Raw genomic sequence first — 111,363 nt, forward strand, 5'->3', positions numbered from 1 at the left:
GCTTATGGGCGCGCTGCATGCGCTGTTCACGGTGGCGCTGGGCTTGAGCCAGCATGTCTGCGGCATCGGCGTGACGCTGTTCAGTTCGGGGCTTGCCTATTTCCTCTACCGGCTGATCTTCGGCCAGCAATCGGTGCCGCCGAGCATCAAGGGCTTTCAGACACTGCCGATCCCGGTCCTGTCCAACATTCCGGTGCTCGGGCCGGCGGTGTTCAACCAGTTTGTGCTGGTCTACATGGCGATCCTGGCCATCCCGCTCGCAGCCTTTGTGCTCTATCGCACGCCCTGGGGCCTGTCGGTGCGCATGGTCGGAGAGAACCCGCGTGCCGCCGATTCCGCCGGCGTCAGCGTCATTGCCACGCGCTTCCAGGCAGTCATCCTCGGTGGTGCCTTGATGGGGCTCGCCGGAGCCTTCCTGTCGATGGCGCAGTTCAACGCCTTCACCTTCGGCGTCGTGTCCGGACGCGGCTGGGTGGCGATCGCGCTGGTGGTGTTCGGCCGCTGGGACCCGTGGCGCTCGGCGGGGGCCGCGCTGCTGTTCGCCTTCGTCGATGCGCTCCAGCTGCGCATGCAGGCGAGCGGTTTGGGGCATATCCCCTACGAGGCGTTCCTGATGCTGCCGTTCGTCTTCACCATCGTCGCCATGGCTGTGATGTCGCGCAACGCGGTGGCGCCGTCGGCGCTGCTGAAGCCGTTTCGACGAGAAGAGCGGTAGGACCTGGCGACCTTTCCTCTCCCTCCGGGGGGGGAGAGGTGGCTCGGCGAAGCCGAGACGGAGTGGGGGAACCACCTGACCAACCGTCGCCAACGGACAGTGAAAAGGGGACAAGGCGCAAGTATCGCCTTGCCTTCGCCAAGGGGTCGACCCCCACTCCGTCGAGCTTCGCTCGACACCTCTCCCCCGATCGACGGGGGAGAGGAAGGGCGCCGAGTTGTCGCCTCACATCGCCGTAAAACCATTGTCGACGAACAGATGCGTGCCGTTGACGAAACTCGACTCGTCGCTGGCCAGGTAAAGCGCTGCCTTGGCCACCTCGTCGGGCTCGCCGATCCGTCCCTGCTGCGCGGCCAGCGCGGCATCGGACACATCGACGCCGAGCTTGCCGAGGTCGGCGACTTCGCGCAGGCCGTGCGGGGTCCTGATAAAGCCGGGGCAAACCGCGTTGCAGCGGATGTTGCGGTCGCGGAATTCCACGGCGATGGCGCGGGCGAACATGTGGCAGGCGCCCTTGGTGGTGTCGTAGAGCACTTCGTTGGGCGTCGCCGCTACCGCCGAGATCGACGAGGTGCAGACGATCGAGCCACCGCCCGCCGCGATCATGCCGGGCAGCACGGCGCGCGTCATCAGGAACATCGAGCGCACATTGACGGCGTGCAGCCAGTCCCATTCCTCAAGCGTCGTCTCCAGGAACGGCTTTATCACAATGGTGCCGGCATGGTTGAACAGCACGGTGACGGGCCCGAGCTTTTCGGACGCCCCTTTCACCGCCGCTTCGACCTGCGCTTCATCAGACACGTCGGCGACAAAGTGCTCGGCGACATGGCCGCGCGCCCGGATCGCCGCCGCGGTTGCGGCGGCTGCTTCACCGTTGCGGTCGATGATCGCCACCTTGGCGCCTTCGGCGGCGAATAGTTCCGAAGCCGCGCCGCCCATTCCGGTCGCGCCGCCCGAAATGATGGCAATCTTACCGGCCAGTCTTGTGCCCATTTCCCGCCCCCACCGTCCTTCTGGATCATGTCATGTTGTCGCTGGTGACGATGCTATCCCTCCCTGCTCGCGTGGCCAATGCAGGAAATAGGTGCGTGATGACAAGCGCATAGGTCCATTCAAGGCGCATGCCGTGGCACCTCTCGGTCGATTGCCTAAACCCGCGCTCACAGTAATTCTGCACCATTTTCCGCCAATGGTGAGAAAATATTTCTGCCAAAGACGGAAAAATAGCAATCGACAAAGTCTACAACTTTTATAGATTAACCGGCGAGACGGAGGTCGGTATGTCCTATATTCAGAACGCTCAGACAGACGGCAGCGGCCAGAGGGTGGCCAACGCCCAGAGCTTTCGTCCGGCCTATGCCGGCGCTTTCGCCTATCTCGTCTTTGCTCTTGCGTTCGTGTTCACCGGAGCGGTCGTGCTGGGCCTTATTCCCTAAGGCGCCGGATCGGCAGGGGCCGTCGCCCCACGGCTTTCAGGCAATCGGAGTTGAATGAACCGGATCCCGGAGCGCTTTCGCGTGGCCGAGGATTCGCATTTCACAGCATCAGTGATTCCAGTGATGGAGGAGATGACAATGCCGATCGAATTCACGCATGTTCCCGGCAAGACCGCCGACGCGACGGTCCCCTTTTTCTATGACTTCGCGGAGACCGCGACCAAGCTTGGGCTGATCGAGGACGGCGGTTTCCAGAAGATCGTCGTCGACGATTCGGCTGGGCTGCTGACCAATATGGATCTTGCCGCCCAGGTGCTCAACCGCACCGCTTCGCTGGAAGTGGTGCTCACCCATTGGGCCGGCGTGATCGAACCGACGGTGGCTGCCCGCCAGTTGGCGTCCATCGACAGGGGGAGCGGCGGCCGCCTGGCGCTCAGGATGATCAGCGAGCCGCTGAACGACGACGATGCCGAGACACGGCCGGTCGGACATGGCGTCGTCTGGCAGCGCATCGACGAATATCTGGTGCTGTTGAAGCGGCTGTGGTCGAACGACCGGCCCTTCGACCACGAAGGCGCGTTCTACAGCATCAAGGGCGGTTATATCGAGCGCAAGGGTCCGCATGGCGCCGACCTGGTGATCCGCATGGGCGGGCAATCGGGAACGGCGCTGAAGGTGGCGGGCCGGCATGCCGATGTCTTCGAACTGGCGCCGGGTCCGATCGACGATATCAGGCAATTGATGGAGCGGGCGCGTAGCGCCGCGGCCGAACATGGCCGCGCCGGCAAACTGCGCTTCGCGCTTCCGGTCAGGATCCACCAAGGTGTTTCCGCCGCCGGCCACAAGACGGTCGACCTCTCCGGGCCACCGGCCCAGGTCGCGCTGTCACTGCTTGCCTATGCGGCGCTCGGCATCGATGAATTCATGATCGTCGGTGTCGACACGCCACGCGAGATCGCGACCGCCGGCCGGGAAACGATCGCGTTGCTGCGCAACTCCCTGGCGCGCCGGGAAGCCAGCGAATTCCACCACGCAGCCTATGCGCCTGGCGCAGGGTTGGAGACGCGAGCAGCGGGCTGAGGCCCGTCAATCCTCTGTTGCTTCCTGTCTGACCGCAAGCCGCGACAGGCCATCGATAACGGCGTCCGAATCGGCCAGCACGCCGAAGACGCCGTCCTCGACCGTCACCATGTGCAATGCCGCTTCATGCGCCCTTTGGTCACCGCTGGCGCAGGCGTCCGAGATGGTCAGGCACTGAAAGTTGCGATCACAGGCCTCGCGCAGCGTGGTGTGGACGCAGACATCGGTCGTGCATCCGGAAAACATCAGATGCGTGATGCCTTGCGCACGCAGCACATGCTCGAAATCCGTATAGGTGAAGGCGCTGTTGCAGGTTTTGTCGACGATGATGTCATGCGGGGCGACATCGATCTCCGGAACGATCTGGAACCCCGCGCCCGAGCGCAACAGGATGTCGGTGCCGTCGAGACCAGCACGCTCGCGGCGCCATTTCTCATAAGGCGTCATGTCGGCCAGGTCGGCGCGGTAGCCCTGCCTGGTGTGGATGACCGCGACGCCGGCTTTACGCGCGGCTGATATCAGGCGGCTCACCGCCGGCAGGATCGCCCGCAGCGGCGAGGGGTCATACCCTTTCCTGGCGAAATAGCCCGATGTCGACAGGAAATCCTGTTGCAGGTCGATGACGATCAACGCGGTGTTTTCGGCCACCAGCCTGCCGTCATAGGGGTAGTCGAAGGGCGTTGCCTTGATCATCCGGGTCTCCTTGCCGGATTACTCTAGCGAGTTCACATCGATGCCGCGACACCGGATATCGGGCATCGCGCGGTGGATATTGCCGGCGCGGATCGAGCGGATGACAGCCCGCAATCGGCAACAATGCCACCGGCGTCGTGGCACTTGAGGGTTTTGACCGGCACACTCCCACGATTTGTTGCGTATTGCAGTCACCTTCAATGTTGACTAGTAAGTTCATGTTTTATAGGTCAACCGGGCGCCTGCCTGCCGTAGCCAGGATTGGAATGCGGCGGCCGCACTGGAGAAATGCCATGACCGTGGCCGTAGCCGGTACCCAGACCGCTTTCGACATCGATGCCGTGCGTTTTGCCGTTGGCGAGCGGACGCTGCTCGGACCGGTCTCGCTCGAATTGCGACGGGCGCGCGTCTACGGGTTGATCGGCCATAATGGTTCGGGCAAGTCGACGCTGATCAAGCTTCTGGCGCGCCAGCAGCCGGCAAGCTCCGGCGCGATCACCTTCGCCAGACGGCCGCTGCCGCAATGGGGCGCGCGCGAGCTGGCGCGGGCCCTTGCCTATCTGCCGCAGACGACGCCGGCGGCGACGGGCCTCACCGTGCGCGAACTGGCGACGCTCGGGCGCTACCCTTGGCACGGCGCGCTTGGCCGTTTCGGCGCCGGGGACAGGCGCCATGTCGAGGAGGCGCTGGTGCTGACCGACATGGAAGGTTTCGCGGACCGGCTGGTCGACGAATTGTCCGGCGGCGAGCGCCAGCGTGCCTGGCTCGCCATGCTGGTGGCGCAGAATGCCGGCGTCATGCTGCTCGACGAGCCGATCTCGGCGCTCGACATCGCCCATCAGGTCGAGGTGCTGGGCCTGGTCAGGGATCTCAGCCGCAAGCGCGACCTCTGCGTCGTCGTGGTGCTGCACGATCCCAACATGGCGGCGCGCTACTGCGACGAGCTGATCGCGCTGAAGGATGGCAAGCTGCTGACCCGCGGCACACCGCGCGAAATCATGCGGAGCGATGTGCTCAAGGGCATTTTCGGCGTGGAGATGGGTGTGTTCGCGCATCCCGTCACCGGCCAGCCCGTCGGGTATGTGCAGTGAGGACTTCGCTGTGAGAACAAGGAAGAAGTTCGTGTCGAGACATGGTTTGTTGGCGGCGTTGGTCGCATCGGTGATCCTGACGACGACCGGCGCGACGGCCCAGGAGCAGCCGGCTGGCGCGGTTCCAGCAATTGCGACGCCTGCCGCACCCGCTGCAGCGGCACAAGCTGCTCCAGCGGTACCCGCCACCCCTGCGCCCGCGGCACCCTCGGGGACGATGGAGCTGAACTTGCCGCACGATTTGTCGCCATGGGGCATGTTCATGGCCGCCGACATCATCGTGAAGGCCGTGATGATCGGGCTGGCCTTCGCATCGCTCGTCACCTGGACGATATGGCTGGCCAAATCGCTGGAGATTTTCGGCGGCAAGCTGCGCGTCCGCCGTGCCGTCCGGGCGATCGGCGACGCAGCGACGTTGCGGCAGGCGAGCCGCGCACTCGACCGCAGCGGGGGTGCCGGCGCGCTTCTGGTGCGGGCGGCGGAGGAAGAGACCGCGCTTTCGGCCGGCGCGCTCGACCATGTCGGCGGGGACGGGCTGAAGGAACGGGTCACCTCGCGCCTGTCGCGCATCGAGGCCGCCGCGTCGCGGCGCATGTCGCGCGGTACCGGCCTGCTGGCGACGATCGGTTCCACGGCGCCTTTCGTCGGCCTGTTCGGTACCGTCTGGGGCATCATGAACGCCTTCATCGGCATTTCACAGGCGCAGACCACCAATCTTGCCGTGGTCGCGCCAGGCATCGCCGAGGCTTTGCTTGCCACCGCGATGGGCCTGGTGGCGGCAATCCCCGCCGTCGTCATCTACAACGTCTTTGTCCGCTCGATAGCCGGCTACCGGCAGATACTGGCCGACGCCTCGGCGGGCGTCGAACGGCTGGTCAGCCGCGACCTCGATTTCCGCACGGTCGCACCCGCGACGGCGATGGCGGCGCAATAGCGGAGCAGGACGATGGGCAGCCGAATCCGCCAGATCATGGATGACGATCTCGAGGAGAGCCACGAGATCAACGTCACGCCGTTCATCGATGTCATCCTGGTGCTGTTGATCATCTTCATGGTCGCCGCGCCGCTGGCGACGGTGGATGTCAATGTCGATCTGCCCGGCTCGACCGCGACGCCGGCGCCGCGCCCCGAAACTCCACTGTTCCTGACGTTGAAGGATGATCTCACGCTGGCGATCGGCAATGATCCCGTGCCGCGCCCGGCCTTTGCCGCCACGCTCGACAGCCGCACCAAGGGCGACAAGCAGACGCGGATCTTCCTGCGCGCCGACAAGGCGGTCGCCTATGGCGACCTGATGGAAGCGATGAACCTGCTGCGCGCCGCCGGCTATCTGAAGGTCGCCCTGGTCGGACTGGAGGCCGCGCCCGCCGGTGATGCCGCCGCGCCGGCGCCCGGCGGAACGGCCGTCCCATGACACGACCGGCCGGCTCGCCCACGGCGGTGCTGTCGCGCTTCGGCTGGCGCGACCTTGGCCTATGGGCATGTGCGGCCGTGCTGATGCTCGGGGCGCATGTCGCGGTCGCTTATGCCGTGCAGAATTTCAGCCCGGTCGATCCGTCGGATGGCGGGCCGCCGCCCGCCCCGGTGATCGAGATGGCGCCGATGATGGTGACGCCGGCGGTACCCGAACAGGCCGCGATGCTGGATGCGGTCGTTCCCGACCAAACCGAGCCGGTCGAGGAGACTGAGAAGATCGCCGAGGCCGAGCCCGACAAGGTGGTCGAGCAAGCGGAGCCTGTTGCCGAGCCGCAAGCGGTGCCGCCGGACGAGCCGGTGGAGATGACGAAGGCCGGACCGGTCGACCAACCGCCGCTGGAGGAGGTCGTCCCCGACATCGTCGAGACCGTCGCGCCGGAGGTTGTCGTTCCGCTGTCGCGGCCAAAGCCGGCCGAGACGCGCAAGGAAAAGAAACCGGCCGAAGCCAAGGTCAAGAAGCCCGCCGACAAGCTCAAACCAGGGCCGAAGAAGGAAAAGGCCGAACCACCGAAGACGGCAAGTGCTGCGAGCGCCGAGGCCAGGCCCGCCGCCAGGGCGGCGGCGCCAAGATCGTGGGCCGGGTTTTCGGGAGTCAGTCCGGCCAAATGGGAGTCGCGGCTGACAGCGTGGATCAATCGCCACAAGCGCTACCCGAGTGCCGCGAAATCGCGGCGCGCGCAGGGCAATGTGAACGTGACTTTCGCCATGGACCCATCCGGCCGGGTGCTGTCGGCCCGGATCGTCCGTTCTTCCGGTGACGCCGAACTCGACCGTGCCGCGCTCGCGGTGCTGCAGGGCGCCACCGTGCCGGCGCCGCCGCCGGAACTCGGCTCGCGCGTCAGCCGCACGGCGCCGTTCGTATTCAGTTTGCGAGATTAACTCAGCTCATCGACTGGCACAGCGCCTCGACCTGCTCCAGGTAGAAGCGGCATTTCGTGCGCAGGGTTCCGAGGTTGGGGTCGTCAGCGCCGTTGATCTCGATGCTCTGCATCATGAAGTCGAAATGGGCGTGAAAGGCATCCGCCGCGCCCCAGAGGCTGTCGGCCTGCCAGGTTTCGGCCATCGCCATGGCAATCAGCTGCCGGGCCTCGACGCGCGCGGCCCGCGCCGAGGCCGGGCGGCCCGCGATCAAGCCGTTCAGCCGGGCAAAGACGCTTTCGCTGGCGTCGGCGCTCCTGATGGTGGCGATCATGTTCATTTGCTGGTCCCCTCAATTTTCTGCGTAAGGATGACCGCCTTGCGGGCTGCGGGCGATCAAGGCGGGCATCCCGGCCGCATCGGATGGCCGGCCCCTGATGATGCTGGCAATTTCGGCATCGGCCAGTTCGAACCAATAGATCATCTCGGCGCTGCCGAGGTCGGCGGCGGCCTCTCTCAGCAGCGGCAGCAAGCTTTGCAGCGCACAGAGCGTCTCCCACCGGTTCGGCCGCGTGTGGGCCGTCCCGCACCAGCCGGATATTTGCATCGCGCTACGCCGTCCTTGGCTGAGCGTGGTTGTCTTTCGCGTGCGCCTTGGGATGCATCGGGTTGCCGCTGAGCTGCGCGTGCCTCGCCGGTCGCGCGCCGCGCAGGACATCGAAGGCCTCGGCATAGGCCATGCCCAGGAGATAGGAGATCATGGGAAAACGGCTTGCTTCGGCCATCTGCACCAGCTCGTTGGTCATCGACGCGATGTATTGAAGGCTATCGATCTCTGATTGCCGTAAGGTCTGATTTGGCATGTGCTTCTCCTGTCGTCGGATGAAACCTTGGGAACGCGTAAGGGCTACTCTGGACATGGTGAGACGGCTAATTGATAGACCTGCCCGCCGGATGCGGGTCGGTTTCCGGGGTTGAGAGGGTCAAGGCATAGATGGGCGCGTCGGTGAGGCGGTCGAGGCCCAGGAGGCGCTTGATCGCCGAATGGCTCAGCGCTGCCGTGGGGCAGGCCGACAGGCCATGCCTGGTTGCCGCCAACATCATGTTCTGGCCGATATGGCCCGCCTCGATCAGTACGACGCGGTAGGCGTTGGCATCCTCATATTTCCACATCGTGCGGTCGAGCCGGGCGCAAAGCAGAATGAGGCACGGCATGGCGTCGGCCCATTCCTGTCCGCCGACCAGTTCCGAAATTTTCGGCACATGGTTGGCCGAGATCCTGCCGAGATCATGATCGGCGGCGGAATAGTGATAGACCCCGGGTTCCAGATCTTCGACGCCGGTCGCGACCACATAGGCTTCGTAGGGGTTTCGCGCACCGCCCGAAGGGGTCATGCCGAGCGGCAAGGCGCCGACGCAGTTGCTGGTCTCGCCAGTGATCCCCATGCCCGCGAACAGGCAATCGGAAAGCTGCCGCGCGGTGATGGTGGGCGCGGCCGCGATGCGGTTGGTGCGGCGCCGGGCCATCAGGGTCAGAAGGTCGTTGTCGGCCAGTGCGTCCGGCAGCCGGATGGCGCCCGGCGCGTTCTTGAGCAGGAGGTCCGGCTGGGCGACATGGCCGGCACGGTCGATCTGCCGCGCCTCGGCCTGTTCGATGGTCATGAACTCGCTGTCCTGGACGCAGAAATGCATCAGCGCGGTCGGCAGGCCCCATCCCCACTGCCCGGAGAACCGCGTTTCCTGTTCGGCCAGCGGCGAGCCGGCGGTGACGAGGGCGGAAAAATCGAGCAGTTGCGGAACGACGGCGTTCAGGTCCGCCTTCGACCAGCCGTGGGCGCGCGCGATCTGCGCCGTGGAAGCCCAATCATCCCAGGAAGCGAGAAGGCCGACCACTTCGGGGCTGCAGTCGAAGACGCTTCTGGTCAGGAAATTGCATGCCGTGACCTTGTTGGTCCCGGGGTAGAAAACGAGCGTTTTTGAAGAGCGCATTTTCATGATGCTGAATGCCGTTCGGGGATGCGGAGCGCCGACAGGAAAATGCCCGTCGGCGCCGACGACTTCAGCGCTTGTTGTAGTGCATGCCCTGCGAGAAGAAGACGGTCTGCGTGCCCGCGGCAACCGTCAGCTTCGGGGCATTGTTGACTTTCTTGGCCATTTTCGTCCCTTTCCCGACCCCCCAATGGGATCTTTTGAGAGATCCCAAACGGGATCCGCGAGAAGAAAGGTAAGGTCGGAAGAGTTAATGAGTTGTTAAAATTGTAGTAAATCAAATATGAGCTAAAATATCTTTCTTCGATCCAAAGTCTAAAAAATCGATTTTACTCAGATATGGAGTAGGCAATCGCTAACATACGCTTTTTCGGGATATCTTGTTCTTATTTAGCGTAACGGGGCGGCTAGGCCATCCCGTCCCGTGCCAGGCTGACGACGAGCTGGTCAATGCCGGGATCATCGAGCCTGACGACATGTGCCATGCGGATCGCATGCCTGGGCCGCATGTTGGACATATCCTGCCGCATGATGACCGATACGAAGGCCGGCCCGGCTTCGGTCAGAAGCATCGCCTTGCCTGTCAGCACCGGTTCGGAGATCGGCGCCCATTGCACCGAGATCAGCGACGGCTCGCCGGTCTGGCGGCGGTTGACGCCGCTGAAATAGATCCAGTTGAGACGCGAAATCGCGACGCCATAGTGATTGCCGCGTGCCCGCGCCCATGTCGAGCCGCGACGCTCCGACCATCCCGTGACCCTGCGGAATGTGACCAGTTCGGCTTCGCGCCGGACAAAGGTGATCGCCCGCACCAGCAGGTCGGATCGGCCGGGGATCGAAAAATAGGTGAAATAGGTGCCGCCCGCGATCGACGGGGCGGGCGGGCGGATCATCTGGGCAAACAGGCTTTCGGAAATCGGCGGCAGGCCGGTAGCCGTGGGCTCGGGCGTACCGGGGTCACGGTACAGTCCGGCTTCGTCGACGCGGAAATAATCACAGATCAGCTTGGCGGTGGCCTTGTTGGGGACGGTCTGTCCCTGCAGGTAGCGCTCGAACTGCGTGCGGTTGATACCCAGCTCGCGGCATACCGCGCTGACGGAAGCATGATCCTTGCAGAGCCGTCTGAGATTTGCAGCGAGATTCTCCCGAATGGACACGGCTTTGCTTTCGCAGGCGAACTCTTCATTTCGACTCGAAACCCTATAGCGCCTTCGGTCGCCCCCGCCGAAACGCCTTGTCACAACACACAGAAAAAACTGATTTGAGAACGCCAGTCTAATGGCGTGATTTCCAAAAAAAATAGCGCCGACCCGACGACGGTCCCGCCATAAGTCCAATTGACAGCCATTTCGCCTGGGGAAACGCGAAATCGCATCTGGCCATTTTTGGGAGCATTGATGCCGCGCGCCTCATCGGATGAGGCTTGGACCCTACCGCATGGGAAGCGGACTATCGATTATTCCGCTGGTGGAGCTGAGGAGGATCGAACTCCTGACCTCGTCATTGCGAACGACGCGCTCTCCCAGCTGAGCTACAGCCCCGTCCAGCGGATGGCGCATTTATCGGGCGGCACGGTTTCCTGTCAAGGCGGCGTTTTGCCGAAAAACCCGACCGCCGGCCGTGTGGCGGAAGCCTGCTCTTGCCGGTTCGGCGTGCAATGGCTACATGTCGGCAACAATTGGAGACCGGCATGCTCGCCCTCATTCAAACCATCGTCATGGCGCTCGACCTCTATTGGTGGGTCATCATCGCCTCGGCGATCTTTTCCTGGCTCTATGCCTTCAACGTCGTCAACTCGCGCAACCAGTTCGTCGGCAGCATCGGCAACATGCTCTACCGGCTGACCGAGCCGGCGCTGCGGCCGATCCGCCGCTTCATGCCCGACCTTGGCGGCATCGACATCTCGCCGATCATCCTGCTTTTGATCCTGTTCTTCCTCAGGCAGTTCATCCTCACCACGGTGGCGCCGCTGCTGCTGGCCTGACGATCGGATGAGCGCGCCGTTGCGCATTCGCGAGAACGGCGTCGATCTGTTCGTCCGGCTGACGCCGAAGTCTTCCGTGGACCGGCTGGAAGGTGTCGAAACATCGGCGGACGGACGAAGCCACCTGAAGGCGCGGGTCCGCGCCGTGCCGGAAAACGGCGCCGCCAATCAAGCGCTGGAGAAGCTGGTCGCCAAGGGACTGGGCGTGCCGGCATCGGCCGTTTCGGTCGCTGCCGGCGGCACCGCCCGGCTCAAGACGCTGCGCATTTCAGGCGAACCGTCGGCGCTGGCAAGCAGCGTCGAAGCGCTCTGCGACAGCCGAAGCACGTAGCTGACAATCCGTTGAGAGTACTTCGATCGATTGTCGTAGGTCGGCGCCGCCCCTCATTGCCCTGCCGGGCATTCTCCCCGTATAGCGACGGGAGAAAGACGCTGTAGTCAATCCCCTAACGGCAGGCGGGGATCGTCGACCTTGAGCGTGTTGACGCTCTGCTTGATGCGGCGCAAATTCTCCAGCACCTTGGGGCCGCGCGTCTCGGCGACCGACGTCACGATCATGTCGACGATCGCCAGCAGCGCGTAGCGCGACGATGTCGGCTTGTAGATGTTGCCGTCCTCCAGCGGCTGCAGATGGATGACCGTGTCGGCGGCCTTGGCCAGCGCGGAATCGGGCGCGGTGACGGCGACCGTGGCGGCGCCATATTGCTGGGCGACCTGCACCGCCTCGATGACCGAGCGCGCATAGCCGGAGACCGAGAAGGCGACCACGGTGGTGTCCGGCGTGGCAACGGCGGCGTACATGCGCTGCAACTGGCCATCGATCTGCGCCAGAACCGGCAGGCCGAGCCTGAACAGCCGATTCTGCATCTCGGTCGCCATCATCGAGGAGATGCCGCCCGAACCGATGCACAGCACATTGCCCGATGCCGCAAGGCGCGCGGCGACGTCGACCAGCGTCGTCATGTCGAGGTTTTCGCTAACGCGCTGGATGGAGGCGACCGCGGCCTCGGTGATGGCCGACGCAATGCGCTGTTCGCGGGCGTCGCGGCTCAGCGGTTCCGGCGACAGATACTGGCCGCCGATGGCAATGGCCTGTGCCAGGTAGAACTTGAAGTCGCGCAGGCCCTGGCAGCCGAGGTTGCGGCAGAAACGGGTGACCGTCGGCTCACTGACGCCGACGCGCGCGGCAATTTCCGAGATTGCCGCCTTGGAGGCGAAGTCGAGATCGGACAGAACGAGACTTGCCAGCCGGCGATCCGACTTGGTCCCGTCCTGCGACATCAGTTGCAGCCGCGTGATGATGTCGGCCGGCGTCTTCATGTCCGAGTTTCCATCGTCATCCCAGCGGCAGGCCCGTTGCCTTGTCGAACAGATGGATGTTGCCGGGGGCGACCGAGACCGGCAGCAGATCGCCCGGTCGGACCGGCACCCTGTCACGGAATACGGCGCGTACCGTGTCGGCGCCAATGGCGCCGTAGACATGGGTCTCGGAACCGGTCGGCTCGACGACATCGACTTTGAGCGCCATGGCATCAGTGGCCTCGCCGACGATGAAATGCTCGGGCCGGATGCCGGCCTCCACGGCACTGCCCGCCGGCAGCGGTTTGCCGGCAAGTGCCAACCGTCCGCCGCCGGCCGACTCGAACCAGGTTCTCTCGGGCGTCGTCTTGAGCGCCCCGGAAACAAAGCTCATCGACGGCGATCCGAGGAAGCCGGCGACGAACTTGTTGGCCGGCCGGTCATAGAGCTCCAGTGGCGCCCCGACCTGCTGGATCCTGCCGCGATCCATCACGACGATGCGGTCGGCCATGGTCATGGCCTCGATCTGGTCGTGGGTGACGTAGACGATGGTCGATTTGAGCCGCTGATGCAGCGCCTTGATCTCGGTGCGCATCTGCACGCGCAGCTGCGCGTCGAGATTGCTGAGCGGCTCATCGAACAGGAAGACGGAGGGTTCGCGCACGATGGCGCGGCCCATGGCGACGCGCTGGCGCTGGCCGCCCGAGAGCTGGCGGGGGTAGCGGTCGAGGTAGGAGAACAGGTTGAGGACGCCGGACGCCTTCTTGACCTTCTGGTCGATGGCGGTGCGGCTCTCTCCCCGGATCTTCGGGCCGAAGCCGATATTTTCGGCGGCGCTCAGATGCGGGAACAGGGCATAGGACTGGAACACCATGGCGATGTTGCGCTGCTGCGGTGGCAGGTCGTTGGCGCGCACGCCGCCGATCAGCAGATCGCCGGAACTGATGGTCTCCAGGCCCGCCAGCATGCGCAGCAAGGTCGACTTGCCGCAGCCGGACGGGCCGACCAGCACGACGAACTCGCCGCTCTTGATGTCGAGGCTGATCTCCTCGAGGATCCTGTGCTGGCCGAAGTATTTCGACAGGTTGCGGAACTCGACGTCGGTCATGGTCACGCTCCCAATATGTCGTCGATGAACGGCAGGCAGCCGGCGGTCAATCCCGCATCCACGGGCATGACCACGCCTGTTACGCCCGAGGCCCGGTCGGAGGCAAGGAAGGCGACCGCTTCCGCCACTTCCGAGGCGTTGACGATGCGGCCGAGCGGGTAGAGCCGCTGCAGCTTGCCGATGACGTCGGGATTCTTGGCGAGGCGATGGTCCCAGGCGGCGGTGCGGATCGATCCGGGGCAGACGACATTGGCGCGCACGCCGCTGCGGCCGAGCTCGACAGCGATCGATTTGGCATAGGCGTTGATGCCGGCCTTGGCGGCGGCATAGGCGGGGTTGCCGAAATGCGCGATGGCGTTGACGGACGAAATGAAGACGACGCTGCCTGAACCGCGCGCGGCCATCGCCTTGGCAACGGGGTCGGCGAAAATCATCACACCGGTCAGGTTGAGGTCGAGCTCGAGCTCGATCCTGTCCGCCGTCAGCGCGTCGAGCGTCTCGGCGCGGGTCCAGCCGGCATTGTTGATCAGAATGTCGGGGACGCCGTCCTTTTCGAGCACGGCGGCGACCGCGGCTTCGACCGAAGCCCGGTCGAGAAGGTCGAAGACATGGCGCGAGGCAAGGTGCGGGCTTGCCAGCGCCGCTTCGGACTGGTCGCAGCCGACGACCCGCGCACCCCTGCCGGCCAGCAGTGCGACGATCGCCGAGCCAAGGCCGCCGCCGGCGCCGGTGACAAGAACGGTCCGGCCTTCGAATTCGGCTCTCGAAACCACGGCGCGTGCTCCTCCCGCAGGTCAGGCAGATGCCGGCAGGCTAGAGAATGGAATGTAATTAAGCAACATGATAATCCGCTTGCATGCGGCAAATTCATGGATAATGTAGGAAAGTCACATAAATCTTGTGTCAGCACCGGCACAGGGAGCGCAAAAGCGCGGACCAAATGGGAGAGATCGGATGAACCTTGCGAAATGGACTGCCGGCCTGATGGCCGGAATGGGCATGCTGGCCTTTGCCGCGCAGGCGCAGGCCGGCGAAGTGCGGGTTACCGTCGCCGAATACAGCGCCAAGACCGGCCCGTATTTCGAACAGGTCAAGAAGGAGTTCGAGGCGAAGAATCCCGGCATCACCGTCAAGTTCGAGGTGGTGCCGTGGGATGTGCTGTTGCAGAAGCTGACCACCGACATCACCGCCGGCACCAATGCGGATCTGTCCATCATCGGCACGCGCTGGCTGATCGACTTCGTCCAGCAGGATGTCGCCGAGCCGCTCGACGGCTACATCACGCCCGACTTCAAGGGCCGCTTCATCGACACCTTCCTGTCGCCCTCGATCATGGGCGGCAAGACCTATGGTCTGCCGATCGCCGCTTCGGCGCGCGCCATGTATTACAACAAGGAGCTGTTCGAGAAGGCCGGCATCGCCAAGCCGCCGGCAACCTGGACCGATCTGCAGGAGGATGCACGCAAGATCAAGGCGCAGGGTGCCTTCGGCTTCGGCCTGCAGGGCAAGGAGATCGAGACCGACGTCTATTACTACTACGCGATGTGGTCGCAAGGCACAGAAATCCTCAACAAGGACGGTACGTCGGGCCTCGGCACGCCGGGTGCGCTCGAGGCCGCCAAGCTCTACAAGTCGATGATCGACGAGGGGCTGACGGAGCCCGGCGTCACCTCCAACAACCGCGAGGACGTGCAGAACCTGTTCAAGCAGGGCAAGGTCGGCATGATGATCACCGCCCCCTTCCTGTCCAACCAGATCAAGGATGAGGCGCCGAGCCTCAAATACGGCGTCGCCGCCATTCCGGCCGGTCCGACGGGTGCGCGAGGCACCTATGGCGTCACCGATTCCATGATCATGTTCAAGAACTCCAAGAACAAGGATGAGGCCTGGAAGCTGATGGACTTCCTGTTCACCACGGAGCAGCGGGCCAAGTTCACGCAGGGCGAAGGCTTCCTGCCGGTGAACAAGGAAGAGGCCAAGATGGACTACTACGTCAACAACGCTGATCTCGCCGCCTTTACCGCGCTGCTGCCCGATGCCCGCTTCGCGCCGGTCATCCCGGGCTGGGAAGAGGTCGCCCAGATCACGTCCGACGCCATGCAGAAGATCTATCTCGGCGGCGACCCCGAGGCCGGCTTGAAGGAGGCCGCTGCCAAGGCGAATGCGGTGCTGAAGAAATAGGGCGTATCTCCCTGCGCCCGTGGGGCGCCCCCGACTCAGGCGGGGCGCGCCACACTTCTAAAAACAGGTATTCGGGTGCTCTCCACGTAAATACGAAGACTGACAGGTAATCACTCCGGACAAAGCAAAATCGCCGATGTCGGCGCTGCCCCTCATTGCCCTGCCGGGCATTTCTCCCCGTATAGGGACGGGGAGAAAGGGCTGGCCGCGACCTAGGCACCTTTCCTGCGACGTCGGTGATTGGCAAAACCGGCGAAGGGAGCGCCCCTCTCCCCGTCACTATACGGGAGAGGATGCGGGCAGGCAGGTGAGGGGCAGCACAGACCGTGCGTAAGGAATTCAAGGCCACCCAAGCCAAAGCAAAGCGGTACAACCCAAGCCGATGCAAAATCGCTTCCTGCCCTATCTCCTGACCTTGCCCAGCCTGTTCCTGGCGGCGGTGGTCATCTTCTGGCCGGTCTGGGACCTGATCCAGATTTCGACGCATGACGTCAGCCGTTTCGGCCAGCTGCGCGACTTCAGCGGCCTGACCAATTTCGCCGCGCTCGCCGCCGATCCCGATTTCATCGCGGCCCTCTGGCGCACGGGGCTGTGGACGGTACTGGTGGTCGGGGGCGCGCTGCTGCTCTCGATCCCGGTGGCGATGATCCTCAATACCGACTTCTATGGCCGTGGTCTTGCCCGCGTCATCGTCATGCTGCCGTGGGCGGTGTCGCTGACCATGACGGCCGTTGTCTGGCGCTGGGCGCTGAGCGGCGAAAGCGGCATGCTGAATTCGGCGCTGCTCGGCCTCGGCCTGATCGACCACAACATCCAATGGCTGGCGCAGGCTGAAACCGCCTTTCCGATGCAGGTTCTGATCGGCATATTGGTGACGGTGCCGTTCACCACGACGATCTTCCTCGGCGGCCTCTCGTCCATCCCGGACGATCTCTACGAGGCGGCCGCATTGGAGGGGGCAACGCCGCTGCAGCAGTTCCGCGAAATCACCTTTCCGCTGCTGAAACCCTTCATCAACATAGCCATCGTGCTCAACACCATCTACGTCTTCAATTCCTTCCCGATCATATGGGTGATGACGCAGGGCGGGCCAGCCAATTCAACCGACATCCTGGTCACCCACCTCTACAAGCTGGCCTTCCGCATCGGCAAACTCGGCGAGGCCTCCGCGGTGTCGCTGGTGATGTTCGCCATTTTGCTGATCTTCACCCTGATCTATGTCCGGCTTGCCATGCGGGAGCAGCGCGCATGAGAAGCAAATTGAAGCGTACCATCGTCGCCTGGTTGCTGCTGTCGCCCTTGATCGTGGTGACGCTCTTCCCCTTCGCGGTGATGTTCCTGACGGCGGTCAAGCCGAGGACCGAAGTGCTGACGCCCAGCTGGTGGCCGAGCGAGTTCCGTTGGTCGAATTTCTCCGACATGTGGGTGGCGACCGGCTTCGGCCAGGCACTGGCCAATTCGCTCTACGTCTCGGTGATCGCCACCGTTGGCGCCATCCTCATCTCCGTGCCGGCCGCCTACGCCATGTCGCGCTTTCGCTTTGCCGGCTACGGCGCCTTCCGCCAGTTCCTGCTGATCTCGCAGATGATCTCGCCGATCGTGCTGGTGCTCGGCCTTTTCCGGCTGATGGCCGCCTGGGGGCTGGTCGAATCGACCACCGCGCTTGGCTTCATCTACATGGCCTTCAACGTCGCCTTCACGGTCTGGATGCTGCAGAGCTATTTCGACACCATTCCGCGCGACCTCGAGGAGGCCGCCTGGATGGAGGGCGCCGGGCGCTGGCTGACCTTGCGAAAAGTGTTCCTGCCGCTTTGCCTGCCGGCGATCGCGGTGACTGCGATCTTCACCTTCATCAATGCCTGGAACGAATTCGTCGTGGCGCTGACCATGCTGCGCAGCCAGGAAAGCTATACGCTGCCGATCCAGGTGTTCTCTCTGGTCGCTGGCCGCTACACGATCGAATGGCATCACGTCATGGCCGCGACGCTGCTGGCGACCTTGCCGGTGGCGATCCTGTTCATCTGGCTGCAGCGCTATCTCGTGCGCGGGCTGGCGCTCGGTGCGGTCAAATAGCAATTCCGGCAAGAAGGGCGCAGCGGTTTCCGCCCGGAATTGCGAAAAAACAAAGAAGTCCAGGGAGCTTTCATGCGCATCTTCACCGCCTCGCTGGCGACGGAAACCAACACCTTCTCGCCGGTGCCGACAGACCGGGCCTCGTTCGAGATGGCGTTCTATGCCGGGCCGGGCAAGCATCCGGAAACGCCGACGCTGTGCTCCTCGCCGATCGTGGCGCTGCGCCGCCGCGCGGCCGCGGAAGGTCTCACCGTGATCGAAGGCACCGCGACCTGGGCCGAGCCCGGCGGCCTGGTGCAGCGCCAGACCTATGAGGCGCTGCGCGACGAAATCCTCGATCAACTGAAGGCCGCCTTGCCGGTCGATGCCGTCATGCTGGGCCTGCATGGCGCCATGGTGGCGCAAGGCTATGACGATTGCGAGGGCGATCTGCTGGAGCGCGTGCGCGGAATCGTCGGGCCTGGCGTGACGATCGCCTGCGAGTTCGATCCGCACAGCCATCTGACGCCCAGCCGCGTGGCGGCCTGCAATGTCATGGCCTATTTCCTCGAATTCCCGCACACCGATTTCTACGAGCGTGGCGAGCATGTCGTCGAGCTTGGGCTGGCGGCGGCGCGTGGCGAGATCAAGCCTGTCATCTCGACCTTCGATTGCCGCATGATCCAGGTGCTGCCGACCAGCCGCGAGCCGATGCGCTCCTTCGTCGACCGCATCAAGGCGCTGCACGGCAAGGACGGCGTGCTGTCTGTCTCGGTCATCCACGGCTTCATGGCCGCCGACGTGCCCGAGATGGGCACGCGCATCCTTGTCCTCACCGACAATGACAAGGCCAGGGGCGATGCGCTGGCCGAGCGGCTGGGGCGCGAGCTCTACGCCATGCGCGAAACGACGGCCATGGCCATGCTCTCCGCCGACGCCGGCATCGAACGGGCGCTCGCGGTGCTCGCGCAACGCAAGGACAAGCCGGTCGTGATCGCCGATATCTGGGACAATCCCGGTGGCGGCGTGCCGGGCGACGGCACCATCGTGCTGCGCGAACTCATGGCGCGCGGCATCGCAAACGTCGGCGTGGCGACGATCTGGGATCCGATCGCGGTGACTTTCTGTCAGGCGGCGGGCGAGGGCGCGGTCATCGACCTGCGCTTCGGCGGCAAGGCCGGGCCGCAGGCAGGCGAGCCGATCGACGCGCGCGTCACCGTGCTGAAGGCTGTCGGCGAAGGCTGGCAGAGTTTTGGGCCGAGCCGGGTGACATTGGGACCGTCGGCGGTCGTGCGGATCGAAGGCACCGAGGTCGATGTGATCCTGAACACCAATCGCACGCAGACCTTCGAGCCGGATGTCTTTTCCAATATCGGCATCGATCCGCTGTCGAAAGACATTTTGCTGATCAAGTCGACCAACCATTTCTACGCCGGCTTCGAGCCGATCGCCGCCGAGATCATCTATGTCGCGGCGCCGAGTTCGTATCCCAGCAACCCGGCGGCGACGAATTACACGAAGCTGACGCGGCCGGTGTGGCCAAGGGTGAAGAACCCTTGGGTTGAAGCTAGCTAATCTCCCCCCTCGTGGGGGGAGATGGGCTAATCACACCAAGCCCCGCTTCACCATCATCGCATCCGGCGAAGGCATCTTGCCGCGAAACGCGGTGTACAGTTCTTCGGGATCCTTCGAGCCGCCGGCGGCGTAGATGTTCTTGCGCAGCCGTTCGGCCAGCGCCGGGTTGAAGGGGTCGCCCGTTTCCTCGAAGGCGGCGAAAGCGTCGGCGTCGAGCACTTCCGACCACATGTAGGAATAATAACCGGCCGAATAGCCGTCGCCCGCAAAGACATGACCGAAATGCGGGGTGCGATGGCGCATCGCGATCGTATCGGGCATGTCGAGCTTTTGCAATGTTTCGGCCTCGAAACGAAGCGGCTCTTCCGGCGCATCGGGCCGCGCGTGATAGGCCATGTCGATCAGCGCCGAGGCGGTGAATTCGATGGTCGCGAAGCCGGCGCCGAAAGTGCGCGCGGCCAGCATCTTGTCGAGCAGCGCCTTGGGCATCGGCTTGCCGGTCTTGACATGCAGCGCGTGCTTTTCCAGCACCGCCGGCACTGTCAGCCAGTGCTCGTAGAGTTGCGAAGGCAACTCGACGAAGTCGCGGCTGACCGAGGTTCCGGAAACCGATGGCCAGGTGACGTCGGTCAGCATGCCGTGCAGCGCATGGCCGAACTCATGGAACAAGGTTTTCGCCTCGTCGACCGACAGCAGCGCCGGTTCGCCCGCCGGCGGCTTGGCGAAGTTCATGATGTTGTAGATCACCGGCCTGGAGCCATGGCCGAGACGGTAGCCGGACGTCAGCGCGCTCATCCAGGCGCCGGAGCGTTTTGAAGGCCGCGCGAAATAGTCGGCCAGGAACAGGCCACGCTCGCTGCCATCGGCGTTTTTCACCACGAAGACGCGCGCGTCCGGGTGCCAGGCTGCGATCCCCTGCTTCTCCTCGAAAGTGATGCCGAACAGCCGTGTCGCCACGTCGAAACAGGCGTCGATGACGCGGTCGAGCTGCAGGTAGGGTTTCAGTTCGGCCTCATCGAAAGCGAACTTTTCCGCGCGCAGCTTTTCCTGGTAGAAGCGCCAGTCCCAGGCGGCGAATTTTTCGTTGCTGCCGGCTTGCGCCGCAAGCCGCTCCAGTTCCTTCTGGTCGGCGGCGGCCTTTTCCAGCGCCTTTTCCCAGACCGGGTCGAGCAGCGCATGCACCGCCTTCGATGTCTTTGCCATGGTGTCGTCGAGCTTGAGCGCGGCGAAGGAGGCATAGCCGAGCAGCTTCGCCTTTTCGGCGCGCAGCTTCAGCATATCGCGCACCACGGCCGTGTTGTCGGACGCACCACCATTCTGGCCGCGCATGGTGAAGGCACGATAGGCAATCTCACGCAGGTCGCGGCGCTCGGAGAAGGTGGTGAACGGCTCGTAGATCGAGCGCGACAGGGTGACGGCGTAGCGGCCCTTCTGGCCACGTATCTCGGCGGCCTCGGCCATCGAGCTTTTCACGAAGTCCGGCAGGCCGGCAAGGTCCGCCTCGTCGAGGAACAGCGCCCAGTCGCGCTCGTCGGCCAGCACGTTTTGCCCGAAAGTCGTGCCGAGCGACGACAGCTCTTCACTGATCTTGGCCAGCCGCTTCTTGCCGTCGGCATCGAGCTTGGCGCCGGAACGGACGAAACCCTTCCAGGTCTTCTCCAGGACACGCAGCGTCTCGGGATCGAGCTGCAGGCTCTCGCGGCGCTGGTAGAGGTCGTCGATGCGGGCAAACAGTTTTTCGTTCATCGAGATCGCGGAGAAATGCCTCGACATCTTCGGCGAAATGTCGCGCTCCAGCGCCTGGATCGTTTCGTTGGTATAGGCGCCGGCGCGGCACCAGAAGATCGACGAGACGTGATCGAGCGCCTCGCCGCCCAGTTCCAGCGCGGCAAGCGTGTTCTCGATGGTCGGCGCCTCCTCGTTGCCTGATATCGCGTCGATCTCTGCTTCATGCGCCTTCAGCGCGGCGTCGAAGACCGGGGAGAAATCACCGTCGCCAATCTGGGCAAAATCGGGCAGGCCGAGCGGTCCTTGCCACGCGGTCAAGGGATGGGCGGCGAGGTCGACGGCTTTCGTAGAGGGCATGGAGGGTCTTTCGCTGGCATCGGGAAGGAGGGTGTCACCGATGTAGGGCGCGGCCCGCGGGCCCGCAATATGCCAGTTGGGCGATCCGCCTCAGTAGCCCTCGCAGTTTTCAGCGATCGCGGCTTGCGAGCTGGCGGTGATGCGGTTGTCGCTCACCGCGAAGGTTTCCTGCATCAGCATGTCATTGTTGGGGAAATCGTAGCAGGCGATCACGGTGGTGACCCCGCCTTCGCTCTTCTCGATGCGGTGCCGGATAGCGGCACCGGCAACCGCGCCTTTCCATTCGTCGAGCGAAGCGATGAATTCCTGCTTGCTCTGGACGACGCCAAGGTCGTCGAGCTTGATGCGGACATCGTCGGCGAGCAGGTCGGCGAGTTCTGTGCGGTCGGCGACCAGAAGCGCCGAATACCAGCGGCTGATGAGGGCACGGTCATCGGCGCGGGCGGCAACGATCGCTATCAGCAGTGCGACGGCGGTGAAAACGACGGGCCGGACGTTCATCACTCGGCGCGCCGTGCCGCTCATTCCAGCACCGGCCGCTCGAAATCGCCGGTCTCCTTATTCATCACCCAGAGTTCGCCGGTCGAAATGTCAAACCAGGCTCCGTGCAGCGACAGCCGCCCCTTGCCCTCGAGGATCGAGACGCAGGGAAAAGTCCTCAGATTGGCGATGGAATAGCGGATCGAGATGCGCTCGAGTGCCGTCTGGCGCTCCGTCGCCGTCATGAAGGTGCTGGCCGACACTGTTTCGGCGGCCGGCGCGATCAGGCTCATCCACTTGCCGATGAAGTCGCCGGGAGAAAGCGGCGCGGAATTGGTATCGAGCGCGGCGCGGATGCCGCCGCAGCGGCCGTGGCCCATGACGACGATGTTCTTGACCTTGAGGCTCTGCACGGCGAATTCGAGCGCGGCCGAGGTCGAATGGAACTCGCCATCCGGCTCGTAAGGCGGCACCAGATTGCCGACATTGCGCAGCACGAAGAGTTCGCCGGGGCCGGCGTCGAAGATCGCCTCGGGCGCGGATCGCGAGTCGCAACAGGCGACGATCATGGTTTCGGGCGCCTGGCCTTCGCGGGCGAGTTCGCGATAGCGGCCGCTCTCGGTGAGGTAGCGGCCGTTCATGAAATTGCGGTAGCCGACGAGGAGGTGTTCGGGAAGATGAGGCATGGGCGGCTAAGGCCTTTCCGGTTGGAGGCGGCAGCTCTGCTATTTTGCTTACGCGAAAACCGATTCCGGCTTTCGGGCCGATGCGTTGCGGCCGAGGAAGGCTCTAACGGTAAAAGCCCGCTTCGAGCAATGCGGAATTGTAGGGGCTGGCCACAAATGCCATGCGCCGAAGCGGGTTGCCTGCGGACATTGTCACGCCCAGATGGCGACGGGTATGCCAAAACCGTCAGCGAGCGGCGGGTCGGGAAACGGTTTTGCTTCGCCGCTGGCGATGCGGCCGGCGATCAGCGCCATCGCGGCCGCATCGAGGAAATCGTCGGCGGCCGCACCACGGGGCGGCGGTTGGTCGAGGAAATCCATGGCATAGCCGTGCCGGCAAAGCAGTGCCCTGCGCTCCGCCATGCCTGCCGGGTTGACCGCGCCTTTGAACTTCTTCGGCAGCGACATAGCCTGATCGCCGTTCAGGCGACAGAAGGCGACTTCCGGATGCGATTCGAAGACGCGGCGCCGCAAATCGGGCTGCGCGATCAGCAACGCGTCTATCTCACGGATTTTGGAAAAGATCCCGAAAGCCTGGATGGAAACGCCGCGCGGTGGATCGGATGTGGCCTTGGCCACGTCGCTCGCCTGGCGATGCGCGGCGTACCAGGCTTCGACGGTGGTGAAGCCGCTGGTATCGGCATAGAGCGCGGCGCGGGACGGGATCGAAAAGACGCTGGACTGGCGCGCGCCGAGCAGCGGGCGGACCAGCGCTTCCGGTCCGCGCCCGCCCTTTTGCGACAACTCCGGCAGGCCGATCGGCATGTCGACGGCGACGATCGCGTCATCGGGGATCGTTGCCAGCAGGGCAGCGAATGTGGGGAAGACATCGACCGACGGCGCGATCCCCGGATTGCGTCGCACGGCAATCCAGCCGGCCTTGCAGCCATCGGCGCCGACGAGCGCGACCTTGGCCGGGGTCACGCCCGACGGTCCCGCCCCGGATGCGTCAGGTGGCGAAGCTGGACCATGGCCATCGGGTGCGACAGGCTTTGCGCATCGGTTTCGAGTTGCAATTCGTCGCCGCCGCGCTTGGCCGTGCGCGCCAGGATCTCGTAGACCGCCGCCGTGGTCGACTGCAGCGCCTTGATCGCCGGCTGGCCGGAGAGGATGCGCGCCAGGTAGACCGCCGCCGTCAGGTCGCCCAGACCGTTCGGCGGCTTGTCGATCAGGCGATGTTCGGCGAGCAGCGCCTGCGTGCCGTCGAGCAGCAAATTGCCGGTGCCGCCTGAAATCATCGACGGTGCCGAGGTGACCAGCATGGTCGACGGTCCGGCATGAAGTGCGGCCGAGATCACCGATTTGAGGTCGGGCAGCGGCGCGCCCGCCATCCATTCCAGCTCATAGCGGTTGGGGGTGGCGATGTCGGCGATCGGCATCAGCCGGTCGCGCATGGCGGCGGCGGTGGGCTCGGGCACGTAGAGGCCGCCGGAATCGCCCATCACCGGATCACAGATATAGACGGCATCAGGCGTCCTGGCCTTGACCGCTGCAACCAGCGAGGCGACGGCCTCGGCCTGGCCGGCCTCGCCGAGGTAACCGGAGAGCACCGCGCCCACTTCACCGAGCCACGGCGCGCGCTCCAGATCGGCCATCAGCGCCTTGAACTGGTCGAGCGGCGGCACGATGCGGGTGGCGCGGCCATGGCCGGGATGCCAGGGCAGGATGATTGTCGGCACCGCCCAGACCGGAAACCCCAGCGTTTCCAGCGCGAAGACGGCGGCGCGGTTGCCGACGGAGCCACGGGCGACATGGCTGGAAATGACGATGACCGCGCGCGGCGCGTCGGGTTTTTCGGCGCTCATTGTTTTTTGATTCCTAGCTGCCCCGGGTGAGGAAAAGCACGAGCCAGACCATCAGGCCCAGCGCCAGAAGCAGGCCGAGTATCCGGCCAATACGCGTGCCCCAGACCTCGATCGGATCCGTTCGGTCGGCATCGACGGCGGAGACATGGTCGCGCACGCCTTTCGTCGTCCGTGCCACGAAAGAATTGCCGGCCGGATCGGTCTCCTGCGCGACGCGCTCGAGGATACGGCGCGATTCGCTGTCGTTGTCCTGGCGTTGCGCCATGATGATGTCCTGTTTTCACAGGAGCTTATCGCGTTCGCGCGGCCAATCACAGGGCCCTGCGAGGCGCGGTGTATTCCTGGCACGCCGTTGCCGTTTTCTTGCGCGCCGATTGTGGTAATGCTTCGCATGCAACTTCTATCGAGGGATCCCATCATGCTTGCCCAGCGCCTTGCCCGACCGTCGACATTCCGCACGCTGCCCGCCTTCCTGATGATGGCAATCGTGCTGCCGCTGCTTGCCGGCTGTGGCTACAACACCATCCCGACGGCGGAGGAAAACGCCAAGGCGGCATGGAGCGAGGTGCTGAACCAGTATCAGCGCCGGGCCGACCTCATCCCCAATCTGGTCGAGACGGTGAAGGGCTATGCCTCGCATGAAAAGGACACGCTCGACGCGGTGGTCGAGGCGCGCGCCAAGGCGACGCAGATCACGGTGACGCCGGAAACGCTGAAGGATCCCGAAGCGCTGAAGAAGTTCCAGGATGCCCAGTCCGGGCTGACCAGCGCGCTGTCGCGGCTGATCGCGGTGTCGGAGGCCTATCCCGACCTCAAGGCCAACCAGAACTTCCTGGCGCTGCAGGCGCAGCTCGAAGGCACGGAAAACCGGATCGCCGTTGCCCGCCGCGACTACATCCAGGCGGTCAAGGACTACAATCTGACGCTGAAGACCTTCCCGTCGGTGCTGTGGGCGACATTCTGGTTCCGGAGCAACGAGCCCTTCGCCAATTTCACTGTCGACGAAGACAAGATGCAGCCGCCGAAGGTCGATTTCGGCACGAAGCAGGGCGGGTAATTCGCGAAATCGGCTGAGCGTCTCTTTGCCACAAGACGGACCGCTGGCGTGCAAACACCCCCCTCTGTCCTGCCGGACATCTCCCCCTCAAGGGGGGAGATCAGCCGTTGTCCAGGCTTTGGCCAATTTTCAACCTCTCAAAGTGAGAGCCGGCAGCGAAGCCGCCAATCTCCCCCCTTGAGGGGGAGATGTCCGGCAGGACAGAGAGGGGGGCCTCGCGCCTACGTTACCTTTCTTGGCCTTCTTGCCGGCATCCTCCTTTTCCCCCTAACCGCGTTCGCCGCCGATCTCCCCGCGCTGACTGGCCGCGTGGTCGACAATGCCGGCATCATCGACGCCGGCACCCGTGCCGCGCTGACCCAGAAACTCGCCGACTTCGAGGCAAAAGGCTCCGACCAGATCGTTGTCGCCACCATTCCCAGCCTCGATGGCGAGGAAATCGAACCCTACGCCAACCGTCTGTTTCGCTTCTGGAAGCTCGGCCAGGCCAAGGAAAACAATGGCGTTCTGCTGCTCGTCGCGCCCAACGACCGCAAGATGCGCATTGAGGTCGGCTATGGGCTGGAGGGCACGCTGACCGACCTGCACACCAAGCTGATCATCGAAAACGACATGGTGCCGGCGTTCCGCGCCGGCGATTTCCCGGGCGGCATCTCCAAGGCCGTCGACGACATGATCATGGTGCTGGAGGGCAATCCGGAGGAACTGGAGGCGCGCGGCAAGCGCAACGAGCAGGCGCCCTTCAATTCCGACGACCTGTTCTTCGCCATTTTCATCGGCATCTGGGCGATCATTTTCTTCGGCAGCATCGCGGCCTCGGTCCTGCCGCCGATCTTCGGCCAGAAACTGGGGCCTGGGCGCTATCGCTGGCTCGGCATGACCTTCGAGCCGCATCGGCGGTCCTCATCCGGCGGCGGCTGGTCGTCCGGAAGTTCCGGCGGCGGCTGGTCTTCGGGTGGTGGCGGCGGTGGCTTTTCGGGCGGCGGCGGTTCGTCCGGGGGCGGCGGCTCCTCGGGAAGCTGGTAGCATGGTGATAGCTGCCGTTCCTTCGATGCCCGGCCAACTCGCTTCGCGACTGCGCCTGGCCTTTATCACCCTGGCGGCGCTGCTGCTTGCCACGATCGCCGCCCTGGCCGCCGATCTCCCGGCGCTGACCGGCCGGGTGGTCGACAATGCCGGCATCATCGATGCCGGAACGAAAGCGGCATTGACGCAGAAGCTGGCGGATTTCGAGGCAAAGGGCTCCGACCAGATCGTCGTCGCCACCATCCCGAGCCTCGGCGGCGAGGAGATCGAGCCCTACGCCAACCGGCTGTTCCGCTTCTGGAAGCTCGGCCAGGCTAAGGAGAACAACGGCGTTCTGCTGCTCGTCGCGCCCAACGACCGCAAGATGCGTATCGAGGTCGGCTATGGTCTGGAAGGCACTCTGACCGACCTGCATACCAAGCTGATCATCGAGAACGACATGGTGCCGGCGTTCCGTGCCGGCGATTTCTCCGGTGGTATCTCCAAGGCCGTCGATGACATGGTCATGGTGCTGGAAGGCAATCCGGAGGAACTTGAGGCGCGCGGCCGCCGCAATCCCGCCGACAACAGCACTCCCATGGACCCGATCGTCGCCGTGTTCCTGATCCTGTGGGCGACGATGTTCTTCGGTGGCCTGGCCATGGCCTTCCTGCCGCCGATGTTCGGCACGAAGCTGTCGCCGGGCGTGTATAGATGGCTGGGCATGACGTTTCGTTACGGGCAGGGGCCGAGCGGATCATCCGGAACCGGCGGCTGGACGACGGGATCGTCTGGCGGCGGCTGGTCGTCTGGCGGCGGCGGGTGGTCCTCGGGGTCGAGCAGCGGCGGCGGCGGGTTTTCGGGCGGCGGCGGCTCGTCCGGCGGTGGCGGTTCTTCAGGAAGCTGGTGAGACAAGATCATGGCAACACGACCGATCAGCCCGCAGGATCATGAGCGCATCGCCGCTGCGATCCGCGCCGCCGAAGCGCAAACCGATGGTGAGATCTATTGCGTCGTGGCGCATGCCAGCGATGGCTATTTCGCTCCCGCCGCGCTGATGGCGACGCTCGGCATGCTGATCGTCAGCCTCGCCGTCGCCTATGGGCTGGAGGCCTGGTGGCTCACCATCCGGCTGCCGCATTTCGTCATCGCCGAGCTTCTGGCGCTGGCCTGCGTGCTGGCCCTGCTGTGGGCGCTGCCCGGCCTGCGCATCCACATGGTGCCGCGCCGGCTGCGCTATCAGGCGGCGCACGCCAATGCGGTCAAGCAGTTCCTCGCCCGCAACGTCCACCGCACCACGGCGCGGACCGGCGTGCTGATCTTCGTCTCTATCGCCGAGCGCTATGCCGAGGTGGTCGCCGATTCGGGCATCGACGCCAAGGTCGGCCAACATGTCTGGGACGGCGTGGTGCGCGATCTCACCGCCCATGCCGGCGACGACCGGCTCGCCGACGGCTTCGTCAAGGCGATCGGACAGGTCGGGGCGGTGCTGGCCGAGCATTTCCCCGTCACCTTGGGTGATACCAATGAGCTGGACGACCATCTGGTCGAAATCTGAAAAGCCTGCCTGCAAACGCTACTCAGCCGGACGCCTGACGCGGCTTTCTGTGCTTCCCCGCTCTACTGCGTCGCAGTAGAACTGAGTTCACGGACCTAAAAGTCCGCTGCGCTTCGGTTCTCAAAAGCCACGCCATCCGCCTCGGCTTAGCGCGTTTTCAGGCAGGCTTTGGGCAATGTCTGCAATGTCAGGATCGGCTGTGAGAAAGCGGTTGGCGGGGCGCCCGGACTCTTGCAATCGCCCGATGCGGGTTTATGGTTAACAAATCATGAATACGCTGACGATCGACATTCGGAAGGCAGACCCGCGCGATGCCGGCGCCATCGCCGAAGTGCACCTGGAAGCCTGGCGCGGCGCCTATTCCGGCATTATTCCGCACCGCACGCTGACGTCGATGATCAACCGCCGGGGAGCCGACTGGTGGGCGAATGCCATCCGCCGCGCGGCCACCGTGCTGGTCGTCGAGATCGGCGGCACGATCGCCGGCTATGCGACGATCGGCAAGAACCGCGCCAAGGAGCTCAAGCAGCAGGGCGAGATCTACGAACTGTACCTGCGCCCGGAATATCAGGGCATCGGTCTCGGCAGGCGGCTGTTTTCGGCGGCCAGGGCGCGGCTTGCCGATCATGGGCTGAAAGGCATGGTGGTGTGGGCGCTGGAAGACAACCAGAACGCGCTCGCCTTCTATGCAGGGGCCGGCGGCCGCGATATCGCCGAGGGTGTCGAGATCTTCGAGCAGAAGGCGCTGAAGAAGGTCGCCTTCATCTGGGAATGACTGCCGGGGCGATCGCGGAAGGCGCAGTCCCGGGCTCACGCAAATCACGCCGCTGAAATATCTTGTGCCGATGATTGAACGCGCCGGACGCATTGGCGTGGCTCCCGATGCATGTGAGCGCCATTCGCCGCATTGCACCATTTTGCGCCGCCCGCTATCTCCTGCCAATCGAGAGAGGGACAAAAGCCATGCGCATCGAAGCCATAGCCACTGGAAAGAATCCGCCTGAGGACGTCAACGTCATCATCGAGGTGCCGATCGGCGGCGAGCCGATCAAGTACGAGATGGACAAGGAGGCCGGCACGCTGTTCGTCGACCGCTTCCTGCACACCTCGATGCGCTACCCCGGCAATTACGGCTTCGTGCCGCACACGCTGTCGGGCGACGGCGACCCGATCGACGTGCTGGTCTGCAACACGCGCGCGCTGGTGCCGGGCTGCGTCATCAATGTGCGGCCGATCGGCGTGCTGATCATGGAAGACAATGCCGGCCAGGATGAAAAGATCATCGCCGTGCCGTCGCCGAAGCTGACGCTGCGCTACGAGAACGTCACCGAATACACGCAGCTGCCCGACATCACGCGCCAGCAGGTGCAGCACTTCTTCGAGCACTACAAGGATCTCGAACCCGGCAAATGGGTCAAGATCGAAGGCTGGCACGATTCCAAATACGCCAAGAAGATGATCGTCGACGCGGTTGAACGGGCGAAGGCGAGCAAGTAGGCGACGCTGGGACCCTACGGACCCCTTACCTTGCACGGCCGGTAGGGTTGGAGAAGCCTCTCAGCTTCGTCATACCAGGGCGGAGCAGCCGCGAAGCGGCGTCGCGTAGACCCTGGTATCCATGCCGTGACGCCCAGGTGCAGTGCGGGGCGGCGCAGAATTCTGCGCCGTGTCGCTCCTTGCTCCGCCCGTGGACGACGAAGTTACTGGTGCTCAGTTATCCACCCTCCCAAAGGCAGGCACATTGCCGATGGCTGTGTGCCGGTCCTTGCCGCAGGCAAAGGTGCGCGCCTTTTCGTCGGCGAGTTTTCGCGCCTGATCGTTGGCTTGCGGGTTGCCGGTGGCCAGGACAAGGCCGACCGTGCAGCTTTCCCGCCCATCCATCTGGCCGACCTTGGCGACAAGCAGCACATCCGTCGACTTTTTGTCATCCTCCGGATTGCTGACCGTGCGGCGATGGATGACAGCGAACGGAACGGCCCTGTCGCGGGTCGTTTCGATGCGCCATTCGATCCTGGCGCCCGAAGAACTGAAGTCTGAGAAGCTCTCCCAGACGGATGTCATGTCGCCGCCGGGTGGAAAACCGTAAAACAGCGATTCACGGGCATCATCATAGGCGATCAGCACGGGATAGCCGCGATAGCCTGAGCAAGCGAGATCGGCCCACTCGCCGTCGCCTTCGGCCTGCGCGTAGGTCACGCAGTCCTTCGTCCAGTCGAGGTCGGTGTAGGCGCTGGAAATGTCGCCGGCATGGGCTGCCTGGCAGAGACCGGCGAGGGCAAGCGGGATCAGAACGGCACGCATGACGGACACCTCCGGTTCGGGCCGGAACAGCGTACCGCCAATCGCTATTTCTTCAAGCTGGCTTCGATCAGCAGGTCGGCGTTGCGGGCGACCGACTGCGCGGGGCCACCGAGGCCGAACAGCTGGCCGCTGATATAGGCGCCTTCGATGAGCAGCAGCAGCCCGTCGCCCAGCGTGTCGGGGTCCTGCGCGCCCATCGCGGCCGCCATGGCACGCAGCCGGCGGCGCAGTTCCTGTTTGTTGTCCTCGCTCACCACGCGAGCCGGATGGCCACGCTCGGGATATTCAACGGCCGCATTGGTCATGCCGCAGCCGCGATAGTCCGGTTTCTGCGTCCGCTTGCCGACGCGAGTCAGGAAAGCGATGATCTGTGCGCGGGGATCGCCGGGATGGGCGGCAACGGCCTCGTCGAACCGCTCCCAGTACTCGTGGTCGTATTGCCTGAGGTAGGAAGCGGCCAGTTCGTCCTTGGAAGGAAAGCTGCGATAGAGGCTCGGCTTGGTGACGCCGGCGCGCTTGACGATCTCGTCGACGCCGATCGCCCTGATGCCTCGCCGGTAGAACAGGTCATAGGCCACGTCGAGGATCTTCTTGGCGGCCTTGGGTGGCGCCGATGCATGACGGTCGCTGATGGTCAGTTCAATATTTTTGTCGGCTGGCATCATGGGACTCGATTGACAAATGTTACCGATCGGTACGTATACATACTCCCACCTTGCAACGTACCGGTCAGTAACATGATAGCTCAATCCCGTCCCTTTGGCCAGCGCTACGCTTTCGTCGTGGTGGGCGTCATCTTCCTCTGCCTGCTGATCGCGGCCGGCCTGCGCTCCGCGCCGTCGGTCATGATGCTGCCGCTGGAAAACAGCTTCGGCTGGCGGCGCGACGTCATTTCGCTGGCCGCGGGCGTCGGTATCCTGCTCTACGGGCTGACCGGTCCGTTCGCCGCCGCGCTCATGGAACGCATCGGGCTGCGCCGCACGCTGCTGGCGTCGCTGGTGGTGATGTCGGCTTCGACCGCGCTCAGCCTGCTCATGACCAAGCCCTGGCATCTGTTCATCACCTGGGGCGTTTTCTCCGGCATCGGATCCGGCGCCGTCGCCAGCGTGCTCGGCGCCACCATCGTCAACCGCTGGTTCAAGACCAATCGCGGCCTTGTCATGGGGCTGATGTCGGCCTCCAGTGCCACCGGCATGCTGATTTTCCTGCCGCTGATCGCCTCGCTTGCCCAGGCAGGCGGCTGGCAGCCTGTCGTCATCGCCGTCGCGATCGCCACCGCGGCGTTGATCCCTTTTGTCTGGCTGCTGGTGCCGGAGCGCCCGGCCTCGATCGGCATGGTGCGTTATGGCGCGGAGGCGGATGATGTGCCGCCGACTTCGCCCGCGTCACAAGGCAACTTCCTGGCGCATACGCTCAACACGTTGCGCCGCGCCGCAGGCACAAGAGTGTTCTGGTACCTGTTCGCCACCTTCTTCGTCTGCGGCTTCACAACCAATGGCCTTGTCGGCACGCATCTGATCGCGTTCTGCGGCGACATGGGCATCGGCGAGTACAGGCGGCCGGTCTGCTGTCGATGATGGGCATTTTCGACCTGATCGGCACCACGCTGTCGGGCTGGCTCACCGACCGCTTCGACCCGCGCAAGCTGCTCGGCGTCTATTATGCTATCCGTGGCCTGTCGCTGATCTACCTGCCCTATTCCGGCTTCTCGGCAACCAGCCTGATCATCTTCGCCGTGCTATACGGGCTCGACTGGATCGCCACCGTACCGCCGACGCTCAGGCTCGCCAACGAAGCCTTCGGCGACCGCAGCGGGCCGATCGTGTTCGGCTGGATCGTCGCCGGCCATCAGGTGGGTGCCGCCACCGCCGCGGCCTTCGGCGGCACGATGCGCGAACTGCAGGGCAATTACGAACTGGCGTTCCTGATTGCCGGCATGACGGCGATCGCCGCCGCCTGTATTTCGCTACTGATCAATACGAGCCGGCCGGCTTTCGATCCTGAACCGCAGGCGGCTTGAGGCGGCAGGGGAATTGGCGTTCTCTCCACGAGGGGTGAGATTGGCAGCTTTGCCGGCTGCCCAAACCATCAATCCGGGTAGCAGACCATCGGAATGTTGGGCCAAACCGCCGCATCGCAATTGGCGCTGGCCTGTTTCTGCTTGAAGGCGGTGCTGACCGGGCCGGTCACCATCGGGTCGACGCCATCGGGCGCGTCGGCGAATGCTTGTTGCGCGGAAGGCGCCTCAGGCGGCAGGAGAGAGCGCGCTTCCTTCAGCGTCGCCGCCGACTGCGCGGCGTTGGCCGCCAGCAGCATGGCGAAAGCGGCGGACGCGATAAGCGGCCAAAAACGGTTGAGTCTATCGGTCATGACGTTCGAACTGTCCGGGCCTCGAAAGGTTCCCGCCTTGGTTAACAAAATCATTTCACACCGAGACCATTAAGATTTGATGAGTATTTGGTGTCGCGCGTCCCCTTTCGCAACTGCGAAAAACCCTGTATGAGCCGCGCAACCGAAAGAGGCAGCGCCCTTGGCCTGCTGCCTGCAACGCTTCCGAGACCAGAATCATGAACCTCCGTAATATCGCGATCATCGCGCACGTCGACCATGGAAAGACCACCCTGGTCGACCAGCTTTTGAAGCAGTCCGGCTCCTTCCGCGACAACCAGCGCGTCGCCGAGCGCGCCATGGATTCCAACGACCTCGAAAAAGAACGCGGCATCACCATTCTTGCCAAGGCGACCTCGGTCGACTGGAAGGACACCCGCATCAACATCGTCGACACCCCCGGCCACGCCGATTTCGGCGGTGAGGTCGAGCGCATCCTGTCGATGGTGGATTCGGCCATCGTGCTGGTCGACGCGGCCGAAGGGCCGATGCCGCAGACCAAGTTCGTCGTCGGCAAGGCGCTTAAGGTCGGCCTGAAGCCGATCGTCGTCATCAACAAGATCGACCGGCCCGACGCGCGCCATGTCGAAGTGGTCAACGAGGTGTTCGACCTGTTCGCCGCGCTCGACGCCACCGACGAGCAGCTCGACTTCCCGATCCTCTACGGTTCTGGCCGCGACGGCTGGGTGTCGGAAAACCCCGAGGGCCCCAAGGACCAGCAACTCGCGCCGCTGTTCGATCTCGTCATCAAGCATGTCCCGGCGCCGACCGTGCATCCCGGCCCGTTCCGCATGATTGGCACCATCCTGGAGGCTAACCCGTTCCTTGGCCGCATCATCACCGGCCGCATCGAGAGCGGCACGCTGAAGTCCAACCAGGCGGTCAAGGTGCTGCACAATGACGGCACCCAGATTGAAACCGGTCGCATTTCGAAGATCCTCGCTTTCCGTGGCCTCGAGCGCCAGCCGATCGATGAAGCGCAGGCGGGCGACATCGTTGCCATTGCCGGCCTGTCGAAAGGCACCGTCGCCGACACGTTTTGCGACCTGGCGGTGACCGAGGCGCTGCATGCGCAGCCGATCGACCCGCCGACGGTGACGATGTCGTTCCTCGTCAACGACAGCCCGCTCGCCGGCACCGAAGGGGACAAGGTGACCAGCCGCGTCATTCGTGACCGCCTGCTGCGCGAGGCCGAAGGCAATGTCGCGCTCAAGATCGAGGAATCGCCGGACAAGGATTCGTTCTTCGTTTCGGGCCGTGGCGAATTGCAGCTCGCCGTGCTGATCGAGACCATGCGCCGCGAAGGCTTCGAGATCGCCGTCTCGCGTCCGCGCGTCGTCATGCAGAAGGGCGAGAACGGCGAATTGCTGGAGCCGGTCGAGGAAGTCGTCATCGACGTCGACGAGGAGCATGCAGGCGTCGTCGTGCAGAAGATGTCGGAGCGCAAGGCCGAGATGGTCGAACTGCGGCCCTCGGGTGGCAACCGCCAGCGCATCGTCTTCCACGCGCCGACGCGCGGCCTGATCGGCTACCAGTCGGAACTGTTGACCGACACGCGCGGCACCGCCGTGATGAACCGGCTGTTCCATGCCTACGAGCCCTACAAGGGCGAATTGCCCGGCCGCACCAACGGCGTCCTGATCTCCAACGAGCAGGGCGAGTCGGTCGCCTACGCCATGTGGAACCTGGAAGACCGTGGCCCGATGGTCATCGATCCGGGCGTCAAGGTGTATCAAGGCATGATCATCGGCATTCACTCCAGGGACAACGACCTCGAAGTGAACGTGCTGAAGGGCAAGAAGCTGACCAACATCCGCGCCGCCGGCAAGGACGAGGCGGTCAAGCTCACCCCGCCGATCCGCATGACGCTGGAGCGCGCGCTGGCCTGGATCCAGGACGACGAGCTGGTCGAGGTGACGCCGAAGACCATCCGCCTGCGCAAACTCTATCTCGACCCCAACGAGCGCAAGCGCTTCGAGAAGTCGTCCAAGGCGGTCGGCGCGGCGTAATTTCCATTTTACGGAACGGACAGAGGGGCGGGCACATCGGTGCCTCGCCCCTTTTTTATCCGCCAGCGGCCAGGATGATGGCCTGCCGATCCGGTTCGCCGGCAAGATCGACGCGGATCGTCGTTCCCTCGCGGACAGGCTTGCGAAGGGCTTTGCTCCCCTCGGGATCAACGAGCAGCAGTTGTCGTCCCTCCAGCGCCTGGAGTCGCGACCGCGAGATGCCGAGTTCGCTGGCCAGCAAGCGGTCGAGCCTTAGCGATACCGGCACTTCCAAACCGAGCCGGAGTTCCAGCGCCGTCGCGCCTTGCTTCGTCTCGCCGATCACCTGTTTGCGCACGGCGGCATAGGCGAATTCCTCGACGCGTCCAACCTGGTTGCGCAGGGCGACGATGTCGAAGGCATGGCGACGTGCCAGACCTGGATCGTTGCTTTCGAGCGCCGCGAGCAGCGTCGGCTCGATGTCGCGGCGGTTGCAGCGCTCGAAAATGCCGAATTTCCAGGAATTGTCGCAGTCGACGCAGCGATAGATCAGCCAGACGTCGATGCGCTTGCCGTTGGCGTTGACGCGGAATTTGCCGCTGCAGCGATAGGCTTTCAAGCCGCCGCATCGATTGCAGTTGATCTGCGGGCGTGGTGCGATTTCAGGCGCGATCGTCCAGTGGACGCGCAGGATGGAAGACATGCCGGTAAGTCCTTCCCGTCGGGAAGTTCATCCGGTCGGCGATGTCGAGATGCCCTTGCGGGCGCGGCGTGGCGGGTGGCTGCGGAGATCGTGAGGTCAGGTGCCGTTGGCGCAAAGCCGAGCGACAGCGGTCCAGCAATGCCAAACCGGTCTCGAACCGCCGCCCAGAGGAACACATGAAACGAAACAGGCACCGCTGACGCGGCGCCATGCAGGTGTCGGGGGAGTTGACGAGACCGGCGGTTACTGAGGCAAAGTGAAGCTCGGAATTGTTTCGCGGCGGCCGTTCTATCGGCGTGACGCCGGACCGGCAAGCGTCTTTTTGTCGGCGCTACCACGGCTCGATCGCTTGCGCTAATGTCGGACTTCAAAGTCTGTCCAGACAGAGGCACACCGCAATGCACCTGACCTCGCTGCTGATCTTCGCCGCCGCCTTGTTCGTGGCCGCCGGCTCGCCCGGTCCATCGATCGCCGCACTTGTCGCGCGGGTCATCTCCAAGGGCTTCCGCGATGTGTTCCCGTTCCTGCTTGCCATGTGGATCGGCGAAGGCATCTGGCTGTCGCTGGCGGTGTTCGGGCTCGCCGTGGTGGCGCAGACCTTTCATCTCGCTTTCGTCATCGTGAAATGGGCTGGCGTCGCCTATCTCGCCTACCTTGCCTGGAAGATGTGGACGGCGCCTGTCGACGCCAAGGAGGGCGAGATGCCGCGTGAAGATTCGGCCGGCAAGCTGTTCTTCGCCGGCATGGCCGTCACGCTCGGCAATCCCAAGATCATGATGTTCTATCTGGCGCTGCTGCCGACCATCATCGACCTCGCTTCGGTCAGTCTCGTCGGCTGGGTCGAACTGACGGCGACGATGGCGGTGGTGCTGATCGCCATCGATCTCGCCTGGGTGCTCGCCGCCTCGCAGGCGCGCAAACTGTTGAAGAGCAAGCGCGCCATGAAGATCGCCAACCGCGTCAGCGCCACGACGATGGCCGGAGCCGCGGCGGCCATCGCCGCGCGCTAAGGTCTATCTCGGCAAGACCCCAGCCGCCGGCATGGCGGCGGGCTGCGGCGCTGGCGGTCCGCCGGAATAGAATTTCGAGGCCGGATTCTCCTGCATGAAATCGTAAGCGACCATGCCGAGCGGCCGCTTTTGCCGTTCCGATGCCGCCTGACGCCAGGGGATCACCTGGCGCAGCGCCTCAAGCGCGGCGGTTGGCGCGTCGCCGAATTTCCGCTGCGGGTTCTGCTCCTTGCGGATTTCCATCCAGTAGCTTGCCGTCAGCAGGTCCTGCGCCACGAGGTGAAAGGAGACGTCGACCGCCTCGCGGGCGCGCTGCGTCTTGATGCGGGTTTGCGCTTCGAGGTCCTCCACGGTGGCGACGATTGCCTGGCCGTTCGGTGTCACCGGCGTGCCGAGGTCCGCCAGTTCCTGCCAGAGATCGGTCGGCAGATAACCGTCGAAGGTCGGGATGTCCTTGCGCTCTTCGGGCTTCAGCACATCGGCCGGCTTGACCACGGTGAAGAAGGGATTGCGGAAGCGCTCGATGCGCTGCGCCACCGCGACGCCGAGATTGGTGAGCGAGATGGTGAAAGCCTCGACCTGATTGGCCATGGGATAGGGATCCCAGTTGGCGTTGGAGAAGATATAGCCTGACTTGCCGTTACTCAGTGGCCCGCCCTTGATGTAATATTTCATGAATTGCGGCGTGCTCAGCTCCGGCGAACTCTGCGGCGTCAGGCCGGGCAGGATGGCCGGATTGTGATCCGACGAATTGATGGAAAGCAGCACGGATTGACGCAGATCCGCCCAGGCCTGCCAGGCCGAGCCCTGGCGCTGGCTGGAGGCGCGCATGCTTTCCGGGTCCTGGATGATGCGGGCCGGATCGTCGTCGAAGAGATAGCTGCCCTTGATCATGTCCATGATCCTCGCCGCATCCCATGTCAGCCATGGGTAAGGCCGCATGGATTGCACCGGCACCGAAATCGGCGTCACGCTGGAATTCATGCCGTTCAGCCCCATGGCGTAGCTGAGGTCCGTCCATTCCAGCAGCTTTCGCGCGTCCTCCAGCAAGAGCACCGCCTGCGCCTGTGCATAGGCGTTGGTGCTGATCAGCGCGGCCTGGTCGGCGGCGAACGGTTCGAGCGGTTTCAGGCCGGCCTGGGAGAGGGCCTGGGAGGCGGGCATTCGTGTGCCGTCGAGATAGGCTTCGCCTTCGCCGACCATGGCCGCGCCGATGTTGCCGAGTGTCGCGAGGTCACCTTCGCCGAGCGTGCCGCGCGATTGCACCACCGGCGTTACCCGCTTGTTCAGCATGTCGACAAGCATATGCGTCAGCTGCGGGCTGGCCGCTTCGTAGGACATGGTGTTGGCGCGGATCGCCATGATCGCGCGCACCAGCGCTTCTTCCTGCAGCTCCGGCCCGTAGCCCCGGTTGACGCCGCCCTTGAAGCGGGCGAGCTGCTGTTCCTTGAGCAGCTTGGTGTTTTCCGGCGTCGTCGGGTCGCCCGAAAAGATCACCGTTTCGCGCTGATCGCCGGCTCCACGGTTGAACCAGTAGATCGTGACGCCTTCGGCGGCCCCTTCGAGCAGCAGACCATAGGCATCAGCCGAACGCTGCAGGGCCTCGGGGCTTAGCTCGACCTTGGCGCCGTTGCGGGCGATGTCGATGACCTGGTCGACGGTCAGGTCACGGCCGGTCAGCGTGACTGTCTTGGCCGCCGCCGTCTCGAAAATGGGCTGGTAGGTGGTCGCCGCCTCGAAGGCGTGGGCGGCTGGCGCCGCGAGCGCCAACGTCACGGTCAGGGCGCAGAGAAAAATCCGGGGTTTGGCAATTCGCTCAGGCATAAGGGCTCCCATTCTCGAAGCGTCAGCCTCGGCACGAAGTTTCACCCCTCGGAAATTTTGTTTCCCAGAAAACTAGCTGGCTGCATTCGCCTGTCAACGCTTGATGAGAAACAGGCCCGATGGTGGAGCGCGCGTGGCCCTATCGCGCCATGGCGTGGTATTCGTCGTTCGGGCGCATGTCGATTGCCGCCGCGACGCGGTTCGACATGTTGAAGAAGGCCGCCGTCGAGGCGATGTCCCAGATGTCGCGGTCGCTGAAGCCGGCCTGGCGCAGCGCCGCGCGGTCGGCCTCGACGATCCTGGCCGGCTCTTGCGTCAGCTTGACGGCGAATTCGAGCATCGCCGTTTGCTTGGGTGAGAGGTCGGCGGCGCGGAAGTTCATCACCATCATCTCGCCAAGCAGGGGGTCGCCCGAGAGCTGGCGCACCGCCGCGCCATGAGCGGTCAGGCAATAGTAGCAATGGTTGATCGAGGAGACGGCGACCGCGATCATCTCGCGTTCCAGCTTCGACAATCCGGATTCGCCCAGCATCAGATCATTGTACATGTCGGTGAAGGCGCGCAGTTTCTTGTCGTCGAAGGCATAGGCCTTGAGCACATAGGGGACGAGGCCGAGCTTTTCCTCGCATTTGGCGAAATAGGCTTTTGTCGCCTCGCTCAACTCTCCCGAACCCAGGTCAAGCGCGGTGATTTTGCCGGTCATGGATCATTCCTCCTCGTCACGTGATGCCTTGCCGCCGAATTCCGATAATTCTAGGCAAGCCGTCAAACCTTTGTCGCCAAACAGCGGTCATCTGCTACCATAGTCGCAAAAGCATGCGACGGGAGGGAAGAAGCGTCATGGCCAGCGTGAAGTCCGCAGCTAAGTCGAAGAAGAAGGCCGTCGCGGCGAAGACGGAGGACAGGCCGGCCAGGCTTGCCGACTACCTGCTCGCCCGCGCACCGGCGGAGGATATCGCCGCCTACGACGCCGCCGACCTCGAACGCGCCGCCGATCTCGCCGGCCAGGCGGTCGCGGCCCACAAAAAGGGGGAGTGCGTCGTCGCCGTCGAGGCCGATTCGGGCGTCGTTCGCGAAGGCCGCCCGGTGACGGTCATCACGGTCGTCAACGACAATATGCCGTTCCTGTTCGATTCCATCCTGGGCGAAGTTACGGAGACATCCGGTGAGCCGACCCTGGTTACCCATCCGGTGATCACGGTTCGCCACGGTAAAACAGGTGTGGACGAGATTCTCGGCGACGGCAATTTCGCCAAGGACGACGGCAGCCACGACCGGCTGAGCGTCATCCACGTCCACATTCCCCGGCTGACGCCCGAGCAGGCAACCGGCTTGGCCGAGCGGCTGCGCAAGATGCTCGGCCAGGTCCACGCCGCGGTCAACGACTGGCGGCCGATGCTGGCGCGGCTCGATCAGGCGATCTCCGAATTCCGCTATTCCGCGGTGCCGCTCGACAAGAAGAGCGTCGCCGAGGCCATCGCCTTCCTGGAGTGGCTGCGCGACGATAATTTCACCTTCCTCGGCATGCGCGAGTTCAAATATACGGGCGGCGAGGAAAGCGGCAATCTGGAGCGCGCCGAAAAACCCGGCCTGGGCATCCTGTCCGATCCCGACGTGCTGGTGCTGAGGCGCGGCACCGAAGCTGTAACGACGACGCCCGAAATCCGTGCTTTCCTGCATGGACCGGAGCCGCTGATCGTCACCAAGGCCAATGCCAAGTCGCTGGTGCACCGGCGCATCTATCTCGATTACATCGGCGTCAAGACCTACACCGCCAAGGGCGCGCTGGCGGGGGAATTGCGCATCGTCGGCCTGTTCACCTCGACCGCCTACACGCGCTCGGTGATGAAGATCCCGTATCTCAGGTCCAAGGCCGAAACCATCATCGCCAAGTCGGGCTTCGACCGGCACGACCATTCCGGCAAGGCGCTGATCAACGTGCTGGAAAGCTATCCGCGCGACGAATTGTTCCAGGTGCCGGTGCCGATCCTGAGGAAGCACGCCGCGGCCATTCTCGGCCTGATCGAACGGCCGCGCGTGCGGGCGCTGGTGCGCGCCGACCAGTTCGACCGCTTCGTCTCGATCCTCGTCTTCGTGCCGCGCGACCGCTATGACAGCGTCGTGCGCGAGAAGATCGGCACCTATCTGAAAACCGTGTTCGAAGGCCGGCTGTCGGCCTATTACCCGGCCTTCCCCGAAGGCGGGCTGGCGCGCGTGCACTTCATCATCGGCCGCTCCGGCGGCAAGACGCCAAAGGTCGAGCAGGCGACGATCGAGGCGGCGATCCGCGACATCGTCCGCACCTGGGAAGATGCCCTTGCCGATGCGGCGGAAGCCAGCGGCAGCGACCCGGCGTTGAAGGCGGTCGCCGCGCGGCTGCCGGAAAGCTACCGGGATTCGTTCAGCGCTGGTGTGGCGCTCGCCGATGCCGGACGCATCGCCAAGATCAGCGCCGGCAATCCGATCGCCATCGACTATTACCGCCATGCCGAGCAGAAGCCGCACCAGGCGGCGCTGAAGATCTATCACCATGGCAGCCCGGTGGCGCTGTCACGGCGCGTGCCGGTGCTGGAGAATATCGGCTTCCGCGTCATCAGCGAGCGGACTTTCGAGGTCGGCGACGAGCAGTCCGGCATGGTCTTCATCCACGACATGGAGCTGGAAAACAGCTACGGCAAGCCGATCGACCTCGCCGATGGCGGTGCATTGTTCGAGGATGCTTTCCTGTCTGTCTGGCGCGGCGACGTCGACAATGACGGCTATAATGGTCTTGCCCAGACAGCCGGCCTGTGGTCCGGCGAAATCACCATCCTGCGCGCCTATGGCCGCTATCTGCAGCAGGTCGGCATTCCGCAAAGTCAGGATTTTATTGCCGCGGCGCTCAACCGCTATCCTGACATCGCGCGCGGCTTGCATGCGCTGTTCATCGCCCGGCTTGGCCCAACGGCTGAAGGCGAAGGCGTGGTAGCGGCAAAGCACCTCAAGGCCAAGATCAAGGATGCGCTGGAAGATGTCCCCAACATCGACGATGACACGATCATCCGGCGCTACCTGAACCTCATCGAAGCCTCGCTGCGCACCAATCATTTCGTTGCCGATACGAAAGCGAAAGGCCAGTCGCTGGCAATCAAGCTCGAGTCGCAGGCGGTCGAGGGATTGCCGGCGCCGCGGCCATGGCGGGAGATTTTCGTCTACGGTTCCGAGGTCGAAGGCCTGCATCTGCGCTTCGGCCCGGTGGCGCGCGGCGGCCTGCGCTGGTCGGACCGCGCCCAGGACTACCGCACCGAGGTGCTCGGTCTGGTCAAGGCGCAGCAGGTCAAGAATGCCGTCATCGTGCCGGTCGGCGCCAAGGGCGGCTTCTATCCCAAGAAGCTGCCGATGAGCGCAGGGCGCGACGCGATCTTCGAGGCCGGCACCTCGGCCTACAAGAACTTCGTTTCCAGCCTTTTGTCGATCACCGACAATATCGGCCTGGACGGTGTCATCCCGCCCGCCGGCGTCGTGCGCCGCGACCAGGACGATCCTTATTTCGTCGTCGCCGCCGACAAGGGCACGGCGACCTTCTCCGACACCGCCAACGCCATCTCGGAGAAGCACGGCTTCTGGCTCGACGATGCCTTCGCCAGCGGCGGCTCGGCCGGCTATGACCACAAGAAGATGGGCATCACCGCCAAGGGCGCCTGGGAAGCGGTCAAGCGGCATTTCCGCGAGATGAACCGCGACATCCAGACGTCGTCCTTCACCGTCGTCGGCGTCGGCGACATGTCGGGCGACGTGTTCGGCAACGGCATGCTGTTGTCGCCGAAGACGCGGCTGATCGCCGCCTTCGACCATCGTGACATCTTCATCGATCCCGATCCTGACATGGCTGCCTCGATGGCCGAGCGCGAACGCATGTTCGCGCTGCCGCGTTCGAGCTGGCAGGACTATGACAAGACCAAGCTGTCGGAAGGCGGCGTCATCGTCTCGCGCAGCCAGAAGTCGATCACCTTGCCGGCTGCCGCGGCTGCCGCGATCGGCCTCGCCAAGACGACCGCCACGCCGGTCGAGATCATGACGGCCATCCTCAAGGCGCCGGTCGACCTTTTGTGGTTCGGCGGCATCGGCACCTATCTCAGGGCATCGACGGAGACCAATGCCGAGGTCGGCGACCGCGCCAACGATGCCATCCGCATCACCGCGCTCGACGCGCGCGCAAAGGTGATCGGCGAGGGCGCCAATCTCGGCGTCACGCAGCGGGCACGCATCGAGTTCGGCATGAATGGCGGCCGTTGCAATTCCGACGCCATCGACAATTCGGGCGGCGTCAACTGCTCCGACGTCGAGGTCAACATCAAGATCGCGCTGGCATCGGCCATGCGCAAGGGTTCGCTGACGCGCCCGGCACGCAACAAGCTGCTGGCCGAGATGACCGACGAGGTTGGCGGCCTGGTGCTGTCCAACAATTATCAGCAGACGCTGGCGCTTTCGATCGCTCGCAAGCGCGGCCTGGCCGACATCGCGCATCAAAGCCGTTTCATGTCGGCGCTCGAAGCGCGCGGCCTGCTCGACCGCGTGGTCGAGACGCTGCCGTCACCGGCGGCCCTTGCCGAGCGCGAGGCGCGCGGCGAGCCGCTGACCCGGGCCGAACTCGGCGTGCTGCTCGCCTATGCCAAGATCGTGCTGTTCTCCGACATCGTCGCCAGCGACGTGCCGGACGATGCGCATTTCGACCGCGATCTCATGGGCTATTTCCCGGACCGGATGGCGAAGAAATACGTCACCGAAATCCATGGCCACCGGCTGCGCCGCGAGATCATTGCCCGTGTCGTGGCCAACGATCTGGTCAATCGTGGCGGCCCGTCCTTCGTCAACCGGCTGCAGGAGGCCACGGGCCGCACCGCCGCCGACGTGGTGCGCACCTTCGCCGTGGTGCGCGACGGCTTTGGGCTGCCGGCGCTCTATCGCGAGATCGACGCGCTCGACAACCAGATCGACGGCCAGGTGCAGCTCGATCTCTATCAGATGGTGAGCCGGCTTATCTATGTGACCAGCGGCTGGTATCTGAAGAACGACGCCGGCACCGCGGCCCTCGGCCAGCGCATCGCCGAATTGCAGGACGCGCGCAAGGCGCTGGAGCCCAAACTGGTATCGCTGCTGCCCGCCTTCTCGCGCGAGCGGATCGAGGAGAAGCGGCACGGCCTGTTCAAGGCCGGCGCCCCGGAAAAGCTGGCCGAGCAGCTGGCGCTGAGCGAGGTGGCGGAACTCATTCCCGACATCGCGCTGACGGCGCGCACCGCCGGTGCCGATATCGTCGCGGCCGCAAAGGCGTTCTTCGCCGTCAGCGACGCCTTCCGCATCCCGCGTGTCGAGGACGCGGCGCGCTCGATCACGCCTTCGGACTATTATGATCAACTCGCTCTCTCCCGGGCCACCGACACGATCGGCGCGGCACGGCGCGGCATCGTGGTCGCCGCGCTCACCGGCCAGGCCAAGGCGGCCGATCCGGTGGCGGCGTGGCTCGAAGCCGGCGGCGAGCGGGTGGCGCGCATCCGCGATCGGCTGCAGGCGTTGACGGAAGGCGGCGACATCACCGTGTCCCGGCTGTCGGTCGCCTCAGGACTGATGAGCGACCTGACCGGGATGTGAGCGGATCATTTCCGAGGCTGGCGGCGCGACGCTTGTCATTTGCACGAGCCTCGGAAACATGCAGACATGGCGCCCGATACGGGAGTGTCCGGGGGAATCAGCATGGCGGTAGACACAGTGCAGCGGGCATCCGGGCGCGGCATCTGGGGGTGGATGTTCTTCGACTGGGCGGCGCAGCCGTTCTTCACGGTCGTTACCACTTTCATCTTCGGCCCCTATTTCGTTTCGCGCATGGCGAGCGATCCCACCACGGGCCAGGCTGTCTGGGGCTATGGCATCGCCGCGGCTGGGCTGGTCATCGCGGTGCTATCGCCGATCCTCGGTTCGATCGCCGACCAGACCGGACCGCGCAAGCCGTGGATCGCCTTCTTCGCGGCGATCAAGATCACCAGTCTCACCTTGCTCTGGTTCGCCGCGCCCGGTTCCAACCTGTTCCTCATCGTGGCGCTGTTCTCGCTGGCATCCGTGGCGGCGGAGTTTTCCACTGTCTTCAACGATTCCATGATGCCGCGCCTAGTGCCGAAGAGCGAGATCGGCCGCATCTCCAACATGGCCTGGGGTCTCGGCTACCTCGGCGGCATGATCGCGCTGATCTTCGTCGTCACTTGTCTCGCCGGTTCGCCTGAAACCGGCAAGACCATCATCGGCATCACCCCGCTGTTCGGTCTCGATCCGCATCTGGGCGAGGATGCCCGCGCGACCGGGCCTTTGTCGGCCGGCTGGTATTTCCTGTTCATCCTGCCGATGTTCTTCTTCACGCCGGACGCCATCAAGGGCATTCCGATCGGACCGGCGGTGCGCGAGGGCCTGTCGGAGCTGAAATCGACACTGGCCGAAGTGCGCAAGCGCGGCGGCATCTTCCGCTTTCTTGTCGCCCGCATGATCTATCAGGATGGCGTCAACGCGCTGCTGGCGCTGGGCGGCACCTTCGCGGCTGGCATGTTCCATTGGTCGATCACCGAGATCGGCATGTTCGGCATCATCCTCAATGTCGTCGCCATCTTCGGCTGCTGGATCGCGGCGCGCCTCGACACGGCGCTGGGCTCCAAGGTGGTGGTGATGATTTCGCTGGTCATGCTGTCCATCGCCACCATCGGCGTCGTCTCGACGGGGCCGGGCTTCACGCTGCTTGGCCTGATCCAGCTTTCGACCGCTGACTCGGGTGGGTTGTTCGGAACGGCGGCCGAAAAGGCCTACATCATGTACGGCCTGCTGATCGGCCTGGCTTTCGGCCCGGTGCAGGCCTCGTCGCGTTCCTACATGGCGCGCAGCGTCACCGCGGCGGAATCCGGCCGCTATTTCGGCATTTATGCGCTGGCCGGACGGGCGACCAGTTTCCTGGCGCCGTTCATGGTCGCGACGATCACCGCGACCAGCGGCTCGGCGCGGCTCGGCATGGCAGCGATTATTTTGTTCCTGGCGATTGGCATGGCGATCCTGGTCAGGACGCCATACCCGGCGGATCGGCCGGGTGAGTAGCAGCGCCTCTTCCTTCTCCCACAAGGGGAGAAGGAAGAGGGTGCTCAATGCCGGAAATGCCTTGTCCCGGTGAACACCATGGCAATGCCGTGTTCGTCGGCGGCGGCGATGACGTCGTCGTCGCGCATCGAGCCGCCCGGTTGGATGACGGCGGTGGCGCCGGCCTCGATGGCCGATATCAGCCCGTCGGCGAAGGGGAAGAAGGCGTCGGAGGCGACCACCGACCCCTTGGTCAGCGGCTCCGGATGGCCGGCGGCTTCAGCGGCGTCGAGCGCCTTGCGGGCGGCGATGCGCGAGGAATCGACCCGGCTCATCTGGCCGGCGCCGATGCCGACGGTGGCGCCGTCCTTGGCATAGACGATGGCGTTCGACTTGACGTGCTTGGCGACGCGGAAGGCGAATTTCAGGTCCGCCATCTCGGCCGGGGTCGGTGCCCGCTTCGTCACCACCCTCAGGTCGAGGTCGTCGACCACGGCATTGTCGCGGCCCTGGACCAGGAGGCCGCCGGAAACGGACTTGACCGTGGTGCCGGGCGCGCGCGGATCCGGCAGGCCGCCGGTGACCAGCAGGCGCAAATTCTTCTTGGCGGCTATGATTGCCGCGCCTTCGTCGGTCGCGTCGGGCGCGATGATCACCTCGGTGAAGGTCTTGACGATTTCCTGCGCCGCCTCGGCGTCGAGAATGCGGTTGACAGCGACAATGCCGCCGAAAGCCGAGACCGGGTCGCAGGCGAGCGCCTTGGCGTAGGCCGCCTTCAGCGACGTGCCTTCGGCCACGCCACACGGGTTGGCGTGCTTGATGATGGCGACGGCCGCCGAGCGCGCCGGATCGAATTCGCCGGCCAGTTCGAAGGCGGCGTCGGTGTCGTTGATGTTGTTGTAGGATAGCTGCTTGCCCTGCAGCTGTCGCGCCGTGGCGACACCTGGGCGTTTGTCGCCATTGACGTAGAAGCCGGCGGCCTGGTGGGGGTTTTCGCCGTAGCGCATCACCTCGGCCAGCCGGCCGCCGAAGGCGCGCCAGGTCGGATGCTCGATTTCCAGCACCTCGGCGAACCACCCCGAGATTGCCGCGTCATAGGTCGCGGTGCGGGCGAAGGCCTTGGCCGCGAGTTTTTTGCGGAAATCCAGCGACAGCGAGCCGATGTTCATCTCCAGCGCGTTGAGCACGGCGGCGTAGTCGCCGGGATCGGTGACGATGGCGACATAGGCGTGGTTCTTGGCCGAGGCGCGGATCATCGCCGGGCCGCCAATGTCGATGTTCTCGACGATCGACGCGTAATCGGCGCCGGACCGGCGGACTTCCTCGAACGGATAAAGATTGGAGACGACGAGATCGATCGGCTCGATGCCGTATTTGCGCATCGCCAATGCGTGCTCGGGGTCGTCGCGCACGCCAAGCAGTGCGCCATGCACGGACGGATGCAGCGTCTTGACGCGGCCGTCCATGATCTCGGGGAAGTCGGTGAGTTCCGAGACGTCGCGCACCGCCATGCCGGCTTCGGCGATCGCCTTTGCCGTGCCGCCGGTGGAGACCAGTTCGACGCCGGCTGCGGCCAACGCCCGGGCAAAGTCGATCAGGCCGGTCTTGTCGAAGACGGAGAGCAGCGCGCGGCGGACCGGAACGAGATCGGGGGCTGGAATGTTCTTGGCTGGAACGGCCATGGGCTGGCAGCCTTTCAAGTCTGGAGGAGCAGGCCCGCGCCGTAGCACATGAGGCCCGGAAATCAAGCGTTCGCTGCTTCGCACACCCGATTGCCGCCGCAAGCTCAGTTGTTTTGGGGATAACCGGCGATCTTTGTCCGCGTCAGTTGCCAGTGGACCTCGGCAATGTCGGACGCCTTGAAGGCAAGCACGATCTGCCGGCTGCGGCGCGGGCCGCCAAGGCCGGCGAAGTAGATCGATTCCTCGACTTCGGGCACCACTTCGCCAGAGGTGAACACCCAGGTGTCGGCCTGGTCGGCGGTCAGCACCAGCCGCTCCTGTTCGTCCTGCAGCAGATTGATGTCGGGGTGGACGTGAAAGCGCACGGTGACGAAATCGCGGCCATTGTTGCGGATCGCTGCGTTGCCAGGCCGCTGGAACCGGTCCCGGCCCGCCAGCACATTGCCGTCCGAGGAGAGTTTCAGCTCGCGCTCATGCAGGAAACCGAAACGCTGGAGATAGCCGTCATGACGGGCGATGAAACCGTGGACGCCCTTCTGGTCGATGCGCTTGCATTGCACCTGCTGCGGCCCGCCTATCAACGGTGACCCGAGCTGGTCGTTGACCCGCAGCGCATGGGTGAAACGCGCCGAGGACGTGTCGTTGATGGTGGCTGTCGAGTGCGCTGCGGTGGCACGGGCCAGCGGCCGGAACTCGGCGGCGCCGTATGTGTCGATGCCGGCGTTGACGATGTAATGCTGGCGGCCCGACGACAGTTCGAAGGCGAGGCAGCCGGCATGCGCCGCGTTGGACACGTCGACCGGCGGCGGCAGGCCGGTATCGGCGATGACGGTGGTGCCGCCCATCGCCAGCCGCTCGTAGCCCGAATGCGGTGCATGCAGCAGCGGCGAGCCGGCCGTGTCGTCATGGCGCAGGATGGTGGCGATGCGGTCATGGATGGTGGCGCCCATGCCGTTGAAGCGGGCGAGGCTGCCATCCTGGTGGCGGAAGAAGCGCAGCGCCGGCAGCATGCGGTCGATGGCGCCGATCAGCGCCTGTGGCGGCGCTTCGGCCTGGTTGGCATAGGTCTGGCGCAGCGGCAGCAGGTCGGCGAGGATTTCCAGCACCGCCATTGGGTTGCGCGAGATATGGCCGCCGTCGGCAAGGATCTGGCGATTGAGTTCGTCGGCGAGGTTGCGGGTGGCGCCGCGCAGCGCCGAGGCCGGCGCCGGCAGGGACAGTGCGGCGAACGCCAGCGCGATGCGGGCGCGCAGCCGGTCCTTGCCGTCGGGCATTTCGCGCGCCATCGACCTGAGATAGCGGATCTGCACCGCCAGCGATTTCAGGAAGGCGCGGTAGAAGGGAAATTCAGCGCCCTGCAGCACGACGGAAGAATGCTGCAGCCAGGCGATGATGCGCTTGGCCGTCGTGCCGGGCTCCCAGGCGACGCCGGCGATGTTGTTGCCATGCATGGTGATCCAGTCGGACACCAGCGCACGCGCATTGGCGGCGGCAAGCTCCGTGCCGGCGGCACGCATATGGCGCAGCCAGCGGAAGCCATGCAGCGTCTTTTGCCAACCGTGATTGGGGACATTGATCTGAAAAGGGGATTTGCCGCCGGTCTCGACCAGATGGCCAGACAGAGGATAACGGCCGTAATAGATCTCGAGTGCGATCTGCGGGTCGGCCAGGCGCAGGTCCGGCGGCGCGATCAGGACGCGTTCGGGCGTGCGGCCGGAATAGCGCCAGCGATACACCGGCCCGGCGCGCAGGCGCCGGCGTGTTTTGCGCCAGAACTCCTTCGCGACCAGCGTCCACAGACGCGTCGTGCTGCTGGCAGCCAGTGCCAAGACCCCTCCTGATCGTCCTAACCCCGGCATCGAGTCTACATGATTGCGCGACTCGTGCGAAGGCGAATTCCTTCAAACGATGCCGTCTGGCCTGGCGTCGGGCCATACTCTCCCCAAAAAAGTCAGCAAATCCCTGCTCTTAGGCCCTTAGCCGGCGCGACGCATGCGTGCGGCGAAGAAGCCGTCCAGACCGGAGCGCTCCGGCGCGCCGAGGTCGAGATCGGCGGGCGTGGTGCGCAGCGTGCCTTGCGGCGTCAGGAACGAATCGATGCCGGCGATCTCGCCCTGATGCAGCGGATCGTCGGCGATCTCAGGCGTCGCTCTGAGGAAAGCGCCGTGGAGATCCTCACCTTCGAGCGGGTCGAGCGAACAATTGGAAAAGACGATCCGGCCGCCGGGCCTGACCAGCGTGACGGCGCGGGCGAGCAGCCTGCGTTGCAGGTCGGCGAGCTTTTCGACGTCCGCCGCCGTCTTGGTCCATGGCACGTCGGGATGCCGGCGCACCGTGCCGGTCGACGAGCATGGCGCATCCAGCAGCACGGCATCGAACAGCCCCTTCGGCTCAAACTTGAGCAGGTCGGCCTGGACGATTTCGGCCGACAGGCCGAGGCGGTCGAGATTCTGCGCCAGCCGAGCCAGCCGGTTCTTCGAAGTGTCGACGGCGGTGACCTTGGCGCCGGCCAGGATCAACTGGGCGGTCTTGCCGCCGGGCGCGGCGCAGAGATCGGCGACGCGCAATCCGCTGACATCGCCAAACAGCCGGGCGGGGAGGCTGGCGGCGGCGTCCTGAACCCACCATGCGCCTTCGGTGAAACCCGGCAATTCGGTGACGGCCGCGGCAAGCTTCTCCACCCGGACCGTTCCCGTGGGCAGGACAATGCCGCCGAGCTTTTCGGCCCAGAGTTCGGGATCGGCCTTGACCGAGAAATCGACGGGTGCCTCATGGCGGTGGGCTGCCAGAATGAGACGGGCCTTGTCCTGGCCATAGGTGGCCTTCAGCCGGTCGGAAAACCATCTCGGCGCCTCGTCGGTGGCGTCAAGTGCCGCCGGCAACTCCGTTTCCTTGGCGCGCGCGAGCGTGCGCAGCACGCCGTTGACCAAGCCCGAAAAGCGCTGCGTGCGCGGGTCGGACTTGGCGTGCGTCACCGCGAGGTCGACGGCGGCGCTGTCGGGAATGTCGAGGAACAGGATCTGCGCGGCCGCCACATGCAGTATGTGCGACAGCGCGGTGGCGTTGGGCGGCAGCGGCTTCTCCAGCCGCCGCGCCAGCAGCCCCGATATGGTCATGCGGAAGCGCAGCGCGGTGACCAGAATGGCCCGCACCAGGCCACGGTCGCGCAAATCGAGCGCCTTGTATTGCGGGTGGCCGTTCTCGTGGTCGGTCAGGCCGTCAAGCGGCGTCCTGGCATCGATGACGGCGGCTAGCAGGCGCGCCGCCGCTTTGCGCGCGGCGAGGCCGGCAACGAATTCGCCGCCGTCACCCTGTTCCTGCTCGCCTGTGCGTCGAGGTGCCCGACCCGTCACGCTCACGACCATCGGCCCTTGGGCCCGGTCGGGTTGCGACCCCACGGATTGGATTTCGGTCTGGCCGGTTCAGCCTGTTGTTCCGGTTCGGCTTGTTCCGGTTCGGCCGACTTGCCCCATGGTCCGGCCGCTTGCGGCTCGTCAACCCGCGGCGGCGTCGGCGCCTGGCGCCGCGGGGCCTGCGATGCACCATCGCCCATCTCGCGCGCCATTGCCTGCAAGGCGGCAATGCGGTTGTCGGTGCTCGGATGGGTGGAGAACAGACTGTCCATGCGCTCGCCATGCAGGGGGTTGATGATGAAGAGATGCGCCATAGCGGGGTTGCGCTCGGCGTCGGGGTTGGGAATGCGTTCGGCTCCGCGGGCGATCTTGTCAAGCGCGGAGGCCAGCCACAGCGGGTGTCCACAGATTTCAGCGCCGCGCCGGTCGGCCTCGTATTCGCGGGTGCGGCTGACCGCCATCTGCACGATCATGGCGGCAAAGGGCGCCACGATCATCGCCGCCAGCACGCCGACGAAGCCGAACGGGTTGTTGTTGTCGCGGTTGCCGCCGAGGAAAAAGGCGAAATTGCCGAGCATCGAGATGGCGCCGGCAAAGGTGGCGACGATGGTCATGGTCAGCGTGTCGCGGTGCTGGACGTGGGCAAGTTCATGCGCCATCACCGCGGCGACCTCTTCATGGGTCAGCCGCTGCAGCAGGCCGGTGGAAGCGGCAACCGCCGCGTTCTGTGGATTGCGGCCGGTGGCGAAGGCGTTCGGCTGCGGATTGTCGATCAGATAGGTTTTCGGCATCGGCAGCCCGGCCTGCTTGGCCAGTGCCTGGACGATGGCGTAGTATTCCGGTGCGTTTTTCTCGTCGACCTCGACGGCGCGGTTCATCGACAGCACCATCTTGTCCGCGTTCCAGTAGCTGAACAGATTGGTGCCGGCGGCGACCACCAGCGCGATCATCATGCCGCCCGAACCGCCGATCAGGAAGCCGACGCCCATGAACAGCGCCGTCATGGCGGCGAGAAGCATGGCGGTGCGAATGGTGTTCATCGTCTGCTCCTGTCGGGATGGTGGTGAAAAAGGGTCGATCCTCGTGAGGTCATGGCTATATGATGGGAAACGCCCGTTCCCGTTTCAATCCACTGGAAATATCGCATGAACGACGAGACCAGTAAAACGCCGGCCGGCACGGATGGCGACGCTCCGCCAAAAGAGCTGACGCCCGCCGCCCGCCGCGCACTGGCGGAAGCCGAGGCACGGCGCACCGACTATCGCGCGCGGGAAGCCCAACTGCCCAAGGAGATCGGCGGCCGTGGCGGCAAGGAGCCCGGCCGCTACGGTGACTGGGAGGTCAAAGGCCTGACCAGCGACTTCTAGAGGCGATTCGGGTCAGGTCGGCTGCCCCGAATCTTCCCATACCGCGCGCAAGACTAGGCGGCGTCGCGTTGCGGTTCGAGTGTCAGCCAGCCTTGCTCGTCGACGGTGATGCCGACCGTGTCATAGGCCGATATCGCGGCATGCGGTGTCTGCAGCACATGCTGGTGCGTGGCGTTGATCACCATGACCGAAGCTCCCGCCGCCTCGGCCGCCGCTATGCCGGCCGGGGCATCCTCGAACACCAGGCAGTCGCGCGCGTCGAAGCCGAGCCGGCTGGCGCCAAGCTGGAAGCAATCGGGCGCCGGCTTGCCGCGCGACACATCCTCGGCCGCGATCAGGACGCCAGGCACGGGGATGCCGGCAACCTTCATGCGGGCAAGGGCCAACGAGCGCGGCGCCGAGGTCACGATCGCCCAGCGCTCGGGCGGCAGCGCGTTCAGAAAGGAAACGGCACCGGCGATCTGAACGATGCCGTCCAGATCGGCCGCTTCCGCCTTCAGCAGCAGGTCTGCTTCGTGTGTCGGATCGACGCCCGGGAGCGCCAGCGCGGTGATGGTCTCGATCGCCCGCACGCCGTGAATGGTCGGCAGGAAGGCCGCGACGTCGAGGCCATGGCGCCGCGCCCAATCGCTCCACACCCGCTCCGCCGAGGCGATGGAATTGATCAGCGTGCCGTCCATGTCGAAGAGGAAGGCGGCGAATTTTCTGCCAGCAAACATGATTTTCCTTGAAGTCGGGGGGAGGGTGGCGAGGGAGGGCGCGACCGTAACGTGAAGGCGCGGATATGGAAACCCGCGAGCGCGCATTTTGGCAGCGTCCAGGGAACCACGATCACCTTGCGGCGTTTGAAACCGGACCATTCCCGTCATGCGAAGAGGGACGACGCTCATGCTTATCCGCCTCGGCTACGAGATCGCCATCGAATGCGCCGAGGCCACTCCGGTGATTTCGTTGCTCGAAATCCACAACGACAGGCAGGCCGACATCAAGCGGCAGACGCGCGTGCTGACGTCGCCTTCGGTGCCGACCCGGCTCTACCACGACCTGCATGGCAATGCCTGCCGCCGTTTCACGGCGCCCGCCGGGGGCTTTCGCATCCTCTACGACGCGGTGATCGAGGACAGTGGCGAGACGGACGAGGTCAATACGCTGGCCCGGGAAATGCCGGTCGCCGAATTGCCCGACGATGTGCTCGGCTATCTCCTCGGCAGCCGCTATTGCGAGACAGATCACCTGAGCAATCTCGCCTGGCAGCTTTTCGGCCATCTTCCGTCCGGCTGGGCGCGGGTACAGGCGATTGTCGACTATGTCCACAACCGCCTGTCCTTCGGCTACGGCTATGCGCGTTCGACCCGCACCGCCGCGCAGGCGCACGAGGAACGTGTCGGCGTGTGCCGCGACTTCGCCCATCTGGCGATCACGCTTTGTCGTTGCATGAACATTCCGGCGCGCTACGTGAACGGCTATCTCGGCGATATCGGCGTGCCGGCCGATCCGGCACCGATGGATTTCTCGGCCTGGATGGAAGTGTTCCTCGACGGCAAGTGGTACACGTTCGATCCGCGCCACAACCGGCCCAGAATTGGTCGCGTCGTCGTCGCGCGTGGCCGCGATGCCACCGACGTTCCCTTGCTGCACAGTTTTGGCCCCCACCGGCTTACCTTGTTCAAGGTATGGACCTACGAGCAGGAAGGCAGGCTGTTCAATCCGCCTCATCACGGCGTCGACAGGACGGCCAGCGCACAGATGCTGGCCTAGCCAAAATGAGACCCGGGCCTGCAATTGTCTGACCTGAATCTCGCCACATCCAGTTGGTTCGCGCCTCGACATGCCTGGCAAGCCTGGGACAGTTGGCCCGCTTCGGCACAGCGATGCTGTGCCGCAACAAGACGTCGCCTGATACCGTACGAGCTCTTCGGCTGGGCATGGTAAGCATCCGGTAAACGTGGGCGTCGGTACAGCGCGGCGTTTACCAGTCGTTCACCTTCTCGCCAGGTGAAAATCCAACAAAAACAACGATTTGCTGTCGACCTCCTGTCTTAGGACGGATCTCCGCATGGCCCGGCCGGAATCCTGCATTGCCTTCAATGCGGCGACGAGGCCGAGGCAAGCGGAGGCTGTTGGATGCGGAATTACGGGGGTCTTGTTCACGCGGTCGGCGCATTCGCCAGGGATCGCCGTGGAAATTTCGCGGTCCTGTTCGGCTTCGCTGCCTCGGTCTTGGCGCTGGTCGCGGGCTTCTCTGTCAACGTCACGCAGCTCTACAATGCCAAGTCGAGCTTGCAGGGCGTGGTCGACGCGGCAGTGACATCGACGGCACGCGACCTGACAACCGGTGCCATCAAGGAAGCCGACGCCAACAAATCCGTGCAGGCCTTTCTCGAGGCCAACAACGCGGCCGGCATTCTACACACCGGTCAGGTGACGCTGGACAGGCTGGTCGTCAACAGGACCGCCAAGACGGTGCAGGCGGATGTCCATGTCGACCTCGCCCTGTTTTTCCCGATTTTCGACATGGGGAACATGAAGCGCGTCACCGCCTCGACGACATCGCTTTATTCGGACAAGCAGATTGAGGTGGCGATGATGCTCGACATAACAGGATCGATGGCAAAGCGGGGCAACGTCAACAAGATCGGCGATCTGAGAACAGCTGCCGAGAACGCCGTCCGCACGATGCTGGAGAACCAGGATCCGAAGAACCCTCGCGTCCGTGTCGCTATCGTGCCTTACGCATCGGGCGTGAACGCCGGAAAGCTGGCCGAAAACGTCTATGCCGAAAAGCAAGGGAGTTCTGAACTGCCACCCGTCGCCGGCAGTCCGCTTCTCGTTGCCAAGACGGGCAAAAATCTGCTGCCGTCCTTCAGCGAGTACCTCTCCATTGTCGGTGCCGCCATGCCACGCACGGATAATTGCGCTACGGAGCGGAAAACCAAGAACGGCGATGCGGATTTGAGCGCCGACGGCCCGGACACGGTTCGCACGGACACGACCGGCAAGAAATATTATGCGCTGGTCAACCGGGATGACCATCTCGCCGGCGAGGGTATGAACAAGTGTCCTGATGCGGAAGTGATCCCGCTGACGGCGGATTCAAAGGCACTGCTTGATTCGATCGGCGACTTCCAGGCCGGTGGTTATACGGCCGGCGCGATCGCCATTCAGTGGACCTATTATATGCTGTCGCCGCAATGGCGCGCCGCGATCAAGAATGCCGGTCTTGGCAACGGCGCTTCGAACGCCGATCCGAGGAAGATTGCCAAGGTTGCAATCCTGATGACCGACGGCCAGTTCAACACCGCCTTCGCGGGCGCCGCCGGGCGCTACAACGGCCAGGGGAGCCTTGCGCGTGGCAACGCCGAAACGCTGTGCGGCAACATGAAAAACGACGGCATCGAGATTTTCACCATCGGCTTCGACCTGAACGACAAGGACATGTCGGCAACCGAGCGGGACCAGGCAAAGGCAGTGCTGAAGGGTTGTTCGTCGAAAGACGCCTCCGCCGCCGAGAGACATTATTTCGAAGTGTCCACCGGAGCAGAATTGGACAATGCGTTTCAGGAAATCATCCGCAATACCGAAAAGGTCGTACTGACCCAGTAGTCCGCGAAAAGGAAAAGGCCGCCGCTTCTTTCGAAGCCGGCGGCCTTCCGTGTTTCCGTCCATGGCGCGGCTCAATGGCGGTGACGTTTACATCACCCGCCGCGCATCTCGCGCCTTAACGGGAAGACTGCTTCCCGAAAGTGCAATCCGCTGAGGCCACGTTCTGGAAAACGAAATCACTCGACATCGGATCACCTCCTTTCAGTTCGTTGAACACGATCCCAAGGTGGGGTGTTTCGGCTGATTTGGCAAGTGCCGCGATGCGACGCTGTCACGCGAGGTATGTTCAGGGCGCGCCGATGTGTCCCAATTGAGACACTTCATAGCCGCGCCGCGCCCGCGGGTTGCACCCGAACGGCCGAGCGGCCACAATCACATCGGGCCGTCGGCACCAGGCCCAGAGGAGAGGGGCATGGATGCAGCCGACAAGGCAGCACGCATCGTTCGGAGCGTCGTCGAGGCGCTGAAGCCAGGGTTCGCCGTCAGGCTGTGGACCGGCGAGCGCATCGGTCCGCCAGGCGGGCCGGTGCTTGCGATCAACGACCAGGACATCGTCTGGCAGCTGGCGCGCAGGCCGAATTTCTCGACGCTGGTGGAAATGTGGATCGCCAAGACGATCGATATCGAGGGCGGGTCGATTTTCGACCTCTACGCGCTGCCGTCGAAGGGCAAGCTCCGGCTCAAATCCCTGCCGAAGCTTGCCATCCTGCGCGACCTGCCCGCCGTGCTGTTCTCGCGAAGAGAGATGACGAAGCGGGCCGATCTTGCCGGGCAAAATCCCTTCGTCAGCGGTTCGAACAAGAAGGCGATCGAGCATCACTATGACATCTCGAACGCGTTCTACCGGCTCTTCCTCGATGAGCGCATGGTCTATACCTGCGCCTATTTCACCGATTTCGCCAACGGCATCGACCAGGCGCAGAAGGACAAGCTCGACCATATCTGCCGCAAGCTCAGGCTGAAGCCGGGCGACAGGCTGCTCGACATCGGCTGCGGCTGGGGCGCCATGCTGATCCATGCGGCCAAGCATTATGGCGCCATCGGCCATGGCGTCTCGTTGTCCGAGGAGCAGACCAGGCTGGCACGCGAGCGCATCCGCGCCGAAGGGCTGGAAGACAGGATCACCATCGACATCAAGTCCTACACCGAGCTCGACGGCGGCTACGACAAGATCTCCTCGATCGGCATGTTCGAGGCGGTCGGCATCGCCAACCACGCCACCTATTTCTCCACCGTCCATCGCCTGCTCAAGCCCGGCGGCATCTACCTGCACCATGCCATCACAAGGCGCGGCAAGGGCAGCGCCAGGAAGACGCTGCGCAAGGGCGGGGAGTACAAGGCGCTGATCAAATACATCTTTCCCGGCGGCGAGGTCGACACGATCGGCATGACGCTGGGCAATCTGGAGGCACACGGTTTTCTCGTCCATGACGTCGAGAACCTGCGCGAACACTATGCCCGCACCTGCAGGCTGTGGGCCGAGCGACTGCGGGCGCGGTTCGACGAGGCGATCGCGGAGGTGGGCGAGCCCCGGGCGCGGCTCTGGGTGCTCTACCTGACCGGCTGTTCGATCGCCTTCGAACGCGCCTCGGCGCAGATTTTCCAGACCGTCGTCACCAAGCGCGCGCGGGGCCCAAGTGGCCTGCCGCCGACGCGGGCGGATCTGTACCGGTAGCGCGGTGCGCCGGGGCCTTATTCGGCGATACCGAGCGAGGCGAGATAAGCCGCCGACGCCGGTATCCTGGACTTGTCCCTGATCTCGATGATGAGACGCGGATTGCTTTCGAGTTTCGCCAGCGCGGCAAAGACCGAGCGCCATTGGATCGTGCCTTCGCCGAGGCTCCAGTGGCGATCCGCGTAACCGTCGGCGTCCTGCAGATGGACATGTTGCAGGCGGTTGCCGGCGGCGTGCACATAATAGTCGACCGGTGGCGCGCCGGTGGAGCCATGGGCATAGTAGGCGTGGCCGGTATCGATCGATACGGCGACCGCGGGCGAGTTGAAGCTGTCGGCCAAGACCACGCGGATATGCGGGTCCTTGTCCTCGATGTTCTCGAGCACCATGGTGCAGCCGATATCCTCGGCCCGCTTGACGGCATCGCGCAGCGTCAGCCGGGAGTATTCGATGATTTTTTCGCGCTCGCCGGGATTGTTGTCGAGGTTGTTGTAGGACCAGGTCGTGTAGGGGCTGTGGACGACCATGTGGCTGGCGCCGATGGCGGCGCAGACATCGAGACCTTGCAGCAGACGTCTGCTGACGACGTCGCGAATGTCGGGGTCCTGCGAGGCGATGGTGAAGCCCCAGAAAGGCCCATGAATGCCGAGCCGGCCCCCATGGCCGTCGAGAAGCTTTCTGGCGCGGGCGGCGAGCGGTGCCCAGTCGCCGTTGAGAACACGGGCCTCGGCAAAGTCCTGCAATTCGAGGTCGCGCGGCTTTTCGAACAGCCAGTCGCGATGGGTTTCGACGTCGTCCAGCGTCATGGCGGCGCCAAGAATGGGCAGGGAAGTCATAGGCACTCCGATGGATTCGAAAATGAGAGCGACAAGTCGGGCCGCGCCGGAGGTGTATGGCCCGGTTTTCTGTCATTCGTATTACAGATGATGCGAAGGTCTTCCCTAGACGAACCGCATCGGCGCGCCGATCTCGACATGGCCGGGCCGGTCGACGGTGCAGTAGACGCCGAGATTGTGGGCGTTGTGTCGGACCAGGTTGCGCAGGATGCCGGGATCGTGGTCGAAACCATCTTGCGAAATGATGGTGAAGCCGCAGCGACGGCACGGCTCGGAGATGGTCAAGAGCAGATCGCCGATCGCGAGTTTCTTGCCGATCCATTCCGTTTCGGGAAACGAACCCTCGACCGCCGTCATGTCGACGACGATGTTGGGGCGGAAGCGGCGCGGATCGGCGGCCCCTTCCGGATGCAGCGCCTTCAGCCGCGCCAGCGAGGCCGTGGTCAGGAGATGGATCGGCGCCTTGCCGTAGCGCGCCTGCGTCAGCGGGCCGCTGTAGGCGGGCGGTGCATTCTCCTGGCCGAACGGCCTGATAGAGGCGGCAAAGCCAAGATAGGCCGACACCACGCGGTCGCATTCAGCGCCGGGCGCGGCCAGCCAGTCGCCGTCGGGAACCGCGATCTGCAATTCGCGGTCATTGTTCAGCCGGGTGCGGATGCGCGGCACCTTGTGCCACTTGGCGTCACGATCTGGCCGGGCGATTTCATTGTCCGAGGTATCGACGAGGCCGAACAGGCGGTCGCCGTCGATGCCCGCCTGTCCAACCGAGATGGCGCCACGGCGCTCACCGGCGAGCGAACTCGCCGGGTAGCGCCAAAGCTCCGTGACGGTACCCAGTGCAGCCTCGCCAGCCATCAGCCCTTCTTGTTCTGCCGGTTGGCGACGAGATCATCGACGACTGCCGGATCGGCGAGCGTCGATGTGTCGCCAAGCGCGGAAAAATCGTCCTCGGCGATCTTGCGAAGGATGCGGCGCATGATCTTGCCCGAACGCGTCTTGGGCAGGCCCGGCGCGAACTGGATCTTGTCGGGCGTGGCGATGGCGCCGATCTCCTTGCGGACATGGGCGACGAGTTCCTTGCGCAGATCCTCGGTCGCTTCGACGCCCTTCATCAAGGTGACGTAGCTGTAGATGCCCTGGCCCTTGATGTCGTGGGGATAGCCGACGACGGCGGCCTCGGAAACCTTGTCGTGGCTGACCAGCGCCGATTCGACCTCGGCCGTGCCCATGCGGTGGCCCGAGACGTTGATGACGTCGTCGACGCGGCCGGTGATCCAGTAATAGCCATCGGCGTCGCGGCGGCAGCCGTCACCGGTGAAGTACTTGCCCTTGTAGGTGGAAAAATAGGTCTGCACGAAACGGTCGTGATCGCCATAGACGGTGCGCATCTGGCCTGGCCAGGAATCGGTGATGCAGAGATTGCCGTCGGCCGCTCCTTCGAGCACCTTGCCCTCGCCGTCGACCAGCTGCGGCTTGACGCCGAAGAAGGGCCGCGTCGCCGAGCCCGCCTTGAGGTCGGTGGCGCCGGGCAGCGGCGTGATCAGGATGCCGCCGGTCTCGGTCTGCCACCATGTGTCGACGATCGGCACCTTGGCTTCGCCGACGACGTTGAAATACCACTCCCAGGCTTCCGGGTTGATCGGCTCGCCGACCGAGCCCAGTACGCGCAGCGATTTGCGCGACGTCTTCTTCACCGGGTCGTTGCCGGCGCCCATCAGCGCGCGCAGCGCCGTCGGCGCGGTGTAGAAGATGTTGACCTTGTGCTTGTCGATGACTTCCCAGAAGCGCGACTGCGAGGGGTAGTTCGGCACGCCTTCGAACATCAGCGTGGTGGCGCCGTTGGCGAGCGGCCCGTAGACGATGTAGCTGTGGCCGGTCACCCAGCCGACATCGGCGGTGCACCAGTAGATGTCGCCGTCATGGTAGTCGAAGACATATTGGTGCGTCATCGACACATAGACGAGATAGCCGGCCGTGGTGTGCAGCACCCCTTTCGGCTTGCCGGTCGAGCCCGACGTGTAGAGGATGAACAGCGGATCCTCCGCTTTCATCTTCTCGGGCTTGCACTCGGCCTTCACCGTCGCGACTTCGTCGTGATACCAGAGGTCGCGCCCCGGCGCCCAGCCGATCTTGCCGCCGGTGCGGCGCACGACCAAGACGTTCTTGACCATGACGTGGTGCTTGGCGGCGATGTCGATCGCCTTGTCGGTGTTCTCCTTCAGCGGGATGGGCTTGCCGCCGCGCAGGCCTTCGTCCGAAGTGATGACGAAGGTCGATTCGCAGTCGACGATGCGGCCAGCCAGCGCATCGGGCGAAAAGCCGCCGAAGACGACCGAATGGATGGCGCCGATGCGCGTGCAGGCCAGCATCGCGTAGGCCGCCTCCGGGATCATCGGCATGTATATGGTGACGCGGTCGCCTTTCTTGACGCCGTGCTTCTTCATCACATTGGCGAGCCGGCAGACATGCTCGTGAAGCTCGGTGTAGGTGATCTTCTTGTCGTCGTAGGGATTGTCGCCTTCCCAGATGATGGCGGTCTGGTCGCCGCGCTTCTTCAAATGGCGGTCGATGCAATTGTACGAGACATTGGTCTGGCCATCCTCGAACCACTTGATCGAGACCTTGCCTTCGAAGGAGGTGTTCTTGACCTTGGAGAAGGGCTTGAACCAGTCGATGCGCTTGCCGTGCTTGCCCCAGAACTTGTCCGGGTTCTTCACGCTGTCGGCATACCATTTGAGGTAGGTGTCATTGTCGATCAGGGCGTTCTTCTTCCACGCCGGCTGGACGCGATGGACATGAACCTCGGACATTTCTTGCCTTCCTCCCGAACCAATCCGCCGGCTTGAAACGCTGGCGGGATCGCGGCGAAGCGGCCGCGAATTCGGCGGCATTATTACCAGTTCCGCCGCGACGGCAACATTAGACGTTGGATTTGCGTGGCGGGATGCCGCAGGGGCGCCTGTCGAGACTGTCAGCACTCGCCGTGGTTCGCTGCTAACCGCATGTTTTTGCGGGAAAAGTTCGTTTTGCGATCAAGAAAAATCAATAGACAGTTAAGTAACGACGCGCACAATTGGTGCCTGGGAGGAACGGAGAATCAACCTTGGGGACCGCAATGCGCGACCATCTTGAAATGGACCTGATGCTCAAAGGCTATGGCCTGACGACGGCCAAGATTCTTTATCATTTCCCCGACCATCCGCATCTCCTGCAGAGCTTCGTCTGGCAGGACTACGACATCGCTCCGAAGTTTCCGGTGCTGATCCGGTTCATCGAATTCTGGAAGGCCAAGCTGGATGGCCCCCTGCATTCGGTGGTCTATACGCACCAGAAGCTGATCGCGCCGAACGAGTGGCGCAAGGTGGATGGAGAATTTGTGCTGCATTGATAGTCAGATCGGACGGCGCTCTACCCCTTCCTCAAATCCTCGATACCGAGGATTTGAGGATTCCCACGTAGAAGCACCTCGCCATACCAGTACACTTTATCGAGTGACGGTAGGAGAAGTGGGGAGCCTTTTCTGCCCAGCAGGATCCGTTCCATTGCTTCACCAAAACTGCGTCCCACAAGGCGTATGCCTGGCGCCACCGGGGACACATCAAAGACCCGGCCCTCTCTATCGAGATAAAGGCTTTGGTGGCCATTGTGAGCCTCAGCGAGGTAAGCAAGGTCTGTCTCAAGCAGGTCGCCAATTTCGGAAATTTCTTCGTAGGCTTCGTGCGGAAACCAGCCAAAGACGATATCGCTCCGAGCACATTCGATCCCGGGGCCGAGTTCGCCGACGTTGAGGCCGCCAAATTCGCTTAGAATGGCAGCCACCGGATGACCCGTCGGGACCGCAGGAGTTAGGGGCACCTTGCGCCCGACAAACCATCCGGCTGCGGTGAAGATAGGCAGAACAGCGGTCGGTAGAGTTGTCATTCTGCATTATGATCAGGAGTTCTGCGGTTCGCAACGCATGCTGCCTGGCTAAATTTGGCTGGCGCCCATACCGTCAAACCGCCGGCGGGTTCAACCGGGCAAAACCTTCCTGGCGACGATAGGGGAAATACGGGTAGGGCGCGGTGACCTCGCTTGCGGCGTCGAGTTTTTTCACCTGTTCCGGCGTCAGCGTCCAGCCGATGGCGCCAAGGTTCTGGCGCAACTGCTCCTCGTTGCGGGCGCCGATGATGACCGACGAGACCGTCGGGCGCCTGAGCAGCCAGTTGATTGCGATTTGCGGCACGGTCTTGCCGGTCTCCCCGGCCACGGCGTCGAGTGCATCCATGACCCGGTACAGATGCTCGTCCTCGACCGGTGGTCCAAAACTCGCGGTGTCGTGCAGCCGGCTCTGTTCCGGCAGGGGCTGGCCACGGCGGATCTTGCCGGTCAGGCGGCCCCAGCCGAGCGGGCTCCACACCAGCGCGCCGACGCCCTGGTCGAGGCCGAGCGGCATCAGCTCCCATTCATAGTCGCGGCCGAGCAACGAATAGTAGACCTGATGCGCGACATAACGTGGGTAGCCCTGCTTCTCCGCCAGGCCGAGCGACTTCATCACCTGCCAGCCGGAGAAATTGGAGACGCCGACATAACGCAGCTTGCCGGCGCGCACCAGGCCGTCCAGCGTCGACAGGATTTCCTCGATCGGCGTGCCGGCATCGAAGGCGTGAAGCTGCAAGAGGTCGATATAGTCGGTGCCGAGGCGCTTGAGCGCGGCATCGACGGATTTGATCAGCCGCGAACGCGACGAGCCGTAGTCGGCCGGTCCGTCGCCCATCGGCAGCGCGGTCTTGGTCGAGATCAGCACGGCATCGCGCCGGCCCTTGATCGCCTCGCCGAGCACCTTCTCCGATGCGCCGTTCGAATAGACATCGGCGGTATCGAAGAGGTTGACGCCGGCCTCGAGGCAGATGTCGATCAGCCGCCGCGCCTCTTGCGCGTCGCTGTTGCCCCAGGCGCCGAACAGCGGGCCGGAGCCACCGAAGGTTCCCGCGCCGAATGAAAGCGCCGGGACTTTCAGGCCCGATGCGCCGAGAGGTCGATAGTCCATCTTCTTGCTCCTTGATGTTTGGAAACGGATGTGCCGGAGGGGTTACGACTGAACGCAGACGGGAGCGCCGAGCGCGGCACGGCGATCGAGACGCAGCGCCAGCCCGGCCACTGCGAGGCCCGCGACCGGCAGCAAGGCGGCGACCCAGGTCAGCGAACCCAGCCCGAAGCCATGCGCGATAACCGCGCCGCCGAGCCAGGCGCCGGCGGCATTGCCGAGATTGAAGGCGGCGATGTTGAAGGATGAGGCCAGGCTTTGCCCCGCCCCTTGCGCTTTCTCCAGCACCCACATCTGCAGCGGCGCCACGGTGGCGAAGGCGGCCGCGCCGAGCAGGCCGACATAGAGGACGGCCAGGACCTGGCTGTGGATGGCGAAGCTCATGGTTGCCAGCACCAGCGCCAGCAGCACGAGGCTGCCCAGCACGGCCGGCACCAACCGGCGGTCGGCGGCCCTGCCGCCGGCGAGGTTGCCGGCGATGAGGCCGCCACCGAAGACGAGCAGGATCGGCGATACGGCCGCTTCCTTGAAGCCGCTGATCTCGGTCAGCAACGGGGCGATGTAGGTGAAGACGACGAAGACGCCGGCATAGCCGAGCACGGTGGTGGCGAGGCCAAGCAGGACGGGCGTGCGGCGCAGCACGGCGAGGTCGGCGCGCAAGTCGCTCTTTTCGGCCGCCGCCTCGCCGCGCGGGACCAAGGCCAGGATGACGGCGAAGGCCAACACACCAACGATTGTCACCGCCCAGAAGGTGGCGCGCCAGCCGAAGGCCTGGCCAAGCCAGGTGCCGAAGGGCACGCCGAGGATGTTGGCGATGGTCAGGCCGGTGAACATCAGCGCGATCGCCGAGGCCTTCTTGCTGGGCGCGACCAGGCCTGTGGCCACGACCGAGCCGACCCCGAAGAAGGTGCCGTGGGCAAAAGCGGTGATGATGCGGGCGCCCATCAGAGTCCAGTAATCGGGCGCCAGCGCACAGGCTAGATTGCCAAGCGTGAAGATGGCCATCAGCACCAGAAGCACGGTCTTGCGCGGCCAATTGCTCGTGGCGATGGTCAGCAAGGGCGCGCCGATGACGACGCCTAGCGCATAGCCTGAAATGAGCTGGCCGGCGGCCGAGATCGAGACGCCGAAATCCTTGCTGACATCGATGAGCAGACCCATGATGACGAATTCGGTAACGCCGATGCCGAAAGCGCCGGCGGCGAGGGCGTAAAGAGCGAGAGGCATGACGGTTTTCCCTTCGTCGGCGGCGGTTGCGGCAACCGGGCGCCTGTCCAGTCCGGCGCCCTGGCCCGGAAGATCGTGATCCGTCAGCCTGTGAACCAGACTTGCCCAAGGCATATTTCTTGTGAAATAGATTCACAGATGGCGAGACCCGACATCAACCGCTCCGGCGAGATCGAAGTCTTCGCGCGCGTCGTCGAGGCGGGTAGCTTCTCGGCCGCCGCGCGCCGGTTGCGCATGACGCCGTCGGCGGTCAGCAAGCTGGTCGCGCGGCTGGAAATGCGGCTCGGGGCGCGGCTGGTCAGCCGCTCGACGCGCAAGCTGCTACTGACGCCGGAAGGGACGGCGTTCTACGACAACGGCATACGTATCCTGGCCGACCTCGATGCCGCCGAGCGCGAAGCGGCGGCGGGTGCGGCGCCGCGCGGGCGTCTGAGGGTCAACGCCTATGTGCCGTTCGGCCAGCATCGGCTGATGCCGCTGCTGCCACGTTTCCTGGAACGGTATCCGGAGATTTTCGTCGAGGCCGTGCTGACCGACAGCGTCATCGATCTGATGGAAGAGCGCGCCGACGTCGCGATCCGCGCCGGGCTGCTGCGCGAATCACGGCTGGTGGCGCGCAAGCTCGGCCAGAGCCGGATGGTGGTGGTCGCCGCGCCCGCCTATCTCGACGCACGCGGTACGCCGTCGGTGCCTGGCGATCTCGCCCGCCACAACATGGTCGCCTTCGGCTTTGCGCGCTATATCGACGGCTGGCCGTTCATCGACGTGGGCGGGGCGCCGGTCATGGTCCCGATCAACGGCAATGCCACGATGAGTGACGGCGAGGCGATGCGGCTGTCCGCGCTTTCGGGCGCGGGCATTGCGCGGCTGGCGCGCTGGCATGTCGAGCCCGACATTGCCGCCGGCCGGCTGGTGCCGCTGCTGGAGGACTTCAACCCCGGCGACGAAGAGCCGACGCATGCCGTCTATGTCGGCCAGGGCAAGCATCTGCCCGCGCGGGTGCGCGCCTTTCTCGATTTTCTCGCCGAGACCGTTCGCCTGTAGTCGAAAGCCGCGCGTCCATTGGGCACGCGGCTTCGAAAGATGGGCTTGCCGTCGCGGCGGTTACGCCTTCGGCACGAAGGGCGCCGGACGACGGCCCGCGGCCTGGCGTTCGACCATCCAGCCGGGATATTCGGCCGGCAGAGCGCTGACTTCGTCCAGTCTGGCGAGGTCGTCGGCATCGAGCTTGAGGCTGGTGGCGGCGAGGTTCTGTTCGAGCTGCTCCATGCGGCTGGCGCCGATGATGACGCTCATGACGAAGGGCTTGGCCAGGACATAGCCCAGCGCCACGGTGGCGACGCTGACATCATGCTTCCTGGCGACCTCGCGCATGACGGCGACCGCCGCCCAGGCGCGGTTCTCGTTGACCGGCGGGAAGTTGAAGGATGCGCGGCGGCCCTCGCCATTGCCAGGCGCGCCGGGTCCGTACTTGCCGGAGAGCAGCCCGCCGGCCATCGGCGACCACACCATCAGGCCGAGCTTCTCCTCGTTGATCAGCGGCACGATCTCGCGCTCGAGGTCGCGGCCGGCGATCGAATAGTAGGACTGGATGGTTTCGAAGCGGGCAAAGCCCTTGCGGTCGGCGATGCCGAGCGCCTTGGCGATACGCCAGGCCTGCCAGTTGGACACACCGACATAGCGGACCTTGCCGCTGGAGACGAGATCATTGAGCGCCCGCAGCGTCTCGTCGATCGGCGTCACCGCGTCGGCGCCGTGCAACTGATAGAGATCGATGTGGTCGAGCTGCAGCCGTTCGAGGCTGGCATCGACCGAATCCATGATGTGGCCGCGCGAGGAGCCGCGCTGGTTAGCGCCTTCGCCCATGGCGCCATGGACCTTGGTGGCGATGACCACATCAGACCTGGCAACGCCGAGATCCCTGAGCGACTGGCCGAGCAGGCGTTCGGACTCGCCGAACGAATAGACGTCGGCCGTGTCGAAGAAGTTGACGCCGGCGGCGATCGAGCGGCCGACGATCTCGTTGACGCCCTTCTGGTCGAGGCTGGCGATCAGGCCCCATTGGGCGTTCTGACCGGCGGCGCCGAAGGTCATGGTGCCGAGGCAAAGTTCGGAGACGAATAGCCCCGTATTTCCAAGCTGATTGTAACGCATGGTGAAGGCTCCAGGAGAAAAAGGAATGAACGACACCACGGAAATAGGAACGGCCCGTTTCGTTTCAAGCTCTGGCGTAAGTGCGCCGGCCGATTGGCCTAAGAAAAGTGTGTCGACTCGCGCAAGGTCAGGCCTCCCAAGGGTTAAGCACGGTGACGCCCATGTCTTCGAAGTCGGCGACATTGCGGGTGACCATGACAAGGTCATGGACGAGAGCGGTCGCCGCGATGAGCATGTCCGCGCTGCCTTGAGTCCGACCTGCCGTGATGCGGCCCCATGCCAAGGCAACCTCTTCCGTGACTGAAAGAATTCGGTCCGCATTGTCTCTTCGCAATTCTCGCAGCCAGATGTCGAGCCGCGCTGCCCGAACAGGGTCGACCTTGCGCTGCTTGACGATTCCCCGCTCGATCTCGCCAAGAGTAATTACGCTAAGGCTGATTGATGCCGGATCAACCGAAGCCACCCAGGCGGTCGGCTTCGGCAGGCGCCTCTGCACATCCGAAACCACGTTCGTGTCGAACAGGTACATCAGAGGTCGACATCCCGGACCATGGTGTCCGGGCGACGGGTAATTTCCTTGTCGAACTCATCGTCCCAGCCGGGACCGATCAGCAGATATTCGCCGAGCGATTTCTTCTTCCCGGCCAGGCGGTCGTAGTCCTCCACGGACAGCACGACCACGGCCCGTTCGCCACGAAGCGTCACGGTCTGAGGGCCTTCGGTCCTCGCCTGTTGAACCACCTTCGAAAAATTGTTCTTTGCGTCCTGAAGATGCCAGTTCATTCGCAGCTCTTAGCTAGCTTGGCTAGCTATAGCGCGATAGTCTTGGATTATCAATCAACTCCAGCGGAAGATACGGGGAAATGGTCACCGGCTGCCGAAGATCGCCGAGCCCACTCGCACGCTGGTGGCGCCGAAGGCGATAGCCGTCTCGTAGTCGCCCGACATGCCCATCGACAATTTGGCGACGCCGGCTTCCCTGCCGAGCTTCTCCAGCAGGGCGAAGTGCGGGCCGGGGTTCTCGTCGGCCGGCGGGATGCACATCAGGCCTTCGATGGCGAGGCCGTGGACGTCCCGGCATCGCTTGACGAAGGCGACGGCGTCGCGGGGCTCGATGCCGGCCTTTTGCGGTTCGGAGCCGGTGTTGACCTGGACATAGAGCTTTGGCGCCTGGCCTTGGCGGACGATTTCCTTGGCGAGTTCGGCGGCGATCTTGTCGCGGTCGACCGTTTCGATGACGTCGAACAGCGCCACCGCCTCCTTCGCCTTGTTCGACTGCAGCGGGCCGATCAGGTGCAGTTCGATATCGGGGAAAGTTGCCTTCAGGCCAGGCCATTTGCCCTGCGCTTCCTGGACGCGGTTCTCGCCGAAGACACGCTGGCCGGCCTCGATGACCGGTTGGATATCGACGGCGTCGAAGGTCTTGGAGACCGCCACCAGCGTCACCGCGCCGGCTTCACGGCCTGCCTCCCGCTCGGCGGCGGCGATCTTCGCCTTGACCGCGAAAAACTGCTGAACGGCGTCACCCATATGCAAATCCCGCTGTTTTGACCGGCGTTTTTGGCCGCCGCGATGCCCATATGGTTGACGGGTTTGCCAAACCATGGTGAACACCCGGACCACATTCCCTGAACCGCCGAGCCAGTCGCCAGCGGTTCGCGCATGCTTTTAAGTGAAAAACGTCTCATGGCAACCGAACGATACAATCCGCGCGCGTCAGAACCCAAATGGCAGAAGGCGTGGGCCGAAAAGAAGCTTTTCGAGGCGCACAATGACGATCCGCGCCCGAAATACTACGTGCTGGAGATGTTCCCCTATCCGTCGGGGCGCATCCATATCGGCCACACCCGCAATTACACGATGGGCGACGTGGTGGCGCGCTACAAGCGGGCCAAGGGTTTCAACGTGCTGCATCCGATGGGCTGGGACGCCTTCGGCATGCCGGCCGAAAACGCGGCGATGCAGAACAAAGTCCATCCCAAGGAGTGGACCTACCAGAACATCGCCACCATGCGCGAGCAGCTCAAGGTGATGGGGCTGTCGCTGGACTGGGCGCGCGAATTCGCCACCTGCGACGTCGACTACTACCACCGCCAGCAGATGCTGTTCCTCGACTTTGTCGAGAAGGGGCTGGTGACGCGCAAATCCTCCAAGGTCAATTGGGACCCCGAGGACATGACCGTGCTCGCCAACGAACAGGTCATCGACGGGCGCGGCTGGCGCTCGGGCGCGCTGGTCGAGCAGCGCGAGCTGACACAATGGTTCTTCAAGATCACCGATTTCGCGCAGGACCTGCTCGATTCGCTCGACGGCCTCGGCGAGTGGCCCGAAAAAGTGAAGCTGATGCAGCAGAACTGGATCGGCCGTTCGGAAGGCCTGCTGATCCGCTGGCCGCTGGCTTCGGACATTGCCGGCGAGCATGAGCTGGAAGTCTACACGACGCGGCCCGACACCATTTTCGGCGCCTCCTTCATGGCGATCGCCGCCGATCATCCGCTGGCCAAAAAGGCCGCAGCGACCAATCCGGCGCTGGCGAAATTCATCGAGGAAGTGCGCCATATGGGCACTTCGGTGGCGGCGCTGGAGACGGCGGAGAAGAAGGGCTTCGATACCGGCATCCGTGTCATCCACCCCTTCGACGAGACCTGGACGCTGCCGGTCTATGTCGCCAATTTCGTGCTGATGGAATACGGCACCGGCGCCATCTTCGGCTGCCCGGCGCATGACCAGCGCGACCTCGACTTCGCCAACAAATACGGCCTGCCGGTGGTGCCGGTGGTGATGCCGGAAGGTGAGAATCCGTCGACTTTCCAGGTGATCGACGTGGCCTATGCCGACGACGGCGCGATGATCAATTCGCGCTTCCTCGACGGCATGAAGCCGGATCTGGCCTTCGACGAAGTCGCCAGGCTGCTGGAACAAAAGACGATCGGCAACCGGCCTATGGCCGAGCGCAAGGTGAACTTCCGCCTGCGCGACTGGGGCATTTCGCGGCAACGCTACTGGGGCTGCCCGATCCCGATGATCCACTGCGAGGATTGCGGCGTGGTGCCGGTGCCGAAGGCCGACCTGCCGGTCAAACTGCCGGACGATGTCGATTTCGACAGGCCGGGCAATCCGCTCGACCGCCATCCGACCTGGCGGCATGTGAAGTGCCCGCAATGCGGCAAGGACGCGCGGCGCGAGACCGACACGATGGACACGTTCGTCGATTCGTCCTGGTATTTCGCCCGCTTCACCGCGCCCTGGGCGCACGAGCCTACCGATCCGAAAGCGGCCAATGAGTGGCTCGCCGTCGACCAGTATATTGGCGGCATCGAGCATGCGATCCTGCATCTGCTCTATTCACGTTTCTTCACCCGCGCCATGCGCGAGACCGGCCATGTCGATTTGGCCGAGCCGTTCAAGGGCCTGTTCACGCAAGGCATGGTGGTGCACGAGACCTATCGTGTCGGCTCGGCATCGAATGGCCGCTGGCTGGCGCCGACCGAAGTACGGCTGGAAGACGTCGACGGCAAGCGCAGCGCCATCGACATCGCCACGGGCGAGACGGTCACCATCGGCCCGCTCGAGAAGATGTCGAAGTCGAAGAAGAACACGGTGAGCCCGGAAGACATCACCGATGGCTACGGCGCCGACACCGCGCGCTGGTTCATGCTGTCGGATTCGCCGCCCGAACGCGATGTCGAGTGGACCGACGACGGCGCCGCCGGTGCGCATCGCTTCATGCAGCGCGTCTGGCGCCTGGTGTCGATGGCGGCCGAGACGTTGGCGGGCGTCAATCCTGCCGCGGCCACCGCCGGTGAGGCCGGAGCGGTCTCGAAAGCCACGCACAAGATACTGAAGGCGGTCGGCGAGGACATCGAGAAGCTCGCCTTCAACCGCGCCATCGCCCGCATCTATGAACTGGCCAATGTGTTGACCACGCCGCTCAACGAGGTGGCCGAAGGCAAGGCCGACGCAGTGTTGAAAAGCGCGTGTCGCCAGGCGGTGGAGATCATGGTGCATCTGATCGCGCCCGTGATGCCGCATCTGGCCGAGGAGTGCTGGGAGGCGCTGGGCGGCACCGATCTGGTCGCCGAGCGGCCGTGGCCGGTCTTCGATCCGGTGCTGGTCGTCGACAACGAAGTCACCTATCCGGTTCAGGTCAACGGCAAGAAGCGGGGGGATTTGACAATTGCCCGCGACGCGGACCAAGGTGCGGTCGAAAAAGCGGTCTTGGCTCTCGACTTCGTGCAGAAAGCACTTGAAGGTAAGGCTCCGCGCAAGGTGATCATCGTGCCGCAGAGGATCGTCAATGTCGTTGCCTGATCGGAAAAAGACGGAGCTGGGCCCTCTGCTGCGCCACATCGCGCTTGCCGGCCTTGTCGGCTCGCTTGCGCTCGTCTCGGCCTGCCAGGTGCGACCGCTCTATTCGAGCGCGCCGCTGTCGACCGGCTCCACCGCCAATGCCGAACTGGCGTCGATCGCCATCAAGCCGGTCAAGACACGCTATGCCCAGCAAGTGCGCAACAATCTGATCTTCGGGTTCGGGCGTGGAGCCGGCGAGCCGGCCTCGCCGCTCTATTCGCTCGATCTCGGCGTGAGCGAGGGCGTCGATTCGGCGGCGCTGGTCCAGAATGGAACCGATGAAGACGAGCCGACCGCCGGTTCGGTGACGCTGACCGCCGGCTACACGCTGACCGACGCGAAAACCGGCGCGGTGATCGCCGTCGGCAAGCGGGCGATCACCTCGTCCTTCGACAGGCCGCGTCAGGAGTTCGCCTCCTACCGGGCGCAGATCGACGCCGAGAACCGAGCCGCGCGCGAACTGGCGCAGGCGCTGCAACTGTCCATCGCCCAGGATCTGGTCCGGCACGGCAAGACGGCCAGCTAGCATTCCGACCTCGTAGGGACCCGACCCTGGCTCTCGCGGGGCCGATCCGTCATGGCAGAGGGCTTGCTCCTCTCTGGTCCTGCCCGACATCCCCGGCAATTCCAATTTGTCGATAGGGCCTCGAAAAAAAATTCGACTGCTCCGGGACCCGCGGCGGGAAGCAACTGTTAACCACTCGCTCCCTATTGCTCAGCGGTCGGTTCACAGTGAGTCCTCAGAATGGAAGCCAGGCGTTTTTCTCGGGTCAGTTCGTTGCACGCAAGCGCGCCCGACGACCCCGAAGGGGAGCGTTCCGGCGGTCCGGGCGGCAAGGTGGACGTCACCCGGTCTGGTGCTTCCCAGGCGGGCCATTTGGCGCGGGCGAACGCCAAGCCCGCGACGGACAATACTGCCCCGCAGCACGGCGACACCGAAAGCCCTGCCTGGCAAGAGTATTTCTTCCTCGCGCCCAATGTGCGTTTTACACGCACGCCAGACTATGAGCCAAAGCAGCGCCAGCCGCACGACGAGGTGGTCGAGCAGGCCACAGCACAACCACTTCCGACGCGGCAGGCCGGGCCTGCCAGCGTCGCCCATCGCGGACCGCCAGCATCCGCGCCAGCTCAGGCGGCGCGCGCCGTCGAGAGGGCGCAAGGCGTTGCGGCCACGGTTCAGATGGTGCCCGCAGCGGCACCCGCCGCGGCCGAAAAAGCCCGGCGGCCTTATCTTTCGGATCACGCCTTCTTCGAGGGTCTGGCGCCGCTTCTGGTCGACGTGACCTCGCCGGTCCGGCCGATCAGCCCGGTCGCGCCCGCACCGGTCGCGGCCCGGCCGCTTGCCGCGCGGGCCGCCATATCCGCGTCCGCCGTGGCCGATGTCACCGCCTTGTTCCGTGTCATCGAATGCCTTCCGGGCCAGGCCCCGTCCACCTTGCCGGACGTCCTTCCGGCCAACTCCAACAAGGCAGCGATCGAGCCGTCCGTTCCAGCTGGCAGGGCCGCCCGGCAGGCTCGGGCGGCCGCCGCCATCGCACCCGCCGCAAGCAGCGCGGCCCCGGGGCCGACTGTGCAACGCGTCGGGGAAACCGTTCCCCCAGCGCGCGCACCGTCGCTGCCCATGGCCGGCAAGCTTGCGCAGCCGATGACAGGCGAAAGCTACGAGCTTCCCTCGGAGGAATTGCTGCAGCAGCCACCCGAGGGCCAGGGCTTCTATATGTCGCAGGAGCGGCTCGAGCAGAATGCCGACCTCCTGGAAAGCGTGCTCGAGGATTTCGGCGTGCGCGGCGAAATCATCCACGTTCGTCCCGGTCCGGTCGTCACCCTCTATGAGTTCGAGCCTGCGCCCGGCGTCAAATCCTCCCGGGTCATCGGTCTTGCCGACGATATCGCCCGCTCCATGTCGGCGGTGTCGGCGCGCGTCGCGGTGGTGCCAGGCCGCAACGTCATCGGCATCGAGCTGCCCAACGAGACCCGCGAGACCGTCTATTTCCGCGAACTGATCGAATCGCAGGGTTTCCGCAAGACCAGCTGCAAACTGGCGCTTTGCCTGGGCAAGACGATCGGCGGCGAACCTGTCATCGCCGAGCTGGCGAAGATGCCGCATCTGCTCGTCGCCGGCACCACCGGCTCGGGCAAGTCGGTCGCCATCAACACCATGATCCTGTCGCTGCTCTACCGGCTGAAGCCGGAAGAGTGCCGGCTGATCATGGTCGACCCGAAGATGCTCGAACTCTCCGTCTATGACGGCATCCCGCACCTTCTGACCCCCGTCGTCACGGATCCCAAGAAGGCGGTCACGGCGCTCAAATGGGCGGTGCGCGAGATGGAGGACCGCTATCGCAAGATGGCGCGGCTCGGCGTGCGCAACATCGATGGCTACAACGAGCGCGCCGCTCAAGCCCGCGACAAGGGCGAGACGGTCGTCATGACCGTGCAGGCCGGCTTCGAGAAGGGCACCGGCGAGCCGCTGTTCGAGCAGCAGGAAATCGACCTCGCGCCGATGCCCTACATCGTCGTCATCGTCGACGAGATGGCCGACCTGATGATGGTCGCCGGCAAGGAGATCGAAGGCGCCATCCAGCGCCTGGCGCAAATGGCGCGCGCGGCCGGCATCCACCTGATCATGGCGACGCAACGCCCTTCCGTCGACGTCATCACCGGCACCATCAAGGCCAACTTCCCGACACGGATTTCCTTCCAGGTCACTTCCAAGATCGACAGCCGTACCATTTTGGGCGAGCAGGGCGCCGAGCAGCTGCTCGGCCAGGGCGACATGCTGCACATGATGGGTGGCGGGCGCATTGCCCGCGTGCACGGCCCCTTCGTTTCCGATGCCGAGGTCGAGCATGTCGTGGCGCATCTGAAGGCGCAGGGCCGTCCCGAATATCTGGAGACCGTGACGGCCGACGAGGATGAAGAGGAAGAGGAAGCCGACCAGGGCGCGGTGTTCGACAAGGGTTCGGTCGCGGCCGAGGACGGCGATTCCAGCTATGACGAGGCGGTCAAGGTGGTGTTGCGCGACAAGAAATGTTCGACGTCCTACATCCAGCGCCGTCTCGGCATCGGTTATAACCGCGCCGCTTCGCTGGTCGAGCGCATGGAGAAGGAAGGTCTGGTCGGCGCGCCCAACCATGTCGGCAAGCGCGAGATCATGGCGGGCAAGCGCCAGCCGGCGGCCGCGCCCGGCGATGACGATGCGGATTGAGCTGCAGGTGCCACCAGACCAACAAAAAAGGCCGGTTGCCCGGCCTTTTTTGTTGGAAGCTGAATGGTCTCAGCCGATCTTCTGGCCGGTCTTGGCCCAGTCGGCGGTGAACTGCTCCAGACCCTTGTCGGTCAGCGGGTGTTTCACCAATGCCTTCAGTGTGGCCGGCGGCGCGGTGACGACATCGGCGCCGATGAGCGCCGCCTGCTTGATATGGTTCACCGTGCGCACCGAGGCGACGAGGATTTCGGTCTGGAAATCGTAATTGTCGTAGATCTGACGAATTTCCTGGATCAGCTCCATGCCGTCCGCGCCGGTGTCGTCGACGCGTCCGACGAAGGGCGAAATGAACGAAGCGCCGGCCTTGGCGGCGAGCAGCGCCTGGTTGGCCGAGAAGCACAGCGTCACATTGACCATGCGGTTCATTTCGGTGCGGATCGTCTTGCAGGCCCTCAGGCCGTCCAGCGTCAGCGGCACCTTGATGCACACGTTGGGCGCTATCTTGGCCAGCACCTCGGCCTCGGCCATCATATCCTTGTACTCGCTCGCCACGACTTCCGCCGATACCGGGCCCTTGACGATGTCGCAGATCTGCTTGGTGACCTCGGCGATCTTGCCGCCGGATTTGAGAATCAGCGACGGATTGGTGGTGACGCCATCGAGCAGTCCCAGATCGTTCAGCTCACGGATATCCTTGACGTCGGCGGTGTCGACAAAAAATTTCATGGCGGGTCTCCTGACGATTTCGTCGTGCTTGGGAAGGCACGTTCAGCGTTGCTCTTTGATCTAGACCAAAGTCGGGGCAAGGTCACGCCTCATGATCGAAGATTCGCCCTTTGTCGCGGCCGCACCGGTGCTGGTGCCGATGCCTGCCGAACGCCCGTACACCTATGCCGTGCCGGCCGGCATGCGCGTGGTGCCGGGCTCGATCGTGCGTGTGCCGCTCGGGCCGCGCCAGGTCGCCGGCATCGTCTGGGACGGCGTGGTCGAGAAGGTCGACGCAAAAAAGCTGCGCCCCATCGAACAGGTTTTCGACTGTCCGCCTATCGACCGCGCGACGCGCCGCTTCGTCGACTGGGTGGCGCAATACACGCTGTCGGCGCCGGGCATGGTGGCGCGCATGCTGCTGCGCGCGCCGGAGGCCTTTGATCCCGAACCCTGGATCGAAGGGCTGCAGCGGACGCTCGTCATGCCCGACCGGATGACGGATGCGCGGGCGCGCGTGCTGGAAACGGCCGAAGGCGGGCTGGCCTGGACGCGCTCCGGGCTCGCGCATGCCGCTGGCGTGTCGTCGACGGTGATCGAGGGGCTGAAGGCGCAAGGCGTGTTCGAGACGGTGATGATCCCGCCGCGCCCGGTGGTGGCCGCGCCCGACCCGAGCTATGCCGTTCCCGAACTGATGCCGGACCAAAGCGAGGCCGCGTCGATGCTGCGCGCCAATGTCGCGGCCGGCGAGTTCAATGTCGCGCTGCTCGATGGCGTCACCGGATCGGGCAAGACGGAGGTTTATTTCGAGGCGGTGGCGGCCGCTCTCGACCGGGGCGGCCAGGCGCTCATCCTGCTGCCGGAAATCGCGCTGACGCACGCTTTCCTCGAACGCTTCCAGCAGCGTTTTGGCGCCAAGCCGGCCGAGTGGCATTCCGACCTGCCGCCGCGAATGCGCGAAAAAGTCTGGCGGCAAGTGGCGGAAGGCGGCGTGCGCGTCGTCGCCGGCGCGCGCTCGGCGCTGTTCCTGCCGTTCAAGGAGCTTGGCCTGATCGTCGTCGACGAGGAGCACGACCCCGCCTACAAGCAGGAAGACCGCGTCTTCTACAATGCGCGCGACATGGCTGTCGTGCGCGGCCATATAGGCGGCTTCCCCGTCGTGCTGGCATCGGCGACGCCGTCGGTCGAAAGCCGGGTCAATGCCAGCCAGGGCAAATACAACCGGGCCGTTCTGTCCGCCCGCTTCGCCGAGGCAGCACTTCCCGATCTCAAATCGATCGACATGCGGCGCGCGCCGCCGGCGCGCGGCGGCTTCCTGTCGCCGGTGCTGATCGAGCATATGCGCCGGACGCTGGAGAAGAAGGAGCAGTCGCTGCTGTTCCTCAACCGGCGCGGCTATGCACCGCTGACGCTGTGCCGGGTCTGCGGCCACCGCTTCGGCTGCCCGGTGTGCTCGGCCTGGCTGGTCGAACACCGCTTTCGCGGCCAATTGGTCTGCCACCATTGCGGCCACAATGAGCGCCGTCCCGAGGCCTGTCCGGAATGCGGCACGCTCGACCATCTGGTGGCGTGCGGGCCGGGGGTCGAACGCATCGCCGAGGAGGTGGTGACGCATTTCCCGGACGCGCGCACCATCGTGCTGTCGTCGGACATCATGGGAGGGGTGCGACGGTTGCGGCTGGAACTGGAGGCAATCGCCAATGGCGAGGCCGATATCGTCATCGGCACGCAACTGGTCGCCAAGGGCCACAATTTCCCGAACATGACGCTGGTCGGCGTCGTCGACGCCGATCTCGGCCTTGCCAATGGCGATCCGCGCGCCGCCGAACGGACCTTCCAGCTGCTCAGCCAGGTGACCGGCCGCGCCGGCCGCACCGGCAAGAAGAGCCTTGGCCTGCTGCAGACCTTCCAGCCCGATCATCCGGTGATGCGGGCGATCGTCTCCGGCGACGCCGAATCCTTCTATCAGCGCGAGATTTCGGAGCGCGAACGCGCTGCCTTGCCGCCCTTCGGCCGGTTGGCGGGCGTCATCGTCAGCGCGGTGACCCGGGCGGAGGCGGAAGGCCACGCACGCGGCCTGCGCCGCGCGGTGCCCGAGGCGTCGGACCTGTTCGTGCTCGGGCCGGCCGAAGCGCCGCTGTCCCTGCTCGGCGGCCGCCATCGCTTCCGCCTGCTGATCCAGGGCGAACGGCGCGCCGACATGCAGGGGTTTATCAGGGCCATGCTGGCCGAAGGACCGAAGGTCAGAGGCTCGGTCAGGGTGCAGGTCGACATCGACCCGCAAAGCTTTTTGTAGTGGGAACTCCTCAGATGTCCCCATTGAACGGATTGAGATAAGCCACACCAAGGGTGGCAAAGTGCCGGACATTGGCTGTGAGCACGGAAAGATCGTTCAAACGAGCAGTCGCGGCGATCAGGACATCCGCCAAACCCGGATTGAAGCCGCGTGCGATGGTCGCATCCTCTAGTTGTCCGGCCTCCCGGGCAACGGCTGAGTCGACCGGAATGATGCGTTGATCGAATTCCTGGACAAGTCGTCCGAACCAAAGCGTCAACCGGTCCGCTTTTGCCGTTCCGCCGGATCGCATCAATCTCGCAATCCCTCTTTCCACCTCCAGAACGGCAATTGAAGACATGTACCAGGTTCCCTGTTCGCGTTGTTCGGCAACCCATTTTTGAATAGGATGCGGGAGTGCGGGACGATCAGGTGCGAAGGCTGAGACAAAGGATGTGTCGAGCAGGTAGCCGTTCAAAGTTCGACGTCCCGGGACGGCGATTCGTTGCGCTCAAGCTCAATGCCGCCGGGATACTGCAACAGAAAGTCCACAAAGTTCCTTTGGGTATCTTGCGGATAAAGCTTTCGCCCCTCTTCGATTGGAACGACCATTGCAGTCGGTTTGCCGTGCCTGGTGATGATTGTAGGCTCACCGTTCCCGGCAGCCTCGACGAGAGCCGACAGTCCTGCCTTGGCCTCCCGAAGTTGCATCGATTTCATGGCAGGGTCTCCTTGTGGTCCCATGTGGTCACAATATAGGAATTGCACAGGAATAGGAACAGCCCGTCATGAAAACCCTTGGCCTCATCGGCGGCATGAGCTGGGAATCCACCGCCATCTACTACCGCCTGCTCAACGAGATCGTGCGCGAGCGGCTGGGTGGGCTGCATTCGGCAAAACTTCTCATGTGGTCGTTCGATTTCGCCGAGATCGCCGAGCGGCAGCATCATGGTGATTGGGACGGCGCCGGCGCGCTGCTGGCCGATGCCGCGCGCAAGCTCGAGGCGGGTGGCGCGCAAGGCCTGCTTTTGTGCACCAACACCATGCACAAGCTGGCCGATCAGGTGCAGGCATCGGTATCGATCCCGCTGATTCACGTCGCGGATGCCACGGCGTTAGCGATCAAGCGCGCGGGCATGCAGCGGCCGGCGCTGCTGGCAACGCGGTTCACCATGGAGCAGGATTTCTACAAGGGCCGGCTCGCCGACAAATACGGCCTGTCGCCAGTCGTACCCGATGTGGCAGGCCGCGACATGGTGCACCGCGTCATCTATGACGAGCTTTGCCGGGGCATTGTCTCCGAAGTCTCGAAGGCCGCCTATGTCGCGGAGGCAAACCGCTTGCGCCGCGAAGAGGCCGCCGACAGCCTGATCATGGGCTGCACCGAGATCACCATGCTGATCGGCCCGGGCGATTTCGACATTCCGGTTTTCGACACGACGCGCATCCATGCCGAGGCAGCCGTGGAATTCGCGCTCGGTTGATGCGCGTCTCCTAAAGTGCCTGGCGCCATCTGGCGCGGCATTTTTCCTCCGCTAGAATGTCCACGATTTCAAAACAGGCATTTCGAGGGGACACGATGGATTTTGCGCTTCCATGGCCGACGAGCCAGGGCGAATGGCTGGCCTGGTCGAGCGCGGTCTTCACCGTGCTGCTCGGCCTGCTGTTTTTCCTGGCGCCCGGGCTGGCGTTCCGCATCCTGCGCCTGCAGGCAAAGCCTGAGAAGGCGGCGGCGATCGCGGAAGGACGCGGCCGCATGTCGGGCTTCTATCTCGGTGTCGGGCTGTGCTGCATCCTGCTCGCGCAGCCGCTGGTCTACATGGCGCTCGGCTTCTCCTGGCTGTTCACCGCCTTCGGCCGGCTGCTGTCGATGATGTCGGATGGCGCCAACACACCTTTCAATTGGGTTTCCATTGTGGTGGAATTGGCGCTCGCAGCCTTGCCGCTCGCCTTTGCCTTCGGCTTTGTGCCATGAATCCAAGGGTATTGCGGCCCCTAGGGCCCTGATCATTCGCCGGATGCGACAATAGTGCCTGAAAACCATGCGGAACGACGCATTGCGGTCTTAAAATGCCTGTGCTAGACGGCAATCGACTTTCGGCCGGGGATAGCGGAAGCCGCGCCTCCGTGCTTGGAAAAATGCAGTAAGGTCAAAGATTTAGCCAGAGTTTTTGCTCGCGCCAACAATCTGCGGCCTGTCAGACAAGAGAAAAGACGGTCCGTGGCCCAATCGTCATCGCCAATCTCAGGTGTCGCAGAACGCTATGCCGGTTCGTTGTTCGAACTGGCATCGCAGTCCAATTCGGTGGCCAAGGTCGAAGCCGACCTCAACGGTTTCGAGGCCCTGCTCGCGGGCAGCGCGGACCTCACCCGGCTGATCAACAGCCCGGTGTTCTCCAGCGAGGACCAGGCCAAGGCCATCGCAGCGATCGCCGACAAGGCAGGAATCACCGGCCTGACCGGCAATTTCCTGCGCGTCGTCGCCAAGAACCGCCGCCTGTTCGCGGTACCCGGCATGATCAAGGCGTTCCGCCAGATCGCGGCCGAAGCCCGTGGCGAGGCCTCCGCCGAAGTGACGTCGGCTCATGAACTGACGGCGGCCCAGCAGACCGAACTCAAGGCAGCGCTGAAGAGCGTTGCCGGCAAGGACGTGACCATCGTCGTCACCGTCGACCCGTCGCTGCTCGGCGGGCTGGTGGTCAAGATGGGCTCGCGCCAGATCGATACGTCGCTCAAAACCAAACTCAATTCGCTCAAGCTTGCACTGAAAGAGGTCGGCTGATGGACATCCGCGCCGCGGAAATTTCCGCAATTCTGAAAGACCAGATCAAGAATTTCGGCAAGGAGGCCGAGGTCTCCGAAGTCGGACAGGTGTTGTCCGTCGGTGACGGTATCGCCCGCGTCTACGGCCTCGACAATGTCCAGGCCGGCGAAATGGTCGAATTCCCCGGCGGCATCCGCGGCATGGCGCTCAACCTCGAAGCCGACAATGTCGGCGTCGTCATCTTCGGCGCCGACCGCGACATCAAGGAAGGCGACACCGTCAAGCGCACCGGCGCCATCGTCGACGCGCCTGTCGGCCCCGGCCTGCTCGGCCGCGTCGTCGACGCGCTCGGCAATCCGATCGACGGCAAGGGTCCGATCAAGGCGGTCGAGCGCAAGCGCGTCGACGTCAAGGCGCCCGGCATCATTCCGCGCAAGTCGGTGAACGAGCCGATGTCGACCGGCCTCAAGGCCATCGATGCGCTGATCCCGGTCGGCCGCGGCCAGCGCGAACTGGTCATCGGCGATCGCCAGACCGGCAAGACCGCGATCATCCTCGACACGATGCTCAACCAGAAGTCGGTGCACGACAACGGCCCCGAGAAGGAAAAGCTCTACTGCGTCTACGTCGCCGTCGGCCAGAAGCGCTCGACCGTCGCGCAGTTCGTCAAGGTGCTGGAAGAGCGCGGCGCGCTCGAATATTCGATCATCGTCGCCGCCACCGCTTCCGATCCGGCGCCGATGCAGTTTCTGGCGCCGTTCACGGCTTGCACCATGGGCGAGTATTTCCGCGACAACGGCATGCACGCGCTGATCTCTTACGACGATCTGTCGAAGCAGGCCGTCGCCTACCGCCAGATGTCGCTGTTGCTGCGCCGCCCGCCGGGCCGCGAAGCCTATCCGGGCGACGTCTTCTACCTGCACTCGCGCCTGCTTGAGCGCGCCGCCAAGCTCAACGACGATTTGGGCGGTGGCTCGCTGACCGCGCTGCCGGTCATCGAAACGCAGGCCAACGACGTGTCGGCCTACATCCCGACCAACGTGATCTCGATCACCGACGGCCAGATCTTCCTCGAAACCAACCTGTTCTTCCAAGGCATCCGTCCGGCCGTCAACGTCGGCCTGTCGGTGTCGCGCGTCGGTTCGTCGGCGCAGATCAAGGCGATGAAGCAGGTTGCCGGCTCGATCAAGGGCGAGCTCGCGCAGTACCGTGAAATGGCTGCCTTCGCGCAGTTCGGCTCGGATCTCGACGCCGCCACGCAGCGCCTGCTCAACCGCGGCTCGCGCCTGACCGAACTCCTGAAGCAGCCGCAGTTCTCGCCGCTCAAGACCGAAGAGCAGGTCGCGGTGATCTTCGCCGGCGTCAACGGCTATCTCGACAAGCTGCCGGTCAACCAGGTCGGCAAGTTCGAGCACGGCCTGCTCAGCCACATGCGTTCGGCCGGCAAGGCCGTTCTCGACGCCATCCGCAAGGAAAAGGCGCTGTCGGACGATCTGCGCGCCAAGCTGAAGGCCGAAATCGACGCCTTCGCCAAGACCTTCGCCTGAGCGAAGCGCAGTCCGGATGAGACAAGACGGGATCAGGTTTGAAGCATGCCTTCATTAAAAGACCTTCGTAACCGTATCGCCTCGGTCAAGGCGACGCAGAAGATCACCAAGGCGATGCAGATGGTCGCCGCGGCGAAGCTGCGCCGTGCGCAAGAGGCGGCGGAAGCGGCGCGTCCCTATTCGGAGCGCATGGGTTCCGTCCTGGCCAACATCACCCAGGCGGTCGGCGGCGGTGGCGATGCCCCGGCGCTGATGACCGGAACCGGCAAGGACGACGTGCATCTGCTCGTCGTCTGCACCGCCGAGCGCGGCCTGTGCGGCGGCTTCAATTCGCAGATCGCCCGTCATGCCCGCGACCATATCCGCCGGCTCCTGGCCGATGGCAAGCAGGTCAAGATCATCTGCGTCGGCAAGAAGGGTTTCGACATCCTGCGCCGCGACTATGCCTCGATGATCATCGAACGCGTCGATCTGCGCGAGGTCAAGACGCTCGGCTTCGTCAATGCCGATGCGATCGCCCGCAAGGTCATCCACCTGTTCAACGAAGGCGCCTTCGACGTCTGCACGCTGTTCTACTCGCAGTTCAGATCGGTGATCAGCCAGATTCCGACCGCGCAACAGATCATCCCGGCGGCGACCGCCGCTTCGGCCCAGCCCGAAACGGCGGATGGCGCCAGCGCCGTCTACGAGTATGAGCCGGAGCCGGGCGAAATCCTGTCCGACCTCATCCCGCGCAACATCGCGGTGCAGATTTTCCGCGCGCTGCTCGAAAACGCGGCGGGCGAAATGGGCGCCAAGATGAGCGCCATGGACAATGCGACGCGCAACGCCGGCGAGATGATCAACAAGCTGTCGATCACCTATAACCGCCAGCGGCAGGCGCAGATCACCAAGGAACTGATCGAAATCATTTCGGGCGCCGAGGCGCTCTAGGCGCGGTCCGCGGGTCATTGGCCCGCGAACCGGACCGCGTGAGAAACAAAGGACGAAAAGGGTAAAGACGATGGCGAAAGCACCGACCCCCCAGAAGGCAACCCCGAAGACGGCAGCCCCCAAGGCAGCAGCCCCCGCGAAGGCGGCCAAGGCTCCGGCAGCGGCAGCAAAGGCGGCTCCGGCCAAGGCAGCAGCAGTGCCGGCCAAGGCCGCCGCTGCCAAGACCCAGGCCGTGGCCACCAAGGCCACCGGCGTTGTCGGCAAGGTCCGCCAGGTCATCGGCGCCGTCGTCGACGTGCAGTTCGGCGAGCATCTGCCGCCGATCCTGAACGCGCTCGAGACCAACAATGTCGGCAACCGCCTGGTGCTCGAAGTTGCCCAGCATCTGGGTGAAAACACCGTGCGCTGCATCGCCATGGACTCCACCGAAGGTCTGGTGCGTGGCCAGGAAGTGCGCGACACCGGCGGCCCGATCGCCGTGCCGGTCGGCCCGGGCATGCTCGGCCGCATCATCAACGTCATCGGCGAGCCGGTCGATGAGGCAGGCCCTGTCGACGCGGTTGAACTGCGCTCGATCCACCAGCCGGCTCCGGCCTATATCGAACAGTCGACGGAAGCGCAGATCCTGATCACCGGCATCAAGGTGCTCGACCTGCTCGCGCCCTACGCCAAGGGCGGCAAGATCGGCCTGTTCGGCGGCGCCGGCGTCGGCAAGACCGTGCTGATCCAGGAACTGATCAACAATATCGCCAAGGCGCATGGTGGTTACTCGGTGTTCGCCGGCGTCGGCGAGCGCACCCGCGAAGGCAACGATCTCTATCACGAGTTCATCGAATCCGGCGTCAACAAGAAGGGCGGCGGCGAAGGCTCGAAGGCGGCACTCGTGTACGGCCAGATGAACGAACCGCCGGGCGCGCGCGCCCGCGTCGGCCTGACGGGCCTGACGGTCGCCGAATATTTCCGCGACCAGGGCCAGGACGTGCTGTTCTTCGTCGACAACATCTTCCGCTTCACGCAGGCGGGTTCGGAAGTGTCGGCTCTGCTCGGCCGTATCCCTTCGGCCGTGGGCTATCAGCCGACGCTCGCCACCGACATGGGCGCGCTGCAGGAACGCATCACCACCACCACCAAGGGCTCGATCACCTCGGTGCAGGCGATCTACGTGCCCGCCGACGACTTGACCGACCCGGCGCCCGCGACCTCGTTCGCGCACCTTGACGCGACGACGACGCTGAACCGTTCGATCGCCGAAAAAGGCATTTACCCGGCCGTCGATCCGCTGGACTCGACCTCGCGCATGCTCGACCCGCTGGTCGTCGGCGACGAGCACTATGGCGTTGCCCGCCAGGTGCAGTCGATCCTCCAACGCTACAAGTCGCTGCAGGACATCATCGCCATCCTGGGCATGGACGAGCTGTCGGAAGAGGACAAGCAGACGGTGGCGCGCGCCCGCAAGATCGAGCGCTTCCTGTCGCAGCCGTTCTTCGTCGCCGAAGTGTTCACCGGCGCGCCGGGCAAGCTGGTCGACCTCGCCGACACCATCAAGGGCTTCAAGGGCCTCTGCAACGGCGACTATGATCACCTGCCTGAAGCCGCCTTCTACATGGTCGGCGGCATCGACGAGGCGGTCGAGAAGGCACAGCGCCTCGCGGCCGAAGCGGCGTAATTCAAGCGAATAGGGAGTAGCGAGTGGTGAGTAGAGAATAGCAGATGTGACAGGGGCCTTTGCACCCCTTCGCTACTGACTACTCACTATTCCCTACCTGCTAAGTTGATATGGCTGAAGCTTTCAAGTTCGAACTGGTCTCGCCGGAGCGCCTGCTGGTTTCCGCCGAGGTCGAATCCGTCGTCATCCCGGGCGCCGAAGGCGAGATGACCGTCATGGCTCATCACGCGCCGGTCATGACCACGATCAAGCCGGGCGTCGTCACGGTGAAGAGCGCCTCGGGGAGCGAGGAACGCTATGTCGTGTTCGGCGGCTTCGCCGACATCGTCCCGGCCGGCTGCACGCTGCTGGCGGAATCGGCTGTCGCGGTGAAGGATGTCGACCGTGCCGATCTGGCGCGCCGTATTCAGGAAGCCAAGGAAGATGCCGCCGATGCCAAGGACGATCAGTCGCGCAGCAAAGCGGAACAGTTCCTTAGCCAGCTCACCACGCTGGAAGGGGCGATCCTGCCGGCCTGAGACTTGCATTGGATGACTTGATGAAAGCGGGGCATTGCCCCGCTTTTTTGTTTGTCGGGTGGCGAGAGAGTTCAGGCAGCGGCGATGTGCCAGATCCGCCCTACGCGCCTTCGGCTTCGATGCCGAGCGCGGCGAAGGCCAAGGTCGTGCCATCCCGCCTGAGGTGGACGAGATGCACGGCCACGAGTTCGATCAGCGTCTGGCGTTCGGCGTGGTCCCTGGCGAAGCCGGCCAGGTCGAACACCGCCGTCACGGTTTCGTTCGCCGGCAATTGCTGGCTCAAAAGTGCCGTCAGGCTCGTATCGAGCGGATCGGTGAAGTGGCCTTCCGGCAATGTCTTTCCCCGCGCCGCGCAGGCGGCGATCCAGGCGGCCACCACCAGCGTCAGGTGCACGAACTCGGTACCGGCCTCGAGGCATTCGATGGCGGAGGCGATGATACGCTGCGGCAGTTTCTGGCTGCCGTCATTGGCGATCTGCGCCGTGCGATGGGCAAGTGCCGTGTTCGAAAAACGCTCGGCAAGTTCGGCCGTGTAGGCCGATGTGTCGAGCCCGGCATCCTCGGGCAGCGTCGGTATGGCCTCGGCCCATAATGCGTTAACGAAGCGCCTGATAGCCGGATCGGCGAAGGCGCTGTCGACGGTGGCGTGGCCGCTGAGCAGGCCGAGATAGGCGATGCCCGAATGCGCGCCGTTGAGGAGCCTCAGCTTCATGTCCTCGAAGGGCGCGACATCGCCGACCATGGTGACGCCGAATTTCTCCCAGGCCGGCCGGCCGGCCGGGAAATCGTCCTCGATCACCCATTGGCGGAAGGGTTCCGTCATCACGGGCCAGGCGTCCTCGACGCCAAGTTCGCCTGATATCCGCGCCCGGTCGGCGTCGGTCGTGGCCGGCACGATGCGGTCGACCATGCTCGAGGGAAATGCGACCTGGCCGGCAATGTGGCCGGCGATTCCGGCCTTGCCCGCCGAACCAGGGTTGGCGTCGCGCAGTGTGGCGAATTCGATCAGCAGCCTGTGCAAGGTGGCGCCGTTAGCCGGCAGGTTGTCGCAACACAGCACGGTAAAGGGCGGGGTGCCGGCGGCCAGCCTGCGGGCGAGCGCTTCGGTCAGAAAGCCATGGGCCGTCTTCGGTGTTTGCGGATTGGCGAGGTCGTGGACGATGTCGGGATGCGCCGCGTCCAGCCCGCCGCCGGCGGCCCGCAGATAGGCCTTCTCGGTGATCGTCAGCGTCACGATGCGGGTGCGCGGATCGGTCAGCACCGCCAGCACCGCGGCCGGGTCTTCCGGCGCCACCAGCATCGCGCCGATCGAGCCGATGACATGCAGCGTCTCGCCGTCGCTGCCGCGTACCGCCAGGGCGTAGAGCCCATCCTGCGGCGCCAACGCGTCGCGCGTATCGGCGCTGCGCAGCGACACGCCTGTTATGCCCCAGCCCATCTCGCCGGCGGCCAGGCATTCATCGATGTAAGCAGCCTGGTGGGCGCGATGAAAGGCGCCGACGCCCAGATGCACAATCCCCGGCGTGACGGCGCCACGATCGTATCGAGGTGCTGCGACCCCGGCCGGCAATGCCTGCGCCGTGCGGTTGGAAAGGCGACCGTCTGTCATCGGATTGCGGCACTCATCTCGTGAACGGGCTGATGGTCTCTGGGCGGACCGCTAGCGGCGTAACATTGGCGGCGTTTGGTCACAATGCTCAGCTTTGCTCAAAAGTCATCATACAACAATCCCATTGTTGTATGTTGACATTATTTCTGGCCGGCCATACCGATAGGGACCCTGGGAGGACGGCCGTGGCACTGACCAATGCGGATTTGCTGTTTCCAGCCGAGGCGCGTCCGCTCTCGATCGCCCGCGATCTCTACGCCGGCATCAAGGACCTGCCCATCGTCAGCCCGCACGGCCATACCGACCCGCGCTGGTATGCGCTGAACGAGCCGTTCCCCAATCCGGCGCAACTGCTCATCGTGCCGGACCACTATATTTTCCGCATGCTGTTCAGCCAGGGCGTGCGGCTTGAGGATCTCGGCGTGCCGACGCTCGATGGTGCGCCCGTCGCGACCGACGGCAGGGCGATCTGGCGGCTGTTCGCCGGACACTATCATCTCTTCCGTGGCACGCCGACCCGGCTGTGGCTGGACCATGTGCTTGCGCATCTGTTCAACATCGAAGAGCCCCTGACGGCCGCAACCGCCGACCGTCACTACGACACGATCGCGACGCTGCTGCAGTGGGAGAACTTCCGCCCCCGCGCGTTGTTCGAGCGCTTCAATATCGAGGTCATCGCGACGACCGAAGGCGCGCTCGACGACCTCAAATGGCACAAGATGATCCGCGACAGCGGCTGGCAAGGCCGCGTCGTCACCGCCTACCGGCCGGACGCCGTCGTCGATCCCGATTTCGAAGGGTTTTTTGCCAATCTCGATCGGCTCGGCGAGATCACTGGCTGCGACACCGGGAGCTGGGCCGGCTATCTCGACGCGCATCGCCAGCGCCGCGCCTTCTTCAAGAGCTTCGGCGCGACGTCCTCCGACCATGGCCATCCGACAGCCGAGACCGCCAATCTTTCGGACGCGGCGGCGCAGGAGCTGTTCAACCGGATCCGCGCCGGCTCGCAGGACGAGCGCGAACGAAAGCTGTTTCGCGCCCAGATGCTGACCGAAATGGCCAAGATGAGCCGGGACGACGGGCTGGTGCTGCAAATCCACCCCGGCTCCTGGCGCAATCATTCGCCTGGAATTTTCCAGAAATTCGGCAGGGACAAGGGCTTCGATATCCCGACCCGAACCGACTATGTGACGGCGCTGAAACCGCTGCTCGACTGCGTCGGGCTGGAGCGCGATCTGACTGTCATTCTCTTCACGCTCGACGAGAGCAGTTACGCGCGCGAGTTGGCGCCGCTGGCCGGCGTCTACCCGGCGCTGAAGCTCGGGCCGGCCTGGTGGTTCCACGACAGCCCGGAAGGGATGCGCCGTTTCCGCGAGATGACGACCGAGACCGCCGGCTTCTACAACACGGTCGGCTTCAACGACGACACCCGCGCCTTTCCCTCGATCCCCGCCCGTCACGATTTGGCGCGGCGGGTCGACTGCGCGTTCCTGGCGCGCCTCGTCGCCGAGCACAGGCTGCGCGAGGACGAGGCGCATGAACTCGCGAAGGAGCTTGCCTACACGCTTGCCAAGACGGCGTACCGGCTCTGAGCCGGACGCTCCGATTTTCAAAGGGAGGAAGTCATGTTGCATTTTTCGAAATTGACGGCAGCCACATTCGCCTTCGGCTCGCTGCTGATCGGCATCGCCAACGCCGAGACCGTGCTGCGATCCTCGGATACCCATCCGGACGGCTACCCGACCGTGGAGGCGGTCAAGTACATGGGCGACCTGATCAAGCAGCGCACCGCCGGCCGCTATTCGATCGAGGTCTATCACTCGGCACAGCTCGGCGAGGAAAAGGACACGATCGAGCAGACCCAGGCCGGCGTCATCGACCTCGACCGTGTCTCGATGGGACCGTTCAACGGCATCGTGCCGGAAACCGCGGTGCCGTCGCTGCCCTACATGTTCCGTTCGGTCGAGCACATGCGCCACGTCATGGACGGGCCAGTCGGCGATCAGATCCTGAAGGCGTTCGAGGCGCATGACCTCGTCGGTCTCGCCTTCTACGATTCCGGCGCCCGGTCCTTCTACAACACCAAGAAGGACATCACCTCGATGGCGGACATGAAAGGCATGAAGTTCCGCGTCATCCAGTCCGACGTGTTCGTCGACATGGTCAATGCGCTTGGCGCCAACGCCACGCCGATGGCCTATGGTGAAGTCTATTCGGCGCTGCAGACCGGCGTTATCGACGGCGCCGAAAACAACTGGCCGAGTTTCGAATCCGCCAAGCACTACGAAGTCGCCAAGCATTACACGATGGACGAACACCAGATCGTGCCGGAAGTGCTGGTCATGTCGAAGGCAAGCTGGGACAAGCTTTCGCCGGAGGACCAGGCGATCGTGCGCCAGGCGGCCAAGGACAGCGTCGTCAAGATGCGCGAACTCTGGGACGCGCAGGAGAAGAAGTCGCGCGGCATCGTCGAAGCCGCGGGCGTCAAGGTCAGCGAGATCGACAAGCAGCCGCTGATCGACGCGATGAAGCCGGTCTACGACAAATACCTGTCGACGCCCGAGCTGAAGGACCTTGCCGCGCGGATACAGGCCGAGAAATGAACGCCAGGGGCAACGGACCAGGCAGTGCGGAGACCTCCGCGCTGCCCGCGCGCGAGCCGGCCATGCGAGGGTTCTGGCTGGGTGCGGAGCGCATTCTGTCAGGGATTGCCCGGCTGGCTCTTTGGGTCAGCGGCGCGGGGCTGACGCTGATGACGATCATCATCTTCTGGCAGGTCTTTTCGCGCTATGTGCTGAACCGCTCGCCGAGCTGGACCGAATCCTTCTCGGTGCTGCTGATGGGCTGGTTCATCTTCCTGGGGGCCGCCGTCGGCGTGCGCGAGCGCACGCATCTGGGCTTCGACGTGCTGCTCTACGTCCTGCCTGTTTCAGCCAAGGCGGTGCTGCGCAGCATCTCCGATCTCGTCGTGCTGGCCTTCGGCGCCGGCATGATCGTCTATGGCGTGCAGCTGGCCAGGCTGACCTGGAACACGGTGATGCCTTCGCTGGCTTTGCCGGGCGGCGTCAGCTTCCTGCCGGTCATCCTCGGCGGCGCGCTGGTCTGCCTGTTTTCGCTGGAACGACTGGCCGGGCGCTTTGCCGGCCTGCCCGTCGACGCCGACATCCATGCAACCGGCGAGGAGGTCTGAACCATGGCGCTGACCGTCCTCTTCGGCACCTTCGTGTTCCTCTTGCTCATCGGCACGCCGATCGCGTTCTGCCTCGGCGTCGCCAGCTTCGCGACGATCCTCACGCTCGGCCTGCCGCCCGTCGTGGTGTTCCAGCGGCTCAATTCCGGCGTCAGCGTTTTTTCGCTGATGGCCATCCCCTTCTTCATCTTCGCCGGTGACCTGATGGTGCGCGGCGGCATCGCCGCGCGGCTGGTCGCGCTGGCAGGCTCCCTGGTCGGCCATTTGCGCGGCGGCCTGGGGCAGGTCAACATCGCTGCGTCGACCATGTTCGGCGGTATTTCCGGCTCGGCGGTGGCGGATGCGTCGGCGGTCGGCGGGCTGATGATCCCGCAAATGAAGGCGCGCGGCTACGGCGTCGACTATGCCGTCAACATCACGTCTGTCGGCGCCATCATCGCCCTTCTCATTCCACCGTCCCACAACATGATCATCTACTCGATTTCGGCCGGCGGCCGTATCTCGATCGCCGACCTGTTCACGGCTGGCGTGCTGCCGGGTCTGCTGCTGGCGCTGTCGCTGATGATAACGGCTTATTGGGTCGCCAGCCGCCGAGGCTATCCGACAGAACCTTTCGCTGGCTTCGGCCGGGCCCTGCAGCTGCTTGTCGCCGCCATTCCCGGCCTTGTCCTGATCGCCATCATCTTCGGTGGCGTCAGGTCCGGCGTCTTCACCGCGACCGAGAGCTCCTGCATCGCCATCGTCTACGCCTTCCTGGTGACCCTGGTCATCCACCGCTCGATGAGCTGGGGCGACTTCGTCGCCGCGACGACGGCCTCGGTGCGGACCACAGCCATGGTGCTGATGATCATCGGCTGCGCGGCCGCCTTCGGCTGGCTGCTCGCCTATCTCAGGGTGCCGGCGGCGCTGGTCGCCTTCCTGCAATCGGTGTCCGACAACAAGCTGGTGATCCTGCTGTTGATCAACATCGTGTTGCTCATTCTGGGCACATTCATGGACATGTCGCCGCTGATCATCATCACGACGCCGATCTTCCTGCCTGTCGTCATGGCCTATGGCGTCGACCCCGTGCATTTCGGCGTGATCCTCATCCTCAATCTCGGCATCGGCCTTTGCACGCCACCAGTTGGCGCGGTCCTGTTCGTCAGCTGCGCCATCGGCCGCATTCCGATCTGGACGGCGATGCGCTCGATCTGGCCATTCTATGGCGCCGCCTTCGCGGTGCTGATGCTTGTCACCTACATTCCGGAAATCTCATTGTGGCTGCCGAGCCTGTTCCATTAGGAGATCGCCACATGTCCGATACCGCAACCGATCTCAGGGTCGAGAGAAAACCCAAACTGTCGGAAACCGTCGTGGCGGCGATCCGCAGGCAGTTGCAGGCTGGCGAGATCCCGCCCGGCCACAAATTGCCGACCGAGGGCCAGTTGACCGAAACCTTCGGCGTCAGCCGTACCGTCATCCGCGAGGCGCTGGTCAAGCTTGCCGCCGACGGGCTTGTCGAGCCGCGGCAGGGTGCCGGCGTCTTCGTCACCGAGCACGTCTCGACCATGTTCGGGACGCTGGCCGCCGACATGGGAGCCAAGGATTCCGTCGCGCTCAACGTGCTCGAGGTGCGGCTGGCGATCGAGATCGAATCGGCCGGACTCGCCGCCATCCGCCGCAACGCCGCGCAGGAGGCGGCCATCCAGGAAGCCTTCTTCGAGTTCGAGCGGCTGCTGCTCGACAGCCAGCCGACAGGACCGGCCGACCTCGCCTTCCATCGCGCCATCGCCAGCGCCACCAACAATCCGTTCTATGTCGAGATGCTCGACGTGCTCGGACGGCGCGCCATTCCGTGCGACGTGACCTCGCCCTGGTCGACGGAACTGGTGCAATCCGACGATTATCAGCGCGGGCTGCAACGCGAGCATCTGGTGATCCTGAACGCGATCTCGGCGGGCGATGCCGAGGCCGCGCGCGAAGCGATGCGCGCCCATCTCGGCGCCAGCCAACGGCGCTACCGCGAGCGCCTGCAGGCGCGGCAGGCCTATTACGCCAGTTCGAGCACGGCCGCCGCCGGCGAATGATCCACCGGAAGCCAGGATTAGAGATGAGCCAGAACCACACCGACTACACATCGCGCTTCGCCATCGATCCGGTCGCGGCCGCCGCCATGGGGACGGACGAACTGCGCCATAATTTTCATATCGAGGACCTCTTTCGGTCCGGCCGCATCAGCCTGACCTACACGCACTATGATCGCATGATCGTCGGCGGTGCCGTGCCGGTGGCCACGGCATTGCCGTTGGAAGCGATCAAGCCGACCGGTACCAAAGGGTTTCTCGACCGGCGCGAACTCATCGCCGTCAATATCGGCGGCACCGGCACGATCGAAGCCGGCGGCCAGTCTTTCGACCTGCGGGCGCGCGACATGCTCTATCTCGGCATGGGCGCCAGCGATGTGTCATTCGCTTCGGCCGACAAAGACGACCCGGCCAAGTTCTACCTGCTCAGCGCACCGGCGCATCAGGCCCATCCCAGCCGGCTGATACGCCTCGATGACGCCAAGCGCCTCGATCTCGGCAGCAAGGAGGCCTGCAATGAGCGTTCGATCTTCCAGTTCATCCATGCCGGGGGAACAAAGACCTGCCAGCTCGTCGTCGGCATGACGCAGCTGGCGCCGGGTTCTATCTGGAACACCATGCCGTGCCATGTGCACGACCGGCGCATGGAGGCCTATCTCTATTTCGACCTGCCCGAGGCGGCGCGCGTCTTCCACTTCATGGGCGAGCCCGACGAGACGCGCCATATCGTCATGCGCAACGAGGAGGCCGTGCTGTCGCCAGGCTGGTCGATCCATTCAGGCGCCGGCACTTCCAACTACGCCTTCGTCTGGGCGATGGCCGGCGACAATGTCGACTATACCGATGTCGATCCGGTGTCGATGGAGGACCTGCGGTGAGCGACCTCACAGCGTTCAGCCTGGCCGGCAAGCGCATCCTGGTCACCGGCGCCAACACCGGCATCGGCCAGGGCATCGCGGTGTCGATCGCGCGCGCCGGCGGCGCGGTGATCGGCGTCGGTCGTTCATCGATGGCTGAGACGGCGGAAAAGGTTTCCGAGACCGGTGGACGGTTCGAGGCCGTGGCCGCCGACCTCGCGGACACGGGCGCCGCGGGGCCGATGCTTGACCGGGTCTGGCAAGACAGCGGGCCGCTTGACGGGCTGGTCAACAATGCCGGCATCATCCGGCGCGCCGATGCCGTCGACCTGACGGAGACCGATTGGGACGATGTCATCGACGTCAATTTGAAGGCGGTCTTCCTGCTCAGCCAGTCCTTTGCCCGGCGCGTCCTTGCCGACGGGCGCCAAGGCAAGATCGTCAACATCGCCTCGGTGCTGAGTTTCCAGGGCGGCATCCGCGTCGCGTCCTATACGGCGTCCAAGCATGGCGTGCTCGGCATCACCCGGTTGCTCGCCTGCGAGTGGGCGGCCAAAGGCATCAACGTCAACGGCATCGCGCCGGGCTATATCGAGACCAACAACACACAGGCGCTGCGCGCCGACCCCGACCGCAGTGCTGCTATCCTGGGGCGGATTCCCGCCGGACGCTGGGGCGAGCCGGGGGACATTGGCGATGCCGCCGTCTTCCTGCTGGCGCCGGCCTCGAACTACATGCATGGCGCGGTGGTGCCGGTGGACGGCGGCTGGCTGGCGCGGTGAGGAGACGACAATGAGCGAGCCGAAGATTTTCGCGCAGGCCGGCGAGGGTGCCTGGACGCCGACCGCGGACGGCAATCGCCGGCGCGTGCTGCTGTCCACCGACGAACTGATGATGGTCGAGTTCGGCTTCGACAAGGGAGGCGTCGGCGCGCTGCATTCGCACCCGCACGTCCAGGCAAGCTACGTCGCCGAAGGCCGCTTCGAGGTGACCATAGACGGCCGGACCGAAATCCTGGAGACCGGCGGCAGTTTCATCGTGCCGTCCGGCCTGGTGCACGGCGTCAAGGCGCTGGAGGCGGGAAGGCTGGTCGACAGTTTTACGCCGCACCGCGCCGATTTTCTTGCCTGAGCAATTCCAGGAAAAGCGTGAAAGCAAAGAGATAGGGCCGGTCGCGGCCACTTCCGAAAATGAAAAACCCGCGCCTCGCAAGAAGCGCGGGTCTGTTGCCTGGGCGCCAATGGCGCCGCGGTACTCAAAACATCACCGCAGGACCGGAAACCTGCCGGATCATGGTGAATATAAACCTAATGCGCCGCCGGCTCCGGGTGGTCGCGGCGGCTGGTGGCCAGCAAGCGATGCGTGGCCTCGAGGATGGCCTCGACCGGCGTGTCGGAAATATTGGCCGATCGTCCGCGCCTTGGAGCGGTCACCACCTCGACCCTGTTCGACAGCGGCCGCCACCGTTCGATGTTGGCTCCGTGGTTGATGATGACCGTCGGCGTCATCACCGTGGCGAAGAGGTGGCCCAGACCGCCTTCCATGCCGACATAGGCGTCGGCGATCTCGCCCAGCGCCAGCAGCAGGTCGCCGAACGCCTCGACATCGAGCCCAAGGTCCGGACCGATCGTCACCAGCCGGCTTTCCCTTGCGGCCAGGCTTTGCGGCGTCGGTCCGTTGCCTGGGGTGACCAGATACAGCACCTGGTAGCCGGCCTCGATGAGGTTTGTGGCAATGGCGGCGACCTGGGCGTCGCTCATCATCTTGTTGCTGCCCTTGGAATTGCCGCCCAGCAGGATGAGCGGGCGTTGGTCCGCACCGCGGATCTGGCCTGCCAGAACGCGGGCAGCCTGTGAAACCTCCAGCCTGTGGTCGAACGGCAGGTGCCGGCCGGCCAGGCGTTCGATCAGCCTGTGGTAGCGCCAGGCATTGTGCTCCGGCCGCAAGGTCCATCTGGCGCCCCAGTGCGACGACAGAAGGTGACCGGCAAAGTTGGGTTCGTAACGAACACCACGCGCGAGGAGCTGTAGTTTGGCCACGATCAGGGCAGGCACGCCGGTGCGGAAATCGACGACGGTCATTGGCCTGCCGGGCCGTGCAAACTCGGCCAGGATGGTGGAAAGCGGCACAATCGTCCTGAAATCATCAACCAGGGGTGCCGCATGTCTGCGCAGCACGCCGGTGAGCGATGATCTGTGCATGCTGCCATAGACGATCCGGCTTTGCGGAAAGGCCGTTCTTGCCGCCCGCAACGCCGGTATCCTCAGCAACCCGTCGCCGAGAGCGTCGTTGCGGACGTAGAAAATCAGCAGCGGCGCGGGCAAATCCATGGCCAGGGCGGATCCGTTCGGTCTGATTTCAAGAGGACAACAGGCGTCCAGAGGCTTTTGCAAGAAGACAGCAAATCCCGGCTTAATCCAGAGCGAATATGCGCCGAACGTAATAAAACGGGCGGCACCAACAGATATCGCCGTGGCACGCCTCGTCGGTCCGGCATCGAAGCCGCGACAATGGTCAGGTGATGCGCCTGAGCAGGCCGAAAAGCCTTTCGAACGTCTTGCCATAGGGCGGGCGCAGAAGGGCTCCGGCGCTCAAGCGCGACTGCAGGAAAACCGGCTTCTCCTTGCTGAAGGTCCGGAATCCCCATTCGCCGTGATAGGCACCCATGCCTGAGGCGCCGACGCCGCCGAAGGGCTGGTTCTCCTGCACCAGATGCAGCATGCAGTCATTGATGGTGACGCCGCCGGCGGCGGTCTCGCGCAGGATGCGCTGGCGGTTGGCACTGTCGCGCCCGAACCAGTAGAGCGCCAGCGGCCGGTCGGCCCGGTTTACATGGTCGATGGCGTCGTCCAGCGTGGCGTATTCGACGATCGGCAGCACCGGGCCGAAGATCTCTTCGCGCATCAGCCGCAGGTCCGCGCCGGCGTTCGCGACCAAGGTCGGCGCAAGCTTCCGGCCCGCGGTGCCGAAATTCTCGCCCGCCGGATTGATTTCGGTGACATCGGCGCCGGCGTCGCGGGCTTCCGCGATCATGGCGCGCAGTCGCTGAAAGTGCCGGTCGCTGATGATGGCGGTGTAGTCGGGGTTGTCGCGCAGGGTGGGGTAGAGCCGCGCCATCGCGGTTGCGAGCTTGGTTGCGACCATGCCCGCCTGTCCCTTGGGCACCAGCAGATAGTCCGGCGCGATGCAGGTCTGCCCGGCATTCAACAGCTTGCCATAGGCGACGCTGGCTGTTGCCGCGTCGAGATCGCAGGAGGGGTCGAGGATTGCCGGCGACTTGCCGCCGAGTTCGAGCGTGACCGGGGTCAGGTTGGCGGCGGCGGCGATCGCGACCTGGCGGCCGACCGCGGTCGAACCGGTGAACAGCAGATGATCGAACGGCATCGACACGAAGGCCTTGCCCATTTCGGCATCGCCGGTGATGACGCTCAACTCATCCGGAGCGAAATGCTCGCCGGCCAGTCTGGCCAGCAGCTCGGAGAAAGCCGGCGTCAGTTCGGAAGGCTTGACGAGCACGCGATTGCCGGCGGCGAGCGCTGCCGTGACCGGCGCGACGGCGAGCTGAAAGGGATAATTCCAGGGCGACACGATGCCGACCACCCCAAGCGGCTGCGGCAAGAGGCGGTTCCTGCCCGGCAGGAACGGCAAGGTGGTGGCGACGCGACGCTCCCGCATCCAGCCTTTCAGATGGGGCAGTGTGTGGCGAATGCCGGCGCGCACGACGAACAGTTCCGCGAGCCGCGTCTCGTGCGCCGAGCGGCCGCCGAAGTCGGCGTCGATCGCGGCGCAGATTTCAGTCTCGTGCCGCTCGGTCAGCGCCAGCAGGCGCTTGAGGCGGTCCTTCCTCAGGCCGAGGTCGGGAAAGGGCTGCTTCTCGAAGGCGGCGCGCTGCAGCCGGAAACGCTCGCCAAGCACATCCTGTCTAGCCTGCAGCATCGTGCCCTCCCTGGCGTGTCGGCGGGGACAAGCTTACATCGCGGTGCGGAGGAATCCATCAGGGGTGCGTGTGCCGCAGCGGAAGGCGCCGGGTGTTCCAGAAAGTCGCTTCCGCGATTTGTGGGCGTTTGTGGGTAGGGTCTTGTGCAATCCTTGGTTGTATGCTGCAATGTGGACGGGCAAGGTCTCGACAACAAGGGGTTGGAATGAGCGGAAAACACCACATGCTGGCGGTGGCCGGCTTTTTCTTCGCAACCGGCGCGCTGGGCATCCTGTCCGCGACCGTCCTGCTGGCCTTTGGACATTCGCCGAATATTGTAAGTTCCGCCTCGGGTGTGGCCTATGTGGTGGGCGCCTACTACTTCCTGAAAGGGTCGAGGCCGGCGAAGATTTTCCTGACGGTCATGGCAGCTCTCGCCATGCTGCTCGAAGCTATCATTGGCATCCTGATGCTAACGGATGGCCTGTCACCGATGGGCCTGTTTGTCCTGCTGTTGGCGGGCCTTACCGGCTATTGCTTTTATGGGTTGCAGCTGTCGAAGGTTCTCAACGCCGAATTCGATCGCCGGTCGGAGACCTACCGATTGGAGAAGGGCAAGGCTGCCCAGCGCTATTATGACGAGTTGGAGCAAGGCAACAGCGGCGAGTGACAGCAACGGCCGACGGCATGAAAGGGCTGTTGTGATGGAATGAGCGGTGGGCTACTCCAAGGCCCCACAAGGAGTCGCCCTTGACCGTCTTGCCCGATCTCTCCCGTACGCGAAAAATCGCTTGCCGCCAGGTGGCCGCCTGATGCCGGTGCAGGCGGCGGGCATGAGGGCGGAGGATCCCAAGCGGCGCGTCCTGAAGGATGTGTTCGGCTTCGACGATTTCCGCCCTGGCCAGGCCGACGTCATGGACGCGCTGCTCAATGGGCGCCATGTGCTGGCTGTCATGCCGACGGGGGCCGGAAAATCGCTCTGCTACCAGGTCCCGGCGCTGGTCCTGGGCGGGCTCACCCTCGTCGTGTCGCCGCTGGTGGCGCTGATGCAGGACCAGGTCGCGGCGCTGCGGCTTGCCGGCGTGGCGGCCGATACGATCAATTCCGCGCTCGACCGCGAGGCCAATGTCGCTGCATGGCGCCTCGTGGCGTCGGGCCAGACGCGGCTGCTCTACCTGGCGCCGGAGCGGCTGATGACCGAGCGCATGCTGGAGGCGCTCTCCAGGCTCGACGTCAGCCTGATCGCCATCGACGAGGCGCATTGCATTTCGCAATGGGGTCCGGCGTTCCGGCCCGAATATGAGGACCTGTCGCGGTTGCGCGGCATCTTCGCCAACGTGCCGATCATCGCGGTGACGGCGACGGCCGATGAGAGCACGCGCACCGACATCGCCGCCCGGCTGTTCGCCGAGCGCGTCGAAACGCTGGTGCTGGGTTTCGACCGCCCCAACATCAAGCTGGCGATCGAGTCCAAGCAGGACAGCAAGCGGCAATTGCTGCGGTTCATCGAGCGTCACGCGGGCAAAAGCGGCATCGTCTATTGCCTGTCGCGCAAGAGGACCGAGGAGATGGCAGGCTTCCTCGAGAAGAACGGCGTCAGAGCGCTCGCCTATCATGCCGGCATGAGCAAGGAGGCGCGCGAGGCCAATCAAAACGCCTTCATGACCTTGTCCGGCGTCGTCATGGTGGCGACCATCGCCTTCGGCATGGGCATCGACAAGCCCGACGTCGCCTATGTCTTCCACACTGATATGCCGGGCAGCCTGGAAGCCTATTATCAGGAAATCGGTCGTGCCGGCCGCGACGGGCGCGAGGCCGAGGCGCATATGCTTTACGGCCTTGGCGACATCCGCATGCGGCGGCTGTTCATCGACGACGAGGACGCCGCGCCCGAGCACAAGAGACGGTCGCATCGCCGGCTCGACACGCTGATCGGCTATTGCGAGACGGCGCAATGCCGGCGCCAGGTGCTGCTCGGCTATTTCGGCGAAGAGGCCGAACCTTGCGGCAATTGCGACAATTGCCTCGATCAGGCGCCGCGCGCCGATGGCAGTGCCGAGGCGCGGAAAATCCTCGCGGCGGTCGCGCAGAGCGGCGAACGCTTTGGCGCCGCCCATGTCATCGATATCCTGCTTGGCCACGAGACCGAGAAGGTGCTGGCGCGGGGCCATCAGACGCTGAGCAGTTTTGGCACCGGTGCCGCGCACCGGAAGACCGTGTGGTTGTCACTGATCCGGCAACTGGTCGCCGGCGGGTTCCTGATTCCGGATCCCGAGGGCCATGGCGGCCTCGCCATCTCGGAGAGCGGCCGCGCGCTCGGCCGTGGCGAGGGTGAATTCCGGTATCGCGTCGAGAACCGCGACCCTCTGGCGCGCGGCAGGAAGCGTTCCGGGGAAGGCTCCGCCGCCGGCGCCGAGGGTGTGGATGCCTCGCTGCTGGCGGCGCTCAAGACGCTGCGGCTGCGGCTGGCCAAGGAGCGCCAGGTGCCGGCCTATGTGGTGTTTTCCGACCGCACGCTGATCGACATGGCCGACCGCCGCCCGCTCGACCTCGATGCCTTCGCCGAAGTGAATGGCGTGGGTGCGGCGAAGCTCAAGGAATTCGGTGCGGTTTTTCTCGCCGCGATCACGGCGCATGAGGCTGCTTGAAGACCCGATGCGAGCCCGGGCTCAAGCCGTAGTGTTGATCTGACTGCTCCGAACGAGCGAGGAGAGCCGAGACATCAAAGCTGGGAGCGCAGCCTGCTGGCCAGCCAGTCAGAAATCTTTTCGCGCAGGGGACGCGCTTCCCATTCGGCCAGAGTGATCTGCCGCGACCGCCCAAGATCCTGGTTGAACAAATCGATCTGCGTGTTTGCGAAATCCCTGCCGTAGACGTTCAGACTGGCTTCGTCGTTCAACCGCAAGGAGCGTTCGTCCAGATTGGTGGAACCAAAGCTCGCCCAGACGTCGTCGACGATCAGCAGCTTGGGATGATACATCGTGGGCTGAAACTCGTAGATGCGCACACCCGCCCTAAGCAAGTCGCCCCAGAAATAGCGCGAGCCTTTTCGAACCAGAGGCACGTCAGTCAGCGCATTGGGAACGATCACATCAACCGACACGCCTCGCTTCCTGGCATCCAGGATCTGCTGGAGCGCGATGTCGTCGGGCACGAAATACGCCATTCCGATTCGTAGGTGATCCTTGGCGGCGGCTATCGCGGCCAGCATCATCAGTTCCATGGTTTCCGAGCCATTTGGCTGGGAAGAAAGTATCAGTTGGGCGCCGAGCGCTCCCGCGGATTCGGGCGGAGGATAGAACTTCTGGCCTTGCAACGTCTCACCGGTCGTTTCCAGCCAGTTTTCGGCAAATGCTGCCTGGAAAGCAGGCACGGTGGGCCCTTCGATCCGGTAGTGCGTATCGCGCCATTCATCCGGGTTGCGAGCGTTTCCACGCCAATTGTCCGCGATGCCCACCCCACCCGTGAAAGCCACCCGTCCGTCAACAACGAGCAGCTTGCGATGGGTCCGGTTGTTCACACGGTCCAACGTATACCAATGGATGGGCCGGTAGCGCTGGAATCTCACGCCGGCGCTTGTCATGATGTGGATCAGGTCTTCATCGAAAGGCAGGCTGCCGACCCAGTCGACGAGCACCCGGACCTCGACCCCTTGACGCGCCTTGCCCGCCAAGGCTTGTGCGAACTCATATCCGACTGCCCCGGACCAATAGATATAAGTCTCAAAATCGATCGAGGACCGGGCCGCGCCGATCGCCTGGAGCATCGAAGGAAAAATCTCGTCGCCGTTCACGAGGGTTTGCACCGCGTTCGCGTCGGACATCTGTCCCAGCGAGTAGCTGCTCATCGACCTGGCGAACTGGGGGTCCGATGCATCGAAACGATGCGGGACGATCGTCCGCAAAACCCGCGGTTCAGGGGTCAGGTTTATGGCTGCCAACGTCGCCAGCCCCGCGACGACCGCAACGGCCAGATAGCTCAGTCCCCTGAGCAGCGGGCTGAATTTTCGACGCCGCCCGATCTGCTTCGCGCCTGTCAGCAACGCCACGAAACCGGCAGCGCGCATCTCAGTCGCCCTGCTGCTTGCGGTTGCGTTGTTCTTCGATGTCCTCGGGCTCTTCATCATCGATACGGGTGATGGTCGAAGCCGAACTGTTCGATCTCAACATTTCGTCCAACTTGGCATGAATGGCCTGGGTATCGCGATGCTCCGCGCGCTGAATGAACAGCGTCATGGCCCAGGTGAGGAGTGTGGCCGCACCATGCCAGTTCAAGCTTTGCCGATCGAAAATTATCCAGAAGATCGCATAGGCCAGCAGCACCAGGAATGCTGCTGGACGGGACGTCCACGTGCCGATCGAGGTGAGCGCGCCGGTAATGGGGTGATTTGCCATGAGCAGGAACTTTCGACCGTAACGCAGGTTCCCGCGCGGCCTGTCGGCGAAGGCTGCCCGCGCAACAGCGGCTTGTCGGCGAAGGTCGCCCGTGCAGCACAGTTGACTGCGGGGAGCGCCGTCAGGCCCTGACCACCGTCTGGGTTGGGCGTCGAATGGCTGAAGTCAGAAGCTGCACTGAGAGCCTTGCGATCGGGGGCCTTTCTCGGAGCGCCCCAGCGCTGCGACCTCGTCACGCAGGCAGCCCGGCGCGTACTGCGCCAATACCCTTTCCAGACGCCCCAGCAGAACTTTCCTCGACTTTATCTCGTACCCCAGCCGCAATGTGCCAACTATGCTTTTGCGGTTGGTGGTCAGCTCCTGCTGGAGGACGCCAATGTGGATGCGGACCTCATCGGCCTGTGCTCGAAGTGCTGCTTTGATTGGCCCTCGACCTTGCATGCTGAACTCGATCTCCGTGGAAACGGATATCGAACTTGAGCGACCATGCTTTGGTTCCTCGGCATCGCCGTCAAATTTCCGAGCCGCGAAAAGCGGGTCGGATTCCGCCGCGCGCATGTCATCGCCCTTCGGCGATGACGCCGGGCCAATGGGCGGCCTTTGTAAATCTGAGGAGCGGTCGACCAAACCACCGGCGAGCCTCATTCCAGCAGTCTGGTCGTGCCTTCACGCCGATGTTCCGAGTTGGCGCGATCGATCCCCTCGACGGTGATGGCGAGCGTCCCGTTTTCGATTCTTCCTATCCAGCCCTTTGCCTTTAGATACCAGAGATGAAACTCCAGGTGTTCACGCGGGCAGCCCGACAATCGTTCGAGCTCCACATCGCCAATGCCCGCGTTGTTGACGTCTTGTCGGCGTTTTACGTAGAGAAGCGAGAGCAGTTTGGCCTGGACACCGGCGTCCCGCGCAAAGCCCTTGGTATCACTGGCTTCCCCGGTCAGTTCGAGGCGAAGCGCCGAATGGTCTTTATACTGGATATCGTATTGCGCGCGTTTGACCGGGTCCTTGAGCGTATTATGGGCCTCCACGACTTCGCTGAAGCGTGACTCGTCGCCACTGTCCCGATTGTCGGGGTGGTAGCGCATGGCAAGATGACGAAATATCCGTTCTATCGTTTCGGAATTGGCGTTCGGGCTGACTTCCAGCACTTCGTAGTAGTCGATGAACATAATCGTGCTTCCCCGCGACATGCCGGGCAATGATTTCAGGCGGTGCCGCTGCCATTCTCGGCTATGACCCCGCCACCGACAATAAGCCATACATCATGTTTTGCTAATCTAAGAACGCCTTAAGGACAAGCACGGAACGTAAGTGAAAACGTCGGACCTTTGCCACTTGCGCCACGGACTTTGGTCCCTGAAATTTTCGAGCGTATGCACCTCCTCTCGGATAGGCATGCTCGGCCGGTCGCCAGTACTTCATTTTCGCCGGCGCAGAACCATTCCGGCATGATGCAGCACGTCTTGGATGAACTCTCCATCGGCGGTGAAGCCGGTGTCGTCCCAATAGTCGATGTGATTGCCCGTGACGAGGTAGCGCCCCTGATAGGCCTTTTCGCGCGTTCCCCTGGCCTCGACATAACGGCCGTTCGGCAGGAGCTGGTGGCGTATGTGGCCGTCTCCGGTCACCCAGAGGCCGGTATATTCGTGAGTCTGGCTATTCATCGTCATGTCCTTTGCAATGGCAAATCCGGCTGATATCGCAACGAGCGATGCGGCCACGGCCAGCCCGCGCATCAGTGCGCCGCCCGTGTCGGACGCACGACGATCTCGTTGACATCGACGTCGTCGGGCTGCTCGATGGCGAAGCGTACCGCCCGGCCGATGGCATCCGGCTGAAGTGCTATGGCGCGATATGTCCTCATTGCATCGATGGCGGCGGGATCGGTAATCGTGCTGGCCAGCTCGCTTTCGACCACGCCGGGATGAATGCAAGTGACCCGAATATCGTCCCGCTCCTGCCGGAGACCGTCGGAGATCGCCCGCACCGCATGTTTGGTGGCGCAATAGACGGCGGCCGTCGGCGAGACGGAGAGGGCGCCGATCGAGGCGATGTTGATGATGTGACCCGTTCCCCGCGCCGTCATTTGCGGTAGCACGGCGGCGATGCCATGCAGGACCCCCTTGATGTTGACATCGACCATGCGGTCCCATTCGTCGACCTTCATCGATGCCATCAGCGACAGCGGCATGATGCCGGCATTGTTGACCATCACGTCGATCCGACCCCAGGCCTGGCGCGCGGCTTCCGCGAAGGCGGCGACATCGGCCCGGTCGGTCACGTCGAGCCTGTGCGCCATCGCCTCGCCGCCTTTCTCCCGGATCTCGTGCGCCAGAATTTCCAGCCTGTCGGTGCGGCGTGCACCCAGCATCAATCTGGCGCCGGCGGCGCCAAGTTCGCGGGCAATGCCGGCGCCGATGCCGCTCGAGGCTCCGGTGATGAGAACGACCTTGTCGAGGGACATCGCTAATCCTTTCGTCTTCCATGTGATCAAGATTGTCAGGAATGTATGTTCCGGCCATTGTCGCGATAAGGCGTCTAATTCTTGCCAAGATGGAAAGTTCAGCTAACCAATGTCGCACGACCTCAACATGCTTTCGGTGTTCGCGCTGGTCGCCGAGGAGCGGAGCTTCCGCGCGGCGGGCGAACGGCTGGGCGTTAGCCGGTCCGCCGTCAGCCAGACGATCCGGCGGCTGGAGGAGAGCCTCGGCATCGCACTGGTGCGGCGAACGACGCGCAGCGTCAGCCTGACCGAGGCCGGCGAGCAACTGTATGAGGACGTGGCGCCGGCCATTGCCGGCTTGCGCTCGGCGCTCAGCCAGACCGAGCAGTGGCGCGACCGGCCGCGCGGGCTGTTGCGGCTGGCGGTGTCCTCGATCGCCGAACGGTTCCTGTCCGGGCCGTTTCTCGCCGGCTTCGCCCAGGCCAATCCGGAAATCCAGCTCGACATCACGGTGACCGACGAGGAGTTCGACATCGTCGCCGAGGGCTATGATGCCGGCGTCCGGCTGGGAGAGGTCATCGAACAGGACATGATCGCGGTGCCTGTCGCGGGTGACGAGCGGCAACTGACGGTCTGTTCCCCTGCCTATAGGGACCGTTCCGGCATTCCCTTGCATCCCGCCGATCTTGCCGGACATCGCTGCATCGGCTGGCGACCTTCACCCAGGTCGGCTCCCTACCGCTGGGAATTCGCCGAGGATGGCAAGGAATTTCGCGTCACGGTCGCGCCGGAAATCACCACCAACGACATGGCACTGATGATCAAGCTGGCGGTCGCTGGCGCCGGCATCACCTTCGGCATGGAAGAGAGTTTTCGTCCCTTCGTCGAGCGCGGGGAACTGGTCGTGCTTCTGGAGGACTACAGCCCACGCTTCGCCGGATTCTATCTCTATTATCCAAGCCGAAGGAACGCCGCGCCAAAGCTGCGCGCGCTGGTCGAGTACGTGAAGCAGTATAAGTGGCAAGATCGCCGTTAGTTCGGCTCTGTTGGCCAAAAACGCTTGTTCGCGAAGGCCTTGCCTGATCCGGTTTTGAAATATCGCTCAAGCTGCCGCGTATTGGTCTACACCCGATTGCGGCTCCGGGTGGCCTGCCACCCGAAGCCCGCAGGGCGCAGGATGGCGGAGAGGGAGGGATTCGAACCCCCGATGGGCTTGCACCCATGCCGCATTTCGAGTGCGGTGCATTCGACCACTCTGCCACCTCTCCGCGGTCATGGTCCGCCGTTGCCGGCGCGGCGCACTAGATAACGGCTGATCGGGCAGGTTACAAGGCCAAATCCGCCGGAAATTCAGCTCGCTGTCCCGGGCCTTGCCTGGATCGAGGTCACCCATCCCCGGCAGGCAACGACAACTGGTCCACCAAGGCAAGGAATCGGCCCGTTTGCCTTGACTCCCACTCAACCTTCGGTTAGGGACAGCGCGCAATCGGCGTGGAGGGTTCTTCCGCGCCGCTTGTTTTTTGAACCCGCAGACTGACAAAAAGACGGCCGAACCGCCAGAGGCGGTTCATCAAGGCCGACCGAACAGCGAAAGGCAAAAAATGTTCGCAGTCATTAAAACGGGCGGTAAGCAGTATCGCGTTGCCGCCAACGATCTCCTGAAGATCGAAAAAGTCGAAGCCAATGTCGGCGATATCGTCGAAATCGGCCACGTGCTCGCGCATGGCGAGGGCGAGAACGTCACGTTCGGCGCGCCGTTCGTCGATGGTGCTCTGGTCACCGCTGAAGTCGTCGAGCAGGGCAAGAACCGCACGGTCATCGCTTTCAAGAAGCGCCGCCGCCAGAATTCGCGCCGCAAGATCGGCCACCGCCAGTTGCTGACCACCGTGCGGATCTCCGAGATCCTGCTGGGTGGCGCCAAGCCCGCCAAGAAGGCCGCCGTGAAGGCGGAAGCCAAGGCAGAGGTCGCCGCCGACGCGGCGCCGAAGGAAGCCAAGGCCAAGAAGGACGCCCCCAAGGAAGAAGCGAAGGTCGAGGCCGTCGCCGCGCCGCTGTTCAAGGCGCCGAAGGGCGAGCCGGACGATTTGACCGTGATCAAGGGCATCGGCCCGGCCGCCGCCAAGGATCTCGCCGAGCAGGGCATCATCACCTTCGCGCAGCTCGCCAAGCTCAGCGACAAGGATGTCGTCAAGATCGACGAGCACATGCCGTTCAGCGCCGACCAGATCAAGGACTGGCGCGAACAGGCCAAGGAACTGGCGAAGAAGTAATTTTTCCGGCGAAACATCAGCCGGATCGGACTTGAAACGGAACGCGAACGCGTTCATAAGGCCTTTTAGGCGCCTTGCGGCGCAACGGAGTTAGTTAGATGGCACACAAGAAAGCTGGCGGCTCGTCGCGCAACGGTCGCGACTCGCATTCCAAGCGTCTGGGCGTGAAGAAGTTCGGCGGCGAAGCCGTCATCCCGGGCAACATCATCATTCGTCAACGCGGCACGACCTGGCATCCCGGCGTCAACGTCGGCATGGGCACGGACCATACCCTTTTCGCGCTCGAATCCGGCGCCGTGACGTTCAACAAAAAAGCCAACGGCCGAACCTACGTATCGGTCAACCCGATTGCCAAAGCCGCGGAGTAGCCGGTTCCGCACTAGAACACCGGCGCCCATCTCGGGAACCGGTGTCTGGAAGCCATAAGGTTTGGCAAAGCCAGGAAAAGGATCAGGGGAGATGGGTTTCCATCTCCCCTTTTTCTTGTGCCTGGAGGACTTTGAAATGGTTGCCGAAGCGGAAGACAGTGAAGACGAAAATTACGCGATAGACTGCCCGGTGCTGGTCACCGAGCGGCTGGTGATGCGCGCTCCCGATGAGCGGGATCTCACGCAACTGGTCGAGCTTGCCGACAACCGCCACGTCGCCGAAATGCTGGCGCGCATGCCGCACCCCTATGGCGAGGCCGAGGGGCGTGCCTTCCTGGCCATGACCAAGTCGCGCCGCGCCGGCATCGCCTACGCGCTGACGCTGGCCGGCACCGACACCTTTGTCGGCTGCGCGGGCTTGAACACCACCGATCGCGGGCTGGAACTCGGCTACTGGATCGGCGAACCCCACTGGAAGCGCGGCTATGCGACCGAAGCCGCCCATGCGCTGGTCGACCTCGCCTTCCAGAAGACGTCGATCCAGGTGCTGCATGCCTCGACCCGGGTCATCAATCCGGCCTCGCGCCGGGTGATCCACAAGTGCGGCTTCCAGTATGCCGGCCAGGGCATGCTGAACTCCATCGTCGCAGGCCAGGTGCCGGTCGAGCGATACCGGCTCGACAGGAAGACCTGGACCAGCCTGCGGAACTGGGTCCACTTCTAGGTGCGTCGATATTCAGGTCATGCCGGCCTGCGAATGGCGGCTTCCTGCGCTTCCGGTGCTCACGGACTTGATGTCCGCTCCGCTCCGGTTCTCGGAAGCCACCATTCTCGGCTCGGCCTGACCTGAATCTCGGCCCACCTAGGCGCTGGGCGTGAAAGGGTAATCAGATTCGGGCTGGATCTATGGTCAGCCCAGTTCGACCCACACGGGCAGGTGGTCCGAGCCGGTTGCCTTCCGGTCGACCCACAGGCGCTTCAGCGAGCGGGCAAGCGAGGCGCTGGTGAAGACGTAGTCGATGCGCTTGTGGCGGCTGGCGTTGGTTGGGTCCTTGGGGTCGACCAAGCTGACGAGATCGTCGCCGGCGATATTGAGGCGCACGGCGGCGTCGACGGCGAAGTCGGCGGTCAGCGGCATGCCGAATTCATGGTCCGGCCGGCCGGCAAGTTCGACATATTCGGGCGAGCCGGCCAGCATGTTGAAATCGCCCATGCCGACAAAGGCTTCCGGATGCGGCAGTTCCGGCAGGCCGATCTCGGCGACGCCGGAGAGCGCACCGCCTTCGAGCGCGTAATTCAACAGGCGCTGGCGCAGGAACTGGATCTGGCTGGCGCGCTCGACCGGGCTGCGGTGATCGAGATGGATGGAATAGAAGCGGATGAAACCAAGCGGCGTCTCGATAAGCGCTTCCAGCGCGCCGCGCTGGAAGTTCATCATCTCGAAGCTGCGGCTGCGCGGCAGAAGCAGGTTGCGCGACAGATGAATGGGCGTCTTCGACAAGACCATGTTGCCGAGCTGGAAGGTCGTGGTGATGGCGCGGCCGTCCTCGATGCGCGAGCCGATATTGGCCTCGAAATTGCTGCCATAGACGGCGAAATAATCGGGCAGTGCCTCGCCGATCTCGGCGACCATGTCGCGGCTGCCATTCCTGGGATTGTTGCGGGTGACCTCCTGCAGGGCGATCACATCGGCGCCGCGCACGGCGTCGGCAATACGCCCGACATCGTAGCGTCCATCGAGGCCGATGCCGTATTGAATGTTGTAGGTTACAAGCTTCATGCAGCAGTCTTTCCGATCAACCCACGCGGCCATCGTCATAAAACGGCCTCGCCCTTGGCCGCGCCTTGGTTTAGAGCAAGGCCCAAGGTTTAGAGCAATGCCGCAAGGCCAATAAAAGAAACTGCGATCCAATGAAATTTCTCGATCAAGCCAAGGTCTATGTCCGCTCCGGCGACGGCGGCGCCGGTTCGGTGTCGTTCCGGCGCGAAAAATTCATCGAGTTCGGCGGGCCGGATGGCGGCGATGGCGGCCGTGGCGGCGATGTCTGGCTGGAAGCGGTCAACGGGCTGAACACGCTGATCGACTATCGCTACCAGCAGCATTTCAAGGCCAAGACCGGCGTCCATGGCATGGGCCGCAACATGACCGGCGCCAAGGGCGCCGATGTCACGCTGAAAGTGCCGGCCGGAACGCAGGTCTTCGAGGAAGACAATGAAACGATGATCTGCGACATGACCGTGGTCGGCCAGCGGTTTCTGCTGGCCAAGGGCGGCAATGGCGGCTTCGGCAACCAGCATTTCAAGACCTCGACCAACCAGGCGCCGCGCCGCGCCAATCCGGGTCAACCCGGCGAGGAGCTCAACATCTGGCTCAGGCTGAAGCTGATCGCCGATGCCGGGCTGGTCGGGCTGCCCAATGCCGGCAAATCGACCTTTCTCGCCGCCGTCACCGCCGCCAAGCCGAAGATCGCCGACTATCCCTTCACCACGCTGCATCCAGGCTTGGGAGTCGCGCGCATCGATGCGCGCGAGTTCGTCATCGCCGACATTCCCGGCCTTATCGAAGGCGCGCATGAAGGCGTCGGCATCGGCGACCGCTTCCTCGGCCATGTCGAGCGCACGCGTGTGCTGCTGCATCTGGTTTCGGCGCAGGAGGAAAATCCCGGCAAGGCCTACAAGACCGTGCGCGGCGAACTCGAAGCCTATGGCCACGGCCTGACCGACAAGGCCGAGATCCTGGCGCTTTCCCAGGTCGATACGCTCGACGCCGACGCACGCAAGAAGAAGGTCGCTTCGCTCAAACGCGCCGCCGGGCGTGCGCCGATGCTGCTGTCGGCCGTCACCGGCGAGGGCGTCGAGGCGGTGCAGCGCGCGCTTATGGCGGTGATCGCCGAAGCCCGCGCGCAAATTGCCACCCCGGTCGAGACGCGCTGGGAAAAGTAGGCCATGCAGTCGCTCAGGAAATACCGGCGCATCACAGTCAAGATCGGCTCGGCGCTGCTCGTCGACCGCACGAGCGGCCTGAAGCGCGACTGGCTGGCCTCGCTCGCCGACGATATCGCCGTGCTCGCCAATGGCGGTGCCGAGATCCTCGTCGTGTCGTCGGGCGCCATCGCGCTTGGCCGGACCATTCTTGGCCTCGGCAAGAGGGCGTTGAAGCTCGAGGAAAGCCAGGCTGCGGCCGCCGTCGGCCAGATTGCGCTGGCCGGCGCCTGGTCGGACGCACTCGGCAAAGGTGCCCTGAAGTCGGGCCAGATCCTTTTGACGCTCGGCGACACCGAGGAGCGGCGCCGCTACCTCAACGCGCGCGCGACGATCTCGACGCTGCTCAAGATGAAGGCCGTGCCGGTCATCAACGAGAACGACACGGTAGCGACCTCCGAAATCCGCTATGGCGACAACGACCGGCTGGCCGCGCGGGTGGCGACGATGATGGGCGCCGATCTGCTGGTGCTGCTGTCCGACATTGACGGGCTCTACACCGCGCCGCCGGCGCGCGATCCGCAGGCCAAGTTCATTCCGGTGGTCGACCGCATCACGCCTGACATCGAGGCGATGGCGGGTGCGGCCGCTTCCGAGCTGTCGCGCGGCGGGATGCGGACAAAACTCGATGCCGGCAAGATCGCCAATGCAGCGGGCACCGCTATGATCATCACGTCGGGCACTAGGCTGTCGCCGCTGATGGCGATCGAGCGCGGCGAGCGCGCGACGTTCTTCAAGCCCAGCGCCAATCCGGTAAAGGGCTACAAGACCTGGATCGCCGGCCAGCTCGAACCGGCCGGGCGGCTGACCGTCGATGTCGGCGCCATCGGCGCGCTCTTGTCGGGCAAATCGCTGCTGCCGGCCGGCGTCAAACTGGTCAGCGGCAATTTCTCGCGCGGTGACACGGTGGCGATCCTGTCGCCCGAGGGCCGCGAGATCGCGCGCGGGCTGGTTGCCTATGATGCCGCTGATGCCGTCAGGATCGCAGGCCTGAAGACGACCGAGATCGAGACGGTGCTCGGTTACGAGGCGCGCTCGGCGATGATCCACCGCGACGATCTTGTGGTGAGCGGCGCGGCCGGCTGAGGCAAGGCTCCAGACGCGTTACTTGTCAGGGCTGGGCGGCCATTTGGGCGGATTGCGGTACCTTTCCTCAACGTCGCGTTGAGTTTTCAGCAACTCGCTGCAGCCTCCCATCTCGGCTTCGATGCCCGCCTTGGCTCGTCGGTCGACCTCGATTTGAGAAATGTTGTCGTCGCCGGCGACGACATCGCGAATAAGCTCGTCGGTTGTCGTTATTTTTGCAGTTGTACCGTCCTTCGTCCTCTTTCTATTTCCGCCTCAAGCCGGGCGCGCGGCCCGCATCCATGAAACTCCTCGACAACCACCGCGATCCGAGAGGGCGGTGTCGCCGGCGCGCCGCAATAGCGTTCAGCAAAAGCCAGTTGCACCATCAAGCTGTACATAACCATAGCCTTGCCGTCCGGGCTCTCGCCGGGTTCGATCTTGTCATCACAGTAATCGGCGGCGCGGAGGCCGGTGGGCGCCAGCATAGTGGCCAATGTAAAGAGGACTACGGCGCTCTTCATGCTGCCTCCCAAATTCGCAGCCATTGCCGCGAGGGCCAGCCGCGTGTAAATCCACCAAGCTTCACCGGAGCGGTCAGATGTTGAACAAACACCAAGGCGAAGATGTAGTCAGTTTGATGGCACGGGCAGGTCGCAAGGCCCGCGCTGCCGCTCGACCGCTGGCCATCGCCACCACCGCCGCCAAGAATGCCGCGCTCGTTGCCATGGCCGACGCGATCATTTCACGTGAGCAGGAGATTCTCGACGCCAACGCCATCGATGTCTCGAATGGCCACGAATCCGGCTTGTCCGGCTCCTTCATGGACCGGCTGAAGCTCGATCCGGCGCGCATTCGTGCCATGGCGGACGGCATTCGCGAGATCGCCGAACTCAAGGATCCGGTCGGCGACGTGACCGCCGCGTGGCAGCGGCCGAACGGCCTGCAGATCGAGCGCGTGCGTACGCCGCTCGGCGTTGTCGGCGTCATCTATGAGAGTCGCCCCAATGTGACGGCGGATGCCGGCGCGCTCTGCCTCAAGGCCGGCAATCCGGTGATCCTGCGCGGCGGCTCGGATTCGCTCAATTCGTCCGCCGCTATCCATGCCTGCCTGGTCGAGGGGCTGAAGGCGGCCGGTCTGCCCGAGGATGCCATCCAGCTGGTGCCGACCACCGACCGCGCCGCGGTCGGCGAAATGCTCAAGGGGCTCGGCGGCAATCTCGACGTGATCATTCCGCGTGGCGGCAAAAGCCTCGTCGGGCGGGTGCAGAGCGAGGCGCGCGTGCCGGTCTTCGCCCACCTCGAAGGCATCTGCCACCTCTACATCGACCGATCCGCCGACCTCGACATGGCGGTCAGGATCGCTGTCAACGCCAAGATGCGGCGCACCGGCGTCTGCGGCGCGGCCGAAACGCTGCTGGTCGACCGCGCCGTGGCATCAAGCCATCTGGTGCCGATCCTCGATGCCTTGCGCGCCGCCGGCTGTGAAATCCATGCCGATGCCGAGGTACTGAAGCTGTTCTTCGACGCCAAACCGGCTGATGATGCCGACTGGGTGACGGAATATCTCGACGCCATCATCGCGGTGAAGCTGGTCGACGGCATCAGTGGCGCGATCGAGCACATCGAAACCTTCTCCTCGCATCACACCGAGGCGATCATCGCGGAGGATCCGAAGGCCGTCGAAAGATTCTTCAACGAGATCGATTCGGCGATCCTGCTGCACAATGCCTCGACGCAGTTCGCCGATGGCGGCGAGTTC

At 64.2% G+C, this 111,363-nt stretch carries 108 protein-coding genes, 2 tRNA genes and 1 pseudogene (2 of these 111 only partly in view); 58 read left to right on the top strand and 53 right to left on the bottom strand.

Annotated features, from left to right (window positions below):
- Positions 1-715, top strand: the 3' portion of a protein-coding gene (locus tag LB569_RS13335; protein ID WP_224692740.1) for an ABC transporter permease. It extends 230 nt beyond the left edge of the window; 715 of the gene's 945 nt are visible here — the last part of the coding sequence; its start codon lies beyond the left edge, outside the window; it ends in the stop codon at positions 713-715.
- Positions 716-940: 225 nt separating this feature from the next.
- Here the strand turns inward: LB569_RS13335 and LB569_RS13340 are convergent, their stop codons facing one another.
- Complete coding sequence (locus LB569_RS13340) at positions 941-1,708, bottom strand: SDR family NAD(P)-dependent oxidoreductase (RefSeq protein ID WP_224692741.1); 768 nt, start codon at positions 1,706-1,708, stop codon at positions 941-943.
- 287 nt (positions 1,709-1,995) lie between these two features.
- Here LB569_RS13340 and LB569_RS13345 point away from each other — a divergent pair, with 287 nt between their 5' ends.
- Positions 1,996-2,151: a hypothetical protein gene (locus LB569_RS13345; protein WP_140702687.1), complete on the top strand. Its 156-nt coding sequence runs from the start codon at positions 1,996-1,998 to the stop codon at positions 2,149-2,151.
- A gap of 138 nt (positions 2,152-2,289) precedes the next feature.
- The gene (locus LB569_RS13350) at positions 2,290-3,231 is read left to right on the top strand and encodes an LLM class flavin-dependent oxidoreductase (protein ID WP_224692742.1); all 942 of its coding nucleotides are present in this window, start codon (positions 2,290-2,292) and stop codon (positions 3,229-3,231) included.
- 6 nt (positions 3,232-3,237) lie between these two features.
- Here the strand turns inward: LB569_RS13350 and LB569_RS13355 are convergent, their stop codons facing one another.
- Positions 3,238-3,924, bottom strand: coding sequence for a cysteine hydrolase family protein (locus tag LB569_RS13355; protein WP_224692745.1), 687 nt, complete (start codon positions 3,922-3,924; stop codon positions 3,238-3,240).
- 293 nt (positions 3,925-4,217) lie between these two features.
- Between LB569_RS13355 and LB569_RS13360 the strand changes: the two genes are divergently transcribed.
- Genes LB569_RS13360 through LB569_RS13375 form a run of 4 tightly spaced genes read left to right on the top strand, consistent with a single transcriptional unit; the run spans position 4,218 to position 7,370 of the window.
- Complete coding sequence (locus tag LB569_RS13360) at positions 4,218-5,015, top strand: ATP-binding cassette domain-containing protein (RefSeq protein ID WP_224692750.1); 798 nt, start codon at positions 4,218-4,220, stop codon at positions 5,013-5,015.
- Positions 5,016-5,046: 31 nt separating this feature from the next.
- Complete coding sequence (gene exbB, locus LB569_RS13365; protein WP_224692751.1) at positions 5,047-5,949, top strand: tonB-system energizer ExbB; 903 nt, start codon at positions 5,047-5,049, stop codon at positions 5,947-5,949.
- A 12-nt stretch (positions 5,950-5,961) separates the two neighbouring features.
- The gene (gene exbD / locus LB569_RS13370) at positions 5,962-6,429 is read left to right on the top strand and encodes a TonB system transport protein ExbD (protein ID WP_224537295.1); all 468 of its coding nucleotides are present in this window, start codon (positions 5,962-5,964) and stop codon (positions 6,427-6,429) included.
- Positions 6,426-7,370: an energy transducer TonB gene (locus LB569_RS13375; protein WP_224692753.1), complete on the top strand. Its 945-nt coding sequence runs from the start codon at positions 6,426-6,428 to the stop codon at positions 7,368-7,370. The genes exbD and LB569_RS13375 overlap by 4 nt, the downstream gene beginning before the upstream one ends.
- A 1-nt stretch (position 7,371) precedes the next feature.
- On the opposite strand, the gene LB569_RS13380 is transcribed toward LB569_RS13375, so the two are convergent.
- From LB569_RS13380 to LB569_RS13405, 6 genes are all read right to left on the bottom strand, one after another.
- A complete protein-coding gene (locus tag LB569_RS13380) occupies positions 7,372-7,689 on the bottom strand; it encodes a hypothetical protein (RefSeq protein WP_224692755.1) in 318 nt (105 codons plus the stop codon).
- A 12-nt stretch (positions 7,690-7,701) separates the two neighbouring features.
- Positions 7,702-7,881: a hypothetical protein gene (locus LB569_RS13385; RefSeq protein WP_224537302.1), complete on the bottom strand. Its 180-nt coding sequence runs from the start codon at positions 7,879-7,881 to the stop codon at positions 7,702-7,704.
- Positions 7,882-7,960: 79 nt separating this feature from the next.
- Positions 7,961-8,212: a hypothetical protein gene (locus LB569_RS13390; RefSeq protein ID WP_140702672.1), complete on the bottom strand. Its 252-nt coding sequence runs from the start codon at positions 8,210-8,212 to the stop codon at positions 7,961-7,963.
- Positions 8,213-8,279: 67 nt separating this feature from the next.
- Positions 8,280-9,338, bottom strand: coding sequence for a SagB/ThcOx family dehydrogenase (locus LB569_RS13395; RefSeq protein ID WP_224692757.1), 1,059 nt, complete (start codon positions 9,336-9,338; stop codon positions 8,280-8,282).
- Positions 9,339-9,745: 407 nt separating this feature from the next.
- Positions 9,746-10,495, bottom strand: a complete 750-nt coding sequence (locus tag LB569_RS13400) for a helix-turn-helix domain-containing protein (RefSeq protein ID WP_224692759.1) — start codon at positions 10,493-10,495, stop codon at positions 9,746-9,748.
- A 308-nt stretch (positions 10,496-10,803) separates the two neighbouring features.
- Positions 10,804-10,879: transfer RNA gene (locus tag LB569_RS13405), tRNA-Ala, on the bottom strand.
- 149 nt (positions 10,880-11,028) lie between these two features.
- Between LB569_RS13405 and LB569_RS13410 the strand changes: the two genes are divergently transcribed.
- Both LB569_RS13410 and LB569_RS13415 read left to right on the top strand, forming a co-directional pair.
- Complete coding sequence (locus LB569_RS13410) at positions 11,029-11,322, top strand: YggT family protein (RefSeq protein ID WP_015315112.1); 294 nt, start codon at positions 11,029-11,031, stop codon at positions 11,320-11,322.
- A 7-nt stretch (positions 11,323-11,329) separates the two neighbouring features.
- Positions 11,330-11,653 (top strand): DUF167 family protein, encoded by a 324-nt coding sequence (locus LB569_RS13415; protein WP_224692760.1) that lies wholly within the window; start codon positions 11,330-11,332, stop codon positions 11,651-11,653.
- 107 nt (positions 11,654-11,760) lie between these two features.
- On the opposite strand, the gene LB569_RS13420 is transcribed toward LB569_RS13415, so the two are convergent.
- Genes LB569_RS13420 through LB569_RS13430 form a run of 3 tightly spaced genes read right to left on the bottom strand, consistent with a single transcriptional unit; the run spans position 11,761 to position 14,502 of the window.
- Complete coding sequence (locus LB569_RS13420; protein WP_224692762.1) at positions 11,761-12,642, bottom strand: MurR/RpiR family transcriptional regulator; 882 nt, start codon at positions 12,640-12,642, stop codon at positions 11,761-11,763.
- Positions 12,643-12,658: 16 nt separating this feature from the next.
- Entirely contained in the window at positions 12,659-13,729 is a 1,071-nt protein-coding gene (locus LB569_RS13425) for an ABC transporter ATP-binding protein (protein WP_224692764.1), read from the bottom strand.
- 2 nt (positions 13,730-13,731) lie between these two features.
- Positions 13,732-14,502, bottom strand: coding sequence for an SDR family oxidoreductase (locus tag LB569_RS13430; RefSeq protein ID WP_224692765.1), 771 nt, complete (start codon positions 14,500-14,502; stop codon positions 13,732-13,734).
- A gap of 181 nt (positions 14,503-14,683) precedes the next feature.
- On the opposite strand from LB569_RS13430, the gene LB569_RS13435 reads away from it, so the two are divergent.
- The 4 genes from LB569_RS13435 to LB569_RS13450 all read left to right on the top strand — a co-directional run bounded on the left by LB569_RS13435 (position 14,684) and on the right by LB569_RS13450 (position 19,537).
- A complete protein-coding gene (locus tag LB569_RS13435) occupies positions 14,684-15,910 on the top strand; it encodes an ABC transporter substrate-binding protein (protein ID WP_224692766.1) in 1,227 nt (408 codons plus the stop codon).
- Positions 15,911-16,292: 382 nt separating this feature from the next.
- Entirely contained in the window at positions 16,293-17,162 is an 870-nt protein-coding gene (locus tag LB569_RS13440) for a carbohydrate ABC transporter permease (protein WP_140702659.1), read from the top strand.
- Positions 17,159-17,983 (top strand): carbohydrate ABC transporter permease, encoded by an 825-nt coding sequence (locus LB569_RS13445; protein ID WP_140702657.1) that lies wholly within the window; start codon positions 17,159-17,161, stop codon positions 17,981-17,983. The genes LB569_RS13440 and LB569_RS13445 overlap by 4 nt, the downstream gene beginning before the upstream one ends.
- 72 nt (positions 17,984-18,055) lie before the next feature.
- Positions 18,056-19,537, top strand: a complete 1,482-nt coding sequence (locus LB569_RS13450) for a M81 family metallopeptidase (RefSeq protein WP_224692769.1) — start codon at positions 18,056-18,058, stop codon at positions 19,535-19,537.
- Between the two features lie 30 nt (positions 19,538-19,567).
- Here LB569_RS13450 and LB569_RS13455 read toward each other — a convergent pair whose 3' ends face one another.
- The 6 genes from LB569_RS13455 to LB569_RS13480 all read right to left on the bottom strand — a co-directional run bounded on the left by LB569_RS13455 (position 19,568) and on the right by LB569_RS13480 (position 24,897).
- Positions 19,568-21,622 (bottom strand): M3 family metallopeptidase, encoded by a 2,055-nt coding sequence (locus tag LB569_RS13455; RefSeq protein ID WP_224692771.1) that lies wholly within the window; start codon positions 21,620-21,622, stop codon positions 19,568-19,570.
- Positions 21,623-21,712: 90 nt separating this feature from the next.
- A complete protein-coding gene (locus LB569_RS13460; protein WP_140702652.1) occupies positions 21,713-22,147 on the bottom strand; it encodes a nuclear transport factor 2 family protein in 435 nt (144 codons plus the stop codon).
- Entirely contained in the window at positions 22,144-22,788 is a 645-nt protein-coding gene (locus LB569_RS13465; RefSeq protein ID WP_224692773.1) for a carbonic anhydrase, read from the bottom strand. Before LB569_RS13465 ends, LB569_RS13460 begins: the two co-directional genes overlap by 4 nt.
- A gap of 192 nt (positions 22,789-22,980) precedes the next feature.
- Complete coding sequence (locus LB569_RS13470) at positions 22,981-23,751, bottom strand: DUF429 domain-containing protein (RefSeq protein WP_224692775.1); 771 nt, start codon at positions 23,749-23,751, stop codon at positions 22,981-22,983.
- Positions 23,748-24,632: a pyridoxal kinase PdxY gene (gene pdxY / locus LB569_RS13475; protein ID WP_224537331.1), complete on the bottom strand. Its 885-nt coding sequence runs from the start codon at positions 24,630-24,632 to the stop codon at positions 23,748-23,750. The genes LB569_RS13470 and pdxY overlap by 4 nt, the downstream gene beginning before the upstream one ends.
- A 13-nt stretch (positions 24,633-24,645) precedes the next feature.
- On the bottom strand, positions 24,646-24,897 hold the full coding sequence (locus tag LB569_RS13480) for a hypothetical protein (protein WP_224692777.1): 252 nt from the start codon (positions 24,895-24,897) through the stop codon (positions 24,646-24,648).
- Between the two features lie 153 nt (positions 24,898-25,050).
- Here LB569_RS13480 and LB569_RS13485 point away from each other — a divergent pair, with 153 nt between their 5' ends.
- From LB569_RS13485 to ppa, 6 genes are all read left to right on the top strand, one after another.
- Complete coding sequence (locus LB569_RS13485) at positions 25,051-25,689, top strand: LemA family protein (RefSeq protein ID WP_140702643.1); 639 nt, start codon at positions 25,051-25,053, stop codon at positions 25,687-25,689.
- Positions 25,690-25,866: 177 nt separating this feature from the next.
- Entirely contained in the window at positions 25,867-26,715 is an 849-nt protein-coding gene (locus tag LB569_RS13490) for a TPM domain-containing protein (protein WP_224692779.1), read from the top strand.
- Between the two features lie 25 nt (positions 26,716-26,740).
- The gene (locus tag LB569_RS13495; protein ID WP_224692901.1) at positions 26,741-27,604 is read left to right on the top strand and encodes a TPM domain-containing protein; all 864 of its coding nucleotides are present in this window, start codon (positions 26,741-26,743) and stop codon (positions 27,602-27,604) included.
- A 9-nt stretch (positions 27,605-27,613) separates the two neighbouring features.
- A complete protein-coding gene (locus LB569_RS13500) occupies positions 27,614-28,252 on the top strand; it encodes a TPM domain-containing protein (RefSeq protein WP_224692781.1) in 639 nt (212 codons plus the stop codon).
- Positions 28,253-28,520: 268 nt separating this feature from the next.
- On the top strand, positions 28,521-29,027 hold the full coding sequence (locus tag LB569_RS13505) for a GNAT family N-acetyltransferase (RefSeq protein WP_224537337.1): 507 nt from the start codon (positions 28,521-28,523) through the stop codon (positions 29,025-29,027).
- 188 nt (positions 29,028-29,215) lie between these two features.
- Entirely contained in the window at positions 29,216-29,749 is a 534-nt protein-coding gene (gene ppa / locus LB569_RS13510; RefSeq protein ID WP_224692783.1) for an inorganic diphosphatase, read from the top strand.
- 213 nt (positions 29,750-29,962) lie between these two features.
- Here the strand turns inward: ppa and LB569_RS13515 are convergent, their stop codons facing one another.
- Entirely contained in the window at positions 29,963-30,553 is a 591-nt protein-coding gene (locus LB569_RS13515; protein ID WP_224537339.1) for a hypothetical protein, read from the bottom strand.
- 44 nt (positions 30,554-30,597) lie between these two features.
- Entirely contained in the window at positions 30,598-31,215 is a 618-nt protein-coding gene (locus LB569_RS13520) for a TetR/AcrR family transcriptional regulator (RefSeq protein WP_224692902.1), read from the bottom strand.
- A 75-nt stretch (positions 31,216-31,290) separates the two neighbouring features.
- On the opposite strand from LB569_RS13520, the pseudogene LB569_RS13525 reads away from it, so the two are divergent.
- Positions 31,291-32,573: pseudogene (locus tag LB569_RS13525) on the top strand (MFS transporter).
- 68 nt (positions 32,574-32,641) lie between these two features.
- Here the strand turns inward: LB569_RS13525 and LB569_RS13530 are convergent.
- A complete protein-coding gene (locus LB569_RS13530; RefSeq protein WP_224692785.1) occupies positions 32,642-32,923 on the bottom strand; it encodes a hypothetical protein in 282 nt (93 codons plus the stop codon).
- 197 nt (positions 32,924-33,120) lie between these two features.
- Here LB569_RS13530 and typA point away from each other — a divergent pair, with 197 nt between their 5' ends.
- Positions 33,121-34,950: a translational GTPase TypA gene (gene typA, locus LB569_RS13535; RefSeq protein WP_208699153.1), complete on the top strand. Its 1,830-nt coding sequence runs from the start codon at positions 33,121-33,123 to the stop codon at positions 34,948-34,950.
- A 55-nt stretch (positions 34,951-35,005) separates the two neighbouring features.
- Here typA and LB569_RS13540 read toward each other — a convergent pair whose 3' ends face one another.
- On the bottom strand, positions 35,006-35,632 hold the full coding sequence (locus LB569_RS13540; RefSeq protein WP_224692787.1) for a DUF1062 domain-containing protein: 627 nt from the start codon (positions 35,630-35,632) through the stop codon (positions 35,006-35,008).
- A 398-nt stretch (positions 35,633-36,030) separates the two neighbouring features.
- On the opposite strand from LB569_RS13540, the gene LB569_RS13545 reads away from it, so the two are divergent.
- Positions 36,031-36,642 carry a LysE family translocator gene (locus tag LB569_RS13545; RefSeq protein WP_224692788.1) on the top strand — a complete coding sequence of 204 codons (612 nt, stop codon included), beginning with the start codon at positions 36,031-36,033 and terminating at the stop codon, positions 36,640-36,642.
- A gap of 3 nt (positions 36,643-36,645) precedes the next feature.
- Here the strand turns inward: LB569_RS13545 and LB569_RS13550 are convergent, their stop codons facing one another.
- Both LB569_RS13550 and LB569_RS13555 read right to left on the bottom strand, forming a co-directional pair.
- Positions 36,646-38,466: an aromatic amino acid ammonia-lyase gene (locus LB569_RS13550; protein ID WP_140702624.1), complete on the bottom strand. Its 1,821-nt coding sequence runs from the start codon at positions 38,464-38,466 to the stop codon at positions 36,646-36,648.
- Between the two features lie 139 nt (positions 38,467-38,605).
- Entirely contained in the window at positions 38,606-39,169 is a 564-nt protein-coding gene (locus LB569_RS13555; protein ID WP_224692789.1) for a peroxidase-related enzyme, read from the bottom strand.
- A gap of 137 nt (positions 39,170-39,306) precedes the next feature.
- On the opposite strand from LB569_RS13555, the gene LB569_RS13560 reads away from it, so the two are divergent.
- Complete coding sequence (locus LB569_RS13560; RefSeq protein WP_224692790.1) at positions 39,307-44,094, top strand: NAD-glutamate dehydrogenase; 4,788 nt, start codon at positions 39,307-39,309, stop codon at positions 44,092-44,094.
- Positions 44,095-44,196: 102 nt separating this feature from the next.
- Complete coding sequence (locus LB569_RS13565; protein ID WP_224692791.1) at positions 44,197-45,573, top strand: MFS transporter; 1,377 nt, start codon at positions 44,197-44,199, stop codon at positions 45,571-45,573.
- Positions 45,574-45,617: 44 nt separating this feature from the next.
- Here the strand turns inward: LB569_RS13565 and purH are convergent, their stop codons facing one another.
- The 4 genes from purH to htpX form a co-directional block, all read right to left on the bottom strand.
- The gene (purH, locus tag LB569_RS13570) at positions 45,618-47,234 is read right to left on the bottom strand and encodes a bifunctional phosphoribosylaminoimidazolecarboxamide formyltransferase/IMP cyclohydrolase (protein WP_224692792.1); all 1,617 of its coding nucleotides are present in this window, start codon (positions 47,232-47,234) and stop codon (positions 45,618-45,620) included.
- 104 nt (positions 47,235-47,338) lie between these two features.
- Positions 47,339-49,063 carry a heparinase II/III family protein gene (locus LB569_RS13575; protein ID WP_224537362.1) on the bottom strand — a complete coding sequence of 575 codons (1,725 nt, stop codon included), beginning with the start codon at positions 49,061-49,063 and terminating at the stop codon, positions 47,339-47,341.
- 147 nt (positions 49,064-49,210) lie between these two features.
- A complete protein-coding gene (locus LB569_RS13580; protein ID WP_224692793.1) occupies positions 49,211-50,599 on the bottom strand; it encodes an RsmB/NOP family class I SAM-dependent RNA methyltransferase in 1,389 nt (462 codons plus the stop codon).
- A complete protein-coding gene (gene htpX, locus LB569_RS13585; protein WP_224692794.1) occupies positions 50,590-51,627 on the bottom strand; it encodes a zinc metalloprotease HtpX in 1,038 nt (345 codons plus the stop codon). The genes LB569_RS13580 and htpX overlap by 10 nt, the downstream gene beginning before the upstream one ends.
- A gap of 105 nt (positions 51,628-51,732) precedes the next feature.
- On the opposite strand from htpX, the gene LB569_RS13590 reads away from it, so the two are divergent.
- Complete coding sequence (locus LB569_RS13590) at positions 51,733-51,954, top strand: DUF1674 domain-containing protein (protein WP_140702608.1); 222 nt, start codon at positions 51,733-51,735, stop codon at positions 51,952-51,954.
- Positions 51,955-52,007: 53 nt separating this feature from the next.
- Here LB569_RS13590 and LB569_RS13595 read toward each other — a convergent pair whose 3' ends face one another.
- Positions 52,008-52,673 (bottom strand): HAD-IA family hydrolase, encoded by a 666-nt coding sequence (locus tag LB569_RS13595; RefSeq protein WP_224692795.1) that lies wholly within the window; start codon positions 52,671-52,673, stop codon positions 52,008-52,010.
- Between the two features lie 169 nt (positions 52,674-52,842).
- Between LB569_RS13595 and LB569_RS13600 the strand changes: the two genes are divergently transcribed.
- The 3 genes from LB569_RS13600 (at position 52,843) to LB569_RS13610 (ending at position 57,232) form a co-directional block, all read left to right on the top strand.
- Positions 52,843-53,712 (top strand): transglutaminase-like domain-containing protein, encoded by an 870-nt coding sequence (locus tag LB569_RS13600; protein ID WP_224692796.1) that lies wholly within the window; start codon positions 52,843-52,845, stop codon positions 53,710-53,712.
- A 366-nt stretch (positions 53,713-54,078) separates the two neighbouring features.
- Complete coding sequence (locus LB569_RS13605) at positions 54,079-55,557, top strand: TadE/TadG family type IV pilus assembly protein (protein ID WP_224692797.1); 1,479 nt, start codon at positions 54,079-54,081, stop codon at positions 55,555-55,557.
- 412 nt (positions 55,558-55,969) lie between these two features.
- Positions 55,970-57,232, top strand: a complete 1,263-nt coding sequence (locus tag LB569_RS13610; protein ID WP_140702600.1) for an SAM-dependent methyltransferase — start codon at positions 55,970-55,972, stop codon at positions 57,230-57,232.
- Between the two features lie 17 nt (positions 57,233-57,249).
- On the opposite strand, the gene LB569_RS13615 is transcribed toward LB569_RS13610, so the two are convergent.
- The 3 genes from LB569_RS13615 to acs all read right to left on the bottom strand — a co-directional run bounded on the left by LB569_RS13615 (position 57,250) and on the right by acs (position 60,878).
- Positions 57,250-58,068 (bottom strand): sugar phosphate isomerase/epimerase family protein, encoded by an 819-nt coding sequence (locus LB569_RS13615; protein ID WP_140702598.1) that lies wholly within the window; start codon positions 58,066-58,068, stop codon positions 57,250-57,252.
- A 105-nt stretch (positions 58,069-58,173) separates the two neighbouring features.
- Positions 58,174-58,923, bottom strand: coding sequence for an MOSC domain-containing protein (locus tag LB569_RS13620; protein WP_140702596.1), 750 nt, complete (start codon positions 58,921-58,923; stop codon positions 58,174-58,176).
- The gene (gene acs, locus LB569_RS13625) at positions 58,923-60,878 is read right to left on the bottom strand and encodes an acetate--CoA ligase (RefSeq protein WP_224692798.1); all 1,956 of its coding nucleotides are present in this window, start codon (positions 60,876-60,878) and stop codon (positions 58,923-58,925) included. Before acs ends, LB569_RS13620 begins: the two co-directional genes overlap by 1 nt.
- Positions 60,879-61,183: 305 nt before the next feature.
- On the opposite strand from acs, the gene LB569_RS13630 reads away from it, so the two are divergent.
- Positions 61,184-61,456 carry an usg protein gene (locus LB569_RS13630; RefSeq protein WP_023784217.1) on the top strand — a complete coding sequence of 91 codons (273 nt, stop codon included), beginning with the start codon at positions 61,184-61,186 and terminating at the stop codon, positions 61,454-61,456.
- A gap of 20 nt (positions 61,457-61,476) precedes the next feature.
- Here LB569_RS13630 and LB569_RS13635 read toward each other — a convergent pair whose 3' ends face one another.
- The 3 genes from LB569_RS13635 to LB569_RS13645 all read right to left on the bottom strand — a co-directional run bounded on the left by LB569_RS13635 (position 61,477) and on the right by LB569_RS13645 (position 64,321).
- A complete protein-coding gene (locus LB569_RS13635) occupies positions 61,477-61,989 on the bottom strand; it encodes an SUKH-3 domain-containing protein (RefSeq protein WP_224692799.1) in 513 nt (170 codons plus the stop codon).
- A 73-nt stretch (positions 61,990-62,062) separates the two neighbouring features.
- The gene (locus tag LB569_RS13640) at positions 62,063-63,097 is read right to left on the bottom strand and encodes an aldo/keto reductase (RefSeq protein WP_140702590.1); all 1,035 of its coding nucleotides are present in this window, start codon (positions 63,095-63,097) and stop codon (positions 62,063-62,065) included.
- 42 nt (positions 63,098-63,139) lie between these two features.
- Positions 63,140-64,321 (bottom strand): MFS transporter, encoded by a 1,182-nt coding sequence (locus tag LB569_RS13645; protein WP_224692800.1) that lies wholly within the window; start codon positions 64,319-64,321, stop codon positions 63,140-63,142.
- 138 nt (positions 64,322-64,459) lie between these two features.
- Between LB569_RS13645 and LB569_RS13650 the strand changes: the two genes are divergently transcribed.
- Entirely contained in the window at positions 64,460-65,365 is a 906-nt protein-coding gene (locus tag LB569_RS13650) for a LysR family transcriptional regulator (protein ID WP_224692801.1), read from the top strand.
- 60 nt (positions 65,366-65,425) lie between these two features.
- Here the strand turns inward: LB569_RS13650 and LB569_RS13655 are convergent, their stop codons facing one another.
- The 4 genes from LB569_RS13655 to LB569_RS13670 all read right to left on the bottom strand — a co-directional run bounded on the left by LB569_RS13655 (position 65,426) and on the right by LB569_RS13670 (position 68,005).
- Positions 65,426-66,475 (bottom strand): aldo/keto reductase, encoded by a 1,050-nt coding sequence (locus tag LB569_RS13655; protein ID WP_224692802.1) that lies wholly within the window; start codon positions 66,473-66,475, stop codon positions 65,426-65,428.
- 127 nt (positions 66,476-66,602) lie between these two features.
- On the bottom strand, positions 66,603-67,004 hold the full coding sequence (locus LB569_RS13660; protein WP_224692803.1) for a type II toxin-antitoxin system VapC family toxin: 402 nt from the start codon (positions 67,002-67,004) through the stop codon (positions 66,603-66,605).
- Entirely contained in the window at positions 67,004-67,258 is a 255-nt protein-coding gene (locus tag LB569_RS13665) for a type II toxin-antitoxin system Phd/YefM family antitoxin (RefSeq protein WP_224692804.1), read from the bottom strand. The genes LB569_RS13660 and LB569_RS13665 overlap by 1 nt, the downstream gene beginning before the upstream one ends.
- Positions 67,259-67,342: 84 nt before the next feature.
- Positions 67,343-68,005 carry a YggS family pyridoxal phosphate-dependent enzyme gene (locus LB569_RS13670; protein WP_224537393.1) on the bottom strand — a complete coding sequence of 221 codons (663 nt, stop codon included), beginning with the start codon at positions 68,003-68,005 and terminating at the stop codon, positions 67,343-67,345.
- A gap of 156 nt (positions 68,006-68,161) precedes the next feature.
- Here LB569_RS13670 and leuS point away from each other — a divergent pair, with 156 nt between their 5' ends.
- From leuS to LB569_RS13685, 3 genes are all read left to right on the top strand, one after another.
- Positions 68,162-70,786, top strand: coding sequence for a leucine--tRNA ligase (leuS, locus tag LB569_RS13675; RefSeq protein WP_224692805.1), 2,625 nt, complete (start codon positions 68,162-68,164; stop codon positions 70,784-70,786).
- On the top strand, positions 70,773-71,351 hold the full coding sequence (lptE, locus tag LB569_RS13680; RefSeq protein ID WP_224537397.1) for an LPS assembly lipoprotein LptE: 579 nt from the start codon (positions 70,773-70,775) through the stop codon (positions 71,349-71,351). Before leuS ends, lptE begins: the two co-directional genes overlap by 14 nt.
- A gap of 219 nt (positions 71,352-71,570) precedes the next feature.
- Positions 71,571-74,033 carry a DNA translocase FtsK gene (locus LB569_RS13685; RefSeq protein WP_224692806.1) on the top strand — a complete coding sequence of 821 codons (2,463 nt, stop codon included), beginning with the start codon at positions 71,571-71,573 and terminating at the stop codon, positions 74,031-74,033.
- Between the two features lie 69 nt (positions 74,034-74,102).
- On the opposite strand, the gene fsa is transcribed toward LB569_RS13685, so the two are convergent.
- Positions 74,103-74,759 (bottom strand): fructose-6-phosphate aldolase, encoded by a 657-nt coding sequence (gene fsa / locus LB569_RS13690; protein ID WP_224537402.1) that lies wholly within the window; start codon positions 74,757-74,759, stop codon positions 74,103-74,105.
- A 91-nt stretch (positions 74,760-74,850) separates the two neighbouring features.
- Between fsa and LB569_RS13695 the strand changes: the two genes are divergently transcribed.
- Positions 74,851-77,034, top strand: a complete 2,184-nt coding sequence (locus LB569_RS13695; RefSeq protein ID WP_224692807.1) for a primosomal protein N' — start codon at positions 74,851-74,853, stop codon at positions 77,032-77,034.
- Positions 77,035-77,044: 10 nt separating this feature from the next.
- Here LB569_RS13695 and LB569_RS13700 read toward each other — a convergent pair whose 3' ends face one another.
- Entirely contained in the window at positions 77,045-77,491 is a 447-nt protein-coding gene (locus LB569_RS13700) for a type II toxin-antitoxin system VapC family toxin (RefSeq protein ID WP_224537406.1), read from the bottom strand.
- A complete protein-coding gene (locus LB569_RS13705; protein ID WP_140702565.1) occupies positions 77,488-77,733 on the bottom strand; it encodes a type II toxin-antitoxin system Phd/YefM family antitoxin in 246 nt (81 codons plus the stop codon). The genes LB569_RS13700 and LB569_RS13705 overlap by 4 nt, the downstream gene beginning before the upstream one ends.
- 68 nt (positions 77,734-77,801) lie before the next feature.
- Between LB569_RS13705 and LB569_RS13710 the strand changes: the two genes are divergently transcribed.
- The 7 genes from LB569_RS13710 to LB569_RS13740 all read left to right on the top strand — a co-directional run bounded on the left by LB569_RS13710 (position 77,802) and on the right by LB569_RS13740 (position 84,441).
- Complete coding sequence (locus LB569_RS13710) at positions 77,802-78,497, top strand: aspartate/glutamate racemase family protein (RefSeq protein WP_224537408.1); 696 nt, start codon at positions 77,802-77,804, stop codon at positions 78,495-78,497.
- A 95-nt stretch (positions 78,498-78,592) separates the two neighbouring features.
- Positions 78,593-78,988: a DUF4345 family protein gene (locus tag LB569_RS13715; protein WP_127275645.1), complete on the top strand. Its 396-nt coding sequence runs from the start codon at positions 78,593-78,595 to the stop codon at positions 78,986-78,988.
- A 246-nt stretch (positions 78,989-79,234) separates the two neighbouring features.
- A complete protein-coding gene (locus tag LB569_RS13720; protein WP_140702559.1) occupies positions 79,235-79,795 on the top strand; it encodes a F0F1 ATP synthase subunit delta in 561 nt (186 codons plus the stop codon).
- A complete protein-coding gene (gene atpA / locus LB569_RS13725) occupies positions 79,795-81,324 on the top strand; it encodes a F0F1 ATP synthase subunit alpha (protein WP_224537414.1) in 1,530 nt (509 codons plus the stop codon). Before LB569_RS13720 ends, atpA begins: the two co-directional genes overlap by 1 nt.
- Positions 81,325-81,369: 45 nt before the next feature.
- The gene (locus LB569_RS13730) at positions 81,370-82,257 is read left to right on the top strand and encodes a F0F1 ATP synthase subunit gamma (protein ID WP_140702555.1); all 888 of its coding nucleotides are present in this window, start codon (positions 81,370-81,372) and stop codon (positions 82,255-82,257) included.
- A gap of 70 nt (positions 82,258-82,327) precedes the next feature.
- Positions 82,328-83,923: a F0F1 ATP synthase subunit beta gene (atpD, locus tag LB569_RS13735; protein ID WP_224692808.1), complete on the top strand. Its 1,596-nt coding sequence runs from the start codon at positions 82,328-82,330 to the stop codon at positions 83,921-83,923.
- Positions 83,924-84,033: 110 nt separating this feature from the next.
- Positions 84,034-84,441, top strand: coding sequence for a F0F1 ATP synthase subunit epsilon (locus tag LB569_RS13740; RefSeq protein ID WP_224692809.1), 408 nt, complete (start codon positions 84,034-84,036; stop codon positions 84,439-84,441).
- A 100-nt stretch (positions 84,442-84,541) separates the two neighbouring features.
- Here LB569_RS13740 and LB569_RS13745 read toward each other — a convergent pair whose 3' ends face one another.
- Entirely contained in the window at positions 84,542-86,050 is a 1,509-nt protein-coding gene (locus LB569_RS13745; RefSeq protein WP_224692810.1) for a mannitol dehydrogenase family protein, read from the bottom strand.
- 131 nt (positions 86,051-86,181) lie between these two features.
- Between LB569_RS13745 and uxaC the strand changes: the two genes are divergently transcribed.
- The 8 genes from uxaC (at position 86,182) to LB569_RS13785 (ending at position 93,294) form a co-directional block, all read left to right on the top strand.
- The gene (gene uxaC, locus LB569_RS13750; protein ID WP_224692811.1) at positions 86,182-87,642 is read left to right on the top strand and encodes a glucuronate isomerase; all 1,461 of its coding nucleotides are present in this window, start codon (positions 86,182-86,184) and stop codon (positions 87,640-87,642) included.
- A 33-nt stretch (positions 87,643-87,675) separates the two neighbouring features.
- Positions 87,676-88,653 carry a TRAP transporter substrate-binding protein gene (locus LB569_RS13755; protein WP_140702549.1) on the top strand — a complete coding sequence of 326 codons (978 nt, stop codon included), beginning with the start codon at positions 87,676-87,678 and terminating at the stop codon, positions 88,651-88,653.
- 62 nt (positions 88,654-88,715) lie between these two features.
- Positions 88,716-89,240 carry a TRAP transporter small permease gene (locus tag LB569_RS13760; protein ID WP_224537811.1) on the top strand — a complete coding sequence of 175 codons (525 nt, stop codon included), beginning with the start codon at positions 88,716-88,718 and terminating at the stop codon, positions 89,238-89,240.
- Between the two features lie 3 nt (positions 89,241-89,243).
- Complete coding sequence (locus tag LB569_RS13765) at positions 89,244-90,524, top strand: TRAP transporter large permease (protein ID WP_224692812.1); 1,281 nt, start codon at positions 89,244-89,246, stop codon at positions 90,522-90,524.
- 11 nt (positions 90,525-90,535) lie between these two features.
- The gene (locus LB569_RS13770; protein ID WP_224692813.1) at positions 90,536-91,309 is read left to right on the top strand and encodes a FadR/GntR family transcriptional regulator; all 774 of its coding nucleotides are present in this window, start codon (positions 90,536-90,538) and stop codon (positions 91,307-91,309) included.
- Between the two features lie 23 nt (positions 91,310-91,332).
- Positions 91,333-92,184, top strand: coding sequence for a 5-dehydro-4-deoxy-D-glucuronate isomerase (gene kduI, locus LB569_RS13775; RefSeq protein WP_224692814.1), 852 nt, complete (start codon positions 91,333-91,335; stop codon positions 92,182-92,184).
- The gene (gene kduD, locus LB569_RS13780) at positions 92,181-92,945 is read left to right on the top strand and encodes a 2-dehydro-3-deoxy-D-gluconate 5-dehydrogenase KduD (protein WP_224692815.1); all 765 of its coding nucleotides are present in this window, start codon (positions 92,181-92,183) and stop codon (positions 92,943-92,945) included. Before kduI ends, kduD begins: the two co-directional genes overlap by 4 nt.
- A gap of 10 nt (positions 92,946-92,955) precedes the next feature.
- The gene (locus LB569_RS13785) at positions 92,956-93,294 is read left to right on the top strand and encodes a cupin domain-containing protein (RefSeq protein ID WP_140702539.1); all 339 of its coding nucleotides are present in this window, start codon (positions 92,956-92,958) and stop codon (positions 93,292-93,294) included.
- A 176-nt stretch (positions 93,295-93,470) separates the two neighbouring features.
- Here the strand turns inward: LB569_RS13785 and LB569_RS13790 are convergent, their stop codons facing one another.
- Entirely contained in the window at positions 93,471-94,493 is a 1,023-nt protein-coding gene (locus tag LB569_RS13790; RefSeq protein WP_224692816.1) for a glycosyltransferase family 9 protein, read from the bottom strand.
- Between the two features lie 184 nt (positions 94,494-94,677).
- Positions 94,678-96,099: a coniferyl aldehyde dehydrogenase gene (locus LB569_RS13795; protein ID WP_224692817.1), complete on the bottom strand. Its 1,422-nt coding sequence runs from the start codon at positions 96,097-96,099 to the stop codon at positions 94,678-94,680.
- A 224-nt stretch (positions 96,100-96,323) separates the two neighbouring features.
- Between LB569_RS13795 and LB569_RS13800 the strand changes: the two genes are divergently transcribed.
- A complete protein-coding gene (locus LB569_RS13800; protein WP_224692818.1) occupies positions 96,324-96,749 on the top strand; it encodes a hypothetical protein in 426 nt (141 codons plus the stop codon).
- Between the two features lie 142 nt (positions 96,750-96,891).
- Entirely contained in the window at positions 96,892-98,727 is a 1,836-nt protein-coding gene (gene recQ, locus LB569_RS13805) for a DNA helicase RecQ (protein WP_224692819.1), read from the top strand.
- A gap of 74 nt (positions 98,728-98,801) precedes the next feature.
- Here recQ and LB569_RS13810 read toward each other — a convergent pair whose 3' ends face one another.
- From LB569_RS13810 to LB569_RS13835, 6 genes are all read right to left on the bottom strand, one after another.
- Positions 98,802-100,145, bottom strand: coding sequence for a phospholipase D-like domain-containing protein (locus LB569_RS13810; RefSeq protein ID WP_224692820.1), 1,344 nt, complete (start codon positions 100,143-100,145; stop codon positions 98,802-98,804).
- A gap of 1 nt (position 100,146) precedes the next feature.
- On the bottom strand, positions 100,147-100,473 hold the full coding sequence (locus tag LB569_RS13815; RefSeq protein ID WP_140702529.1) for a low affinity iron permease family protein: 327 nt from the start codon (positions 100,471-100,473) through the stop codon (positions 100,147-100,149).
- Between the two features lie 165 nt (positions 100,474-100,638).
- Complete coding sequence (locus LB569_RS13820; protein WP_140702527.1) at positions 100,639-101,031, bottom strand: hypothetical protein; 393 nt, start codon at positions 101,029-101,031, stop codon at positions 100,639-100,641.
- An 83-nt stretch (positions 101,032-101,114) separates the two neighbouring features.
- On the bottom strand, positions 101,115-101,642 hold the full coding sequence (locus LB569_RS13825) for a J domain-containing protein (RefSeq protein WP_140702525.1): 528 nt from the start codon (positions 101,640-101,642) through the stop codon (positions 101,115-101,117).
- A 249-nt stretch (positions 101,643-101,891) separates the two neighbouring features.
- A complete protein-coding gene (locus LB569_RS13830) occupies positions 101,892-102,209 on the bottom strand; it encodes an Atu4866 domain-containing protein (RefSeq protein WP_224692821.1) in 318 nt (105 codons plus the stop codon).
- Entirely contained in the window at positions 102,209-102,937 is a 729-nt protein-coding gene (locus LB569_RS13835; protein WP_140702521.1) for an SDR family oxidoreductase, read from the bottom strand. The genes LB569_RS13830 and LB569_RS13835 overlap by 1 nt, the downstream gene beginning before the upstream one ends.
- A gap of 109 nt (positions 102,938-103,046) precedes the next feature.
- On the opposite strand from LB569_RS13835, the gene LB569_RS13840 reads away from it, so the two are divergent.
- A complete protein-coding gene (locus tag LB569_RS13840) occupies positions 103,047-103,952 on the top strand; it encodes a LysR family transcriptional regulator (RefSeq protein WP_224692822.1) in 906 nt (301 codons plus the stop codon).
- A 142-nt stretch (positions 103,953-104,094) separates the two neighbouring features.
- On the opposite strand, the gene LB569_RS13845 is transcribed toward LB569_RS13840, so the two are convergent.
- Positions 104,095-104,184: transfer RNA gene (locus LB569_RS13845), tRNA-Ser, on the bottom strand.
- Positions 104,185-104,517: 333 nt separating this feature from the next.
- Between LB569_RS13845 and LB569_RS13850 the strand changes: the two genes are divergently transcribed.
- The 3 genes from LB569_RS13850 (at position 104,518) to LB569_RS13860 (ending at position 106,278) form a co-directional block, all read left to right on the top strand.
- Positions 104,518-105,186, top strand: a complete 669-nt coding sequence (locus tag LB569_RS13850; protein WP_224692823.1) for a 50S ribosomal protein L21 — start codon at positions 104,518-104,520, stop codon at positions 105,184-105,186.
- A gap of 98 nt (positions 105,187-105,284) precedes the next feature.
- Positions 105,285-105,554 (top strand): 50S ribosomal protein L27, encoded by a 270-nt coding sequence (gene rpmA / locus LB569_RS13855; RefSeq protein ID WP_095771984.1) that lies wholly within the window; start codon positions 105,285-105,287, stop codon positions 105,552-105,554.
- A gap of 136 nt (positions 105,555-105,690) precedes the next feature.
- The gene (locus tag LB569_RS13860; protein WP_224692824.1) at positions 105,691-106,278 is read left to right on the top strand and encodes a GNAT family N-acetyltransferase; all 588 of its coding nucleotides are present in this window, start codon (positions 105,691-105,693) and stop codon (positions 106,276-106,278) included.
- Positions 106,279-106,464: 186 nt separating this feature from the next.
- Here the strand turns inward: LB569_RS13860 and LB569_RS13865 are convergent, their stop codons facing one another.
- Positions 106,465-107,334 carry an endonuclease/exonuclease/phosphatase family protein gene (locus LB569_RS13865; protein ID WP_224692825.1) on the bottom strand — a complete coding sequence of 290 codons (870 nt, stop codon included), beginning with the start codon at positions 107,332-107,334 and terminating at the stop codon, positions 106,465-106,467.
- 131 nt (positions 107,335-107,465) lie between these two features.
- Between LB569_RS13865 and obgE the strand changes: the two genes are divergently transcribed.
- Both obgE and proB read left to right on the top strand, forming a co-directional pair.
- Positions 107,466-108,497 (top strand): GTPase ObgE, encoded by a 1,032-nt coding sequence (obgE, locus tag LB569_RS13870; protein ID WP_224692826.1) that lies wholly within the window; start codon positions 107,466-107,468, stop codon positions 108,495-108,497.
- Positions 108,498-108,500: 3 nt separating this feature from the next.
- The gene (proB, locus tag LB569_RS13875; protein WP_224692827.1) at positions 108,501-109,622 is read left to right on the top strand and encodes a glutamate 5-kinase; all 1,122 of its coding nucleotides are present in this window, start codon (positions 108,501-108,503) and stop codon (positions 109,620-109,622) included.
- Between the two features lie 209 nt (positions 109,623-109,831).
- Here proB and LB569_RS13880 read toward each other — a convergent pair whose 3' ends face one another.
- Complete coding sequence (locus tag LB569_RS13880; protein ID WP_224692828.1) at positions 109,832-110,125, bottom strand: hypothetical protein; 294 nt, start codon at positions 110,123-110,125, stop codon at positions 109,832-109,834.
- 77 nt (positions 110,126-110,202) lie between these two features.
- Between LB569_RS13880 and LB569_RS13885 the strand changes: the two genes are divergently transcribed.
- Positions 110,203-111,363, top strand: partial view of a glutamate-5-semialdehyde dehydrogenase gene (locus tag LB569_RS13885; protein ID WP_140702505.1) — the 5' portion only. It continues 120 nt past the right edge of the window; the window shows 1,161 of its 1,281 coding nt (coding positions 1-1,161); it begins with the start codon at positions 110,203-110,205; its stop codon lies off the right edge, out of view.

The organism is Mesorhizobium sp. BH1-1-4, assembly GCF_020165665.1.
Classification (GTDB): domain Bacteria; phylum Pseudomonadota; class Alphaproteobacteria; order Rhizobiales; family Rhizobiaceae; genus Mesorhizobium.

Excerpts from the sequence above, each read along its gene's own strand:
- LB569_RS13340 (WP_224692741.1), bottom strand. The coding sequence starts at position 1,708 with ATGGGCACAAGACTGGCCGGTAAGATTGCCATCATTTCGGGCGGCGCG.
- LB569_RS13345 (WP_140702687.1), top strand. The coding sequence starts at position 1,996 with ATGTCCTATATTCAGAACGCTCAGACAGACGGCAGCGGCCAGAGGGTG.
- LB569_RS13350 (WP_224692742.1), top strand. The coding sequence starts at position 2,290 with ATGCCGATCGAATTCACGCATGTTCCCGGCAAGACCGCCGACGCGACG.
- LB569_RS13355 (WP_224692745.1), bottom strand. The coding sequence starts at position 3,924 with ATGATCAAGGCAACGCCCTTCGACTACCCCTATGACGGCAGGCTGGTG.
- LB569_RS13360 (WP_224692750.1), top strand. The coding sequence starts at position 4,218 with ATGACCGTGGCCGTAGCCGGTACCCAGACCGCTTTCGACATCGATGCC.
- exbD (WP_224537295.1), top strand. The coding sequence starts at position 5,962 with ATGGGCAGCCGAATCCGCCAGATCATGGATGACGATCTCGAGGAGAGC.
- LB569_RS13375 (WP_224692753.1), top strand. The coding sequence starts at position 6,426 with ATGACACGACCGGCCGGCTCGCCCACGGCGGTGCTGTCGCGCTTCGGC.
- LB569_RS13380 (WP_224692755.1), bottom strand. The coding sequence starts at position 7,689 with ATGAACATGATCGCCACCATCAGGAGCGCCGACGCCAGCGAAAGCGTC.
- LB569_RS13390 (WP_140702672.1), bottom strand. The coding sequence starts at position 8,212 with ATGCCAAATCAGACCTTACGGCAATCAGAGATCGATAGCCTTCAATAC.
- LB569_RS13395 (WP_224692757.1), bottom strand. The coding sequence starts at position 9,338 with ATGCGCTCTTCAAAAACGCTCGTTTTCTACCCCGGGACCAACAAGGTC.
- LB569_RS13410 (WP_015315112.1), top strand. The coding sequence starts at position 11,029 with ATGCTCGCCCTCATTCAAACCATCGTCATGGCGCTCGACCTCTATTGG.
- LB569_RS13415 (WP_224692760.1), top strand. The coding sequence starts at position 11,330 with ATGAGCGCGCCGTTGCGCATTCGCGAGAACGGCGTCGATCTGTTCGTC.
- LB569_RS13420 (WP_224692762.1), bottom strand. The coding sequence starts at position 12,642 with ATGAAGACGCCGGCCGACATCATCACGCGGCTGCAACTGATGTCGCAG.
- LB569_RS13425 (WP_224692764.1), bottom strand. The coding sequence starts at position 13,729 with ATGACCGACGTCGAGTTCCGCAACCTGTCGAAATACTTCGGCCAGCAC.
- LB569_RS13435 (WP_224692766.1), top strand. The coding sequence starts at position 14,684 with ATGAACCTTGCGAAATGGACTGCCGGCCTGATGGCCGGAATGGGCATG.
- LB569_RS13440 (WP_140702659.1), top strand. The coding sequence starts at position 16,293 with ATGCAAAATCGCTTCCTGCCCTATCTCCTGACCTTGCCCAGCCTGTTC.
- LB569_RS13445 (WP_140702657.1), top strand. The coding sequence starts at position 17,159 with ATGAGAAGCAAATTGAAGCGTACCATCGTCGCCTGGTTGCTGCTGTCG.
- LB569_RS13450 (WP_224692769.1), top strand. The coding sequence starts at position 18,056 with ATGCGCATCTTCACCGCCTCGCTGGCGACGGAAACCAACACCTTCTCG.
- LB569_RS13455 (WP_224692771.1), bottom strand. The coding sequence starts at position 21,622 with ATGCCCTCTACGAAAGCCGTCGACCTCGCCGCCCATCCCTTGACCGCG.
- LB569_RS13460 (WP_140702652.1), bottom strand. The coding sequence starts at position 22,147 with ATGAGCGGCACGGCGCGCCGAGTGATGAACGTCCGGCCCGTCGTTTTC.
- LB569_RS13465 (WP_224692773.1), bottom strand. The coding sequence starts at position 22,788 with ATGCCTCATCTTCCCGAACACCTCCTCGTCGGCTACCGCAATTTCATG.
- pdxY (WP_224537331.1), bottom strand. The coding sequence starts at position 24,632 with ATGAGCGCCGAAAAACCCGACGCGCCGCGCGCGGTCATCGTCATTTCC.
- LB569_RS13480 (WP_224692777.1), bottom strand. The coding sequence starts at position 24,897 with ATGGCGCAACGCCAGGACAACGACAGCGAATCGCGCCGTATCCTCGAG.
- LB569_RS13485 (WP_140702643.1), top strand. The coding sequence starts at position 25,051 with ATGCTTGCCCAGCGCCTTGCCCGACCGTCGACATTCCGCACGCTGCCC.
- LB569_RS13495 (WP_224692901.1), top strand. The coding sequence starts at position 26,741 with ATGCCCGGCCAACTCGCTTCGCGACTGCGCCTGGCCTTTATCACCCTG.
- LB569_RS13500 (WP_224692781.1), top strand. The coding sequence starts at position 27,614 with ATGGCAACACGACCGATCAGCCCGCAGGATCATGAGCGCATCGCCGCT.
- LB569_RS13505 (WP_224537337.1), top strand. The coding sequence starts at position 28,521 with ATGAATACGCTGACGATCGACATTCGGAAGGCAGACCCGCGCGATGCC.
- ppa (WP_224692783.1), top strand. The coding sequence starts at position 29,216 with ATGCGCATCGAAGCCATAGCCACTGGAAAGAATCCGCCTGAGGACGTC.
- LB569_RS13515 (WP_224537339.1), bottom strand. The coding sequence starts at position 30,553 with ATGCGTGCCGTTCTGATCCCGCTTGCCCTCGCCGGTCTCTGCCAGGCA.
- LB569_RS13520 (WP_224692902.1), bottom strand. The coding sequence starts at position 31,215 with ATGCCAGCCGACAAAAATATTGAACTGACCATCAGCGACCGTCATGCA.
- LB569_RS13530 (WP_224692785.1), bottom strand. The coding sequence starts at position 32,923 with ATGACCGATAGACTCAACCGTTTTTGGCCGCTTATCGCGTCCGCCGCT.
- typA (WP_208699153.1), top strand. The coding sequence starts at position 33,121 with ATGAACCTCCGTAATATCGCGATCATCGCGCACGTCGACCATGGAAAG.
- LB569_RS13540 (WP_224692787.1), bottom strand. The coding sequence starts at position 35,632 with ATGTCTTCCATCCTGCGCGTCCACTGGACGATCGCGCCTGAAATCGCA.
- LB569_RS13545 (WP_224692788.1), top strand. The coding sequence starts at position 36,031 with ATGCACCTGACCTCGCTGCTGATCTTCGCCGCCGCCTTGTTCGTGGCC.
- LB569_RS13550 (WP_140702624.1), bottom strand. The coding sequence starts at position 38,466 with ATGCCTGAGCGAATTGCCAAACCCCGGATTTTTCTCTGCGCCCTGACC.
- LB569_RS13555 (WP_224692789.1), bottom strand. The coding sequence starts at position 39,169 with ATGACCGGCAAAATCACCGCGCTTGACCTGGGTTCGGGAGAGTTGAGC.
- LB569_RS13560 (WP_224692790.1), top strand. The coding sequence starts at position 39,307 with ATGGCCAGCGTGAAGTCCGCAGCTAAGTCGAAGAAGAAGGCCGTCGCG.
- LB569_RS13565 (WP_224692791.1), top strand. The coding sequence starts at position 44,197 with ATGGCGGTAGACACAGTGCAGCGGGCATCCGGGCGCGGCATCTGGGGG.
- purH (WP_224692792.1), bottom strand. The coding sequence starts at position 47,234 with ATGGCCGTTCCAGCCAAGAACATTCCAGCCCCCGATCTCGTTCCGGTC.
- LB569_RS13580 (WP_224692793.1), bottom strand. The coding sequence starts at position 50,599 with ATGGTCGTGAGCGTGACGGGTCGGGCACCTCGACGCACAGGCGAGCAG.
- htpX (WP_224692794.1), bottom strand. The coding sequence starts at position 51,627 with ATGAACACCATTCGCACCGCCATGCTTCTCGCCGCCATGACGGCGCTG.
- LB569_RS13590 (WP_140702608.1), top strand. The coding sequence starts at position 51,733 with ATGAACGACGAGACCAGTAAAACGCCGGCCGGCACGGATGGCGACGCT.
- LB569_RS13595 (WP_224692795.1), bottom strand. The coding sequence starts at position 52,673 with ATGTTTGCTGGCAGAAAATTCGCCGCCTTCCTCTTCGACATGGACGGC.
- LB569_RS13600 (WP_224692796.1), top strand. The coding sequence starts at position 52,843 with ATGCTTATCCGCCTCGGCTACGAGATCGCCATCGAATGCGCCGAGGCC.
- LB569_RS13605 (WP_224692797.1), top strand. The coding sequence starts at position 54,079 with ATGCGGAATTACGGGGGTCTTGTTCACGCGGTCGGCGCATTCGCCAGG.
- LB569_RS13610 (WP_140702600.1), top strand. The coding sequence starts at position 55,970 with ATGGATGCAGCCGACAAGGCAGCACGCATCGTTCGGAGCGTCGTCGAG.
- LB569_RS13615 (WP_140702598.1), bottom strand. The coding sequence starts at position 58,068 with ATGACTTCCCTGCCCATTCTTGGCGCCGCCATGACGCTGGACGACGTC.
- LB569_RS13620 (WP_140702596.1), bottom strand. The coding sequence starts at position 58,923 with ATGGCTGGCGAGGCTGCACTGGGTACCGTCACGGAGCTTTGGCGCTAC.
- acs (WP_224692798.1), bottom strand. The coding sequence starts at position 60,878 with ATGTCCGAGGTTCATGTCCATCGCGTCCAGCCGGCGTGGAAGAAGAAC.
- LB569_RS13630 (WP_023784217.1), top strand. The coding sequence starts at position 61,184 with ATGCGCGACCATCTTGAAATGGACCTGATGCTCAAAGGCTATGGCCTG.
- LB569_RS13635 (WP_224692799.1), bottom strand. The coding sequence starts at position 61,989 with ATGACAACTCTACCGACCGCTGTTCTGCCTATCTTCACCGCAGCCGGA.
- LB569_RS13640 (WP_140702590.1), bottom strand. The coding sequence starts at position 63,097 with ATGGACTATCGACCTCTCGGCGCATCGGGCCTGAAAGTCCCGGCGCTT.
- LB569_RS13645 (WP_224692800.1), bottom strand. The coding sequence starts at position 64,321 with ATGCCTCTCGCTCTTTACGCCCTCGCCGCCGGCGCTTTCGGCATCGGC.
- LB569_RS13650 (WP_224692801.1), top strand. The coding sequence starts at position 64,460 with ATGGCGAGACCCGACATCAACCGCTCCGGCGAGATCGAAGTCTTCGCG.
- LB569_RS13655 (WP_224692802.1), bottom strand. The coding sequence starts at position 66,475 with ATGCGTTACAATCAGCTTGGAAATACGGGGCTATTCGTCTCCGAACTT.
- LB569_RS13660 (WP_224692803.1), bottom strand. The coding sequence starts at position 67,004 with ATGTACCTGTTCGACACGAACGTGGTTTCGGATGTGCAGAGGCGCCTG.
- LB569_RS13665 (WP_224692804.1), bottom strand. The coding sequence starts at position 67,258 with ATGAACTGGCATCTTCAGGACGCAAAGAACAATTTTTCGAAGGTGGTT.
- LB569_RS13670 (WP_224537393.1), bottom strand. The coding sequence starts at position 68,005 with ATGGGTGACGCCGTTCAGCAGTTTTTCGCGGTCAAGGCGAAGATCGCC.
- leuS (WP_224692805.1), top strand. The coding sequence starts at position 68,162 with ATGGCAACCGAACGATACAATCCGCGCGCGTCAGAACCCAAATGGCAG.
- lptE (WP_224537397.1), top strand. The coding sequence starts at position 70,773 with ATGTCGTTGCCTGATCGGAAAAAGACGGAGCTGGGCCCTCTGCTGCGC.
- LB569_RS13685 (WP_224692806.1), top strand. The coding sequence starts at position 71,571 with ATGGAAGCCAGGCGTTTTTCTCGGGTCAGTTCGTTGCACGCAAGCGCG.
- fsa (WP_224537402.1), bottom strand. The coding sequence starts at position 74,759 with ATGAAATTTTTTGTCGACACCGCCGACGTCAAGGATATCCGTGAGCTG.
- LB569_RS13695 (WP_224692807.1), top strand. The coding sequence starts at position 74,851 with ATGATCGAAGATTCGCCCTTTGTCGCGGCCGCACCGGTGCTGGTGCCG.
- LB569_RS13705 (WP_140702565.1), bottom strand. The coding sequence starts at position 77,733 with ATGAAATCGATGCAACTTCGGGAGGCCAAGGCAGGACTGTCGGCTCTC.
- LB569_RS13710 (WP_224537408.1), top strand. The coding sequence starts at position 77,802 with ATGAAAACCCTTGGCCTCATCGGCGGCATGAGCTGGGAATCCACCGCC.
- LB569_RS13715 (WP_127275645.1), top strand. The coding sequence starts at position 78,593 with ATGGATTTTGCGCTTCCATGGCCGACGAGCCAGGGCGAATGGCTGGCC.
- atpA (WP_224537414.1), top strand. The coding sequence starts at position 79,795 with ATGGACATCCGCGCCGCGGAAATTTCCGCAATTCTGAAAGACCAGATC.
- LB569_RS13730 (WP_140702555.1), top strand. The coding sequence starts at position 81,370 with ATGCCTTCATTAAAAGACCTTCGTAACCGTATCGCCTCGGTCAAGGCG.
- atpD (WP_224692808.1), top strand. The coding sequence starts at position 82,328 with ATGGCGAAAGCACCGACCCCCCAGAAGGCAACCCCGAAGACGGCAGCC.
- LB569_RS13740 (WP_224692809.1), top strand. The coding sequence starts at position 84,034 with ATGGCTGAAGCTTTCAAGTTCGAACTGGTCTCGCCGGAGCGCCTGCTG.
- LB569_RS13745 (WP_224692810.1), bottom strand. The coding sequence starts at position 86,050 with ATGACAGACGGTCGCCTTTCCAACCGCACGGCGCAGGCATTGCCGGCC.
- uxaC (WP_224692811.1), top strand. The coding sequence starts at position 86,182 with ATGTTGACATTATTTCTGGCCGGCCATACCGATAGGGACCCTGGGAGG.
- LB569_RS13755 (WP_140702549.1), top strand. The coding sequence starts at position 87,676 with ATGTTGCATTTTTCGAAATTGACGGCAGCCACATTCGCCTTCGGCTCG.
- LB569_RS13760 (WP_224537811.1), top strand. The coding sequence starts at position 88,716 with ATGCGAGGGTTCTGGCTGGGTGCGGAGCGCATTCTGTCAGGGATTGCC.
- LB569_RS13765 (WP_224692812.1), top strand. The coding sequence starts at position 89,244 with ATGGCGCTGACCGTCCTCTTCGGCACCTTCGTGTTCCTCTTGCTCATC.
- LB569_RS13770 (WP_224692813.1), top strand. The coding sequence starts at position 90,536 with ATGTCCGATACCGCAACCGATCTCAGGGTCGAGAGAAAACCCAAACTG.
- kduI (WP_224692814.1), top strand. The coding sequence starts at position 91,333 with ATGAGCCAGAACCACACCGACTACACATCGCGCTTCGCCATCGATCCG.
- LB569_RS13785 (WP_140702539.1), top strand. The coding sequence starts at position 92,956 with ATGAGCGAGCCGAAGATTTTCGCGCAGGCCGGCGAGGGTGCCTGGACG.
- LB569_RS13790 (WP_224692816.1), bottom strand. The coding sequence starts at position 94,493 with ATGGATTTGCCCGCGCCGCTGCTGATTTTCTACGTCCGCAACGACGCT.
- LB569_RS13795 (WP_224692817.1), bottom strand. The coding sequence starts at position 96,099 with ATGCTGCAGGCTAGACAGGATGTGCTTGGCGAGCGTTTCCGGCTGCAG.
- LB569_RS13800 (WP_224692818.1), top strand. The coding sequence starts at position 96,324 with ATGCTGGCGGTGGCCGGCTTTTTCTTCGCAACCGGCGCGCTGGGCATC.
- recQ (WP_224692819.1), top strand. The coding sequence starts at position 96,892 with ATGCCGGTGCAGGCGGCGGGCATGAGGGCGGAGGATCCCAAGCGGCGC.
- LB569_RS13810 (WP_224692820.1), bottom strand. The coding sequence starts at position 100,145 with ATGCGCGCTGCCGGTTTCGTGGCGTTGCTGACAGGCGCGAAGCAGATC.
- LB569_RS13815 (WP_140702529.1), bottom strand. The coding sequence starts at position 100,473 with ATGGCAAATCACCCCATTACCGGCGCGCTCACCTCGATCGGCACGTGG.
- LB569_RS13820 (WP_140702527.1), bottom strand. The coding sequence starts at position 101,031 with ATGCGCGCGGCGGAATCCGACCCGCTTTTCGCGGCTCGGAAATTTGAC.
- LB569_RS13825 (WP_140702525.1), bottom strand. The coding sequence starts at position 101,642 with ATGTTCATCGACTACTACGAAGTGCTGGAAGTCAGCCCGAACGCCAAT.
- LB569_RS13830 (WP_224692821.1), bottom strand. The coding sequence starts at position 102,209 with ATGCGCGGGCTGGCCGTGGCCGCATCGCTCGTTGCGATATCAGCCGGA.
- LB569_RS13835 (WP_140702521.1), bottom strand. The coding sequence starts at position 102,937 with ATGTCCCTCGACAAGGTCGTTCTCATCACCGGAGCCTCGAGCGGCATC.
- LB569_RS13840 (WP_224692822.1), top strand. The coding sequence starts at position 103,047 with ATGTCGCACGACCTCAACATGCTTTCGGTGTTCGCGCTGGTCGCCGAG.
- LB569_RS13850 (WP_224692823.1), top strand. The coding sequence starts at position 104,518 with ATGTTCGCAGTCATTAAAACGGGCGGTAAGCAGTATCGCGTTGCCGCC.
- rpmA (WP_095771984.1), top strand. The coding sequence starts at position 105,285 with ATGGCACACAAGAAAGCTGGCGGCTCGTCGCGCAACGGTCGCGACTCG.
- LB569_RS13860 (WP_224692824.1), top strand. The coding sequence starts at position 105,691 with ATGGTTGCCGAAGCGGAAGACAGTGAAGACGAAAATTACGCGATAGAC.
- LB569_RS13865 (WP_224692825.1), bottom strand. The coding sequence starts at position 107,334 with ATGAAGCTTGTAACCTACAACATTCAATACGGCATCGGCCTCGATGGA.
- obgE (WP_224692826.1), top strand. The coding sequence starts at position 107,466 with ATGAAATTTCTCGATCAAGCCAAGGTCTATGTCCGCTCCGGCGACGGC.
- proB (WP_224692827.1), top strand. The coding sequence starts at position 108,501 with ATGCAGTCGCTCAGGAAATACCGGCGCATCACAGTCAAGATCGGCTCG.
- LB569_RS13880 (WP_224692828.1), bottom strand. The coding sequence starts at position 110,125 with ATGAAGAGCGCCGTAGTCCTCTTTACATTGGCCACTATGCTGGCGCCC.